General features: G+C 61.2%; 109 protein-coding genes and 2 pseudogenes (2 of these 111 only partly in view). 69 read left to right on the top strand and 42 right to left on the bottom strand.

Annotated features, from left to right (window positions below; genetic code table 11):
* A protein-coding gene (locus P3C39_RS08760; RefSeq protein WP_013531905.1) for a 3-deoxy-7-phosphoheptulonate synthase class II crosses the window boundary here: on the top strand, window positions 1-768 show its 3' portion. It extends 606 nt beyond the left edge of the window; 768 of the gene's 1,374 nt are visible here — the last part of the coding sequence; its start codon lies beyond the left edge, outside the window; its stop codon occupies window positions 766-768.
* Window positions 769-837: 69 nt separating this feature from the next.
* Here the strand turns inward: P3C39_RS08760 and P3C39_RS08755 are convergent, their stop codons facing one another.
* The 3 genes from P3C39_RS08755 to P3C39_RS08745 form a co-directional block, all read right to left on the bottom strand.
* Window positions 838-1,605, bottom strand: a complete 768-nt coding sequence (locus tag P3C39_RS08755) for an RES family NAD+ phosphorylase (RefSeq protein WP_032899263.1) — start codon at window positions 1,603-1,605, stop codon at window positions 838-840.
* Window positions 1,565-1,939: an MbcA/ParS/Xre antitoxin family protein gene (locus P3C39_RS08750; protein ID WP_013531903.1), complete on the bottom strand. Its 375-nt coding sequence runs from the start codon at window positions 1,937-1,939 to the stop codon at window positions 1,565-1,567. The genes P3C39_RS08755 and P3C39_RS08750 overlap by 41 nt, the downstream gene beginning before the upstream one ends.
* A 90-nt stretch (window positions 1,940-2,029) precedes the next feature.
* Window positions 2,030-3,097, bottom strand: a complete 1,068-nt coding sequence (locus P3C39_RS08745; RefSeq protein WP_027161481.1) for a GGDEF domain-containing protein — start codon at window positions 3,095-3,097, stop codon at window positions 2,030-2,032.
* A 410-nt stretch (window positions 3,098-3,507) separates the two neighbouring features.
* Between P3C39_RS08745 and P3C39_RS08740 the strand changes: the two genes are divergently transcribed.
* The 3 genes from P3C39_RS08740 (at window position 3,508) to P3C39_RS08730 (ending at window position 4,993) form a co-directional block, all read left to right on the top strand.
* Complete coding sequence (locus P3C39_RS08740; protein WP_127367076.1) at window positions 3,508-3,924, top strand: GFA family protein; 417 nt, start codon at window positions 3,508-3,510, stop codon at window positions 3,922-3,924.
* An 81-nt stretch (window positions 3,925-4,005) separates the two neighbouring features.
* Window positions 4,006-4,365, top strand: a complete 360-nt coding sequence (locus tag P3C39_RS08735) for a diacylglycerol kinase (RefSeq protein ID WP_024503562.1) — start codon at window positions 4,006-4,008, stop codon at window positions 4,363-4,365.
* A gap of 40 nt (window positions 4,366-4,405) precedes the next feature.
* On the top strand, window positions 4,406-4,993 hold the full coding sequence (locus P3C39_RS08730) for a hemerythrin domain-containing protein (RefSeq protein WP_024503561.1): 588 nt from the start codon (window positions 4,406-4,408) through the stop codon (window positions 4,991-4,993).
* A 3-nt stretch (window positions 4,994-4,996) separates the two neighbouring features.
* Here the strand turns inward: P3C39_RS08730 and P3C39_RS08725 are convergent, their stop codons facing one another.
* Both P3C39_RS08725 and P3C39_RS08720 read right to left on the bottom strand, forming a co-directional pair.
* Window positions 4,997-5,584 (bottom strand): DedA family protein, encoded by a 588-nt coding sequence (locus P3C39_RS08725; protein WP_275953130.1) that lies wholly within the window; start codon window positions 5,582-5,584, stop codon window positions 4,997-4,999.
* Window positions 5,581-6,144 carry a DUF1003 domain-containing protein gene (locus P3C39_RS08720; RefSeq protein WP_024503559.1) on the bottom strand — a complete coding sequence of 188 codons (564 nt, stop codon included), beginning with the start codon at window positions 6,142-6,144 and terminating at the stop codon, window positions 5,581-5,583. The genes P3C39_RS08725 and P3C39_RS08720 overlap by 4 nt, the downstream gene beginning before the upstream one ends.
* 92 nt (window positions 6,145-6,236) lie before the next feature.
* Here P3C39_RS08720 and P3C39_RS08715 point away from each other — a divergent pair.
* The 3 genes and pseudogenes from P3C39_RS08715 to P3C39_RS08705 all read left to right on the top strand — a co-directional run.
* Window positions 6,237-6,413: pseudogene (locus P3C39_RS08715) on the top strand (DNA-3-methyladenine glycosylase I); the annotation flags it as partial.
* A gap of 82 nt (window positions 6,414-6,495) precedes the next feature.
* Complete coding sequence (locus tag P3C39_RS08710) at window positions 6,496-8,412, top strand: recombinase family protein (protein WP_275953129.1); 1,917 nt, start codon at window positions 6,496-6,498, stop codon at window positions 8,410-8,412.
* A gap of 8 nt (window positions 8,413-8,420) precedes the next feature.
* Window positions 8,421-8,717 (top strand): hypothetical protein, encoded by a 297-nt coding sequence (locus tag P3C39_RS08705; protein WP_275953128.1) that lies wholly within the window; start codon window positions 8,421-8,423, stop codon window positions 8,715-8,717.
* Here P3C39_RS08705 and P3C39_RS08700 read toward each other — a convergent pair.
* Window positions 8,707-9,396 (bottom strand): hypothetical protein, encoded by a 690-nt coding sequence (locus tag P3C39_RS08700; protein WP_275953127.1) that lies wholly within the window; start codon window positions 9,394-9,396, stop codon window positions 8,707-8,709. The genes P3C39_RS08705 and P3C39_RS08700 overlap by 11 nt on opposite strands.
* Before the next feature lie 1,106 nt (window positions 9,397-10,502).
* Window positions 10,503-11,063, bottom strand: coding sequence for a recombinase family protein (locus P3C39_RS08695; RefSeq protein ID WP_275953126.1), 561 nt, complete (start codon window positions 11,061-11,063; stop codon window positions 10,503-10,505).
* Window positions 11,064-11,152: 89 nt separating this feature from the next.
* Between P3C39_RS08695 and P3C39_RS08690 the strand changes: the two genes are divergently transcribed.
* From P3C39_RS08690 to P3C39_RS08680, 3 genes are all read left to right on the top strand, one after another.
* The gene (locus P3C39_RS08690; RefSeq protein ID WP_275953125.1) at window positions 11,153-12,037 is read left to right on the top strand and encodes a hypothetical protein; all 885 of its coding nucleotides are present in this window, start codon (window positions 11,153-11,155) and stop codon (window positions 12,035-12,037) included.
* A 94-nt stretch (window positions 12,038-12,131) separates the two neighbouring features.
* Entirely contained in the window at window positions 12,132-12,746 is a 615-nt protein-coding gene (locus tag P3C39_RS08685) for a hypothetical protein (protein WP_275953124.1), read from the top strand.
* 105 nt (window positions 12,747-12,851) lie between these two features.
* Entirely contained in the window at window positions 12,852-13,262 is a 411-nt protein-coding gene (locus P3C39_RS08680; protein ID WP_275953123.1) for a hypothetical protein, read from the top strand.
* A 42-nt stretch (window positions 13,263-13,304) separates the two neighbouring features.
* On the opposite strand, the gene P3C39_RS08675 is transcribed toward P3C39_RS08680, so the two are convergent.
* Complete coding sequence (locus P3C39_RS08675) at window positions 13,305-13,631, bottom strand: hypothetical protein (protein WP_275953122.1); 327 nt, start codon at window positions 13,629-13,631, stop codon at window positions 13,305-13,307.
* Between the two features lie 197 nt (window positions 13,632-13,828).
* Here P3C39_RS08675 and P3C39_RS08670 point away from each other — a divergent pair, with 197 nt between their 5' ends.
* Together P3C39_RS08670 and drt5 are read left to right on the top strand one after the other, a co-directional pair.
* Window positions 13,829-14,749 (top strand): hypothetical protein, encoded by a 921-nt coding sequence (locus P3C39_RS08670; RefSeq protein ID WP_275953121.1) that lies wholly within the window; start codon window positions 13,829-13,831, stop codon window positions 14,747-14,749.
* Window positions 14,750-14,797: 48 nt separating this feature from the next.
* Window positions 14,798-16,354: an antiviral reverse transcriptase Drt5 gene (drt5, locus tag P3C39_RS08665; RefSeq protein WP_275953120.1), complete on the top strand. Its 1,557-nt coding sequence runs from the start codon at window positions 14,798-14,800 to the stop codon at window positions 16,352-16,354.
* Window positions 16,355-16,371: 17 nt separating this feature from the next.
* Here drt5 and P3C39_RS08660 read toward each other — a convergent pair whose 3' ends face one another.
* Window positions 16,372-16,716: a helix-turn-helix transcriptional regulator gene (locus tag P3C39_RS08660; RefSeq protein WP_275953119.1), complete on the bottom strand. Its 345-nt coding sequence runs from the start codon at window positions 16,714-16,716 to the stop codon at window positions 16,372-16,374.
* 154 nt (window positions 16,717-16,870) lie between these two features.
* Between P3C39_RS08660 and P3C39_RS08655 the strand changes: the two genes are divergently transcribed.
* The 7 genes and pseudogenes from P3C39_RS08655 (at window position 16,871) to gltX (ending at window position 25,946) form a co-directional block, all read left to right on the top strand.
* Window positions 16,871-17,842: a hypothetical protein gene (locus P3C39_RS08655; protein ID WP_275953118.1), complete on the top strand. Its 972-nt coding sequence runs from the start codon at window positions 16,871-16,873 to the stop codon at window positions 17,840-17,842.
* Between the two features lie 106 nt (window positions 17,843-17,948).
* Window positions 17,949-18,491, top strand: a pseudogene (locus tag P3C39_RS08650) (DNA-3-methyladenine glycosylase I); the annotation flags it as partial.
* A gap of 150 nt (window positions 18,492-18,641) precedes the next feature.
* A complete protein-coding gene (locus P3C39_RS08645) occupies window positions 18,642-20,318 on the top strand; it encodes an NAD+ synthase (protein ID WP_275953117.1) in 1,677 nt (558 codons plus the stop codon).
* A 36-nt stretch (window positions 20,319-20,354) separates the two neighbouring features.
* Entirely contained in the window at window positions 20,355-20,765 is a 411-nt protein-coding gene (locus P3C39_RS08640) for a GNAT family N-acetyltransferase (RefSeq protein ID WP_275953116.1), read from the top strand.
* A gap of 380 nt (window positions 20,766-21,145) precedes the next feature.
* Window positions 21,146-22,951, top strand: coding sequence for an ABC transporter ATP-binding protein (locus P3C39_RS08635; RefSeq protein WP_275953115.1), 1,806 nt, complete (start codon window positions 21,146-21,148; stop codon window positions 22,949-22,951).
* 260 nt (window positions 22,952-23,211) lie between these two features.
* On the top strand, window positions 23,212-24,387 hold the full coding sequence (locus P3C39_RS08630; protein WP_275953114.1) for a hypothetical protein: 1,176 nt from the start codon (window positions 23,212-23,214) through the stop codon (window positions 24,385-24,387).
* Window positions 24,388-24,572: 185 nt separating this feature from the next.
* The gene (gene gltX / locus P3C39_RS08625) at window positions 24,573-25,946 is read left to right on the top strand and encodes a glutamate--tRNA ligase (protein WP_275953113.1); all 1,374 of its coding nucleotides are present in this window, start codon (window positions 24,573-24,575) and stop codon (window positions 25,944-25,946) included.
* On the opposite strand, the gene P3C39_RS08620 is transcribed toward gltX, so the two are convergent.
* The 3 genes from P3C39_RS08620 to P3C39_RS08610 all read right to left on the bottom strand — a co-directional run bounded on the left by P3C39_RS08620 (window position 25,864) and on the right by P3C39_RS08610 (window position 30,448).
* Window positions 25,864-27,078, bottom strand: a complete 1,215-nt coding sequence (locus tag P3C39_RS08620) for a DUF2865 domain-containing protein (protein WP_275953112.1) — start codon at window positions 27,076-27,078, stop codon at window positions 25,864-25,866. The two genes, gltX and P3C39_RS08620, sit on opposite strands and share 83 nt — an antisense overlap.
* Window positions 27,079-27,166: 88 nt before the next feature.
* Window positions 27,167-29,491 (bottom strand): NADP-dependent malic enzyme, encoded by a 2,325-nt coding sequence (locus P3C39_RS08615; protein ID WP_275953111.1) that lies wholly within the window; start codon window positions 29,489-29,491, stop codon window positions 27,167-27,169.
* 177 nt (window positions 29,492-29,668) lie between these two features.
* Window positions 29,669-30,448: an SDR family oxidoreductase gene (locus P3C39_RS08610; protein WP_224672870.1), complete on the bottom strand. Its 780-nt coding sequence runs from the start codon at window positions 30,446-30,448 to the stop codon at window positions 29,669-29,671.
* A 118-nt stretch (window positions 30,449-30,566) separates the two neighbouring features.
* Here P3C39_RS08610 and P3C39_RS08605 point away from each other — a divergent pair, with 118 nt between their 5' ends.
* Complete coding sequence (locus P3C39_RS08605) at window positions 30,567-31,382, top strand: UDP-2,3-diacylglucosamine diphosphatase (protein WP_082826451.1); 816 nt, start codon at window positions 30,567-30,569, stop codon at window positions 31,380-31,382.
* A gap of 123 nt (window positions 31,383-31,505) precedes the next feature.
* Window positions 31,506-32,720: an MFS transporter gene (locus P3C39_RS08600; protein ID WP_024503549.1), complete on the top strand. Its 1,215-nt coding sequence runs from the start codon at window positions 31,506-31,508 to the stop codon at window positions 32,718-32,720.
* Here the strand turns inward: P3C39_RS08600 and dgcA are convergent.
* Window positions 32,691-33,674, bottom strand: coding sequence for an N-acetyl-D-Glu racemase DgcA (dgcA, locus tag P3C39_RS08595; protein WP_275953110.1), 984 nt, complete (start codon window positions 33,672-33,674; stop codon window positions 32,691-32,693). The two genes, P3C39_RS08600 and dgcA, sit on opposite strands and share 30 nt — an antisense overlap.
* A 76-nt stretch (window positions 33,675-33,750) precedes the next feature.
* On the opposite strand from dgcA, the gene P3C39_RS08590 reads away from it, so the two are divergent.
* From P3C39_RS08590 to P3C39_RS08575, 4 genes are read left to right on the top strand one after another with little or no spacing between them, the layout of a single operon-like run.
* A complete protein-coding gene (locus tag P3C39_RS08590) occupies window positions 33,751-34,938 on the top strand; it encodes an ABC transporter permease (protein ID WP_275953109.1) in 1,188 nt (395 codons plus the stop codon).
* A gap of 34 nt (window positions 34,939-34,972) precedes the next feature.
* Window positions 34,973-35,761 carry an ABC transporter ATP-binding protein gene (locus P3C39_RS08585; protein ID WP_027161494.1) on the top strand — a complete coding sequence of 263 codons (789 nt, stop codon included), beginning with the start codon at window positions 34,973-34,975 and terminating at the stop codon, window positions 35,759-35,761.
* Window positions 35,762-35,775: 14 nt separating this feature from the next.
* Complete coding sequence (locus P3C39_RS08580; RefSeq protein ID WP_013531883.1) at window positions 35,776-37,149, top strand: MlaD family protein; 1,374 nt, start codon at window positions 35,776-35,778, stop codon at window positions 37,147-37,149.
* Window positions 37,130-37,837 (top strand): ABC-type transport auxiliary lipoprotein family protein, encoded by a 708-nt coding sequence (locus P3C39_RS08575; protein ID WP_063167914.1) that lies wholly within the window; start codon window positions 37,130-37,132, stop codon window positions 37,835-37,837. The genes P3C39_RS08580 and P3C39_RS08575 overlap by 20 nt, the downstream gene beginning before the upstream one ends.
* Before the next feature lie 65 nt (window positions 37,838-37,902).
* Here the strand turns inward: P3C39_RS08575 and P3C39_RS08570 are convergent, their stop codons facing one another.
* Entirely contained in the window at window positions 37,903-38,517 is a 615-nt protein-coding gene (locus P3C39_RS08570) for a 3'-5' exonuclease (RefSeq protein ID WP_275953108.1), read from the bottom strand.
* Between the two features lie 185 nt (window positions 38,518-38,702).
* Window positions 38,703-45,005, bottom strand: coding sequence for a kinesin (locus P3C39_RS08565; RefSeq protein WP_275953107.1), 6,303 nt, complete (start codon window positions 45,003-45,005; stop codon window positions 38,703-38,705).
* A gap of 272 nt (window positions 45,006-45,277) precedes the next feature.
* Between P3C39_RS08565 and P3C39_RS08560 the strand changes: the two genes are divergently transcribed.
* From P3C39_RS08560 to P3C39_RS08550, 3 genes are all read left to right on the top strand, one after another.
* A complete protein-coding gene (locus P3C39_RS08560; protein WP_023813039.1) occupies window positions 45,278-45,646 on the top strand; it encodes an Hpt domain-containing protein in 369 nt (122 codons plus the stop codon).
* Between the two features lie 111 nt (window positions 45,647-45,757).
* Window positions 45,758-46,078, top strand: coding sequence for a 2Fe-2S iron-sulfur cluster-binding protein (locus tag P3C39_RS08555; protein ID WP_013531878.1), 321 nt, complete (start codon window positions 45,758-45,760; stop codon window positions 46,076-46,078).
* A gap of 195 nt (window positions 46,079-46,273) precedes the next feature.
* On the top strand, window positions 46,274-47,302 hold the full coding sequence (locus P3C39_RS08550) for an NAD(P)/FAD-dependent oxidoreductase (protein ID WP_013531877.1): 1,029 nt from the start codon (window positions 46,274-46,276) through the stop codon (window positions 47,300-47,302).
* A 3-nt stretch (window positions 47,303-47,305) separates the two neighbouring features.
* Here the strand turns inward: P3C39_RS08550 and P3C39_RS08545 are convergent, their stop codons facing one another.
* Both P3C39_RS08545 and P3C39_RS08540 read right to left on the bottom strand, forming a co-directional pair.
* Entirely contained in the window at window positions 47,306-48,787 is a 1,482-nt protein-coding gene (locus P3C39_RS08545; protein WP_027161499.1) for an MDR family MFS transporter, read from the bottom strand.
* 201 nt (window positions 48,788-48,988) lie between these two features.
* Complete coding sequence (locus P3C39_RS08540) at window positions 48,989-49,648, bottom strand: DUF922 domain-containing protein (RefSeq protein ID WP_050580465.1); 660 nt, start codon at window positions 49,646-49,648, stop codon at window positions 48,989-48,991.
* 103 nt (window positions 49,649-49,751) lie between these two features.
* Here P3C39_RS08540 and folP point away from each other — a divergent pair, with 103 nt between their 5' ends.
* The 3 genes from folP to folK are packed head-to-tail and all read left to right on the top strand — an operon-like array spanning window position 49,752 to window position 51,462.
* A complete protein-coding gene (gene folP, locus P3C39_RS08535) occupies window positions 49,752-50,603 on the top strand; it encodes a dihydropteroate synthase (RefSeq protein WP_275953106.1) in 852 nt (283 codons plus the stop codon).
* 3 nt (window positions 50,604-50,606) lie between these two features.
* Complete coding sequence (folB, locus tag P3C39_RS08530; protein WP_013531873.1) at window positions 50,607-50,966, top strand: dihydroneopterin aldolase; 360 nt, start codon at window positions 50,607-50,609, stop codon at window positions 50,964-50,966.
* On the top strand, window positions 50,950-51,462 hold the full coding sequence (folK, locus tag P3C39_RS08525) for a 2-amino-4-hydroxy-6-hydroxymethyldihydropteridine diphosphokinase (protein ID WP_013531872.1): 513 nt from the start codon (window positions 50,950-50,952) through the stop codon (window positions 51,460-51,462). Before folB ends, folK begins: the two co-directional genes overlap by 17 nt.
* 50 nt (window positions 51,463-51,512) lie before the next feature.
* Here folK and P3C39_RS08520 read toward each other — a convergent pair whose 3' ends face one another.
* On the bottom strand, window positions 51,513-52,058 hold the full coding sequence (locus P3C39_RS08520) for a DUF924 family protein (RefSeq protein WP_064995823.1): 546 nt from the start codon (window positions 52,056-52,058) through the stop codon (window positions 51,513-51,515).
* 14 nt (window positions 52,059-52,072) lie between these two features.
* Window positions 52,073-53,908: a monovalent cation:proton antiporter-2 (CPA2) family protein gene (locus P3C39_RS08515; RefSeq protein WP_013531870.1), complete on the bottom strand. Its 1,836-nt coding sequence runs from the start codon at window positions 53,906-53,908 to the stop codon at window positions 52,073-52,075.
* Between the two features lie 160 nt (window positions 53,909-54,068).
* On the opposite strand from P3C39_RS08515, the gene P3C39_RS08510 reads away from it, so the two are divergent.
* The 3 genes from P3C39_RS08510 to P3C39_RS08500 all read left to right on the top strand — a co-directional run bounded on the left by P3C39_RS08510 (window position 54,069) and on the right by P3C39_RS08500 (window position 56,776).
* Window positions 54,069-55,058, top strand: coding sequence for an AraC family transcriptional regulator (locus P3C39_RS08510; protein ID WP_063170228.1), 990 nt, complete (start codon window positions 54,069-54,071; stop codon window positions 55,056-55,058).
* A gap of 60 nt (window positions 55,059-55,118) precedes the next feature.
* Window positions 55,119-56,327, top strand: a complete 1,209-nt coding sequence (locus P3C39_RS08505; protein ID WP_063172065.1) for an MFS transporter — start codon at window positions 55,119-55,121, stop codon at window positions 56,325-56,327.
* Between the two features lie 182 nt (window positions 56,328-56,509).
* The gene (locus P3C39_RS08500; protein ID WP_013531867.1) at window positions 56,510-56,776 is read left to right on the top strand and encodes a hypothetical protein; all 267 of its coding nucleotides are present in this window, start codon (window positions 56,510-56,512) and stop codon (window positions 56,774-56,776) included.
* Window positions 56,777-56,871: 95 nt separating this feature from the next.
* On the opposite strand, the gene P3C39_RS08495 is transcribed toward P3C39_RS08500, so the two are convergent.
* The 4 genes from P3C39_RS08495 to P3C39_RS08480 all read right to left on the bottom strand — a co-directional run bounded on the left by P3C39_RS08495 (window position 56,872) and on the right by P3C39_RS08480 (window position 60,695).
* A complete protein-coding gene (locus P3C39_RS08495) occupies window positions 56,872-57,426 on the bottom strand; it encodes a hypothetical protein (protein WP_024503535.1) in 555 nt (184 codons plus the stop codon).
* A 135-nt stretch (window positions 57,427-57,561) separates the two neighbouring features.
* Window positions 57,562-58,653 (bottom strand): YcjF family protein, encoded by a 1,092-nt coding sequence (locus tag P3C39_RS08490; RefSeq protein WP_024503534.1) that lies wholly within the window; start codon window positions 58,651-58,653, stop codon window positions 57,562-57,564.
* Window positions 58,650-60,128: a YcjX family protein gene (locus tag P3C39_RS08485; protein ID WP_275953105.1), complete on the bottom strand. Its 1,479-nt coding sequence runs from the start codon at window positions 60,126-60,128 to the stop codon at window positions 58,650-58,652. The genes P3C39_RS08490 and P3C39_RS08485 overlap by 4 nt, the downstream gene beginning before the upstream one ends.
* 63 nt (window positions 60,129-60,191) lie before the next feature.
* The gene (locus tag P3C39_RS08480) at window positions 60,192-60,695 is read right to left on the bottom strand and encodes a histidine phosphatase family protein (RefSeq protein WP_027161505.1); all 504 of its coding nucleotides are present in this window, start codon (window positions 60,693-60,695) and stop codon (window positions 60,192-60,194) included.
* 332 nt (window positions 60,696-61,027) lie between these two features.
* Here P3C39_RS08480 and dksA point away from each other — a divergent pair, with 332 nt between their 5' ends.
* Window positions 61,028-61,444 (top strand): RNA polymerase-binding protein DksA, encoded by a 417-nt coding sequence (gene dksA, locus P3C39_RS08475; RefSeq protein ID WP_013531862.1) that lies wholly within the window; start codon window positions 61,028-61,030, stop codon window positions 61,442-61,444.
* 185 nt (window positions 61,445-61,629) lie between these two features.
* On the opposite strand, the gene P3C39_RS08470 is transcribed toward dksA, so the two are convergent.
* A complete protein-coding gene (locus P3C39_RS08470; protein ID WP_024503531.1) occupies window positions 61,630-62,367 on the bottom strand; it encodes a flagellar biosynthetic protein FliO in 738 nt (245 codons plus the stop codon).
* 225 nt (window positions 62,368-62,592) lie between these two features.
* Here P3C39_RS08470 and P3C39_RS08465 point away from each other — a divergent pair, with 225 nt between their 5' ends.
* Together P3C39_RS08465 and P3C39_RS08460 are read left to right on the top strand one after the other, a co-directional pair.
* Window positions 62,593-65,166 carry an ATP-binding protein gene (locus tag P3C39_RS08465; RefSeq protein ID WP_024503530.1) on the top strand — a complete coding sequence of 858 codons (2,574 nt, stop codon included), beginning with the start codon at window positions 62,593-62,595 and terminating at the stop codon, window positions 65,164-65,166.
* Between the two features lie 86 nt (window positions 65,167-65,252).
* Entirely contained in the window at window positions 65,253-65,960 is a 708-nt protein-coding gene (locus tag P3C39_RS08460; RefSeq protein WP_024503529.1) for a DeoD-type purine-nucleoside phosphorylase, read from the top strand.
* 9 nt (window positions 65,961-65,969) lie between these two features.
* Here the strand turns inward: P3C39_RS08460 and P3C39_RS08455 are convergent, their stop codons facing one another.
* From P3C39_RS08455 to P3C39_RS08445, 3 genes are read right to left on the bottom strand one after another with little or no spacing between them, the layout of a single operon-like run.
* Complete coding sequence (locus P3C39_RS08455; protein WP_275953104.1) at window positions 65,970-67,187, bottom strand: cytochrome c; 1,218 nt, start codon at window positions 67,185-67,187, stop codon at window positions 65,970-65,972.
* Complete coding sequence (locus P3C39_RS08450) at window positions 67,184-68,950, bottom strand: GMC family oxidoreductase (protein ID WP_024503527.1); 1,767 nt, start codon at window positions 68,948-68,950, stop codon at window positions 67,184-67,186. Before P3C39_RS08450 ends, P3C39_RS08455 begins: the two co-directional genes overlap by 4 nt.
* A 2-nt stretch (window positions 68,951-68,952) precedes the next feature.
* Window positions 68,953-69,579 (bottom strand): gluconate 2-dehydrogenase subunit 3 family protein, encoded by a 627-nt coding sequence (locus P3C39_RS08445; RefSeq protein ID WP_244514297.1) that lies wholly within the window; start codon window positions 69,577-69,579, stop codon window positions 68,953-68,955.
* 588 nt (window positions 69,580-70,167) lie between these two features.
* On the opposite strand from P3C39_RS08445, the gene P3C39_RS08440 reads away from it, so the two are divergent.
* Window positions 70,168-70,605: a VOC family protein gene (locus tag P3C39_RS08440; protein ID WP_024503525.1), complete on the top strand. Its 438-nt coding sequence runs from the start codon at window positions 70,168-70,170 to the stop codon at window positions 70,603-70,605.
* A 10-nt stretch (window positions 70,606-70,615) separates the two neighbouring features.
* On the opposite strand, the gene P3C39_RS08435 is transcribed toward P3C39_RS08440, so the two are convergent.
* On the bottom strand, window positions 70,616-70,921 hold the full coding sequence (locus P3C39_RS08435; RefSeq protein ID WP_063167926.1) for a ribbon-helix-helix domain-containing protein: 306 nt from the start codon (window positions 70,919-70,921) through the stop codon (window positions 70,616-70,618).
* A 208-nt stretch (window positions 70,922-71,129) separates the two neighbouring features.
* Here P3C39_RS08435 and P3C39_RS08430 point away from each other — a divergent pair, with 208 nt between their 5' ends.
* From P3C39_RS08430 to P3C39_RS08420, 3 genes are all read left to right on the top strand, one after another.
* Window positions 71,130-71,525, top strand: coding sequence for a VOC family protein (locus tag P3C39_RS08430; protein WP_013531853.1), 396 nt, complete (start codon window positions 71,130-71,132; stop codon window positions 71,523-71,525).
* A gap of 81 nt (window positions 71,526-71,606) precedes the next feature.
* Window positions 71,607-72,137 carry a hypothetical protein gene (locus P3C39_RS08425; RefSeq protein ID WP_027161508.1) on the top strand — a complete coding sequence of 177 codons (531 nt, stop codon included), beginning with the start codon at window positions 71,607-71,609 and terminating at the stop codon, window positions 72,135-72,137.
* Window positions 72,138-72,182: 45 nt separating this feature from the next.
* Window positions 72,183-73,754: a GMC family oxidoreductase gene (locus tag P3C39_RS08420; RefSeq protein WP_013531851.1), complete on the top strand. Its 1,572-nt coding sequence runs from the start codon at window positions 72,183-72,185 to the stop codon at window positions 73,752-73,754.
* A 64-nt stretch (window positions 73,755-73,818) separates the two neighbouring features.
* On the opposite strand, the gene P3C39_RS08415 is transcribed toward P3C39_RS08420, so the two are convergent.
* Window positions 73,819-74,232 carry a hypothetical protein gene (locus tag P3C39_RS08415; protein WP_027161509.1) on the bottom strand — a complete coding sequence of 138 codons (414 nt, stop codon included), beginning with the start codon at window positions 74,230-74,232 and terminating at the stop codon, window positions 73,819-73,821.
* A 313-nt stretch (window positions 74,233-74,545) separates the two neighbouring features.
* Here P3C39_RS08415 and urtA point away from each other — a divergent pair, with 313 nt between their 5' ends.
* The 6 genes from urtA to P3C39_RS08385 all read left to right on the top strand — a co-directional run bounded on the left by urtA (window position 74,546) and on the right by P3C39_RS08385 (window position 80,760).
* Entirely contained in the window at window positions 74,546-75,856 is a 1,311-nt protein-coding gene (gene urtA / locus P3C39_RS08410; RefSeq protein WP_013531849.1) for an urea ABC transporter substrate-binding protein, read from the top strand.
* 97 nt (window positions 75,857-75,953) lie between these two features.
* On the top strand, window positions 75,954-77,567 hold the full coding sequence (gene urtB, locus P3C39_RS08405) for an urea ABC transporter permease subunit UrtB (protein ID WP_127385405.1): 1,614 nt from the start codon (window positions 75,954-75,956) through the stop codon (window positions 77,565-77,567).
* On the top strand, window positions 77,564-78,796 hold the full coding sequence (gene urtC, locus P3C39_RS08400) for an urea ABC transporter permease subunit UrtC (RefSeq protein ID WP_275953103.1): 1,233 nt from the start codon (window positions 77,564-77,566) through the stop codon (window positions 78,794-78,796). The genes urtB and urtC overlap by 4 nt, the downstream gene beginning before the upstream one ends.
* 6 nt (window positions 78,797-78,802) lie before the next feature.
* A complete protein-coding gene (gene urtD, locus P3C39_RS08395) occupies window positions 78,803-79,549 on the top strand; it encodes an urea ABC transporter ATP-binding protein UrtD (RefSeq protein ID WP_013531846.1) in 747 nt (248 codons plus the stop codon).
* Window positions 79,550-79,618: 69 nt separating this feature from the next.
* A complete protein-coding gene (gene urtE, locus P3C39_RS08390) occupies window positions 79,619-80,314 on the top strand; it encodes an urea ABC transporter ATP-binding subunit UrtE (protein ID WP_013531845.1) in 696 nt (231 codons plus the stop codon).
* 269 nt (window positions 80,315-80,583) lie between these two features.
* The gene (locus P3C39_RS08385; protein WP_013531844.1) at window positions 80,584-80,760 is read left to right on the top strand and encodes a hypothetical protein; all 177 of its coding nucleotides are present in this window, start codon (window positions 80,584-80,586) and stop codon (window positions 80,758-80,760) included.
* 44 nt (window positions 80,761-80,804) lie between these two features.
* On the opposite strand, the gene P3C39_RS08380 is transcribed toward P3C39_RS08385, so the two are convergent.
* The 9 genes from P3C39_RS08380 to P3C39_RS08340 all read right to left on the bottom strand — a co-directional run bounded on the left by P3C39_RS08380 (window position 80,805) and on the right by P3C39_RS08340 (window position 89,343).
* Entirely contained in the window at window positions 80,805-81,956 is a 1,152-nt protein-coding gene (locus P3C39_RS08380) for a GGDEF domain-containing protein (RefSeq protein ID WP_275953102.1), read from the bottom strand.
* A gap of 115 nt (window positions 81,957-82,071) precedes the next feature.
* Window positions 82,072-82,893, bottom strand: coding sequence for a DUF72 domain-containing protein (locus tag P3C39_RS08375; RefSeq protein ID WP_127385406.1), 822 nt, complete (start codon window positions 82,891-82,893; stop codon window positions 82,072-82,074).
* Between the two features lie 26 nt (window positions 82,894-82,919).
* Window positions 82,920-83,390, bottom strand: a complete 471-nt coding sequence (locus P3C39_RS08370) for a GNAT family N-acetyltransferase (protein WP_224672857.1) — start codon at window positions 83,388-83,390, stop codon at window positions 82,920-82,922.
* A gap of 40 nt (window positions 83,391-83,430) precedes the next feature.
* Complete coding sequence (uvrA, locus tag P3C39_RS08365) at window positions 83,431-86,352, bottom strand: excinuclease ABC subunit UvrA (protein ID WP_064995833.1); 2,922 nt, start codon at window positions 86,350-86,352, stop codon at window positions 83,431-83,433.
* A 713-nt stretch (window positions 86,353-87,065) separates the two neighbouring features.
* A complete protein-coding gene (locus P3C39_RS08360; RefSeq protein ID WP_275953101.1) occupies window positions 87,066-87,362 on the bottom strand; it encodes a hypothetical protein in 297 nt (98 codons plus the stop codon).
* A gap of 88 nt (window positions 87,363-87,450) precedes the next feature.
* Complete coding sequence (locus P3C39_RS08355) at window positions 87,451-88,056, bottom strand: ATP-dependent Clp protease proteolytic subunit (protein WP_013531838.1); 606 nt, start codon at window positions 88,054-88,056, stop codon at window positions 87,451-87,453.
* Between the two features lie 20 nt (window positions 88,057-88,076).
* Window positions 88,077-88,568, bottom strand: a complete 492-nt coding sequence (locus tag P3C39_RS08350) for an SRPBCC domain-containing protein (protein WP_275953100.1) — start codon at window positions 88,566-88,568, stop codon at window positions 88,077-88,079.
* The gene (locus P3C39_RS08345) at window positions 88,565-88,879 is read right to left on the bottom strand and encodes a metalloregulator ArsR/SmtB family transcription factor (protein WP_013531836.1); all 315 of its coding nucleotides are present in this window, start codon (window positions 88,877-88,879) and stop codon (window positions 88,565-88,567) included. Before P3C39_RS08345 ends, P3C39_RS08350 begins: the two co-directional genes overlap by 4 nt.
* 44 nt (window positions 88,880-88,923) lie before the next feature.
* Complete coding sequence (locus P3C39_RS08340) at window positions 88,924-89,343, bottom strand: cupin domain-containing protein (protein WP_346016433.1); 420 nt, start codon at window positions 89,341-89,343, stop codon at window positions 88,924-88,926.
* A gap of 183 nt (window positions 89,344-89,526) precedes the next feature.
* Between P3C39_RS08340 and P3C39_RS08335 the strand changes: the two genes are divergently transcribed.
* Both P3C39_RS08335 and P3C39_RS08330 read left to right on the top strand, forming a co-directional pair.
* Window positions 89,527-90,048 (top strand): single-stranded DNA-binding protein, encoded by a 522-nt coding sequence (locus P3C39_RS08335; protein WP_024503512.1) that lies wholly within the window; start codon window positions 89,527-89,529, stop codon window positions 90,046-90,048.
* 135 nt (window positions 90,049-90,183) lie between these two features.
* Entirely contained in the window at window positions 90,184-90,609 is a 426-nt protein-coding gene (locus P3C39_RS08330) for an OsmC family protein (RefSeq protein WP_275953099.1), read from the top strand.
* Window positions 90,610-90,642: 33 nt separating this feature from the next.
* Here the strand turns inward: P3C39_RS08330 and P3C39_RS08325 are convergent, their stop codons facing one another.
* Window positions 90,643-91,272 (bottom strand): MarC family protein, encoded by a 630-nt coding sequence (locus P3C39_RS08325; RefSeq protein WP_013531832.1) that lies wholly within the window; start codon window positions 91,270-91,272, stop codon window positions 90,643-90,645.
* Between the two features lie 160 nt (window positions 91,273-91,432).
* Complete coding sequence (locus P3C39_RS08320) at window positions 91,433-91,963, bottom strand: hypothetical protein (RefSeq protein ID WP_275953098.1); 531 nt, start codon at window positions 91,961-91,963, stop codon at window positions 91,433-91,435.
* An 86-nt stretch (window positions 91,964-92,049) separates the two neighbouring features.
* On the opposite strand from P3C39_RS08320, the gene P3C39_RS08315 reads away from it, so the two are divergent.
* Together P3C39_RS08315 and gyrA are read left to right on the top strand one after the other, a co-directional pair.
* Window positions 92,050-92,874, top strand: coding sequence for an AraC family transcriptional regulator (locus tag P3C39_RS08315; protein ID WP_275953097.1), 825 nt, complete (start codon window positions 92,050-92,052; stop codon window positions 92,872-92,874).
* Between the two features lie 220 nt (window positions 92,875-93,094).
* Window positions 93,095-95,896, top strand: a complete 2,802-nt coding sequence (gyrA, locus tag P3C39_RS08310) for a DNA gyrase subunit A (RefSeq protein ID WP_275953096.1) — start codon at window positions 93,095-93,097, stop codon at window positions 95,894-95,896.
* A 69-nt stretch (window positions 95,897-95,965) separates the two neighbouring features.
* Here gyrA and P3C39_RS08305 read toward each other — a convergent pair whose 3' ends face one another.
* Entirely contained in the window at window positions 95,966-96,118 is a 153-nt protein-coding gene (locus tag P3C39_RS08305; protein WP_081714296.1) for a hypothetical protein, read from the bottom strand.
* A 322-nt stretch (window positions 96,119-96,440) separates the two neighbouring features.
* Here P3C39_RS08305 and coaD point away from each other — a divergent pair, with 322 nt between their 5' ends.
* The 7 genes from coaD to tgt all read left to right on the top strand — a co-directional run bounded on the left by coaD (window position 96,441) and on the right by tgt (window position 101,030).
* On the top strand, window positions 96,441-96,941 hold the full coding sequence (gene coaD / locus P3C39_RS08300; protein WP_275953095.1) for a pantetheine-phosphate adenylyltransferase: 501 nt from the start codon (window positions 96,441-96,443) through the stop codon (window positions 96,939-96,941).
* Window positions 96,942-97,050: 109 nt separating this feature from the next.
* Window positions 97,051-97,545, top strand: a complete 495-nt coding sequence (locus P3C39_RS08295; RefSeq protein ID WP_244506973.1) for a peptidylprolyl isomerase — start codon at window positions 97,051-97,053, stop codon at window positions 97,543-97,545.
* Window positions 97,546-97,585: 40 nt separating this feature from the next.
* Complete coding sequence (locus tag P3C39_RS08290) at window positions 97,586-98,098, top strand: peptidylprolyl isomerase (RefSeq protein ID WP_013531825.1); 513 nt, start codon at window positions 97,586-97,588, stop codon at window positions 98,096-98,098.
* Window positions 98,099-98,110: 12 nt separating this feature from the next.
* The gene (locus P3C39_RS08285; RefSeq protein ID WP_013531824.1) at window positions 98,111-98,560 is read left to right on the top strand and encodes a DMT family transporter; all 450 of its coding nucleotides are present in this window, start codon (window positions 98,111-98,113) and stop codon (window positions 98,558-98,560) included.
* A complete protein-coding gene (gene queA, locus P3C39_RS08280) occupies window positions 98,560-99,648 on the top strand; it encodes a tRNA preQ1(34) S-adenosylmethionine ribosyltransferase-isomerase QueA (RefSeq protein WP_275953094.1) in 1,089 nt (362 codons plus the stop codon). The genes P3C39_RS08285 and queA overlap by 1 nt, the downstream gene beginning before the upstream one ends.
* A complete protein-coding gene (locus tag P3C39_RS08275; protein ID WP_013531822.1) occupies window positions 99,638-99,907 on the top strand; it encodes a hypothetical protein in 270 nt (89 codons plus the stop codon). Before queA ends, P3C39_RS08275 begins: the two co-directional genes overlap by 11 nt.
* The gene (gene tgt / locus P3C39_RS08270; RefSeq protein ID WP_024503503.1) at window positions 99,900-101,030 is read left to right on the top strand and encodes a tRNA guanosine(34) transglycosylase Tgt; all 1,131 of its coding nucleotides are present in this window, start codon (window positions 99,900-99,902) and stop codon (window positions 101,028-101,030) included. The genes P3C39_RS08275 and tgt overlap by 8 nt, the downstream gene beginning before the upstream one ends.
* A gap of 4 nt (window positions 101,031-101,034) precedes the next feature.
* Here tgt and P3C39_RS08265 read toward each other — a convergent pair whose 3' ends face one another.
* The gene (locus P3C39_RS08265) at window positions 101,035-101,454 is read right to left on the bottom strand and encodes a DUF4864 domain-containing protein (RefSeq protein WP_013531820.1); all 420 of its coding nucleotides are present in this window, start codon (window positions 101,452-101,454) and stop codon (window positions 101,035-101,037) included.
* A gap of 264 nt (window positions 101,455-101,718) precedes the next feature.
* Here P3C39_RS08265 and P3C39_RS08260 point away from each other — a divergent pair, with 264 nt between their 5' ends.
* From P3C39_RS08260 to P3C39_RS08210, 11 genes are all read left to right on the top strand, one after another.
* Window positions 101,719-101,955: an Lrp/AsnC family transcriptional regulator gene (locus tag P3C39_RS08260; RefSeq protein ID WP_010909609.1), complete on the top strand. Its 237-nt coding sequence runs from the start codon at window positions 101,719-101,721 to the stop codon at window positions 101,953-101,955.
* 171 nt (window positions 101,956-102,126) lie between these two features.
* Window positions 102,127-103,539, top strand: coding sequence for a circularly permuted type 2 ATP-grasp protein (locus P3C39_RS08255; RefSeq protein WP_024503502.1), 1,413 nt, complete (start codon window positions 102,127-102,129; stop codon window positions 103,537-103,539).
* Window positions 103,540-103,672: 133 nt separating this feature from the next.
* Complete coding sequence (locus tag P3C39_RS08250; RefSeq protein WP_024503501.1) at window positions 103,673-104,614, top strand: alpha-E domain-containing protein; 942 nt, start codon at window positions 103,673-103,675, stop codon at window positions 104,612-104,614.
* 85 nt (window positions 104,615-104,699) lie between these two features.
* Window positions 104,700-105,494 carry a transglutaminase family protein gene (locus P3C39_RS08245; protein WP_063172085.1) on the top strand — a complete coding sequence of 265 codons (795 nt, stop codon included), beginning with the start codon at window positions 104,700-104,702 and terminating at the stop codon, window positions 105,492-105,494.
* Window positions 105,495-105,627: 133 nt separating this feature from the next.
* On the top strand, window positions 105,628-106,359 hold the full coding sequence (locus P3C39_RS08240) for a peptidase (protein ID WP_013531816.1): 732 nt from the start codon (window positions 105,628-105,630) through the stop codon (window positions 106,357-106,359).
* A 100-nt stretch (window positions 106,360-106,459) separates the two neighbouring features.
* A complete protein-coding gene (locus tag P3C39_RS08235; RefSeq protein ID WP_275953092.1) occupies window positions 106,460-107,869 on the top strand; it encodes an aspartate aminotransferase family protein in 1,410 nt (469 codons plus the stop codon).
* 78 nt (window positions 107,870-107,947) lie between these two features.
* On the top strand, window positions 107,948-108,715 hold the full coding sequence (locus tag P3C39_RS08230; RefSeq protein WP_013531814.1) for a DeoR/GlpR family DNA-binding transcription regulator: 768 nt from the start codon (window positions 107,948-107,950) through the stop codon (window positions 108,713-108,715).
* Between the two features lie 126 nt (window positions 108,716-108,841).
* Window positions 108,842-110,368: a glycerol-3-phosphate dehydrogenase gene (glpD, locus tag P3C39_RS08225; RefSeq protein WP_013531813.1), complete on the top strand. Its 1,527-nt coding sequence runs from the start codon at window positions 108,842-108,844 to the stop codon at window positions 110,366-110,368.
* Between the two features lie 42 nt (window positions 110,369-110,410).
* Window positions 110,411-111,490, top strand: a complete 1,080-nt coding sequence (locus tag P3C39_RS08220) for an ABC transporter ATP-binding protein (RefSeq protein WP_064995842.1) — start codon at window positions 110,411-110,413, stop codon at window positions 111,488-111,490.
* Window positions 111,491-111,500: 10 nt separating this feature from the next.
* Complete coding sequence (locus P3C39_RS08215; protein ID WP_013531811.1) at window positions 111,501-112,568, top strand: ABC transporter ATP-binding protein; 1,068 nt, start codon at window positions 111,501-111,503, stop codon at window positions 112,566-112,568.
* Window positions 112,569-113,007: the 5' portion of a sugar ABC transporter permease gene (locus P3C39_RS08210; protein ID WP_013531810.1), read on the top strand. It continues 428 nt past the right edge of the window; only the first 439 of its 867 coding nucleotides appear in the window; its start codon is at window positions 112,569-112,571; its stop codon lies beyond the right edge, outside the window.

The following is a 113,007-nucleotide window of genomic DNA, read 5'->3' as shown; positions in this document are numbered from 1 at the left end:
AACCGCATCACCGAGACGATGGACTTCATGAAGGCCGTCGGCATCACTTCGGAAACCAACTACGCGCTGCGCGAGACCGATTTCTATACCAGCCATGAGGCGCTGCTGCTCGGCTACGAGGAGGCGCTGACGCGTGTCGATTCGACCTCCGGCGACTGGTACGCTACCTCGGGCCATATGATCTGGATCGGCGACCGCACCCGCCAGCCCGACCATGCGCATGTCGAATATTGCCGCGGCATCAAGAACCCGCTCGGCCTGAAATGCGGTCCGTCGCTGACGCCGGACGGCTTGCTGGAACTGATCGACTTGCTCAACCCCGAAAATGAACCCGGCCGGCTGACGCTGATTGCACGTTTCGGCTCCGACAAGGTCGCCGACCATCTGCCGAAGCTGGTTCGCGCGGTGCAGAAGGAAGGCCGCTCCGTGGTGTGGTCGTCGGACCCGATGCACGGCAACACGATCGAGGCCGCCGGCTACAAGACGCGGCCGTTCGACCGCATCCTGAAGGAGGTTCAGACCTTCTTCGAAGTGCACCGCGCCGAAGGCACGCATCCGGGCGGCATCCATGTCGAGATGACCGGCAAGAACGTCACCGAATGCACCGGTGGCGCGCGCGCCATCACCGCCGAGGAGTTGCAGGACCGCTACCACACCCATTGCGACCCGCGCCTCAACGCCGACCAGGCGATCGAACTGGCGTTCCTGGTGTCAGACCTGCTCAAGAAGAGCCACCCGGTGCAGCACAAGCAGGTTGCGAACGGTTAAGCTCGATTTCGGCCTGAACGGCTGACGGAAAAAGCGCTGGAGAAATCCGGCGCTTTTCTTTTGGTTGGTTCAGTGCCCGCGTTCCCAGCGCAGGCCGGCGAGTCTGGGGTCAGCAAACGCCGTCCTTGAAAACTCGATGCGCTTTTCCGGAAACTCGCAGATCGCCTGCACGCCGAACGCCCCAAGCCGGATGCGCCAGGTCCGCGGCTCCAGCGGCTTTGCCTTGGCAAAGCCGCGGCAGGTCAGCAGCGCAATGTTGGCGCCCTTGGGATCGCGCGCCGAGCGGTAGCGGATCGCCTCCAGCCCGGCCTCGCGGGCAGTATCGGCAATGGCCTGGCAAGCGGCATAGTCGGTCGGATGCGTCCATGCCGTTGCGTTACGATCGAGCGGCGGCCGGGTGAGATCGATCACCTTGGCGCATTTGATCGCGGCCGCAAAGGCCGTGTATTCGGCGGCGTCGCTTGGCCAGGGTGTTTTGGGCGACTCGGCAAAGAACAGCAGCCGGTAGAAGGCCATTTCGGCCACCGCGGTCATCATGGTCTCGGCCGCATAGTAGACGCCCTTGGTCCTGCCGGCACGGCGGAAGCGCGAACCGTGCGGATAGACCGAGCCGTAGCGGAAGGGCGTCGCCAGGAGATAGTGGAGATGGCGGCATTCAATTGGGATCTGCGGCTTAGTTTCCTCGATCAGGTCTTCCAGCATCGCCTGTTCGTCGAGCGTGTCGACGATTTTCAGCGTCGAGACATGGTGCTGCGCTTCGACCATGCGCCAGTACTTGCTGTCGATGCCGACGGTCTCAGACGAGAGCGCGTCGGGAGTCCAGATAGGCAATGACATCGACGAGCCCGGTGATGGTGAGGATCTTTTCAAGCGGAGCAGCGTCGAACGCCGTGTTGGCGTTCTTCAGCCATGCCCGGGCGACGACCGCGTCGCCGCCGACAATGGCGTCGAGCGAGCGGAACAGCCTGACGAACAACACGGCAAGCTCGAATGGCTTGGTGCCGCGCTCGAGCACGAATTCGTTCCTGCGCATGCGCGAAACCGTGGCCTCCGAAACTCCGATCACCGAGGCCAGCATTCTGGCGGTGATGTCCAGCAGATCGGCCGCGCGCACCGTTGCCTTGGTCAGGACTGCATTCTCGGCTGTCTTGGCAGCGGTTTGAGATTGCATTACGACGCCTTCCTGTTTCTGTGGAAAATATAGGCCACAAAAATTCATATGGAAAGGGGCGGGACGCAAAACAATCTGCAAACGGGAGTCTCAATCCTTCTTGTAGAGCAGCCAGCTCTTGCCTGCTCGGCCAGCCATCGTCGAGTGCCTGGTGACGCGGTTGCGGCCGCTGACCTTCGAGCGATAGAGCGCCCGGTCGGCCTTGGTGTAGAGATCTTCGGGTCCTTCGGCTTCGGACGCCATGCAGATACCCATCGAGACGGTGACGGTGCCGTAATTCGTGCCCGTCTGGCTGCTGGTGAACGGCGTCTGCTCGATCAGGGCACGAATACGCTCTGCAACGTCATAGGTGGCGTCCTCGCTGGCGCCCTCGACGATCAGCGCGAACTCCTCGCCGCCGGTGCGAGCAACGAACATGTCGCCGCGAATGCTGGTCTGGAAGATATCGGCGATGCTCTGGATGATCTTGTCGCCGACCGGGTGGCCGAAGCGGTCGTTGATGTCCTTGAAGCGGTCGATGTCGGCAAGGACCAGGGCGTTGAACAGGATACCCCTGTTGCTGTTGTAGATCCTGGTGATTTCCTTGTCGAAGGCGCGGCGATTCCAGATGTGGGTCAAGGGATCGGTGTCGGCCAACCGTTTGTATTCCTCGAGCTTCGATTTGACGGTCTCGAGTTCGGCCGTCTTGTCGCTGAGCGTCGAGGCCACCTGCCGGCCGTGATCGATCGTCGAATTGGTGGCGACCGCCATGGCGTTGGCGATCTTGTGCAAAAGATCCTGGGAGAGGAGGCTGCGGCCGTTGAGGCCGCTCGATGTCTCATCGAGGATCCTGCCGTATTTCTCGATATGGCTGCGCTCGCTCCGCAGCAGTGAAGCAACCTCCTCGAGCTCCCTGGCAATGACGTCTCGGGCATGCTCGACGATGCCAGGACCATGGTTGTGGGCAAAGAAAGTGCGCCCGATCTGATCCAGTTCATCCTGTGTCGGCCGGCTGCTCAGCGAAACGACGGCCAGGCTGAGTTCGCGATTGGTGCCGCTCAGGGCCTCATAGAAGATCTCGTAATTGCGCGGCAGGCCGAGCACGCCCAACTGGCGCATTGTCGCGACAACAGTGGCTGCGATGTCGGTGCGTTCGGTCGGGACAGCTGCCGGCTGCATTCTGGTTCTTCCCCCGGATGATCCGCGGAATTCGCGGGTCCCCTTTTGTCGCCGAACCCTGGGGAATGCGACCGACGCTTCGGAACAACTTGCGAAGGGATGCGTCCCCACCCACGGCCTTCACTTGCAGGGTGACCATAAATGCGCTGTCGCTAAAGTTCTCTTAACTGGCGAAGGTTCCGCGGGTTTCTCTGTCTGCGGGCTGTAAAAGCTCTGGTTCGCGCGTCCAACAGTTGGAAACAACGCCGGTGCAGCGGCCTGAATTCGCGATTCGCGCATCGCACGTTTCAAAATGAAACCGAATTTCGGATTCTCCACGCCAGTACATGTCGCATTTGCTTGCGTGCGTGCGCCGCAAAGCTGGAATCCTGAAGGTGATGCTAGGCACTTTTCTTTCAAGGAGGATCGACGTGAGTGGTGGTCACCAGGGATCGTGTCTGTGTGGAGCCGTCCGCTTCAGAACGAACGGAGCGTTGCGTGGCGTCGTCTATTGTCATTGCTCGCAATGCCGCAAGCAGAGCGGACATTTCTATGCCGCGACCAATGTTGCCAATGTCGACATCGTGATCGAAGGCGTGGAAAGTATCACCTGGTACGAAGCCTCTACCTTCGCCAGGCGTGGGTTCTGCAAGGCATGCGGGTCGGTGCTGTTCTGGAAGCCGCGAGACCAGGACTACGTTTCAGTCATGGCGGGATCGTTCGACAAGCCGACAGGTCTTGAGGGGGAATGCCATATTTTCGTCGGTGACAAGGGCGACTATTATTCGATCGACGACGGGCTGCCGCAGTTTGAAAAGTCGACACCGTCCATACCGGTTGCTGAATGAATCTTGGACAAGTCACCTTATTCCATTGATCTGGCCAGCCATTGCATTATCCCGTGCCGGTGATTCGCAAAGGGGTTTGGCATGCAGCGGCTGATCGACGCTTATTTCAATTCGGTGCGGGCGTTTCGCAAGCTGGCCGCCAGCGAGAAGGCTTTCCAGCAGGAGCTGATGCTGCTGGCGCTGGCACTGCCGCTCGGCTGGTTCGTTTCGATCTCGTGGCGCGGTTATGCCTTGCTGATCGGCGCGGTGCTGCTCTTGATCATGGTCGAGGTGCTTAACACCGGCATCGAGGCGGCATGCGACGCTTTCAGCCGCGAGTTCAATGTCGACATCCAGTTGGCCAAGGATTGCGGTTCGCTGGCGGTGCTGATTTCGGTGCTCATCGTCGCCGGTGTCTGGGGCATCGCCATTATCGAGCGGATCACTGGGCTACCGATCTAGCCTTTCGATGCCTATATGCCAGTCACCAAAGGAGACTGTCATGGCCGGGGCCGCCAATTTTCTGCTTCTCGAACGCGTGGGCCTGCCAGACGATCTGCGCTGGCTCGTCGAAAAATACCCGCGTGAAAACTGGCAGGACCATGCCAACGTCCACGGCATCGCCAATATGTGGCTGCAGCGGCACGACATGTTCCGCGAACTTGGCGGCATGCTGGCCAACGGCATTGACGACTTCCGTGAGGGACGGCTGACGGCGCCTGATTTCGCGCGCTGGTTCGCGCCGCGCCTCAATCATTTTCTTGGGCATCTCGACGGTCACCACAATGTCGAGGATTATCAATATTTCCCGGTATTCGCCAAGGCCGAGCCCCGTTTGAAGCGCGGCTTCGAGATTCTCGATGCCGACCACCACACCATCCATGAAGGGCTGGAGCGCAATGCCGAGGCGGCCAATGCCTTCATCAAGACGCTGCAGGAGAGCGAAGACAGACAGCGCTTTGCAGCCGACGCCTATGCCGACGAAAACAGCCGGCTGATCGCCATGCTGACAAGACATCTTGCCGACGAGGAAGACCTGATCGTCCCGCTTATCCTCGATCGGGGGGATCAGGCGCTCGGCGTGGATTGACGATCAGCCTTCCCTGGCGCGTTCCCTCCTGGCGATGTGACGGGCGACGAGCCATGCCACAACGGCCACGGTCAGGCCTATGCCAAGACCGATCAGCAACCGTTCGTGATGCATCAGCGCCTGGCCGATGAAGTGCTCTGCGCCAAGTCCAAAGACATAACCGATCGTACCGAACAGCACCGCCCAGACCGCCGATGAAAGCGCGTTGAGGATGACGAAGCGCGGCGCTGTGATATTGGAGAGCCCGGCTGCAATGCCGCCGACGAGACGCATGCCGTAGATATAGCGGTTCGACAGCACGAAAATGTCGGGATGGGTGTTGAGCAGGCGAAAGGCGCGGCGAAAGCCGGGCCGCTTGCGCAATCTGACGACATAGGGATGGTCGGCAAAGCTTCGTCCGAGGATGAAGAAGAAAGTGTCGCCGACAAAGGCGCCGAGGCCGGCCGCAAGGACGGCGTGCCACAGCACGAAGACCTGCTGGTGGGCGAAGAAGCCGCCGAGAATGGCAGCACTTTCGCCCTCCGCGACGCAACCGACAAAGACCGCGAGCAGCCCGTATTGTTCGATGAAATGGTGGATCGCGTCGGTCATGAAGCCGACTGCTGCGAAGACAGCCTTTCGTCGATCCGCTTGATCATCTCGGTCAGTTGCACGATCTCGTCGCGCATGCCGAGAATCTGGCCGTGGCGCAGTTCATCCAGCTTTTCATGCAGCGCCATGATCTCGATCTCGGCTTTCAGGTTGACCTCGTAATCGTGGGCGGCGTCGATGCGGTCGCGTTCGGTCTGGCGGTTCTGCGCCATCATGATCACCGGCGCCTGCAAGGCGGCTACCATCGACAAAACGAGATTGAGGAAGATGAACGGGTAGGGATCGAAGGCGTCACGCGACAGGAGCCAGACATTGCCCGCCGTCCATAGGACCAGAAAGGCGATGAAGGTCAGGATGAAGGACCATGACCCGCCGATGCGGGCGATCGTATCGGCAAGCCGGTCGCCGAAGGTCTGGTGGAAGGCAACGGCCTTGTTGGTGTCGCGCGAGATGGTGGTGCGTTCGAGCGTCGATTGCAGCACCCGGCTTTCGAGCTGGCTGAGGCCGTCCGGCCGCCGCTTGAGCCAGCGGTTCGCCAGATCGTCGATCGTCTTGTTCATGGCCATCTCCAGGGTCTTAGGCTTGCCGTAAGAGGTAGAGGCTGCCGGCTCACACGGGAAGTGTTAGATTGATTCCAGTTGCCGAGGGACCAATGGCCGATTTCAAGAAAATTCGCGCTCGCGCCGCAAAACGTAAGGGCGGCGAAGAGGAGCTGACGTCGCTGCTTGGTCCGGCGCCTGACAATGCCGCCGTGGCTGACATCCCCGATGACCGCATTCTCTCCATTATGGCTGAGCGCGTCTTCGCCGCCGGTTTCGTCTGGCGCGTCACGTCCTAAACGTTTGGACATTGGGTAGGCTCTTGTAACCGTTTTGGGCATCCCCATATGGTGCCCAGAAGGAGCTAACCATATGAAAACAAATGATAAATCTATAGTGACCGCCGATCAAAACTTTGAATCTATCGTGGCCAAATCTCTGAACTTTGATTCCACAAAGGCAGGCGGTGAAAGTTTAGAGAAGGCGTTGACCACCGAGACGGCACCGGTGCCCTACATCGGACCCGTGGCGTACTCATACATTCGTTGGTCCACCGCTATTCAAGGTCAAGGCGATAGCTACAGGCGACAATATTCCTTGGCTGAAAAGTGGAGCATTGAAAACGCCATCCCGCTCGCCGATGACCGGGTGATGACGGATGCCGGGGTGTCTGCATTCAAGGGCAAGAACGTCGAAAGCGGTGCCCTTGGTGCGTTCCTGAAAGCCGCAGAGGCAGGCAAAATCAACCGGGGCTCCTACCTTTTGGTGGAGTCGATTGACCGGCTATCCCGTCAAGGCATGTTCGCCACCGCTGCCATCGTCCAAGAGCTTTGGAAGGCTGGCATCGTCATAGTCACACTCTCGGACGGCAAGACCTACCATCCCGACTGCAACGACATGGACGCATTGACAATCGTGTTGGTGGCCATGCGGGCAAAGGAAGAGTCGGCCACGAAGGGCAAGCGAGTCAAAGACAGTTATGTCAAGCGCAATGCCCGTGCCCAAAAGACAGGCGAAGTGGTGTCGGGCAACCTACCGGGATGGCTCTACAAAGACCCAGAGACAGGCAAAGCGAAGCTGAACGAAGACAAGGCAGAGATTGTCAGACGGATATTTGACATGTGCTTGAACGGGTGTGGCTTGCCCATGATCGCCAAGACCCTGAATGCGAATGGTATCAGACCATTCGCCATAGATAAGCGGAGGAAGGGCAGGGCAGAATATTGGACGATTGCGAACGTCCATTACATCCTGAAATCAAAGGCTACCTATGGGCTTTATCACCCGCCGAAGTCCGACCCGTGCATGATCTTCCCACCGGCCATCACGATAGAGGAGTACAACCGGGCACAGGCAGGCATGGCACAACGGCAGCGCACCGGCAAAGGAAGGAAGGGAAAGACCTATTCCAACCTGTTTGGTGGCATCGCCAAGTGTGCGTTCTGCAAAGAGCCCATGACCATCAGGAACCCTAAGCCGGGCAGGGCCATACAGTTTTATTGCAAAGGCTCACTGACCGGGAAATGTCATGAAGCGGCCCCATGGAACTATGAACGTTTCGAAGGGTCGTTTTTATCGTTTGCCGCTGAACTCGATCTACAGGAAATCATCCACGGCGGCACAGCGTCATCCCGCCAAGAGACCATCACCGAAAAAATTCAGCAGTTGGAAGGTGAGCGGCTAGGGCTGTTCAAATCCCAACAGGGCCATTTGAAAATGATTGAAGCCGATGAAATCCTTCGAGACTCGTTGAGAGAGGCCATGGTCAAGAACGCCACTCGGATCAAGGCGATTAACGAACAGATAGGGGCATTGGAGATCGAGCGGAACAAAGTCCAGTTAGAACGTGAGGCAGCCATAGACGGCAATAGGATTCGCTTTCCCAAGGTAGGAACCGGCAAAGGGCAAGTGAACATTGAAGAACTGTACCAGCTACGGGCAAAGGCGGCTGACCACATCAGGACAATTGTGGAGTCCATCGAACTGAACAGGAAGCATTGGGGCAAAGTGTATCGTAAAGCCGCCATGGAAGCCGACAACGAACTTGCAAGGCAGACTTGGTTGGATGCAGCCAGGCGTTGCGCACCGAAGAAGGAGGCTTTCGATTCCCGCTACATCATCAAATTCAAAGGCGGAGCCACACGCACGATCTACCCTGACAATCGAGACAAAGAGGGCAAGGAGGCCTTCCTTGTGCTGAACTTGGGGTTTGAAGGAGCTGACCCAAGCAAATTGCCCAAGGCCACTAGAACGGCAGAGGAATTCGCCAAGGCACGTGCTGAAAGGTGATTGGGATCATGGCAAAGAAGACGGACAAGGAAGCAATACGCTTCATGGATGCTTCGTTTGATATCCTGATGTTGGATTTCGGCATGTGGCAAGAGCCCAAGCGGGTGGTGATCGAAAAAATCAAAGGAACCCTTTATGAGGATTTCAATGGAGGCGAAGGGCCAGCCCGCCAAGCCGTGCGGGCAATGGCAGCAAGGAAAGGTTCCACATCTGTTGAAGTTGGTGTTCATTGGTTAGCAGAACAGATTTACCGATTCCAAGATCGCAATGATTGGCGGTGGAGGGGACATCTGCTTAACTCTTGATCGATGGCGCCCCACGGTGATTTGAAGCCGGCGGATCGAAACCCACCATAATGATTGTGTCGATTGGATAATCGTCATCGACATTCTTCAGCGCATATCGAGCGACGGCTTCCTTTGAATTCGCTCGTTCGACTTGGCATGTGATGGGAGCGCCAAAATGGCGCTTCCCTATCTTTGTCCAGAAGTCGTTCGAAGCCTGCCGGAATAGGCCCTCTTGGGCACAGGGAACGGCAAGGAGGCAATGATAGTGCAGGAAGGTACCATCGACACCGTTCTTCTTGATCGTCTCACAGACGCCCAATGCGGGCAGATTTCCCTTTGAACCAAACTTCCTGCGCATAGCTGAGAAATAAGCCTTCACCAGTCGCTCTCCTGTCGGACGATCCCGTTCGAACAAGGCGAACGGCTTTACTGGCACTTTGGCTTCATTGGTGCTTCCAGACAGACGCCGATAGGCGGCCTCCGGATCGTTCGCTGCCACGAACGAGATCGTGACGAACTGGGTCATGTCGTGGCTTTGCACCTCTTGAAGGATCAGTTCCTTAGCGATGCCGGTGCCGGCCTTGGCCAGATGGTCATTGAAGATTTTTCGGGCCAAGGCGCTGTTGTCGAGAAATGATCGCTTGGCAAGAATGCCCAGTGCGTCGTGAGTGGGCTGGTCGAGGCGGACACTAAACATATTGCTTCGGGTCCAGATTTGCGGATTGGAGGATATATAAGATCGAGAGGTTCATCTCGACCAAGAGCTGAGAAAATTTAAAGTTGGCGATTTGGTATCTATCATCGTCAACCGAAGTTATGAATTCCATATAGATCACTCGGTAGTCTTCCCTAAAGTTCTCCATAATTGTTTTAATTGATTTTGGTTTTGTCTCTCCGTCCATTGACGCAAGAAATTCATTTAAATCTTCAACTTCCAATTTATTTCCTTTTTATAGATATAGTTATAACGTTGGTGGCCCAATGCCTTTCAAAAATGTTCATGATAAAGCGCTTGGCGCTAGAATAAATCACGACGAGATTGGGGCTTAACGCCAGTCTGTACTACGATTTAACCTGTAGTATGTATCTCGAATCGCCGTGTAATATTGCGAAATATTATTGCTTTCTCATCTATTGAACAGGAATAAAATTTCGCCATTTTGTGAGATGCTCACGTAATTACAATGCCATCTTGAAATTACGCTTCACGGCGGACAAACCCGAATTGCCTGCCGTTCATGTAGTGCACATAGCGAAAATTCGTGGACCTGCCGTACCTTGCGATGAGGCGGCTATAAATTTCGTGCTTCCGGTCGTCGGTTGCCTCGAAATGGAAGCTGTATGGCTTTTCCCGCAGCACCCACCCGATTGTCAGAGACGCCACGTGCCGCAGAACAGGAAATCCATTCCGGAAATAGCCACTACCGGTGAACTGAACGCTGTCATCGTCCCAGTCTCCCCACGAGCCCCCGGAGGAGAAGGCCTTCAACGGTGTCTGCCCGCCGATTGCCCGAAAGGTGACCGGTCCGCCATGAGTCGCTGCGAATTCGAATAGCAGTCCTTCGATCTTGAACCGCTGACGGCAGCAGCGCTGTTCGGTGTCACGCTTTGGCAGCGAAACTATCCTCCAGTTCGTGGAGGTGGGCTTTGTGCTCTCGCTAGTGGCCTTTGAAGTTTTCAACCCCGGTCTCTTTGAGCAGTCTGTCGATCTCGGAACGAGCGAACAGAGGAAGGCTACCGAATCCACGCCCTGGCGTCGTTGGGCAGTTTATTCCAAAAGCAGCCCAATTGCCGTTTCTGCCATCAAGCAGCATCAGCCTCAGCCAAAATCCGATAGACTGATGAGCGGCCAACGCCGAGCGCCTTGGCAATGTCGGTTGGCTTCTTACCCGCCCGATGCATCGAGACGACATCGGAGCTTTGACGGCGAGCGGTCGGCGCACGACCACGAAACTTGTGCTGGGCCTTCGCTTTTGCGATGCCTTCACGCTGTCGAGCAATCATGATCTCACGCTCGAACTGGGCGATGGCACCGACAAGGTTCAAGAGAAGCCTACCCGTGGGCGAGGTTGTATCAATCGCCATATCAAGAATCTTCAGCCCAACCTTCTTTGCCTCCAAACGGCTGACAATCTGAAGGAGGTCACCGACAGAGCGTGCAAGGCGGTCCAGTCGGGTAACGACCAATACGTCACCCTCTCGAACAAACTCGACGGCCCTTTCAAGTTCGGCCCGCTTTGAATTGACTGAAGAAACCTGTTCGCTGAAAACCTTCTCGCATCCCTGCGATTGCAAATCCCGAAGCTGTGCCTCGTGGCCCGCTTGCTGCTCGACCGTGCTGGTTCTTGCGTATCCGACGTACATAAAGAATTTGTCCCATTAGCCTCCAAGAGATTGTGGGACAAACTTCCCAAAATGTCAATCGAACTCTTGTGGGAAGGAAACGAGCGGCTATGGTCTTTCCCGCAAGGGCAGGGTCCAATGGCACACCAGGGCCACCAAAGGGGGGCTGGATTATGAGTCTTGCAACTATTTTGGAAGTTGCCTTGGCGGCCGGAATTGCCTTGGTGATCGGGATCATTCTCTTACAAGTGCTGGCATCTAAGCTGGAGGCAAAGGCCAACAGTCGTCCGGAGACATTTTCGCAACTTCAAGATTGTTCCTCTTGCCTTCACGGGGTCCATATCCGCCAAAGAGCACCTTCTCGGACATATCCCGACGACCTCGGGCCATATAAGGTCACGGTCGATCTGCTCGACGACGGACAAAAAAAGCTCATTGAGCAACAGGTCAATCTTCTCAAGGCCAATAGATTTGTGGAATCGCTGCACGAAATCTTAGATAAATGGGTTTCTTCTTACAGTTCGCTCCAGATTCCAGACGGAAGACACTACATGGAGTTCGCAACTGATTCGTCTCGGCCACATTTCGGTGGAAAGTTCTTTTACGAAAGACATGGGTGGCCAACAAAGCCCGGCAATCACAAGAAGATTGTTATCAAGCTTGGCGAAAAGCTCTACTTTCTGGAAATGACGAGTGGATTTGTGGGAAAATTCGAGGACAGTCCAAGCTTTAGAGTATTAGGCATATGCTGTGATGGAGAAGTGGTCTTTCTCGGTCATTATTACGACGACAGGGGAGATAGAACCGAAAAATACACCGAGATTCGGGTGTCAAAATTGACAGACGATGTGATTATGTCGTTCAAAAGGCTGGCCACGCTAACTGCATTCGCAGAGTCGGTACAAAGAGCGAAGTCAGCCAAGCGGTACAAGCGCCAGCGTAAGTTAGAACTGGAAATCAAGAAAAAGGAGCAACTGTCAGCGTTTCAGCGATGACAGACCTGCGATGCCGACTGGATGCGGCTCGATCTTGTTGTCTATTGATTTAGCGGACGCTAATGTTGGCGCATAGCGAGAACAGGAAGGCGATATGGACCCTGTGACTGAAATCGAACTCCGGGCCATTCATGCGTTCGTTAAGGCCCGCATTCCTTACACATCTAGAGTCGCCAGGCTTATGCGCACCACCACAGAGGCTTTTCACTTCTCCGGACGGTATTTTGCGAGCACGCTCGCAAAGGGGATCAATCTGACGATAAGTCGCCGTGCGGCAGAGTTGATGGCTGTTTCCAATAGGGCAGAATTCAGCAGAGGGACCATATTGGAGCACATGCTTCCGCTGAAAGCGATGTATGCCGAAATGCTCACTTTGGGTAACCAGGTAAGCTTTGAGCAGATTGTGTCATACTTCACCGACACGCTCCAGAAGTGCCCCCTGGTCACGGTGACCAAGGAAGAAGACCGCCGGCTTCGCAACGACTTGCCGCACGCTGAGCGTTACCCTGCCGCCGACATCGAAATCGGAACTGTTGAGGCAATGACGTTTGGTTCGATGCCGAAGTGGACTCCTTTGAAACGGGTGGAGGAGATTCTGCCTGACAATCCCGATGTCGAGGGCAAAGCCGATTTGCATCTTGAGGAGCCAGGTCAGGTAGCTCGAAAAGGGCATCTGATCTGGGGTGCCGGAGACATCGAATTTCACTAATAAACCGACATAGGGGGGGGTATGTTAGGTTGGCTTTTTGGCAAAAGAAACAAGAACGTACAGCTGAATGCGTCTCTGCTGCGGTTGAGAGTATGTAATGAGTCTATGCAGAAAATCTATGAGGGGGCGGGTAACTACAAGACATCCGAAATACATTTCTTTTCAGTGACCTGCGTCAGCTTTTTCATGAGTCTAAAAAAGAGCGTAACGCCTGTCGAAGTTGAAGATTTCTGCAAATCATCTTTATATCAGGTGTCCGAAAAACTCGGAGTTGCACACCCGTTAGTATATGGGAGGTTTTTGGAGCGATATCAGGAGTATTTCCCTATGATTGCAGAGCGACTTCTCGGAGAAGAGGCGCTCGGGAGTTATTCTCTCGTTCAAACTCTTGACAGGCATATTCTCGGGCTGGGTCCGGATACTGATGAGGATTTGGACTTTGTGTCAATGATGCCCCGCTACCTCCAGATAGAGGCGCTAATTCAGTCGACGGGTGCCTCCATGGCTTACCCCTGAGCCATTCTAAAGCGCCCACATCGGGGCTGGGAAACAGTTTCGTCAGCGGCTAAGCGAGCCGAGCAGTTCTAAGGAATAGCCAGCGGCGAAGAACGCAACGATCATTCCGACAAACGCCGCCCATGAAAAGGCATGTGGGCTACCATCTACCCTGCCAGTTGCGGCCTGCGTTATCCCAGCGGCTACTAGGGACAATCCACCGCCGATGATTATCGAACTCGCAAACATGCCCACGACAATCAGCACGACATGCGCCCACAATGGCACTGAGATCGGCATTCTTGCGAACCAGTTGTAGTAGGCAAGGCCCACAAACCACCCGAAAATCACCATCCCTGACGCTTTGCCATTGATTTGATCGACGGTCATAAGCTTCCCCCTTCTATGTCCAGCCATGTCTAAGTGTCAGATCGGCGATTTGGAAGAGGCAATCATTAGAACCGGTGGATTTATCAACCCCGCTGGTCGCCATGGTTCGCAGATCAATCTTTAAATCCTCTATCCCTTGTCTTGCCCTAAACTACAGCTCTGGCAGAATGCAAAGCCTCATGGGTGGGGAGGGTAAAGTGGGCAGATTGTTCTGGTTTATTGCGGCAACGCTGTTGGTGGGACATGCGACTGCGGCAGTCATCGAAAAGGGACCTCAGGCAGCGGGTTCGCCGGACTTGATCACAATTACAGGCGTATTCGAGCCAAACGACGATCTCCAGTTTAATCAAGTCGCCGCCACGACCGGACAAGCGATTGTTGTTCTCAACAGCGAGGGCGGAGCCGTGTTGCCAGCCCTTGAGATTGGCCGAGCTATAAGGCTTAAGGGTTTTTCTACCGCTGTGGCGAGCGACACTCTCTGCGCCTCTGCGTGTGCTCTGACGTGGCTCGCTGGTGCGCCACGGTTGGCAGGCGAAAGCGCCAATATCGGCTTCCACGCCTCCTATGTCGTCAAAGACGGAACAGCTAGTGAAACCGGCGTCGGGAACGCCCTGATAGGCGCCTATCTGAATCAGCTCGGCCTTTCGCAGGATGCGATTGTCTTTGTCACCTCTGCGCCGCCTGAGGGAATGGCTTGGCTATCAGGAGACAAAGCGGGCGAACTGGGCCTGCAATTCGCTACATATCAAACGCAGGCCGGTTCGCCGGCGACAGTGGTGACGCAAACCGCCCCAGAGCCTTACGATCCTATGAGGGTCGCCGCTGCTTTCTACAATGCGCTGGCCAATGCCGATGGTGTCTCCGCAGCGGCTCTGGTGGTTCCCGAAAAGCGAGGCATTGGTCCGTTCAACGAAGCTTCCATTCATTCATATTTCGGAGGGCTTTCTTCTCCGCTGCAATTGGAATCCACTGCACGACATGGTGCAGATAAGGTCGCCGTCGCTTATAAGTACTCCCGAGCTGATGGCTCGGCCTGCGACGGCAAGGCCGAGGTGCAGACCACTTATAAGTACGGCAAGACGCTGATCAGCAAGATACGTGCGCTTAGTGGGTGCTGATGGCTCAGCCATGAACTGGCCGTACCATGATGATGGGGTAATCGGGTAATGAGCGCTGAGCAGACTCCATCGGACCTCCCTCGTCGGCCATGGCGTCGAACAATTGCAAATGCACGTGCCTTCTTTTTGAATGACTATGGGCAAACGCTCTTTCCGTTGAAAACCAATCGCTTTTTAGCGGAGCATGGTTTCGAACGATTGCTGGAATTTGGACTCTCGGCTGCTGCCGCTGAGAGCCAGGAATCACAGGCGTTCCTGCCGCAGCGGAGCGTATCGGCTCTAAAGGCCGGCTGGCATCAGCGTAGGACGGTGAAGTTGGACCCGGTGGCCGAGGTATTCGTCTATGATTTTATGTTCAGAAACCGCAACTTGATAAGAGGTGCAATTTCAAAGAAACGAGAGTGTTACGGCTACACCTTCAGGGAGGGAATTCCCTTCAGCCCTACGCTTTCGTATCGGGGATTCAAAGGGGCAAAAAGTGAATATGCCAGCACCTATCGGCACAGCCTATCGTTCGATATCGCCTCATATTTCAATTCGATCTATCATCACGATCTAACCGAGTGGGCCGAAGATCGCAGATTTTCTGCGGAAGACGTGGTGCTGTTCGGAAGGTTTTTGAGAGAAACAAAATCCGGCAGGAGTATTGATTGCTTGCCACAAGGTCTATTCCCGACGAAAATGATCGGGAATGACTTTTTAAAGTTTATAGATAATTCGGCAAGGCTTTCGTCGCCGCAACTGATCCGTTTCATGGATGATATAGTCATCTTCGGCGACAACAGGCAGGACATCGTGGCTGATTTCTACCTCATTCAGGACTTGCTTGGCCAGCGAGGTCTATCTATCAACTCTGCCAAAACAAAGACGTCTGAAGAGGAGCAGGACGTTGCAAGTGCCGTTGATGAGGTCAAGCAGGGGCTATTGAGAAAGCGACGCTCCGTCATTTCAAGGGATTATTCGCAAGGTGATGTCGAGGAAGCCGGCGATATCCACGACGTCGTGCGCAACCTTACAAAGAAGGAGGTTGCACGCCTCAAGGCGATGTTGAATGAGCCGCATTTGGAGGAGGAAGACGCAGAGCTTATCCTGACCCTGATGGGCGAAAACTCGGCCGACGTGTTAGGCCGGTTTGATGACCTCCTTGAGGATTTTCCTAACCTTTCCAAAAGCCTACATTCTTTTTGCCGCCACATAGTTGACCGAGAGGCTTTAGCCGAAACGATACTACAATACATCTCAAGGCCCGCTTTCGTGCCCGAATATCAACTTTTTTGGATCGGTATGATTCTGGATGACTATCTGCTCAGGACTAAAAAGGCAGGTGAAATAATCAGAAAACTTATCGCACATCCGCAATCAACCACGATCACAATCGCAAAAATCCTTGAAATCCCCACGTCGGATTTTGGGCTCCCGGAGTTTCGGATAGAGCATTTGCGGGAAGGGAAGTCAGATTGGCTTGCTTGGTCGGCAGCAGTGGGAAGCCGAGTTGCGCCAAAAGGCACAAGAAATCAGATGCTAAAGTACTATAAAAACGCCTCGCCGATTAACGCTGTTATAGCTGATATCGTGTCGTCGTTCGACGGAAGCGTATTTGATTAAAGCGAGTCCGGTTCTTGTTACAATGCCGATTGGCCTCTTTTTGCCAAGGCCTTTAGTTGCTCGATAGCGACCTTCAAATCGCTGTCAGTTAGACCTGAGAGTATCACGCCGGCTTGAATTTCGAGCATGGCTCGTTGCTCCGATTGAGCCATATCGCCTTCCTGAAAGAACACTCTTACGGGCACATCCAGGGCCTTGCCGAGGCGCACAAGGGTCTCGAAATTTGGCCAATAGAGCCCCCTTTCCCACTGGGAGACGGCATCCACCGACCGGTCTGTTCGGAGCGCTAAATCCTCTTGTGTAAGCTGCCGCAAGTTGCGGAGTTCTCTCAGAATCGTGCCGAAGTTTTTGGTCGCTGACATAGGGCAGCATTGCGCTGCCAGCTTCACGCCGTGAACCGAACAACATCCGGTGAAAACCCACTAAAGACGTAATAAGTTACGGAATATTCGTTGAAAATCCGAGCGCCCTTGGCTATTGAGTCAGATGGCGACGGATGGGTTTGGGGTAACAGAAATGAGCGCAGAAATTGCCGATGAATTAAGTCGTCTCTCTTCTCTCCGGGAGAGGGGGATTATCTCCGCAAAAGGATACGAGAGTACCAAGTCGCAGCTCGTTGGCGGCAAGCACCTCAGGATCGCCGAGGAAATCGAAAAGCTCTATGTGCTGCTGTCAGCCAAAACTCTGACCAAAAAGGAATTCGAGAAGGCAGTGTCGGCTTTGATGTTTCCTTCGAACGATGCGGGTGCTCGGGCACCCGAAGGCAAATTTGGCAAGAAATTTCTGGTCAGGCTCGTGGTTGGGGTTGGGGGGCTGTATCTGCTGCACCTCGCCATCAACCTCAATGATGGGTCGACCAAATTTGCGGCTGAGACCCAGACTGCCACCGGCACAGGCGAAGGAACCAACAACGCAAGCGCCCAGTCCAACCCTGTCCAGAACGCTCAATCTGATCCGATCATTCCTGATCAAGAAGCGAGGTTCGTCGCAATCAACGGCGAATTTCGGCAGAGATACAAGGGGTCACAAAACGACCTGCTGAAATCCACGCTTGTACAGGAGAGGGGTAAAAAGCTCGAAGCGTTCAGCCAAGACGGTTCAGTCTCGAACTGGGTAGGGAAGGTGTCCAAAGTTGATCGGGTGAGTGGCCGTTGGGCGTCGCTTTCCGTTGAGATCGGCGACGAAGTTAGAATTGGTTCGGGAGGCCTATTGGATAATCCGGATTCGATGGTGAGCGGAATTCTAAACCAGACCGCAGAAACACTTGGGTCGTCGGAAAGAACCGAGCCTGAGGACGGAAGCTTCATAACCGCTGACTCGAGCTTGTATCAAACTCTGTTGGGTTTAGAGGTCGGCCAAACGATTGTTTTCTCGGGGCATTTTTACCCATCGGATGTCAGCGGGCTTGCGGACTCCAATCTGCTGGAAGAGTCCTCAATGGTGAGTCCGCTCTATAAATTCAAGTTTGATTCTGTCGTGGCGAGATAGGTGACACTAAATCCCGCTGCCGCAGCGGGTAGCTGAGAAGGCGTCCTGCGGCCCGTCGCACAGCGTCCATCGTGGCGCAAGATCATGTTTAATTGACTCATTGGTAGTCATCGAGCAGAAATGGCCTGGCTTCGAGGAGGCGTTTCTGCGCTTCGAGCCGAAGCGGCTGTTGTTCCAGCCCGATGATTTCTGGCACGATCTGACGGCCGACCAGCGCATCGTACGCAACCCGCAGAAGATCAAATCCGTTCGCGACAATGCTGCCTTTGTCGAGCGTGTGTCGAAGGAATATGGCGGTTTCGGCAAATTCCTTGCGGAATGGCCCGATGATGACCAGGTCGGGCTGATGGCCTGGCTCGGCAAGCATGGCAGCCGGCTGGGCGGCAACACGGGCCAGTATTTCCTGCGCTGGCTGGGGTGGGATGCGTTCGTCATCTCGGGCGATATGGCCGCGGCGTTGCGCGACGCCGGCCTCGACATCGCCGAAAGCCCGACTTCGAGGAAGGATTTGGACAAGATCCAGAGGCAAATCAATCAATGGGCAGCGGAGACGCATCTGCCGCGCCGCCATATTTCACGCATCCTGGCGATGTCGATCGGCGAGAACCATTCGCCGCAAGCGCTGCGCGAATATATGGGCGACGACTGAAACGTGGTCGCTTGCCACGATCGGCATTCGTCGATCGGTCAACACGATCGAATCGATCGGTCCGGACACGAATGACATTCGTCATTTGCTCCGAATTGGTCCAAACGAACGCCATTGCCCGAGCAATTTTGCCGCGCTAAGTCAGCAGGCATGACCAAGAAGCTCGACATCCTGCGCATCGCCGTCGCCCAGCTCAATCCGACTGTCGGCGACATATCAGGCAATCTCGCCAAAGCCCGCGAGGCGAGGGCGGATGCCGCACGTCAGGGCGCCGATCTCGTGCTCTATACCGAGCTTTTCCTCGCCGGCTACCCGCCGGAGGATCTGGTGCTGAAGCCGGCCTTTTTGAAAGCCTGCGAAAAGGCGGCACAGGACTTTGCCGCCGACACCGCGGATGGCGGTCCCGGCGTCATCATCGGCACGCCGTTGAAGCGCAAGAGCGGCACGCACAATTCGATCATCTTCGCCGACGGCGGCAAGATCATCGCCGAACGCTACAAGCTCGATCTGCCGAACTACGGCGAGTTCGACGAGAAGCGCGTCTTCCAGGCCGGACCCGAGATCCAGGGGCCGGTCAATTTCCGCGGCGTGCGCATCGGAATTCCGATCTGCGAGGACATCTGGGGCGATGTCGATATCTGCGAGACGCTGGCCGAAAGCGGGGCGGAAATCCTGCTGGTGCCGAACGGCTCACCCTATTATCGCGCCAAGATCGATGTCCGCCACCAGGTCGTCATCCGCCAGGTCATCGAATGTGGGCTGCCGATGATCTATGCCAACCAGCTCGGCGGCCAGGACGAGCTGATCTTCGACGGCGCTTCGTTTGCCATTGGCGCCGACAAGACACTTGCCTTCCAGATGAGCCAGTTCGAGGAAGCGGTCGACGTCACCACCTGGAAGAGACAAGGCGATCACTGGGTCTGCTCGGAAGGGCCGATGTCGAAAATCCCGGACCGGGAGGAGGCTGACTATCGCGCCTGCATGCTGGGCCTGCGCGACTACGTCAACAAGAACGGCTTCAAGAACGTCGTGCTTGGTCTGTCCGGCGGCATCGATTCGGCGATCTGCGCGGCGCTGGCCGTCGATGCGCTCGGCGAGGAACGGCTGCGCGCGGTGATGATGCCCTACCACTATACCTCGAAGGATTCGCTCAAAGATGCCGAGGATTGCGCCCGCGCTCTCGGCTGCCGCTATGACATTGTGCCCATCTTCGAGCCGGTCGAGGGCTTCCTGCACGCACTGACGCAGATGTTCGAAGGCACCAAGGAAGGTATCACCGAGGAGAATTTGCAGAGCCGCGCACGCGGCACCATCCTGATGGCGATCTCCAACAAGTTCGGCTCGATGGTCGTCACCACCGGCAACAAGAGCGAGATGTCGGTCGGTTATGCCACGCTCTATGGCGACATGAATGGCGGCTTCAATCCGATCAAGGACCTCTACAAGATGCAGGTCTACGCGCTGTCGCGCTGGCGCAACAGCCACGTGCCGCCGGGTGCGCTGGGCCCCTCGGGCGAGGTGATCCCGAAAAACATCATCGACAAGGCACCGTCGGCGGAATTGCGCGAGAACCAGACCGATCAGGATTCGCTGCCGCCCTATCCGGTGCTGGACGATATCCTCGAATGCCTGGTCGAGAATGAGATGGGTGTCGACGACATCGTCGCGCGCGGCCATGACCGGGCGACGGTGACGCGCATCGAGCACCTGCTCTACATCGCAGAATACAAGCGACGGCAGGCGGCGCCAGGCGTGAAGATCACGAAAAAGAATTTTGGCCGCGACCGCCGCTACCCCATCACCAATCGTTTCAGGGATCGCAGCTAGGTACCGAAAGCGCACGCGGCGCGGCCGGAGACAACCATGCCCGATTGTGAGATCAGCTTCGACATATCACGGATCGATTTCCGTGCGACATCGGACCTGTTGATGGCAAGCTATTGGGGCGCCGGACGCACTGACGAAGTCCATCGCCGCGCCTTTGCCAATTCGCTTTGCGTCGGCGCCTATGTCGATGGCAGGCAAGTCGGCTTTGGCCGGGCGATCACCGACCGCACCGTATTCGCCTATCTCGCCGATCTCATCATCTGGCCGGAGAATCGCGGGCAGGGCATAGGAAGCCGGCTCGTCCAGGCCCTGATCGATCATCCGGAGGTCAGGACCGTTTTCCATTGGAGCCTGTCGACCAGCGATGCCCATGGCATGTATGAAAAGCTCGGGTTCAAGCCATCGACCGATGGCCGCTACATGCGCTTGGATCGCGTTCCTGAATGAGGCGCGGCTTGCCCGCCATTGTTGCAAAATAATCGCAGTGGTTGGACCAGATACGCTTTTGGCGTCAGCCCGTCTTGGCGGTGCATCGGAGCGTCTCTATAAGAACCGCTCCGCAATTGTCTTGCGGGAGGTCCGAATGGCAGTATTTCACATGGTAATGCGAGGCCGCGAAGCCTAGGTCTCATCCGGCGCTCCGCGAAGGTTTGCCCTTCGTGCCGATGCCGAATCGAGCACAGGCTTTTGCCGATGCCGGTCGCCGCCCGATTATGGGCGAGACGCCAAATATGCCACTCCGCTTTCCGGGCACTCATTGGCCCCCTGCGCGGCTTCTTCAATTTTCGACCTACTGGGATCGGGCTCGTTTGTGCCCGAATGACATCATGGCTCGTTTCAAGATCGATTTGCGCGCGAGCGCCTTTCGCAGCGTTCTCGGCTTCACGCTCACCCATTGGCGGCGCCAGCCGTGGCGGCTTTCGCTCATCATGGCCAGCTTCCTGCTGTCGACGCTGGCCGATGTGCTGACGCCGCTCTATTCCGGCCGGCTGGTCGACGCCGTCGCCAGCAGCGCCGGCGCCGACGCGATTGCCTGGAATGGCGCGCTGACGGCGTTCTCGATGTTGATGGCGCTGGCGCTGGCCGGCGTCGTGTTGCGCAACCTGGCGTTCATGGGCATCGTCGAGCTGACCTTGAAGATGATGGCCGACATCGCCGCCGATGCTTTCCATCGCGTTCAGCGCTTTTCCACCGACTGGCATGCCAACAGCTTTGCCGGCTCGACCGTCCGCAAGGTGACGCGCGGCATGTGGGCGCTCGACCTGCTCAACGACACCATCCTCATCGCGTTGCTGCCGTCGATCGTCATGCTGGTCGGGTCGACGTTGCTGCTCGGCTGGTTCTGGCCGTTGATGGGTGCGGTCGTTGCTGCCGGTTCGGTGCTGTTCATCACGGTGACGGCGCTGCTGTCACTTGGCTATGTCGCGCCGGCGGCAAGGCTCGCCAACACCTGGGATACCCGCCTCGGCGGCTCGCTGGCCGACGCGGTCAGCTGCAACGCCGTGGTCAAGGGCTTTGGCGCCGAGGAGCGCGAAGAACGCCGCCTGGCCGAGGTCGTCGCCAAATGGCGTGCGCGTACACGGCGCACCTGGGTGCGCGGCACCATCAACGGCACCACGCAAGGAGTGCTGCTGCTGGTCATGCGCGCTGCGGTGATCGGCCTGGCGCTGATGCTGTGGTCCTGGGGGCAGGCGAGCGCCGGCGACGTTGCGTTCGTGCTGACCTCGCTCTTTGTGCTGCAGGGCTATCTCAGGGACATCGGCACGCATATCCGCAACCTGCAGCGCTCCATCAACGATATGGAAGAGCTGGTCGATTTCCAGTCCGAACCGCTCGGCATCGAGGACCGGCCAGGTGCCAAGCCGATCCGGATCACCGAAGGACGGATCAGCTTCGACAACGTCACCTTTCACTATGGCCATCACCGATCCGCGCTTTACCGCGACTTTTCGGTCGATATCGCGCCGGGTGAGCGCGTCGGGCTGGTCGGCCATTCGGGGTCGGGCAAGACGACCTTCGTCAAGCTTATCCAGCGGCTCTATGACGTGAACGCGGGGAAAATCCTGGTCGACGGTCAGGACATCTCGCAGGTAGCGCAAGCCTCGCTGCGCGGGCAGATCGCCATCGTTCAGCAGGAACCGATCCTGTTCCACCGGTCGCTGGCCGAAAACATCGCCTATGCCAGGCCGAGTGCGTCGCAGGAGGAGATCGAGCATGCCGCGAAGCTGGCGAGTGCGCATGACTTCATCACCAACCTGCCAAAGGGCTACGCTACACTGGTCGGCGAACGCGGCGTGAAACTGTCGGGTGGCGAGCGTCAGCGCGTGGCGATCGCGCGCGCCTTCCTTGCCGATGCGCGCATCCTGATCCTCGACGAGGCGACATCGAGCCTCGATTCGGAATCGGAGGTGCTGATCCAGCAGGCGATGGAGCGGCTGATGGTCGGCCGCACCACGCTGGTCATCGCGCACCGGCTTTCGACAGTGCGGGCGCTCGACAGGCTGCTGGTCTTCGATCGCGGCAACATCGTCGAGGAAGGCTCGCATGACGAACTGATCCGGCTGAAAGGCGGCATCTACCGTCGCCTGTTCGAACGCCAGGCGCTCGAACTGACCAAGGGACTTGTCAGCTGACCTGAGGCGGCCTCCAGCTTCGGCCGGAGGCCGCCTCTGTCAGGCACGGTCAGCCCAGCGGGCTGGAGCAGGAGATGCGATCGCAGGGAGGCAGTCGACCCGTCGATCAGCGCCGTGATGCTGGCCGACTTGATTTGCCTGTGAAGTCCTGTCCGGATAGTAAGTCTAGGGACCTCTGTTCATCATATTGACCGAGATACGTTGTTTCTACCATTGGTTGATATATATCCGATGGAGGCAACCCACGGACGTTCTTCACGATGCATCTTTCTGCGAATGCCGAGGAAAAGTTGGCTGCGCCGTCAGTGCTGGAATCTCAGCATGGCTCGGTTCGGCCGCTTGCTGCCGAAGATCTCGAGCGCGTCGCCGCACTCTTCCTGACGAAGTTTCGCCGGCGGCACCGTCACCTCCTCGATCGCGCTATCGCCGAAACGGCCGCGTATATGAGAGAGATTTATCTCGACCCTGCCGGCCACTCCGGTGAAAGCAACGCTCTTGTCCAGATCAACCGGCAGGGCCGCCTGGGTGGGTTCCTCGGCGTTTTGAAAGCCCGCTACGAGCTCAATGGTGCGCCATTGAATGCGGCGATCATCGGGCCGCTCATGGCCGACCCCGGCACCGATGACGGCTCGGCCGGACCGCAATTGCTGCGGGCATTGCATCAAGGCGAATTCGATCTGCAGCTGACCGATTCGGCCAACCGGACATCCTTGGCCTTCGCGCGCCCGATGAAGTATCAACTCCTGCCGGTGCATTGTCTGGGATGGACATATGTCTTCCGGCCGGCGGGAATGGCCGCCGCCGCACTGCACCGTAAATGGCCCGGCCTGCCTCACCTTGTACTCGACCCCTTTGCGCGAGCATTCGATGCTCTTGCGAAAAGAAGGTTCGAGCCCCCCGTCCAGCATTCATCGTCGCATCGCACCCACCGTGAGCCGATCAATGCCGTGCAATTTGCCGAGGAACTGCCGACCCTCCTGTCTGGTTACGCTCTTCGGCCGAGTTGGAAGGATGGGGAGTTGCCACGGCTGCTTGCGCTGGCGGCCGAGAAGCGGGCCGACGGCCCCCTTCATTTCGGTGGGATCTACGACGAAACGGGCAAAATGCTCGGTTGTTATGCCTTCTATGGTCAAGCCGGCGACATGGCGAACCTGTTGCAAATCCAGGCATTCGGATCGCATTGGGGCGCGACGCTGGATGCGCTTGTCGCCGCCGCATGGGAGATGGGCTGCGTGGGCATCACCGGGCAGACGCAGACCAGATTCATATCCCAACTCTTTGGCTACAAGAATGTCTTCTTCCGCTATGCCGGGGGAACGATGGTCCGCTCGCGGATCGCCGAGGTCACGGAAGCGGTCCGCTCCGGCGACATCTTTATCGGTGGATTGGTGGGCGACCGCTGGACCCGCCTCAGTTCCGATGATTTCGGCCGCTGATCGCCTTCAACCGGTGGTCGGCCCCAGCGGCTGGCAGGGCTCGGTTACAAAGGCCGCCTGCGGACTGGGTGCCTCCTGAGGCGTCCAACGCCCGGTCTTTTCATTCCAGCCGCCATGTTCTATGTCTGCCGGGCAGCGCGGGGGCGCGTCTTGTCAATCGTAAAAGCATCCGGTACGCCCCGCTCATGACAGTTACCGTTCGTTTCGCCCCTTCGCCGACCGGCCGCATCCATATCGGCAATGCGCGCACGGCTCTGTTCAACTGGCTGTTCGCCGTGAACAACAAGGGTCGCTTCATCCAGCGCTTCGACGACACCGACATTGCGCGCTCGAAGCAGGAGTTTTCCGACGCCATCCTATACGACCTGCATTGGTTGGGCATTTTTCCCGACGCCACCGAGTACCAGTCGCGGCGCTTCGAAGTCTATGACGCGGCGGTCGAGAGGCTGAAGGCGGCAGGCGTTCTCTATGCCTGCTACGAAACGCCGGAGGAGCTGGATCTCAGGCGCAAGGTGCGCCGCACGCGCGGTCTGCCGCCCGTCTATGGCCGCGAGGCGTTGACCCTTACGCACGAACAGATCGCCGAATACCAGACCGATGGCCGCCGGCCGCACTGGCGTTTTCTCCTGCCCAATTTCTCAGACGATCCACAACAGCCGGAACGCACTGAAATCCACTGGAACGACTTGGTGCGCGGTGAGGAAACCGTCGATCTGGCCTCGCTTTCCGATCCGGTCCTGGTGCGCGAGGACGGCACCTATCTCTATACGCTGCCTTCCGTGGTCGACGACATCGAGATGGGCGTCAGCCATGTCATCCGCGGCGACGACCATGTCACCAACACCGGCGTGCAGATCGCCCTGTTCCAGGCACTGGCTGCCACGCCGCCAGTGTTCGGCCACCACAATCTCCTGACCACCGCATCGGGCGAGGGCTTGTCGAAGCGCACCGGCGCGCTCTCCATCGAAAGCCTGCGCGAGGACGGCATCGAGCCGATGGCCGTCGCATCATTGGCCGTCCTGGTAGGCACTTCGGAGAATGTCGCAGCGATGCCGACGATGGGCGAACTCGCCGAACGCTTCGATCCGGCGGCGACATCGAAATCCGCGGCCAAGTTCGATCCGGACGAGCTGTTCGTGCTCAACCGGTCGCTGCTGCACCACATGCCGTTCAGCGAGGCACAAGACCGTCTGATCGTGCTCGGCGTCTCCGGCGAGCAGGCCGAACCGTTCTGGCTGGCGGTGCGCGGCAATCTCGACAGGGTGGCCGATGCGGTCAACTGGTGGCGCATCCTGCGCGAAGGACCGCAGGAGAAGCCGGAATTTTCCGATGACGACCGCGACTTTCTTCGACAGGCATTCGACCTGCTGCCGGAGGAACCCTGGACCGCGACGATCTGGAAGGACTGGACGGGCAAGATCAGGGAAGCGACCGGCCGCAAGGGCAAGGCGTTGTTCATGCCGCTCAGGACAGCCCTTACCGGACTGCCTTCGGGGCCGGAGCTTGCAGATCTATTGCCGCTGATGGGTCGGGAAGGAACGTTGGCCCGACGACCCTGACCTTGCGCTGTTCCGGCGGCAGCGCGGACACGGGCGACGTCACCGGCCTGGCGGAAAGCCGCTTGATCGCCTCGCGGTCGAGCCCACCTTCCAGATTGGCCAGCGTTTCGGGATCGGCGCCCGGATCAGGTTTTGCAACCGGGACTGGAATGAATGATGACGCGTCTGTCTCTGGCTGCGATTGCACCGGATTCGGCGGATTGCCGGCAATGATCTGGAAACCCTGCGCAGCGGCGTTGCAGCCGCAAGCCGGCGGCCGCGACATGCCGGGCCGCTTGTAGAGATAGGCGGTCGGCAATTCGCTGTAAGGCCGGCCGGTGACAGATGACGTCATCGACGCCGAATCGTCGTCCATGCCGCGCGAATAGAAAACCTGCATCTCGGTTCCGGGGCAGCTCGATTCGCAATTCTTCTGGTCGCGTTCGAAATCGCCTGCCGAGGCCGAGTTCGACATAGGGAAAAAGTAGCCGTCGCAGGTGCGCACACAGGACGTGTGGAATTCGCCACCGACGCTCGGAAAATCCGGTACGCCGGGCTGGTTGAGCACACGGCGGACATTGCGCTCCTCGCTGGGATTGTCGGGCTGGTTGGGTTCATCAAGCATATCAAGCTGCTTGCTGTTGCCGCCGAAGAGCTGATCGAACAGGTTTGCGCTGCCGCCGTCGCGGTTCGCTTCCTGCAAAGGCGCACGCCGAGGCGCAACGGTGTCGTCGCGGCAGCCATTGGCGTCGAGCGCCGCCAGGATGCGTCCGCGATCGCGGCGAGAGCCACCGCCAGCCAGCCGCTCGCGCTTGTTTTGCAAGGCGTCGAGATTGGCATTCATGCGGTCGATGGTGGCGTTGAGCCCGGCGCATTGATTGAGGTTGCGGCCAAACAGCGAAAAACCGCACCCGGCCTGGCTCGCCTGGCTGCGAGCCTTCGAAATCTGCTCATGCTGCCTGGCAATCGCGGAATCGTATTTCCGGACTAGCGCCGGACCGCCACCGCCGCCGCGCGAGGACGCGGCAAGATCGGCTTCCAACTGGCGGCAGACCCGCGAAGCAGCCTGTGGCTCGGCTACTCCCCAGGTTGCGGACAACAGCAGGCCAAGCAGCACGGCAGCATGCGCCTGCTTCCACCCTCCGCTTGCCATCCGCCCAAACTCCGCCTTCCAAATCGGCTGTTAGCCCCGCAAGGCTACCGTGTTCGCGGTTAACTGCAGTTTACCGCGAAATCCGTGTTCAGCCCAGATTGACGACCGCTTGTGCCTTGTGGGCGGCTTCGACCACGGCAAGCGCCGTCATGTTGACGACGCCGCGCGAGGTGACAGACGGCGTCAATATATGCGCCGGCATGTCGGTGCCGAGCAGGATCGGCCCGACATGCAGCGCATCCGTCATGGTTCTGAGCGCCGTCAGCGTGATGTTGGCCGAATCGAGGTTGGGGAACACCAGCAAATTGGCTTCGCCCTTCAGTCTCGAATGGGGATAGACGCGCTGGCGCAGGTGCTCCGACAGAGCAGTGTCCGCATGCATCTCGCCATCGCATTCAAGGTCAGGCGCGATGCGCGCCAGGATCGCCGCTGCTTGCCGCATCTTCAGGGCGCTGGGCGAATCGCGCGAGCCGAAATCGGAATGCGACAAGAGTGCTGCCTTCGGCTCGATGCCGAAGCGCTGGATTTCTTCCGCCGCCAGCACCGTCATCTCGGCGATTTCTTCCGCCGTCGGGTCGACGGAGACGTGGGTGTCGGTCAGAAAGATGATGCCGCGCTGCGAGATCAGCATTGAAAGCGTCGACAGGTCGTGGTCCTTGATGCCGGCGCGGGGGCCGATGATCAAGGTGACGTTGCGCAGATGCCGCTCGAACCGACCTTCGAGGCCGCAGACCATGGCGTCGGCATCGCCGCGTTTCAGCGCAAGTGCTGCGATCACCGTGTTGTCGGTGCGCACCATGGTGCGCGCGGCCTCCGTCGTCACGCCACGCCGGCCGGCGTGTTCGATCAAAAGGTCGACATAGTGGCGGTAGCGCGGATCGTCTTCCGGGTTGATGAGGCCGAAATCGACGCCGGGCTTGATGCGCAGGCCGTAGCGCTTCAGGCGCACTTCGATGACGTGCGGGCGGCCGATCAGGATCGGCTCGGCGATGCCTTCTTCGAGCACCACCTGGGCAGCGCGCAGCACGCGCTCATCCTCGCCGTCGGCATAGATGACGCGCTTGGCGCTCGATGCCTTGGCGGACGAGAACACCGGCTTCATCACCAGGCCGGAGCGGAAGACGAAGCGGTTCAGCTTGTCGATATAGGCGGCAAAGTCGGTGATCGGCCGCGTCGCGACGCCGGTGTCGCAGGCTGCCTTGGCGACCGCGGGCGCTATGCGCAGGATCAGGCGCGGATCGAAGGGCGAAGGGATCAGGAATTCAGGGCCGAAGATCGGCGTCTCGCCGGAATAGGCGCGGGCAGCGACGTCCGAAGGTTCCTCGCGTGCGAGCGCTGCGATTGCCCGCACCGCCGCCATCTTCATCTCCTCATTGATGGCGCTGGCGCCGCAGTCGAGCGCACCGCGAAAAATGTAAGGAAAACACAGTACGTTGTTGACCTGATTGGGAAAATCGGACCGGCCGGTGCAGATCATCGCATCCGGGCGCGCTGCACGCGCTATTTCCGGCATGATCTCCGGATTGGGGTTGGCCAGCGCCAGGATCAGCGGCTTCGGCGCCATGTGCTGGAGCAGTTCCGGCTTCAGTACGCCTGCCGCCGACAGGCCGAGGAAGACGTCGGCGCCCGATATGACGTCGGCCAGCGTGCGCGCCTCGGTGTCCTTCACATAGGGGTCTTTCCAGCGATCCATCTCATCGGTGCGGCCCTTGTAGGCAACGCCGAAACGGTCGGTGACCCAGATGTTTTCGACCTTGGCGCCGAGCGAGACCAGCAGGTTGAGGCAGGCAAGGGCGGCAGCCCCGGCGCCGGAGGTGACGATCTTGATGTCCGATATGGTCTTGCCGGCGAACTCCAGCCCGTTGAGCACGGCGGCAGCGACGATGATGGCGGTGCCGTGCTGGTCGTCGTGGAACACCGGTATGCCCATGCGCGCCTTCAGCTGTTCCTCGACCTCGAAGCATTCCGGCGCCTTGATGTCCTCGAGATTGATGCCGCCGAAGGTCGGCTCGAGCGCCGAGATCGTCTCGACCATGCGCTCGATACCGGGCGCGTCGATCTCTATGTCGAAGACATCGATGCCGGCGAACTTCTTGAACAGGACGGCCTTGCCTTCCATGACCGGTTTGGAGGCCAGCGGGCCGATATTGCCGAGGCCGAGCACGGCCGATCCGTTTGTGACGACACCGACCAGATTGGCGCGTGCGGTGTAGTCGGCGGCGGTCGCCGGATCGTCGCGGATTTCCAGGCAGGGGGCGGCGACGCCGGGGGAATAGGCGAGCGCGAGGTCGCGCTGATTGCCGAGCGGCTTGGTCGCCTGTATCTCGAGCTTTCCCGGCCTTGGGTGCTTGTGGAAGTAGAGGGCGGCTTCGTCGAGGTCCGAACGTGCCGTCTTTTTGCTCTCGCCTTCCATGCGGCCACTCCCTCGAAATCTGGCTGGAGATTCCCTTTTAGCATGCAGCCGTGGCTTTTCGCGACGCTAATTGACGCGCCGGCGGCAATACCCGGCGGCGCGTAGAAAACCTTTAACAATCAAATACTTATGACGATTTCCTGACGGACGGCTCCGACCGTTTCACGGATAAGTTGATCAAAAGGCGCTGACGTAAAGACCACCATCGACCGGTATGTTCTGCCCGGTCAGATAGCCGGCATGGACCGAGCACAGGAAGGCGCAGATCTGGCCAAATTCCTCCGGCGTGCCGAGCCGCTTGGCCGGAACATCGGCGCTGATGCGGGTCTTGCGCGCGGCTGCGGCCTGAGGGCTTTCGACTGTGCCGGCCTCATGCGGGCCGCGCAGCCGGTCGGTGTCGAGCTTGCCCGGCAGAAGGCTGTTGATGGTGACGTTGCGGTCGACAACCGTTCTGGCCACGCCGGCAAGGAACGAGGTCAGGCCGGCACGCGCGCCGGACGACAGGTCGAGGCCGGGAATGGGCACATAGACCGACAGCGAGGTGATGTTGACGATGCGACCGAAGCCGCGCGCCGCCATGCCGTCCAGCACGGCCTGCACGAGCTCGATCGGAGTCACCATGTTCTGGGTAACGCCTTCGAGGATCTTTTCGCGATCGAGCGTGCGGAAGTCGCGAAGCGGCGGTCCGCCATTGTTGTTGACCAGGATGTCCGGCTCGGGGCAAGCCACGAGCAGCGCCTTCTGCACCTCCGGCTTCGAGACGTCGCCGACGACTTCCGTCACCGTGACGCCATAGCGCTCGCGCAACTCAGCGGCGGTTTTCGCCACCAACTCCGCATTGCGTCCGTTGACGACGATGTCGCAGCCGGCTTCCGCCAGCGCCATGGCGCAACCGCGCCCAAGTCCCTTGCTCGAAGCGCAGACGATGGCCTTCTTTCCGCGGATACCGAGATCCATGACGATTTCTCCTGTGATTTGGCCGGCAAGCTAGTCCTTCGGCTGGACCAATCGCAACCGTCATACGGTTGTTGCATGAATCGGGGCATAGGCTCGCGAAAGCAACGGTGAAATCGCGATGTCCGGCCAAGAGCCCCGCACTTTCCGCAGCATGTTCATTTCCGACGTCCATCTGGGCTCGAAGGCGGCCAAGGCCGAGTTCCTGATCGATTTCCTTCGATATCACGATGCCGATATCATCTATCTGGTGGGTGACATCGTTGATGGCTGGCGGCTGCGGCGGAGCTGGCATTGGCCGCAAAGCCATAATGACGTCGTGCAGAAACTGCTGCGCAAGGCGCGCAAGGGCGCCAACATCACCTACATCGCCGGCAACCATGACGAGTTCGCCCGCCAGTTCCAGGGCGTGCATTTCGGCGGCATCGTCGTTGCCGATCGCGCCATCCACGAGACCGCCGACGGCAAGCGGCTGCTCGTCATCCATGGCGACCAGTTCGACACCGTGGTCCACAATGCGCGCTGGCTCGCCTATCTCGGTGACCACGCCTATGACGCGGCCATGCTGGTCAACCGCGTGGTGACGCGGCTGCGCCAACTGCTCGGCCTGCCTTATTGGTCGTTTTCGTCCTGGGCCAAGCACAACGTCAAGAAGGCGGTGAACTTCATCGGCTCGTTCCAGACCATGCTTGCCGACGAGGCGCGCCGTTCGCATGTCGATGGCGTCATCTGCGGCCACATCCATCATGCCGTCATCGAAAATTTTGGCGATGTCCAGTACATCAACACCGGCGACTGGGTGGAAAGTTGTACGGCTGTGGTCGAGCATTTTGACGGCCGCATGGAAATCCTGACCTGGGCGCAGGTGCTGCCCGAGGTGCCGGACGAGCCCTTTATCCCGCTGCTCATCGAGGACCGGGTAGGGCAGGCGGCCTAGTCCGTAGTCCTTTCGGCTTCGGAATCAATCAATTAGTCCAACCGGTTTCGTCCGGTTTTCGTCCATGTTAAGGGATCGATACGCGTTGCCCTCCGGCCGAATACAGCGCGATTGGATCGATTCATGTCCCTGCCGCAGCTCTCGCCCGAACAACTCGTCAAGCCGCGCCATTTCGAACTGCGCATGAGCCTGATCTTCGCGACGCTTTTCGTGCCGCTCGGAACGCACTTGCCGTATTTTCCGCTGTGGCTGCAGGCCAAGGGTTTTCATGCCGAGCAGATCGCGGTCATTCTGGCGGCGCCGATGTTCCTGCGCGTGGTGACGACGCCGCTGCTGACCGCGCTGGCCGACCGTGCCAGGGACCGCGCCGATGTCTATGTCGCGCTGATGGCTGCGTCGCTGCTTTTGTCGGCAGGTTATTTCCTGACACCCACCTATGCGATGGTGCTGGCGGTCTCGCTGGCGCTGACCATCGTCTGGACGCCGCATTCGCCGATCGCCGATTCGCTGGCTCTTTCGGGTGTCCGCCGCTTCGGTTCGAACTACACAAGCATGCGCAAATGGGGCTCGATTTCCTATTTGTTCGCCAATATCGCCGGCGGCTTCATTCTGTCGGTAACCGGTTCACAAGCCGTTCCGGTTATCATTCTGGTGGCGTTTGCCGCCGCCCTTGCCGCCGGCCTGCTGGCGCCGCGCCTTGGCCGTCCGCGGCGCGCCTCGCCGCTGTCGGCCACCGACATCCAGCATTCAGCGCCGAAGCTTCTCAACCCGTATTTCCTGTATTTTTCCACGGGCGTCGGCGTCATCACCGCCAGCCACGCATTCCTCTACGGTTTCGTCTCCATCTACTGGAAGTCGATCGGCCTCGGTGATTCGGTAGTCGGTCTCTTATGGGCTTGGGGCGTGGTGTCGGAAGTCTGCATGTTCATGATGTTCACCCGCTTTTTCGACCGGTTCTCCGTCGTGTCGGTCATGGTGATGGCCGGAATCGGCTCCATCGTGCGCTGGATCGCCTTTCCGCTGGTCTGGCCGCTCGGCCTCGGCATTCCCGGCTTCTTCGCTGTCCAATCGCTGCACTCGGTCTCGGTGGCGCTGGGGCTGATCGGGCTGCAGAAGATGATCGGCGAAACGATCTCCGAGGAGCGGACAGGTGCCGCGCAAGGCATCGCCTATTTCTCCAACGGCTTCTTCATGGCGGTGGTGACGCTAGCGTCCGGCCCGCTCTACGACCGTCTCGGTGTCGACGGCTTCTTTGCCATGATCCCGATTGCGTTGATCGGACTGGCGCTGATCGGCCTTGCTGCGCGCTCAGCCCCAGAGCGCCGTATCGGGCGGTGACACCAGCGATCCCTGGTAGACAAGGCCCGGTACCCGGTCGCGGGCAAGCAGCAGCGGACCGTCGAGGTCGACGAAATCGGCATGCTGGGCAAGCAGCACCGCTGGCGCCATCGCCAATGAGGTGCCGACCATGCAGCCGACCATCACGCCGAAACCGAGTTCGCGGGCGCGATCGCGCAGCACCAGTGCCGCCGTCAGCCCGCCCGACTTGTCGAGCTTGATGTTGACGGCATCGTAAAGACCGACAAGCGCTTCGAGATTCTCGGCCTCGTGCACGCTTTCATCGGCGCAGATCGGCACCAGATGCGCGATATGGCGCAGGATCTCGTCATGACCGGCCGGCAGCGGCTGTTCGATCAGCGCGATGCTTTGTTCGGCGGCAAAGGCGAGGTTCGCAACGATGTTGTCGTCGCTCCAGCCCTCATTGGCGTCGAGGATGATGCGGCTGTCTGGCGCTGCCTGCCTGACCGCCCGGATGCGGGCAATGTCGTTGTCGCCGCCGATCTTGACCTTGAGCAGCGGCCGCGCCGCATTGGCGCGGGCCTGCGCCGCCATCGCCTCCGGCTCGCCCAGCGACAGCGTGTAGGCGGTTTCGAGCGCCTGCAAGGGAACAGCGCCTATCGCAACCGCCACCGATGTTCCGCTGAACTTCGCCTCCAGATCCCATAGGGCGCAGTCTATGGCGTTGCGGGCGGCTCCGGCCGGCATGGCATCGAGCAAGGCGCTGCGGCTGATGCCCTCGGCGATCCGGCCGCGCATGGCGTCGATCGCCTCGCGCACGCCCTCAATCGTCTCCCCATAGCGCTTGTAGGGGACGCATTCGCCGCGGCCGAAATGGCCGCCGTCGCTGATCGTGCAGGAGATCACTTCGGCTTCGGTCTTGGAACCGCGCGAAATGGTGAAGGTTCCGGCGATGGGAAAACGCTCGGCCTCGACCGAAATGACACGCGCCATATTTTTCTGCTCCTGCTGTGCGACAAGCGTTGTCGGCAAATCGACAGGTCAGACCCGTCAGGCTAAACAGGACGCCATGTTGACCATCGGCAAGCGCGACGCAAGCGGCACGACCGCAGGGGAGGCTGACCACGAACCGCGCGTGGCGACCGGCGAGGAGGACGGCGTTCTTGGCTGCGCTTTCTCCGGAATCTGGACGACAAGGACCGTTGCACTCGTCGACGCCGACATGCGCAAGATCGAAAAGCGAAGCGGCTTCAAAACCTTGGCGCTCGATGTTTCCAAGATCGAGAAGATGGACACTGCCGGCGCCTGGCTGATCGACCGGCTGGTCAGCGCCTTCGAGAAGAAGGGTGTCGAGATCCAGATGCAAGGCCAGAGCGAGATCGCTTCGATCCTGCTCGAAGCTGTCGGCGAGGCCGTGCGGCGCGAACCCGAATCCGGCCCGGTGCGACCGCCCAACATCGTCATTCGCGCGCTGGAGGCGGTTGGCCGCCGGGTCTACGAGATGCGCGACGATTTTCTGGCCTCGATGAACATCCTCGGCGCCACCATCCGTGGCGCGCAGATGAAGCTCGGCCGTGGCCATGCGGTCAACCCGGCGGCGATTTTCAACCAGATCGACCGTATGGGCGTCGGCGCCATTCCGGTGGTGGTGCTGATGTCGGCGATCGTCGGCGCCATCGTTGCCCAGCAGGGCGCCTATCAGCTCAGCTATTTCGGCGCCGATATCTTCGTCGTCGACCTCGTCGGCGTGCTGATCCTGCGCGAACTCGGCGTGCTGATGACGGCGATCATGATCGCCGGCCGCTCCGGCAGCGCGATCACCGCCGAGATCGGCTCGATGAAGATGCGCGAGGAGGTCGACGCGCTGAAGGTCATCGGACTCAACCCGATCGGCGTCCTGGTCTTTCCGCGCCTTGTGGCGCTGGTCATCGCCTTGCCGTGCCTGACCATCATCGCCAATTTCGCCGCACTCGGCGGCGGCATCCTGGCTGCCTGGCTCTATTCCGACATTCCACCCGCCGCCTTCATCGACCGGCTGCGTGTCGCCATTGATCTCAGCACCATCTTTGCCGGCCTGATCAAGGCGCCGTTCATGGCCATGATCATCGGCACGATTGCCTCGGTCGAAGGCATGAAGGTCGGCGGCAGCGCCGAATCGCTCGGCCAGCACGTCACCGCCTCTGTGGTGAAGTCGATCTTCGTCGTCATCATCCTCGACGGGCTTTTTGCCATGTTCTACGCAGCGATCGAGTTCTGAGATGAAGCTGCGAAACAGGAAAAGGGCGGGTGCATTGGCGGATGACGCGGGCGAGGGCGATATCGTGCTTTCCGCGCACGACATCAGCGTTTCCTTTGCCGACAAGCTTATCCTCGACAGACTGTCGCTCGACATAAGGCGCGGCGAAATCCTTGGATTTGTCGGCGCCTCGGGCGCTGGCAAATCCGTTCTACTGCGCACCATTCTCGGCCTGACGCGCAAGCAGTCGGGCACCATCAAGCTGTTCGGCGTCGATATCGAGAAGGCTGATGATGCCGAGCGTCTGCGCATCGACATGCGGCTTGGCGTGCTGTTCCAGCACGGCGCCCTGTTCTCGGCGCTGACGGTGCTGGAAAACGTCCAGGTGCCGATGCGCGAATATCTCGACCTGCCGCGAAAGCTGATGGACGAACTGGCGATGCTCAAGATCGAGCTGGTCGGGCTGCCGCCCGACGCGGCGCAAAAATTCCCATCCGAACTGTCCGGCGGCATGATCAAGCGCGCCGCACTGGCGCGGGCGCTGGCGCTCGATCCCGACATCGTCTTCCTCGACGAGCCGACATCGGGTCTCGATCCGATCAGCGCGGCGGAGTTCGACGAGCTGGTGGTCAAGCTGCGCGATACGATGGATCTGACCGTCTACATGGTGACGCATGACCTCGACACGCTGTTCACCGCTTGCGACCGGGTGGCCGTGCTCGGCAAGAAGAAAGTGCTGGTCGAAGGCACCATCGATGACATGCTGAAGAGCGAGGAACCGTGGGTAAAGTCCTATTTCCGCGGAAAACGCGCCCGGCAACTTGATCTTGCGGCGCGCGCATAGCCATAAGTGGGACAATGGAAACCAGAGCCAACTACGTCATTGTCGGCATCTTCACGCTGGCCGCGATCCTGGCGGCGTTTGCCTTCGTCTACTGGACGGCGGCGATCGGCGACAAGGGCGAGACGACGTTGCTGCGCGTGCGTATTCCGGGCTCGGCCTCCGGGCTCGGCCGCGGAAGTTTCGTGCTGTTCAACGGCGTCAAGGTCGGCGACGTCAAGCGCGTCTATATCGATGTCGACAATCCGACGGTTGCCATCGCCGATACCGAGATCGACCGCATGACGCCGATCACCAAATCGACGCAAGCCGATATCGGGCTTGCCGGCCTGACCGGGCAGGCCAACATCGAGCTCAAGGGCGCCGATCCCAAGGAGGTAAAGCTCCTCGACCAAGCAGAAAAGGAAGGCAAGGTCGCCGAGATCGTCGCCAACCCGTCGGCGGTGACCAACCTCTTGCAGACGGCGCAGAATATTTTTACCCGCGCCGACAAGGTGCTGACCGAGCTCGAAGGCTTCACCAAGGACGTTCGCGGGCCGCTGACGCAGACCGTCCAGAACGTCCAGACCTTCTCCGATGCGCTGGCCAAGAATTCGGACGGCATCGACAAGTTCCTGTCCGCGGCCAGCACGCTGGCCGATGAGCTGAAAGGCGTTTCCGGCAAACTCGACGGCACGCTGAAGGCGGCCGAAGGCCTTCTCAACGCGGTCGACAAGGACAAGATCAAGAGCATCGTCGCCAATGTCGACGCAGTAACCGGTAACCTCAAGGAGACGTCGAAGCAGCTCGACGGCGTGATCAAGAACGTCGATACAGCCGTGGGGTCGGTCAACGACTTCGCCAAACGGACGCAAGGCACGCTGGCCAAAGTCGACAACGTGCTCGACGGTATCGATCCCGCACAAGTGCGCTCGGCGCTCGCCAACATCCAAAAGGCCAGCGAGAGCGCCGACAAGGCCGCCGCCGACATCGCGGAGGTGACCCACAAGTTCGCCAACCGGGCCGACGACATCGACCAGACGATCAAGGACGCAAAGCAGCTCGCGCAACGGCTCAACGATGCCTCGGTGCGGGTCGATGGCATTCTAGCCAAGGTCGATACCTTGCTCGGGTCGGGGCAGGCCGACGGCGTGATGGCGGATGCGAGGGCGACGCTGAAGTCGTTCAAGCAGGTTGCCGACACGCTGAATGCCCGCCTTGGCGTCATCACCGACAATCTGGCGCGATTCTCGGGCCAGGGGCTTTCGAACGTCGAAGCGCTGGTGCAGGACAGCCGCCGTTCGATCAGCCGCATCGAGGAGGCGGTAACCGATCTCAGCCGCAATCCGCAGCGCATCCTGTCGGGTGGCGACGGCGAGGTTCGGCAATTCGATGGCAGGGCGCGGCGTTGACTTCGGCGCCGGCGCGCCCCAGAAACATGAGCCGCGAAAGCGGGTCGATCTTACGATCCGGGGACAACGGGGATCGCGCGTGAAGTCTGTGTGGGTGAAAACGGGCGGGTTGACATCGGCTGCGGCACTGCTTGCCTTGACGCTGGCCGGCTGTGCGGCGTTGGGCGGCAAGCCCGCGCCGCTCGATACGTTCGAGCTGTCGGCGCCGTCGGTCGACGCGCATGGCCACAGCCGCCGCCAGATCCTGATCGCGCAGCCGTCGGCGCTCAAGGCGCTGGACAGCCAGAACATCGTCATCAAACCGTCGGATCGTTCGATCCAGTATCTCAAGGGCGCGCAATGGGCCGACCGGCTGCCGCTGATCGTGCAGGCGCGGCTGGCCGAGACCTTCCAGCGCTCGGGCAGCTTTGCCGGCGTCGGCAAGCCGGGCGAGGGCCTGGCGATCGACTATCAGGTGATCGTCGAGATCCGCTCATTCGAGGTTCGGGTCGACGGCGGCGAACATGCCGAGGTCGATCTGTTCGTGCGGATCCTGAACGATCGCAACGGCGAGGTCCGTGCTTCCAAGAGCTTCACCGCAGCCGCACCCGTCTCGGGCAGCGGCAATCCTGCTTATGTCAGCGCACTCGACAAGGCGTTCGGCGACGCCGCCGGGCAGATCGTGCGCTGGACGGATTCGGTGATCTGAGCGCGACGCGCGCCGGAATCCCACCAGGCTCATCCCACCAGGCTCATCCCACCAGGCTTCTCTACCTACAAGTGGTCGAAGATCTCCGGCCGGAGCTTTCCGGTCTTCATCAGGTGCTGCAGGGTGTAGGTCACGGACAGCGCGTCATCGAGCGCATCGTGCCCCTGCAATGGCGGGTGCTTGACGCCGTAGTAATCCGCAAGCTTGTTGCTCGGCGTTCTCGCCAGATCCTCGATCGGCATTCCGGCTGCGATCAGCAGCTTGACGGTGTTGTCAAACCGGGTGGCCGGGATCGAAGGCTGAATGCCCGCGACATAGCAGCTGATGGCGATCATGTTCAATTCGTCCTTGCCCCAGGACCAGAATCGCGCCCCTTCGGAAAAACGATCGATGTCGGCGAGGGCATCCCCTAGTGCCACCCCTTTTGTCTCCAAATCTTCCTCGGTGATGCCGGTCAGTTTGGTGAAGAATGGGTCCAGGGCGTATCTCTGACCAAACCGGTCGACCGGTCTGATATAGGCCTTGTGTGTTCCGAGCAGGGGGAAGTCGCCTTCAAGTCCAAGCCTGACGGCGCCGATCTGTGCGATCACCGGGTCGGGATCGTAGGCCGCGCACCAGAATCTGCGTTGCGAGCCCTCCAGGCAAAGAAACTCGCAGTCGAATATGATTGCCGTCTTCACGATCACACCCTGCGAGCGTCAGGGCAGCGGTACTGTGGATGAATTATAGCGCCGTCGGGAGATCGACTTAGGGCGGATTCCGAAGGCATCGATAGTCTCACAAGACCTGTTGCGGGCAGGTTCAACGCGTGCCGGACGTTAGAGCTGGCACAGGCGGACCATGGCCCGCCTGTTCAATTCCCGTCTTAGTGCAGGCGGCCGCTCGCATGCGCCAGCATGGTGTAGACCTTGCCGGTGTCCGACGTCAGGTAGGTCTGCGCCATGATGTTGTCGCGGTCGTTGCGCGAGACATCCTTGAGCAGCTTCTCGAAATCGTCGCAGTAGCGGTCGACGGCGGCGCGGAACTCGGCCTCGGCCTGATACTTGCGACGGATCTCGTCGAACGTCTGCTGACCCTTCAGCGTGTAGAGCCGCCTTGTGAACACGTCACGCTCGCCGCGCCGGTAACGGTTCCACAGCTCGATCGAAGCATCGTGGTCGATGGCCCGCGCGATATCGACGGAGAGCGAGTTCAGCGATTCGACGACATGCAGGGGCGAGCGCTGGGCAGGCGTAGCGCGGGGCGCTTCCGCAGTCGCTGGGGGAGCTGCCGACCTGAGGTCCTCATCGTTCGATGCCGCGGTCAGCAGATCGCGCACCCAGCCACCCTGCGGCGTGCGGGCGTTGGCATCGCCGCGCGGACGCGGTGCCGCCTCGGTCGGACGGTCAAGGTCGAGCGTGCCGCGCAATGCAGGGCCGCCCAAGGGCGCCTGCGTGCGCAGGTCCGGCTGCGGTGCCGGTGCTCGGCGCGGCGGCTCGGCAGCGCGTGCGGCCGGCGCTTGCGGCGCCGGACGCAGGTTGCGTGGTTCGGACCCGTCACCGCCGCGGCCGGACTTGGCCACGATGTCCGAAAGCTCCTTCAGGGCGTTGATCTGCTCGGAAACGGCGCGGCGGATGGCCGAAGTCGATTCCTTGGCCTCTTCCGGCATTTCGATGACGCCCTTCTTGAGCTCGGCGCGGGTCAGGTCGAGCTCGCTCTTGATCGAACCCGCTGTGCGCCGCATCTCCTCGGTCGCATCGGCAAAGCGCTTGGTTGCCGAGTCGACCACGTCGGTGATGGCGTTGCGGATCTTGTCGGCCGACTCCATCGTCTTGCCTTCGGCGTTCTGCAGCGTCTGGCCGACGAGATTTTCGAACGAGCGCATGACCCTTTCGAGATCTTCCGACTTCTTGACCAGGCCGACGGCGAGGTCTTCGAGCGACGACTGCCGTTCGAGCGTGTGCTCGAGGTTGCTCTGGGCCGAGCTCAACAGGTCCGAAGCACTGGACAGCAGGCGGCTGTGCTCGTCGAACTTGGTGGCAATCGACGCGACCTCGCGCAAGGTGGACGACGACAGTTCCGTCAGCCTTGTCGTGTTCGAATCGACCAGACGTGCCGAGCTGGCAAAGGTCTGCGCGGCCTTCTCGGTGGTGGCGGCGAAGCTTTGCGTGCTGCCGCTCAGGCGTTCATCGACCTGGCCGAGATTGACCGCGGCCTGCTCGATCAACTGACCGAGCTGCGAACTGGACTTGGTCATCCGGCCGATGAGGTCGGCGACGCTGTCGGACAGCGACGAGCGGGCGCCCTCGACCGCCGACAAGGTTTCGGCGGTGCGGTTGGCGAGCGCGTCGACAAGTGCGGCATTCTCGCTGCGCAGCTTCTCGGTGGCGCGTTCTGTGACCTCTTCCATGCTCTTTTGCAGGTCCGAGCCGCCCTGGGCGAAGCGCTCGACCAAAGGCCGTGCGGTTTCGTCGAGGATCTTCGACATTTCGGCCGAACGCGCCGCGAGCATGGTGTTGAGTTCGCGGGTGTTGGCGCCGATCGTCTTGGCGGCATCGTTGGTGCTCTGGCCGATATGCTGGCCGACCGCGGTGAAGGTCTCGGCGATCACATTGGCGCGCGAGACGAGTTGCGCCTCGGCGTTCGACACCTGCTCGTTGAGCTTCTGGCCCATCGTCTCGGCCGTAAAGGCGAGGCGGTTCTCGACGCCCGAGACCTGCTCTTCGACACGGGCTGCCGCGGCTGCCGCGCTCGAGGCGAGCCGCTCGTCGGCGCCGGCAAGCGCCTGCTCGATTTCGCGGGCATGCACGGCCATTTCCTGGCCGGTCCGCCTTGCGCGTTCGGCAACCCGTTGCTCGGTATCGGCAAAGGCGCCGACGATCGTCTCGGCATGCTCGCCGATCGTGGTGGTGCTGCTGGCGATGCGCGACACCAGACGCTGATCCGCGTCGTCGAAGATACGGCCGATTTCCGAGGCGCGGCTCGACAGCGCTTCCGAACCCTCGGCGATGCGCGAGACGAGCTGCTGGTCGGCGGCATCGAAGATGCGGCCAAGGTCCGATGCGCGTGCGGCAAGCGCTTCGGCCGATTCGCCGATCCGCATACCGAGCCGCTGGTCGGCGCCTTCGAAGTTGCGCAGGATGTCGCCGGCGCGCGCGGCCAGCGACTGGGCCGTTTCGATGGCGCGGGCGACCAGCTTCTGGTCGGCGGCATCGAACGTGCCTGCAATTTCGCTTGCACGAGCTGCCAGATGGTCGGCGGTGTCCTGAGCCCGGGCGGTCAGCTGATCTGCGGTTTCCTGGGCGCGGGCGGCAAGCTTCTGGTCTGCCGCTTCGAAGGTGCCGGCGATCTGATTTGCGCGAGCGGCCAGCTGATCGGCGGTTTCATGGGCACGGGCCAGCAGCGAGCTGGACGTGTCGTCCGCGCGGGCAAGCAAGGCGTTCGACGTATCTTCTGCACGGGCGTGCAGGCGACGGTCGGCCTCCTCGAAGGTGCGGGCGATGTCTTCGGCCCGCGCCAGCAGGGCGGCGGAGGTCTGCTCGGCGCGCTCGGCGATCTTCCGGTCGGCGTCGCTGAACGCGGCACCGGCCTGCTCGTGCAGGGTGCTGGTGACTTCCAGCACCTTTTCGCGCAGGGCGCCGGCGACAAACACGGCGCTCTTCTCGAGCACGGCGCGGACGTTGTCGACGCCTGTCGAGAGCGCACGTTCCATGGTGCCGGCGCGCTCCTCGATGATGCCGGTCTGGCGACTGAACGCCTGCTCGATCTTCTCGACATCGGCAGCGATCGCGTCGGAAATGCCGGTGCTTCTGGCAGCGATCTGGTCGATATGGCCCGACAGCGAGCGGTCAACGTCCTTGCGGGTCTCGGCGAGCTTGCCGAGATCGTCTTCCAGCGCGCGGGTCAACATATTGCGGCCTTCGGACAGCTTGCCGACATGTCCGGCGATGACGTCGTCGATGTCGCTGCGGCTTTCGGTCAGCTTCTGCAGGTCGGCTTCGAGGGCGCGTTTGAGAATGTCGCGGCCCTCGGCCAGCTTCTCGACCTGGCCGGCAACCAGACCGTCGATGCTGGAGCGGCTTTCGGCCAGCTTGGCGAGATCGGCTTCCAGCGCGCGCTTGAGAACATCGCGACCTTCGGCGAGTTTCTCGACCTGGCCGGCGACCAGACCGTCGATGCTTGAGCGGCTCTCGGCCAGTTTGGCAAGATCGTCCTCGAGCGCCTTGGACAGGGTCGAGCGCTCCTGGACAAGCCTTTCCGCGTGGCTGTTAACGAGGCCACCGACGTTTTCGAGGTCGGCTTCAAGCGCTTTCGACAGCGTCGAACGATCCTGGACGAGCCTTTCGGAATGGCTGTTGACCAAGCCATTGACGCTTTCGAGGTCAGCCTCGAGTGCCCGGGCGAACTGTGCCCGGTCATCGACCAGTTTCTGCGACTGGTCGGCAATGGTCCCCTTGATCGCATTGAGGTCGGATTCCAGAGCGCGCCGCAGAATATCTCGGCCCTCGGACAACTTCTCGACCTGACCCGCAACCAGCCCGTCGATGCTGGAGCGGCTGTCGGCCAGCTTGGCGAGGTCGTCCTCAAGGGCCCTGGACAGGGCGGAGCGGTCTTGGACAAGCTTGTTCATGTGATCGGCGATGACGCTGTTCACATTCTGCAGGTCGGCTTCCAGGACCCGGGAAAGCTGACCGCGATCCTCGGCCAGCTTTTCCGACTGGCTTGAGATAACGCCCTTGATCGTGTTCAGGTCGGATTCCAGCGCGCGCTTGAGAATGTCGCGGCCTTCCGCCAGCTTCTCGACCTGACCGGCGACCAGACCGTCGATGCTCGAACGGCTTTCGGCCAGCTTGGCAAGGTCGGCTTCAAGGGTCTGCGACAGCAGGCTGCGGTCCTCGGCCAACCGTCCCGAATGGCTTTCGATCAGGCCGCGTATGCCGGACAGATCATTGTCGAGCGAATGGGAAAGCTGCGTGCGGTCTTCCGCCAGTTTGGCGGAATGGGTTTCGATGAGGCTCTTGATGCCGACGATGTCGTTTTCCAACGCCTTGGCGAGCACGGCGCGGCCTTCGGCGATTTTTTCCACCTGACCGGCGACCAGACCGTCGATGTCGGCGCGGCTGTCGGACAGTTTTCCGAGATCGGCTTCCAAAGCGCGCGACAGAATGTTGCGGCCCTCGGCGAGTTTTCCGACATGTCCGGCGACCATTTCATCAATGATCGTACGAGCTTGCACCAGCTTCCCGGAGTCTTCATTCAAGGCAATAGAGAGCCTGTTGCGACCTTCTTCCAGCCTTTCGAGATGGCTGCCGAGCGATGCATCGATGGCCGCCCGCGATTCATTGACCTTGCGCAGATCCTCTTCGAGAGCGCGCGAGATCAGGCTGCGGCCTTCGGCCAGCTTCTGCACCTGGTTGGTTACTGCCGCATCGATGGCGGCGCGGCCCTCGGCGAACTTCGCCAGGTCGGCCTCCATGGCCGCGGCCATGCGCTCGCGGCTTTCGGACAGTTTCCTGCTGTGGTTCTCGACAGCTTCCTCGATGCCGACGCGGGCGTCGGCGAGCCGCTGGATGTCACTGTCGAACGAACGCGACACGACGTGACGGGCGGCTTCCATGCGTCCGGCGAAGTCGCTGGCGCGGGCTTCGAGCATAGAGGAGGTCGAAGTGACGATGTCGGCCATGTCGGCGCCGATCTGGGTCTTGCCCTGATCGATCATCGCCGACAGCGTGTCCTTGCTCTCGGCGAAGGTGTGCGCGATTTCGCGGGCGCGCTCGACCAGCGTTTCATTGATCTGGCGGGCGCGGGCCTCGAGTGCCGCATTGAGCTTCTGCGTTCCGGTGTCGAGCGCCTCGGCGCGGGTCTGGAACTCGCTGATCAGCGCCTGGCCGCGTTCGGCGAGCGTGCGCTCGATGCCGTTGAGGCTGGCCTCGAATTCGGAATTGAGGGTGCGCGCGGCGCCGCCAAGCAGCGACACCATGCCGGTGGTGCGATCGTCGAGCAGATCGGTCAACGACCGCGTCAGTCCGTCCGTGGTGTCCGTCAGCTTGGCAATGCGGGTGTCGAGAAGGCTGGCGAAGGCCTCGCCCGAGGTCGACAGGCGGTCGGTGATCGAATCGAGCCGGCCTTCGACGGAATCGAAGATCGACATCGAGCTTTCGTTGATGCGGTCGATCAGCGTGTCGCCGGAATTGGTGATTGTCATCGACAATTTGGTCGATGCATTGAGGATCGAGTCGCGAATGATGTCGGAAGCCGCGCCGATCTCGTCCTTCAGCGTCTCATGCGCGCCGGTAATCGAGGCGCGGACGCGCTCGGCATGGGTGACGACGGCTTCGCGCTCGCTGCCGAGGCCGTCGACCAGCGAACGGATGCGGGATTCATTCTCGGAATAGGAGCGTTCGATCTGGTTGACTTCGCTGTGGACAAGCGTTTCCAGTTCGACGGCGCGGGCAAGCGTGCGTTCGATGCCTTCGCCCATCGCCGCGACCTCGCGACGAACGGCCTGGCCGATCATCATGACGCGATCCTGGGCAAGGTTTTCCGGCTCGGTCAGGCGGAAGGCCACTTCGGTCATCGACTGTGCGGCGATGCGCATTTCCTGGGCGCGGCGAATCATGGCGGCGAAGGCCCAGAACAGGATGACGGGCACGATGGCCGCGACGGCGAGGCCGATCAGTTCCGGACGGGCGAGGAACTGGTCGAGCGTGCGGATTCTCCAGATGCTCGGTCCGAAAAGCAGATTGGCCAAACCACCGGCACCGGCGAACCAGGCGAGCGAAACGAAGGCGACGACCCAGTAAATGGTGTTCGAGGCACGCCTGTTGAGGCTGTGCAGGAGCGTCTTGTAATCCTTCTGGCGATCGTCATTGGCCGGCGCGAAACCTGCGGGCTGGGCGCCATTGCGCGGTTCCACGGGGCGCAATTCGGCAGGTTTGGCCTTGGGCGCGGGTTTCGCGGCCTGGTTTTGGTTGACCACCGGCTCCGGGTTCTGTTCCGGCTTATGATTGCGTCCCTCGCGCGCCAGCTCGTCGGCCGCCTGGGATATCTGCGCTTCAAGATCCTCCATCGAAGCCGCGATATCGAGGTCGCCGCTGCCGATCTCATTGCTGAGGTCGAGATCGAGCGCCTTTTCCAGTTCCCTGGCCACTTCGCTGTCGAGAGTTCTCGTCGTCGGTTTCTTTGCCATGCCTTCGCTACCCTGTACTAGCTGCCGCGGGCTTATAATTCTGTTTGTCTTGCCCCGCGCAGGAGGCTGAAAATGGACCCCTCGTATCGTAATGACACAGGGGGGTAAAGAAAACATGCATTCCGCGGGATACGTAAAACTTTAAATATAAGGTTAACGGAACTGTGATTTGGACGCCGCTTTGGCAACATTTTTCCGGGCCATTCATTAACCCGTTGTCCATTGGATTCGCCTAGGTTTTTGGGCGAGTCGAAGAAACGGAGTTCGAGTTCATGCGTGGCGAAAGCGGCATCGCCTTCTCAATGCCCGGGGGAGATGTATCCGGACCAAGACGGTCACGGCCGGTCGATTTGGCACACCTTGCCCGCCAGACAATGGGTGACCGCAGCCTTGAGCAAGAGGTTCTGGCGCTATTTGTACAGCAGGCGCTGTCCGTGCGCGACAGAATAGTCGACGCCGATATCAAGGACCGGCTTCTGCTCGCCCATGGATTAAAGGGTTCGGCACGGGGCGTGGGCGCCTTTGCCATCGCCGATTGCGCCACCGAGATCGAGCACCGGCCGGAAGACGGCCAGACGCTCAAGCGGCTTGGTACGCTGATCGACGAAGTGCGCGATTTCATCGCCGCCATCAACCGCTGAATCCGCGCCGAATCCGATTTGCGGAAAAACGTCATCGGGCGGCGCTTTCATGCGGCAGTTGACTTGTCAGCCGGAGTGATTATCTCGGCTGCAACTCCCTTCAGGTGACAAATGACCAAGCTGACTTTCATTGCCCATGACGGCACGCATTTCGACATGGACGCCGAGAACGGCTCTACGGTCATGGAGAACGCGATCCGCAACGCCGTGCCCGGGATCGAAGCCGAATGCGGCGGTGCCTGCGCCTGTGCCACCTGTCACGTCTATGTCGACGAAGCCTGGACGGCTGAAGTCGGCGAGCCGGAAGCGATGGAAGAGGACATGCTGGACTTCGCCTACGACGTCCAGCCCAACTCGCGCCTGTCATGCCAGATCAAGGTCCGCGATGCGCTTGACGGCTTGGTCGTGCGGGTGCCTGCCCGCCAGGGATAAGCGCAACCTTTTTGCCAACTGATTTTTCCCGCTGTGGCTTGGCAGCGGGGCGATGGTCATGCAGTGTCCTGCTGTTTCACCACAGCGCCGCGCGTCCTCTTGGACGCGCAAAGGACGCTGTAGCACTTTTATTTGCGCGTGATCCTTTCCGAAAATCGATCCGATTTTCGGGGTCATGCGCAGCGAGGCACAGGCATGACCGACATCACCAGGACAGACGTGCTTATTGTCGGGGCAGGGCCGGTTGGCCTGTTTGCCGTGTTCGAGCTCGGCCTGTTCGACATGAAGTGCCACCTGATCGACATTCTCGATCGGCCGGGCGGCCAATGCGCGGAGCTCTATCCGGAAAAGCCGATCTACGACATTCCAGGCTGGCCTTCGATCTCGGCGCAGGGGCTGGTCGACAAATTGCTCGAGCAGATCGCGCCGTTCAAGCCCGATTTCAGCTACAACCGAATGGTTTCCAGCCTGGAAAAACTGGAGGACGGCAGTTTTCGCGTCACCACCGACGAAAACGAGGTGTTCGAGGCCAAGGTGGTGGTGATTGCCGCCGGCGGCGGCTCCTTCCAGCCCAAGCGTCCGCCGATCCCCGGCATCGAGCCCTATGAAGGCAAGAGCGTCTTCTATTCGGTGCGCCGGATGGAGGATTTTCGCGGCCACGACCTCGTCATTGTCGGCGGCGGCGACTCGGCGCTCGACTGGACGCTGAACCTGCAGCCGGTGGCAAAGAGCGTGACGCTGGTGCACCGGCGGCCTGAGTTCCGCGCCGCTCCCGACAGCGTCAACAAGATGTATGCCATGCAGGAGATGAAGCAGCTCGAATTCCAGGTCGGCCAGGTGACCGGATTGACCGGTGCCGACGGCCAGTTGTCATCGGCCACCATCAAGGGACCGGATGGCGACGTCGAGGTGCCTTGCACGCGCATGCTGCCGTTCTTCGGCCTGACCATGAAGCTCGGACCGATCGCGGAGTGGGGTCTCAACCTTCACGAGAACCTCATTCCGGTCGATACCGAAAAATTCCAGACATCGGTGCCCGGCATCTTCGCGGTCGGCGATATCAACTGGTATCCGGGCAAGCTGAAGCTGATCCTGTCGGGTTTCCACGAAGTGGCGCTGATGGCGCAGGCCGCCAAGCGCATCATCAGCCCCGGCGAGCGCATCGTTTTCCAGTACACGACCTCATCGACCAGCCTGCAGAAGAAGCTCGGCGTCTCCGGCTGAACTTTACTCGGCCAGCATCGGCGCCGCATTGTCGGCGTAGCCGCGAAGCTCCTTTTCGGGCATCAGCGTCAGCGTGATCAGCCCCAGCAGCAATGTAGCGGCGGCGACGGCAAAGATCATCACGAACGGCTCGATCGTCGCGCTATGGCCAGCGATCCGCACGCCTTCACCGGCAAGCGGCAAGCCGTAGCCCAGAGCGACCGCGCCGAGCATGGCGACCCCAAGCGCACTGCCAAGCGAACGCAGGAATGTCAGCACGCCCGTCGCGACGCCGAGATGCACGCGATCGACGGCGTTCTGGACCGACACGGTGGTGACCGGAAACGTCGTTCCGGTTCCAAACCCGATGCAAATCGTCAAGACCTCGACCTCCAGCAGCGTCGCATATCCTGCGACGACGGCCAGCAGGCAGAGGCACAGCATGCTGAAGACGACGCCCACCATCGCAATGCGCTTGTAGTGGGTGAAATGCGGGATCATACGCCCGCTGAATGCCGCGCCGCCGACGGTCCCCAGCAGAAGCCCAAGCATCGCGATGCCCGACTCCGCTGCCGACAAGCCGAGCACCGCCTGAAGATAGACGGGCAGGTACACAGCCATGCCGACGCTTGCGGCCTGAAGCAGGAACATCGAAAGCGTGCCCGCCAGAACGATTGGATTGCCAAGCACTTCGAGTGAGATGAGCGGCTCGGCGGCGCGCATGAGCCGCAAGGCAAAAGCGCTCCAGAAAATCGCCGAACCGCAGAGAACGCCGATGACTTCAAGCGAAGTCCAGGGATAGGCGCTGCCGCCCCAGTTCAAGGCGAGCAGCAGCAGCGCCGTGGCAATTATCAGAAGCAGCGCGCCCAGGCCGTCGATGCGATGGCGCTTTGCGGCAATGGGCAGTTTCTTGAGCGGCTTGTTGATGATCGCCATCGCAAGAAAACCAAGCGGAATGTTGATCCAGAAGATCAGTGACCAGTGCAGGTGCTCTGCGAAAGTGCCGCCGAGCAACGGACCGGCAATGCTGGCGACAGCCCATGTGCCGGAGAACCAGGCGGCATAGCGTGCCCGCTCGCGCGGCGGCACGAGATCCCCGACGACGGTCTGCGTCAAAGCGAACAAGCCGCCGCCACCGGCGCCCTGGATCGCCCGCCCGACAACCAGCACAAACATGTTGGGAGCCATCGCACTGACCACCGATCCCGCCAAAAAGATCAGGATCGCGGCATAGACGGTCGGCCGGCGGCCGTAGACATCGGAAATCTTGCCGTAGAGCGGAGCCACGGCTGTAGCGGTCAGGAGATAACCGGTGACGATCCATGGCAGATAGTGTGCGTTTCCGAGCGCATGCCCGATGGTCGGCATGGCCGGCGCGACAATGGTCTGATCGAGTGCCGCCAACAGCATCGACAACAGCACGCCGCCGATGATGGCGTTCTTTTCGCGCTCTGTTATCGGCGTGCCGGTTTCCGCCATCGTTTTCTCATCGACAGCCTGGTCCATGATCGTTCATCCATAAGCTTGCGATTTGACCGGCGCTGTTCAGCCGCTCCGGCTTCACGACCGTTTGGATCGCATTGGTGTTTTAAGCTCGTCTGGCGAGCCTGATATGTCGTCCCATATAGGCCGGTTTCGACGGCGGCTCGAAAGTTTTTCGAATCTGGCACTACGCTTCGGTGAATTTGGCTTTCAGTTCGGGTGCGTTCAGGCCGGCGGCAGTCGTCCGTTGCCGATGCGCTCCATGCGGTAGCGCAGCAGCCGCAAGATGCGGCTTTCGAAATTGACGCTTTCGACGCGGTCGAACTGAAGCTGGGCGCGGTCGTGCCTGGCCAGAACAGCCGCGGTGATCGCGGCCGCCTTGGCCTTGGCGGCGTCGCAGTTCTTTTGCGGGTAGGTGGCTTTCAAGGCCTCTTCGAGTTCGCCGCCATGGTTCTTGGCGATTTCGACATGGCGCTCCTCATGGCGCTTGATGTCGGCCGACAGCGTATCCCAGAACAGCCTGACATCGGCATCGGCCTTGCGCGGCCGGCGCCACTCGGGAAGGATCACCTTCACCTTGACGGTCACCACCGCGTCGGCAATCCGGCAGGAACTCGGTGTCTGCGCATAGCTGATGCGGGTGGTGAACGCCATTTGCGTGGCGCCCGGGTGCCGCGTGCCGGTGCTTTTCACCTCCGGCCCGCGTTTGGAGAGTTGTGCCTCGATGTCATCGAGCGTGCTGCCGCCAATGGCGAAATAGCTGTACGTCTTGACGAGATTGGCCGCCGCCGCCGGGTGCGACGTTATGGCGAGCAGCAGCGCGCAAGCCAAGGATTGTTTCACGCCCAAGGACTGTTTTTTCATGCCAAGCATGGATCGTTTCATCATGTTGCCTCTTTGACCACCTTGCTTTACGGCCGTTGCCGGCGCAATGAAATTGATCCGCCAGGGATCACACATGATTGATGAACTCCATGGTCGATGAGCAATGACGGCCAGGCGATGGCAGTTGGCGCATGGACGCCATCTCGACCTTGGCGGCAAGGCCGTGGTCGTCGGCATCCTCAATGTCACGCCCGACAGCTTTTCCGACGGCGGCCAGTTCGACGCCCCTGAAAAGGCGCTGGCCCAGGCGCGCCGCATGATCGGGGAAGGGGCACTGGTTGTCGATGTCGGGGGAGAATCGACGCGCCCAGGTGCTGCCGCGGTATCGGCCAGCCAGGAACAGGCCCGCATCCTGCCGGTGATCGAAGCGCTGGCGGGCGTGAACGAGGTGCTGATTTCGGTCGATACCTATCGCGCCGACACGGCGCGGCTGGCGGTCGCCGCCGGCGCGCATATCGTCAACGATGTCTGGGGTTTGCAGCGCGAGCCCGATATTGCTCGTGTCGCCGCCGATACCGGCGCCGGGCTTGTCATCATGCATACCGGGCGGGATCGCCAGAAGCTGCCGGACGCGATTGCCGATCAGTTGGCATTCCTGCGAAGGTCGCTGGAAATCGCCCGCCAGAACGGCATCGCCGATGATCACATCGTGCTCGATCCCGGTTTCGGATTCGCCAAGGAGACGGCGGAGGAAAATCTCGACCTGATGGCACGCTTTTCGGAATTGCATGCACTCGGCCTGCCGCTGATGGCCGGCACGTCGCGAAAACGCTTCATCGGCACGGTCACCGGCCGTGATGCCGCCGACAGAGGGGTCGGAACAGCGGCGACCAGCGTCATTTTGAGGCTCCAGGGCGCCGATCTGTTTCGCGTCCACGATATCGCATTCAACGTGGACGCATTGGCGCTCGCCGATGCTATGCTGGCGCGTCAAACCGACCGGGCGAGAAACTGACCGATGTATGTCATCCGCATGAAGAACTGCGCTTTCTTTGCCCGGCACGGCGTGCTGGACGAGGAGGAACGGCTCGGCCAGCGCTTCTATGTCGATGCCGTTCTGACCGTTGATCCAGGCCGGGCGCTTGCCGAAGATTCGATCGAGGATACAGTCCACTACGGCGTTGCATTCAGCGTCATTGAAAAGATCATCACCGGGCAGCGCCGTTTTCTGATCGAGTCGCTGGCGCTCGAAGTGGCCCGTGCGCTGACGGCGCGTTTTCCGCAGATAAAGAAAGCCGAGATCACGGTGCGCAAGCCGAACGCACCAGTGCCCGGCGTGCTCGATTATGTCGAGGTGACCGTTGTCTGGCCCGAATAGTACCGTTTATCTCAGCCTTGGCGGCAATCTTGGCGATCCGGCGAAATCCATGAGCGCGGCGCTGCGCATGCTGGATGCCGACGCGGATACGCGTGTCACCGGCGTCTCCTCGCTTTATCGCACACCGCCCTGGGGCAAGCTCGATCAGCCGGATTTTCTCAATGCGGCCGCCGAAATTTCCACCGTACTTGCACCGCGTGCCTTGCTCGACCTCTGCCTCGATGCGGAGCGCAAGCTGAAGCGGGTGCGCGAGGAGCGGTGGGGGCCGCGGCTGATCGACATCGACATTCTGGTGTTCGGTGACCGCGTCATCCACGAGACCGGGCTGGAGGTGCCGCATCCGCGCATGCTGGAGCGCGCCTTCGTGCTGGCGCCGCTGGCCGAGATCGCGCCCGGCCTGGTTGTCAGCGGTCGCAGCATCACCGATCGCCTGGTCGCCGTCGATACCTCAGGCATCGAGCGATTGTCATCCGGCCGGGATTGGTGGCTGGCCTAGGTGCGATGATATTCAGGTGATGCCGGCCTGCAAACGGCGCAGCGAGGCCTCTAACCCGAGAAGCCGCCACCATCCAGGAACGTCTGCTCCTGCGAGGTGGTTTCGCGGCCAAGCATCTTGTTTCGATGCGGAAAACGGCCGAATTGCTCAATGATATCACGATGTTCAACAGCATACTTCAGATAGGGCTCGGCCCTGGCCTGCGTCAGCTCGACCGAAATATCCTGGTCGGCCAGTAGCTCCGAATGCTCATAAGGCAGGTAGAGGAAAACGCGGAGTTCTTCCTCGAGTGCCAGGTCATGACCAGCCGCGATCGCCTTCTCTGCGAAATATCTGGCGAGCGGATCGGTCGCGTACATATGGCCGGTGCCGCGAAAGCAGTTCCGCGGAAACTGGTCGAGCAGGATCATCAGCGCCAGCGCGCCTTCGGCATGTTCCAGCCAGTCGTCGCATTCACGCCGCGCGGCGGCGTAGTGCAGGTCGAGAAAGCGGTCGCGGAACTCGGCATCGAATGCTTCGTTCTTCTCGAACCAGGCATCCTCGCCGGCATCGCGCCAGAATTTGGTGACCGACAGGGCTCTGCTGTCCAATTCCATACCTGATTCCTTGCTCAATCGGCGGGTTCGGACTTGTGCAGCACACCCGCGGTCTCTTCGTTGAGTGCCTGACCAGGCCGGCGCGGCGTCGAGAGCGGTGTCGGAATCGGCGTGCCGATATTGCCTCTCAGGAAGCGCTGTCCGGCGCGAATGCCTTCGGCGAGCTGGGTTTCGAAGCGGTCGGTGTCGCGGCGCCTGACATCTTCGATCGTTTCAGCCACGTCTTCGGGATCGACGCCCAGAGATTCCAGGGCCGAGCCGCCGAAAACAAGTGCGGATTCGAAGGTTTCGCGCAGTTGGTAGTCGACGCCGGCACGTATGAGCTGCAGCGCCGTTCCACGGTCGAATGCGCGGGCCAGCACGGTGAGCAGTGGGAATTCGGCCTTGATCAGCTGGGCGATGCGAACAGCCACATCGGCCTTGTCGACGCAGATCAGCACGGCGCGCGCCCGGCCGGCACCGGCGGCATGCAGGATGTCCAGCCGCGTGCCGTCGCCATAGTAGACCTTGAAGCCGAAATCGGCCGCCGCCTGGATCATTTCGACGTCATTGTCGATGATCGAGACGTCGATGCCGCGCAGCAGCAGCGGCTGGCTGGCGATCTGGCCGAAGCGGCCGAAGCCGATGATCAGCACGCTGCCGGTCAGGCCATCGGCGACGTCGACGCCGTCGAGCGACTGCTCGTCGCGCGGCGTCAGATAGCGCAAGGCGATGATGGCCAGCGGCGTCAGCACCATGGAGATGATGACGATCGCCGTCAGCGTCGCATTGGCGTTGCCGTCGATGATGCCGACCGCCGCGGCCGCCGAATAAAGGACAAAGGCGAACTCACCGCCTTGCGCCATGAAGACCGCGCGCTCAAGCGCCTCGCGGTGGCTGGTTTTCAGGATACGGGCGACGATGTAGATGCCGAATGCCTTCATCACCATGTAGGCGACGACATAGATGGCAATCAGCCGCCAGTTCGCCGCGACCACATGCAGGTCGAGCGACATGCCCACCGCGAGAAAGAACAGACCGAGCAGGATGCCGCGGAACGGTTCGATATCGGCTTCGAGCTGATGGCGGAAGGTCGATTCGGACAAAAGCACACCGGCCAGGAAGGCGCCCATCGCCATCGACAGGCCGCTGAGCTGCATGGCGAGCGCGGATCCGAGAACGACCAGAAGTGCCGCCGCCGTCATCACCTCGCGGGCACGGGCATCCGCCAGGATGCGGAAGAACGGATTGAGCAGATAACGGCCGGCCACAACCAGGCCGACGATCGCGGCGAGGCCGATGCCGACCTCGGTCAGCCGCTCCGATAGGCTGGTGTCGGCACCGCCGGGCGCCAGAAACGCGATCAGGGCCAGCAGCGGCACGATGGCAAGATCCTCGAGCAGCAGGACCGATACGATGCGCTGGCCTTTCGGCGCGGCGATTTCGCCGCGTTCCTCGAGAAGCTGCATGACGATCGCTGTCGAGGTCAGCACGAAGCCGGCGCCGGCGACGAAGGATTGCGCGATTGGAAACCCTCCAGCCATGCCGACCCCGGTCAGCAGGAGCGCGCAGACGCCGACCTGCAACGCACCGAGGCCAAAGATCTCGCGGCGCAGGCCCCAGAGCCGCGATGGCTGCATTTCCAGCCCGATGATGAACAGGAACATCACCACGCCGAGTTCGGCGACATGAAGAATGGCTTCCGATTCGGAAAAGACGCCGAGGCCGAACGGGCCGATCACCACGCCGGCAGCCAGATAGCCGAGGATCGAGCCGAGGCCCATGCGCTTGAAGATGGGAACGGCGACGACACCGGCAGCAAGCAGCGCCACCACCTGAACCAGATCACTGCCCGATGCTTCCGCCGCCATGCCTCTTGTCCCTGTGTCTTGCAGCACTCCTTGCATGCAGTTGGAGCGGGAGGCAAGGCGAGAAATCTGCCGGAAAGGGTAGGGTGCCGTTGCAGTGATTGACCTGGTGGAACAACGGTCCCCGCTTGCCTGCCGGACGTTCGGCATCTATATTGCGTATATGTTTGACCATTCGTCCCGGCCGTCCTCGCCGCCACATATCCCGATGGATGCGCTCAGCGAAGTTCTGCAAGACTTTCGCTTGAGTGGTGTCAACTATGGCCGCTGCGAACTCCGGCACCCATGGAGCATAGACTTTCCGCAACAACAGCTGCTTCGGTTTCACTTTGTCGGCCAGGGCCCATGCTGGATTCATACTGAATCGCAAGGTTGGCAGGAGCTGCGCGATGGCGATCTGGTGCTGCTGCCGCAAGGCATCGCCCATCGGCTGGCGAGCGCGCCGGACGTTGCAGGGGGCTCGCTCGAAGGTTGCCAGGTAATCAAGTTGGGGGGCAACGTCTGCGAAGTGGTACGGCAAGGAACGGGCGCGACGAGCACCCTTTTCTGCGGCTCCATGGCCTTGGACTCCTATGCGCTCAACCCATTGATCACGTTGATGCCGCCTGTCATCAAGGGTTGCGACGTGGCCGGCAATGACCCGGTCGTCGGTCCTTTGCTGGCGGCCATGACGGTGGAGGCCTCGCAGCCGCAGATGGGCAGCGCCACGATTCTGTCGCGTATGGCCGACTTGCTGACGGCCCGGCTCATACGCTGCTGGGTCAATTGCAACGGAGCCTCGACCACCGGTTGGCTCGCAGCCATCCGCGACCCCCATATAGGCCGCGCTTTGGCGGCCATGCACCGCGACCCCGGCCACAACTGGACGCTGGGAAGCCTGGCCGGCGTGGCAGGCCAATCGCGCTCGATTTTCGCCGAGCGTTTCAGTGCGGTATTGGGGGAGGGTGCCGCACACTATCTCGCCCGCCTGCGCATGCAGCTTGCCCGCGAATTGCTGGGCCAAAACGGCTTGTCGGTTGCCGAAGTCGCTACCCGTTTGGGCTATGATTCGGAGGCATCCTTCGCGCGCGCGTTCAAGCGCATCACCAATGTCTCGCCGGGCGTTGTGCGTCGCACAATTCCCGGACGAATGGATATGAATTTCGGATTCTAAGATACATATCATCCGAGCGGACTCGCCTATTTAAGACCTCCAAACTTTGGAGATCTTTCCGTGACTGACACAACATTACAGCTTGAAGACGCCGCGACTGGCCTTGATGCCGATGCACCAGCCGCGTGGAGCGCAGCCACCTGGTTCGCGGTCATTTCATTGGCGGCCACCAGCTTTGCCTTGGTGTCGGCCGAATTCCTGCCCGCAGGTCTGCTGACGCCAATGGCACGCGATCTCGGCATCAGCGAGGGGACGGCCGGACAGGTCGTCACCGCCACCGCTTCCGTCGGCGCCGTGACGGCCATGTTGAGCAATGTTCTCATCGGCCGCTTGAACCGCAAGGCGGTGCTGGTTGGTCTCAGTGCTCTTGCGGTCGGTTCCAATGTCCTGGCGGCGCTGGCGACCGATTTCTGGCTGTTGCTGTTGGGCCGGGCCGGGCTGGGCATCGCTCTCAGTGCTTTCTGGGCACTTTCGGTCGCCGTCGTGGCGAGGCTGGTTGGCGCCAGCGCGACGGGGCGGGGCATGGCGATCGTCACCCTGGGCGTCTCGCTCGCAACCATTGCCGCACCGTCGATGGGCGCGTTGATCAGTGACTGGATAGGGTGGCGCAGTGCCATGGCCATGACGGCGGGGCTGGCCGCGCTTGCCATGCTGCTGCAGTTTCTCAGCCTGCCGACCTTGCCCGCAACGGCAAGCAACAGCCTTGCAGATGTATTTCGGCTGACCCGGCGGCGCGGCATCCAACTCGGGATGCTGGCTATCCTTTTGCTGATGACGGGGCATTTTGCCGGCTCGGTCTATGTGCGTCCCTTCCTCGAACAGGTGACACTCCTTACAACCGGACCGATTGCCTTGGCTCTGCTCGGGTTTGGCGTCGCTGCCGTGATCGGTAATGTTGCCGGCGGCCGCATGGCCGACACCAACATCCACATGGCCCTCGCAGTCACCGCGGCGTTGATGGCGGTTGCGGCACTTACTTTGGTGCTTTGGGGCTCGCATATCGGCGTTGCCTTCGGTTTCGTTACGCTGTGGGGTTTCGCCTTTGGCATGGCGCCGGTGGTGCTGCCGACCAATATGTCGCGCGCGGCGCCTGATGCGCTGGAGGCAGCGGGCAGCCTGATGGTCACCTCTTTCCAAATTGCCATCACCATCGGCGCGGTTGTCGGCGGCTATGTCGTGGACACCTATGGCGCGACTGGGCCTTTGACTCTGACTGCTATCCTTGCCGCATCGACCGCCGTCTTGGCGCTGCTGCAGCCTCGCAGCTGAACTTTGCAGCCGCCGACACAGTAGCCTCAAATCCTGCCGCCAGCGATGTTGCAGGCGCGATACACAAGTTGAGGCCGGGAACACGTTGCATCTTGCCGCAATCGAAGGCTAAGGACGCTCGGCTTCGGCCATTGGAGGGTGATCGACGATCAAGTCGCGCCCTTTTTGAGGAGATGACTGACATGAAGAAGTTTTTGTTTGTTGCCGTCGGCCTGGCGGTGCTTGCCGGTTCGGCTTGCTCGAAGGCGCCTGAGTGCACGGCGGAGATCGCGACCAAGAAGGCGCAGGACATGGCTGCAGCACTTCAGGAGGCGATCACCAAGGACCCGGCCAAAGCGGCTGATCTGACCGCCAAGGTCCAGGCGGTGACAACCAAGTATCAGGGCGCCACGACATTGGCCGACGCCTGCAAGGCCTATGACGAAGTGACGGCCGCGATCAAGGGCTGACACCCTGATTTGAGATCAAGGCCTAAGCGCCTGATTCGATGGGCTCAAGTGAGAGGGCGGTGACCGTTGGGTCGCCGTCTTTTTCCTTGGTTTTTTCAGTTCGGCGCGATGGAGCCGACTTCGACTGCGTCGACGCGCTTCAGGCTCATGCCGATCACCGGCACCAATTGGTCGTTGACGCGCACGGCAATAGTCACCGTCATCGAATTATCGTCAGGGATGCGAGCCTGCATGACGCCGCGCAGCTGGTTGCGGTTGATGGTGAAGACCACCTTGCGGGGATCGACGACGTTGCCGCCGATGATGTCGAGGCCGGAACCGGTCGCGCCACCCATGAAGCTGCCCTTGTAGCCCTCGCGGCCCTTGCGCTCGATCTTGGCCGACATTGGCTGGGTGAACATACCGACCCGGCAGCCGCCGTCGAGCGACATGCCGACCTTGCCGTCGGGCGTCGAGCCGGTGAAGCTGCAGTTGAACTTGGTGCCCTTGTACTTGCCGGCGACGATTTCGCCGGGACCGATCCACTTGCCTTCGGCAGACTGGAAGAACTGCTTGTCCGGCTCCGCCGCAGAGGCCACTCCGGCAATGCCGACGACTGTCGTAATCACCGTTGCCAGGGACAGGACGCTGGATAGAATTACGCTTTTCATCGACGACACCCGGCAACAAAGATGCTGTTTGGAACCGGTCTGACCATGAACAAGATTGGTTAATGCTTCGTCACCGCGGGGCCGCCGCAGAGCAGTCCGGTAACGATTCCGAATGCCCGGACACTCCAGCCCGGCTCACTTGCCGGAGGGGGTCGTTGCACCGTCTTTCCTGGTTGCGAACGATGTCAGCGCCGAGAGGAAGTCGCCCAATCCGGGACGTTTGGCGGCGCTGAAGGGCAGGGGTCGAGCCGTCTCCATCGCGGCGATGCCGATGCGCGCCGTCATCATGCCGTTGACGACGCCCTCGCCAAGCTTGGCCGAAAGGCGCGCGGCCAGGCCGTGGCCAACGATCTGCTGGACGAAACTGTCGCCGACCGCGATCGAACCGGTGACCGCCAGATGCGCCAGAACGCTGCGCGCCAGGCGGAAGAAACCCAGCGTTCCCGGCCGTCCGCCATAGAGTTCCGACAGGCGTCGAATGAGCCGCCCGGCCTCGAACACGACATAGGCAACATCGACCAGTGCGCGTGGACTGACCGCCGTCACCAGCGAGACGCGTTTGGCAGCTTCGAGAATCATCACTTTCGCCCTGGCATCGAGTGGTCCGAGAATTTCAGCCTCCGCCAGACGCACGAGATTGCCGCCGTCGATGATTTCGCCGCGCAATTCGGCCAGCGCGCGCCGGCCGGCCGCGGTCTCGGGTTTGGCCGAGACAAAGGCCGATAGTTCGTCGACGACCGATCGTGCCGCCTTGGGATCGTCGCGGGCGATCGCATCGAGCGCCCGCTTCTGCAGCTTTTCGACCTCGGCGAGGCGGGCGATCGCCAGGAATTCGCGAATCAGGATCACCACAAGCGCCAGCACGGCGATGGCGGCCATGCCGGCCGCCAGCCAGCCCAGCCACTCAGCGCGCGCAAAGAGGTCGCGTATGAGCTGGTCGGTCCACAGGCCGACCGCCAGCGAAACCAGCACGCCGAAGGCGCCGAAGAAGATGTTGCCGAGCAGCGAGCGTTTCCTGGGGGCGACGGCTGGTGGCGGCTCCGCGGCAATGATGTCGGGCTCGTCGAAGACATCGACTTCCGCCGGTATGACCATCGCGACATCGGTTTTCATCGCGCGGGGTTTGCGTTGGGTGTCGGCCTGGATGTTGCGCGGCTCAGGGGCCGCTTGTCTCGGTGGGGCTTCCGGTTCGATGCGGAATGCCGCCGGCTTGCGGGGCGCGGTCATGCCAGATGATCTCCGATCAGGAACTGCAAGGCACGGTCGAGCCTGATATGCGGCAGCGACAGCGTGACGCCTTCGGCCGTGCGTTCGAGCTTTGGGGGACGGAAACGGACGAAGCGGATTGCAGGGTCCGCGGAGTCCTGCCTGTGATCGGCTCCCGAAACATCGAAAACCGCATCAATATTCTCCGGTAAGTCACCGGGAAATATGGCTGTTTCAGTTTTTCCATCGAAGGTTTCGCCGTTGATCTTCTCACCGGCTATCGGCGTGCCGATGATGACGGGAAGCGTCTCCCGGCCTTGCTTGACGGTGCCTTCGCGCGTCGCGCGCACCGCCGCCATGGCGACCACATCGACATCGGCGCCGGTGAAATTCGCCCGTGCCACGGCGCGGTCGGCAAGCCGCCGCACGATCGCCTGCAGCCGGTCATGGCTTTCGTGATGCAGATGGTCGGCTTTGGTCGCGGCAACCAGGATGCGGTCGATGCGCCGCGAGAACAGATCGGTGAGGAAGCTGCCCCGGCCGGGGCGAAAACAGCTGAGGATCTCGGTCACCGCGCGTTCCAGGTCGGCCATGGCGCCTGGGCCGGCGTTCAGCGCCTGCATAGCGTCGATCAGCACGATCTGGCGGTCGAGGCGGGTGATGTGTTCCCGGAAAAAGGGTTTGACGACATGCGTCTTGTAGGCCTCATAGCGCCTGTCCATCATGGCGCGCAGCGAGCCTGCGCGCGGACGGTTGTCGCCGATCGCGGCCAGTGGCGCGAAGGTCAGGGCCGGCGAGCCTTCGAGATCGCCCGGCATCAGGAAGCGGCCGGGCGGCAAGGTCGAAAGCGCCCGCTCGTCGAGCTTGCAGGCCTTCAGATAGGCGGCGAAACTCTCGGCCAGGCGGCGCGCCGTCATCTCGTCGGCATCGGCGTTCGGGTCGATCCCGGCCGATAGTGCCCGCCAGGCTTGCGACAGGTCCTCGCGCACCGGCAGAACGGCCATCTCAAAGGCTTCGTGGGAAAAATCGGCGAAGGATTTGCCGAGCAGCGGCAGATCGAGCAGCCATTCGCCGGGATAATCGACGATATCGACCGACAATCTGCCCGAGGAAAACATGCGGCTCCAGCCGGAGGCCGATTCATATTCGATGGTCAGCCGCAGCTCCGAAATGGCGCGCGTCGAATCGGGCCAGACGCGGTCGTTGACCAAGGCTGCGATGTGGTCCTCGTACTGGAAACGCGGCACCGCGTCGTCGGGCTGCTGCTCGAGGAAGGCGCGCGCGATGCGCCCCGATTTCTGCGCCTCGAACAGCGGCAGGCGCCCGCCATGGATCAAATTGTGGACAAGGGCCGATATGAACACCGTTTTGCCGGCGCGGGACAATCCGGTCACGCCGAGGCGCAGCGATGGGGAAAAAAGCCCGGTGGCGCGGCCCGATAGCGTGTCGAGGGCAATCCTCGCCTCGTCGGTGAAGGTGGTCAGCGATGATGCCAAAATATGCTCTCTCGAACTTCGGTCCGTCCGATATAGGCGCTGCAACAAGGCTTTGAAATGGCTTCAGAGATCGGCCGGCGTCAGGAACACTTCGAGATAGCCGGTGCCTTGGGCGGCGCTGGCAAGATCGCCGTCGAAGCGGACGACCGCCAGGCCCGCGGTCGGGAACCCATGGTTCAGTGTGGCCCGCGCAGCCTCGTCGCCGCCGCCCGAAACTGCCATGGCAAGGTCTTCCATCATCGGGTTGTGGCCGATGACCAGCAATGAGCCCGATCCGCCATTGTCCCTGATAAGGTTGAGGTAACCGGCCGCGTCGGCGCTGTAGAGCCCGTCGAAGAACAGGACCCGGCCGGTGTCGGTCTGGCCGGCCAAGCCTTCCAGCGTCTCTTTGGCGCGTTTGGCGTTGGAGCACAGCGTCCGGTCCGGAACATAGAGGCGGGAGCGCATGGCGGCGCCCATCATTTCGGCATCGGCGCGGCCGGACGCATCGAGCGGACGGTCGAAATCGCGCATGCCGGGCAATGCCCAGCCTGCCTTGGCATGTCGCAACAGATAAAGCCTGCTCACCCAACCTCCGAATGCCGAAGCCTTCCGGGATTAGCCACGAGAACGGCGTCGCGCACAATGGCCCGTGCTCTTCAAACACGGCGAATCAGCTAACGCTGGCTGCCGCAAAAGGCGCTTGCATATCGGCCCCGGGGGCACCGCGATCAGGGAAAATATGCGTCACCGGATCCAAAGTGTCGCGGCGGAGTTTGTACCAAAGCGACCGTACGCGGCTGCAAAGACGCGTGCCCGGGTACTTTAACAATTGCGTGAAACAGCGGCCGATTGCGCTTGTGCAGGCGTCGGACGACGAATATATAGGCGCCAAATTTGGGGCAGTTTGGGTGAGTCGAATGAACGACATCGTTACCGCCGATTACGTACCCTCCGAAGACGAGCCGTTCATGAACGAGCGGCAGAAATCCTACTTCCGCTCAAAGCTCGTCACCTGGAAGAATGACATATTGCGCGAAGCGCGCGAAACACTGGAAATCCTGCAGCAAGAAAACGCCAACCACCCCGATCTGGCCGATCGCGCCTCTTCGGAAACCGACCGTGCCATCGAACTCAGGGCCCGCGACCGTCAGCGCAAGCTCATTGCAAAGATCGATTCCGCCCTGCAACGCATCGACGAAGGCACCTACGGCTATTGCGAAGAAACCGGCGAGCCGATCGCGCTGAAGCGGCTCGATGCACGTCCGATCGCGACATTGTCGATCGAAGCGCAGGAGCGGCATGAGCGCCGCGAAAAAGTCTATCGCGACGACTGAAGCTCACGGCCGGCTGTCTCGAACGAACTCGATTCTGAAAATGGCCGGTTTTCCGGCCATTTTCATTGGTGCGGCATCCACCGCTCAGGGCGCGCGAAGATCGAAAACCCTCGGGGCTTCGGACGAGGTGGTTCGGCAGCCGGACCGGCGACGGTGTTTCGCGGGGATAGCGACCCGGCGGTCGCTCATTTCTTCTGGCTGGAGAGTTCACCGAGAAGCTTGGTCATCTCGTCGTCGAGCGACTGCGGCGCCGCCGGCTTGCCCACCTGGCCGCCCGAACGGGGCTGGTCCAGTGATACTTCAAGTTCTCTCATCAGCGTGTCGTCGATGCTGTCCTGCACCGGCTGCGGTGGTGGCGGGGCGTGCCGGGCGGTGTTGGCGTTGGCGGAGCCGTAGGCGGGCAACGGCGTGACATTGGTCGGCTGGTAGCTTTGCGTTGCCGGCTTCGGTGCAGGTGCCGGCGGCGCTGTCGGACGGGGGCGGGCGGGCGGCGTCGTATTCACCGGCTGTGGAGCGGGTGCCTGTCTCAGCGGCGGCGGAGCGGGTTGCGGCGGACGCGGCCTTGTCGGAGCGGCGGCCGGAACCGGCTGCAAGCCGCCATCTCCAGTCAATGCCGGCCGGCGCGGCGCCGAAAGCCGGATATCGCGCTCGACGACGACGTCGGTCGGACCGCCGATCAGAAGCAGATGTTCGATGTCGTCGCGGCGTATCAGCACCAATCTGCGATGGCTGTCGACGGCGGTGGCATCCATGACGGCCAGTCGCGTCTTGCGGTTCCGGCCGCCGGCGACGAAGGTTCCGAATGTCAGGTTGCGCACCAGCTTGACGATGACGAGAACGATGACCAGCAGGACGAGCGCTGCAAACGTCCACAACAATGCTGCGGCATAACCGGGACCTGCCACGCTATCGAGCCATTGCATTGGTTTCCCCTGATCGCCCCTTGGAAGTGATAAGACACTAGACCGTTGCAGCGGGCCACCGCAAGTTGCGTTTCACGCTGTTGAACAGCTTGAAAAACTCCGAAGGCCGGAAGACATCATTTTTATCCGACATTTGCCGCCCAGGCCTTTTCCGGACTAGGAGAATGTGATTCAACCCGGTACGGGGCGGGTGTCGGAACACCGGAATTCACGAGCAGGGGGCACATGGCCAAGGAAGCGCGCGGCGATTTCTATCCGGTACCGATCGTCGACCAGAATACGCGACCGGGCGCGGTTACCCGGCTTATCATTTTCATCGTCGTTCTGACGGGGGCGGCGATCGTCTTCGGTCTTTTCCGCGAGCGCCTCGGCGATCCTTTCCTGCTCGGCATGCTCGGCGTGCTGGCGATGATCGGCGTCGGCTTCCTGTTCGCGACGGCGATCGGCTTCGTGCAGGTCACGCCACGCTCGACAGGCGACGAACTGTCGAAATCCTTCGTCGATTCGATGTCGCAGGGGCTTCTCGTCACCGACACCAAAGGCCGCGTCGTCTATGCCAACCGCGCCTATGCGGATATGACCGGAGCATCGTCCGCTGCCGACCTGAAGACCGTCGAGGGATTGCTCTCGGATGTCCCCGAAGCCTCGGTGACGATCTATCGCCTGGCGTCCGGCCTTCGCGACGGCCAGCCGGGCGACGGCGAGTTTAGGCTCGCACAGTCCATTCGGCCCGGTGCCGAGCCGGGCGCCCGCTGGTACCGCGCGCGCGCCCGCGCCTTCAGCGTTCCGGGCCAGCGGCTGCCGATGCTGGCCTGGCAGCTTGCCGATATCTCGCAGGAGCGGGCCGAGCAGGAGCGCTTCTTCCTCGATCTGCAGAAGGCGATCGATCACCTCGACCACGCGCCGGCCGGCTTCTTTTCGGCCGACCAGGAGGGCCGCGTCACCTACATAAACGCCACGCTCGCCGAATGGCTGGGCATCGACCTCACCAGCTTCACGCCCGGCGCCGTGTCTCTGTCGGAGATCGTGGCCGGCGACGGCATGGCGCTGGTCCGCTCGGTCAAGGCCGACCCCGGCACGACACGCAACGCGGTGATCGATCTCGATTTGACGACCATGACGGGCGAAGCGCTGCCGGTGCGCTTTATGCACCGCGTTTCGGCCAGCCGCGAAGGATTGAATGGGCCGACACGCACGATCGTGCTCAACCGCACGCAAGGCGAGGATGCCTCTGCCGATTTGCGGGCTTCGGAAGTGCGCTTCACCCGCTTCTTCAACTCGACACCGATGGCAATCGCCGGCGTCGACCACAACGGACGCATCCTGCGCACCAATGCGCCGTTTTTGTCGTTGTTTTCGTCTGTCGTCGATCGCGACGCCGTCGACCGTCGCGTGCGGCTCGACACGGTAATCCACGAACGCGACCGGCCGGCCTTCGCGGCTGCCTTCGAGAAAGCGCAGCAGCGGCAGGCCGACATCGAGCCGATCGACACGCTTCTGCCCGGCAACGACGAACGGCACATCCGCTTCTACGTCAACGCCGTCGCCGACGGCACCGGCGGCGAGGGCGCCGAGGAGTCGGCCATCGTCTACGCCGTCGAGACAACGGAGCAGAAAGCGCTCGAAGGGCAGATGGCGCAAAGCCAGAAGATGCAGGCAGTCGGCCAGCTTGCCGGCGGCATCGCGCATGATTTCAACAATGTGCTGACCGCCATCATCATGGCGTCCGACCTTTTGTTGACCAATCACCGCCCGTCGGACCCGTCCTTCCCCGACATCATGAACATCAAGCAGAATGCCAACCGGGCGGCTTCGCTGGTGCGGCAGTTGCTGGCCTTCTCGCGCAAGCAGACATTGCGGCCGGAAGTGCTCAACCTGACCGACGTGCTCGCCGATCTCAGGATGCTGCTGGCCCGCCTTGTCGGCAACGACATCAAGCTGAAGGTCGACCATGGCCGCGACCTGTGGCCGGTCAAGGTCGATATCGGACAGTTCGAACAGGTGGTGGTCAACCTTGCGGTCAACGCGCGCGATGCTATGCCGGCGGGCGGCGATCTGACCGTGCGCACCCGCAATGTAACCGCCGAGGAGTGCAAGGCCTTTTCCTACCGCGAACTCGCCCCGGCGGACTATGTCGTGGTCGAAGTCGAGGACACCGGCAGCGGCATCGCGCCCGACGTGCTGAAGAAGATATTCGAGCCCTTTTTCACCACCAAGGAAGTCGGCAAAGGCACCGGCCTTGGCCTGTCGATGGTCTACGGCATCATCAAGCAGACCGGCGGCTTCATCTTCTGCGATTCCGAAGTCGGCAAAGGCTCGACTTTCCGCATTTTCCTGCCGCGTCACATCGCCGAAGCAAAAAAGGCAGGCGAGCCCGGCGATGCGCCGGCGGCGCCGGCAAAGGTCGCCGATCCGGCCAAGGATCTGTCGGGCTCGGCCACGGTGCTGCTCGTCGAGGACGAGGATGCCGTGCGCATGGGCGGCATGCGGGCGCTGACCTCGCGCGGCTACACCGTGCACGAGGCGTCGTCGGGCGTCGAGGCGCTGGAAGTGTTCGAGGCGCTGGGCGGCAAGGTCGATATCGTCGTTTCCGACGTGGTGATGCCGGAAATGGACGGGCCGACGCTGCTCGGCGAATTGCGCAAGCGCCAGCCCGACATCAAATTCGTCTTCGTGTCCGGCTATGCCGAGGACGCATTCGCCAGAAACCTGCCGGCAGATGCGCATTTCGGCTTCCTGCCCAAGCCGTTTTCGCTCAAGCAACTGGCCACGATCGTCAAGGACGTGCTGGAGTCCTAGAGCCTTCCCCATGTTCCTCCTTGCGCAACGCCGTGACAACGCCATGATTGAGGGGTGAACGGCAGGAAGGCTTAGGGGAGCAACCGGTGACGCCGCACAACGAAGCGGACAAGGACGACTATGCCGACACGGTGTTGTTGCCGGGCGACCCGCAGCGCGCCGAATGGATGGCGCAAACGTTCCTGGAAGCGCCGCGCTGCATCAATCGCCGACGCGGCACGCTTGGCTTCACCGGCTTGTTTCGTGGCAAGTCCATCAGCATTCAGGCGACGGGCATCGGCGTTTCATCGTTTCTGATCTATGCGCATGAACTGCTGGACCATTATGGCGCCCGGACGCTGATCCGTACCGGCACCTGCGGCAGCCTGACCGCAAGGGCAAAGCTGCGCAGCCTTGTCATCTCGCAATCGGCACAGGCGGAAAGCGCCCAGAGCGGCCAGGTTTTCGGCCTTTATGGACCGGCTGGCCCGGACCCGGCGCTCCTCGCATCGTCACGGGCCAAGGCGGTAGAATTTGGCATCGACCATCATGTCGGCCTGACGGTCTGCAGCGACATCTTCTATCACCCGGATGGGCGTGCCCGTTTTGCCGATGCACGGGCGCAAGGAGCCCTGGCCGTGGATATGGAAACCAGCGCGCTCTATGGCATATCGGAGCATTTCGGAGCACGTGCGTTGTCGATGTGTGTCGTGGTGGACAACATCGAGACCGGGGAACAGACCGACTATTCCGAGCGCCAGGCGCTTTTCACCGACATGAGCCGTCTGGCGCTGGCCGTCGCAGCCGAGAGCTAGAGTACGGGTCTACTGGGCCAATCCCTTGCGTACGGCGGCGACATCGCCGGACGAGACTGCAGGAGCCGCGTTGCCCCAACTGGCGCGCACATAGGTCAAGACGTCGGCGACCTCCTGGTCTTTCAGGCGCCAGGCCAGGGAAGGCATGGCGGGCGTCGTCGGTGCATCGGCCGTGTGCACGGCCTGGCTGCCGGCAAGGACGAGCCGTGCCAGTGTTTCGGAACTGCCCTGCGCGACGATCGAATTGCCGGCAAGGGAAGGGAAAAGCGCGCCTGACCCGGCACCATCTCCACCATGGCAGGCCGAGCAATTGTCGCGATAGATTGCCTCGCCCGCGGTCATCCGTGTTGCGTCAGGCTTTGCCGGTTGGGCGCTGTCGACATCCGAGCCCAGGCTCTTGAGGTAGACTGCAACCGCCTTGAGATCGGGATCGGTCATTTTCGACGTGGAGTTCTCGATGGCCTCCGCCATCGGACCGGAGGCAATCGAATGCGCATTGACGCCGGTCTTGAGGTATTTCACCAGATCCTCTTCCGACCATTTGCCCAGGCCCGATTGCGCATTGTTGGTGATGTCGGGGGCAAACCAGCCCTGCAGGGAGGCACCTTGCAGGAACTCGCTGTCCTTATCGGCACCAAGGAAAGATTTGGGCGAGTGGCAGGTGCCGCAATGGCCCGCGCCCTGGACGATATAAGCGCCGCGATTCCACTCCGCCGACTTGGAGGGATCCGGCTGAAAGCTTGCTTCGGTGAAGTTGAGGGCATTCCAGCCCAGCATCGCCAGCCGGATGTTCAACGGGAACGGCAGCTGATTGGCTTCGACCTTGTTCGATACCGGTTGAACCGTCGTCAGATAGGCCCACAAGTCGGAAATGTCCCGATCGTTCATCCTGGTATAGGCGGGGTAGGGCATTGCGGGGTAGAGCCGCACACCATTGTGGCCGATGCCTGACTTCATCATGCTGCGGAAGTCGGCTTCCGACCAACTGCCGATGCCCGTCTCGCGGTCAGGCGTTATGTTGGGCGGCACAAGCGCGCCGAACGGCGTTTCGAGCGGCAGGCCGCCGGCCAGCGGTTTGCCCTCGGCTCGCGTATGACAGCCTGCACAGTCGCCGAGCACCGCCTGATACTGTCCACGTATGATCTGGTCCGCCTGGTCGGCACTCCATGCCGGGCCGCCAGTGAGGGCCGCAGCACCGATGGCGAGCGTGAGAACGAGCTTGTTCATGCCTGCACCAGGGGTGCACCGGGATTGCGCAGATATTGATTGCGGATGGCATCGGCGGCGCGGAAAGCGAGCGCGCCGACCGTTCCTGTCGGATTTTTGCCGGCATTCTGCGGGAAGGCCGACGCACCGATGACAAAGACATTGGGGACGTCCCAGCTCTGGAGGAAGGTGTTGACCGCGCTCTTCTTCGGGTCCGTTCCCATGATGGCGCCGCCCGTATTGTGGGTGCTCTGGTAGGGGACGCTGTCCCAGCCTTTCTTGCGGCGGCTGACGGCGTACTGCTTTCCGCCGAGCGCCTTGGCGATTTCCTCCATCCGGTCGCAGACATAGTTCGACATGCGGATGTCGTTGTCGGGAAAATCGAACGTCATGCGCATCAGCGGCCGCCCGAAACGGTCCTTGTAGGTCGGGTCGAGGTCGAGGTAGTTGTTGCGCGTCGCGTAGCTGCTTCCCTGGGACGAGTAGCCAAGCGTGCTCTTGTAGCCCTCGACCGTTGCCTTCTTCCAGGCGCTGCCCCATTTCGGCGTGCCGGGCAAGGTCGGCCTGGTTCCGATCGGGCGCCCGTTGGTGGGAATGCAGTTGATGCCCGCACCGCCGACGAAGTCCAGCGCGCCGTGGTCGAACGCGTCACCATTGTAATCGTCGATCGTCTGGCCGAGCGCGCCTGCGGCGATGAACGGGTTGAAGTTCTTGTCGTCGAAGAACACCTGCACGCCGGCGTTTGTCTGGTAGCAGTAATTGCGCCCAACCGTTCCTTCGCCGCTGCCGGGGTCGTAGATCTTGCCGATGCCGGACAGCATCATCAGCCGGGCATTGTGCAGGCCGTAGGCGCACAGCAGCACCAGATCGGCCGGCTGGAAGTACTCCTCGCCTGAGGTATCGACGTAGGTCACGCCGCGCGCCGACTTGCCTCCGGGAGCCAGATCGACATGCAGTACCTCGCTGTCGGTGCGGACTTCGAAATTGGACTTCTTCATCAGCACCGGAAGGACGGTGGTCTGGGCGCTCGACTTCGAATAGTTGGCACAGCCGAAGCGTTCGCAGAATCCGCAATAGGTGCATTGACCCATGGCGATGCCGAGCGGGTTGACATAGGCCCGCGACATGTTGGCGGATGGGGTCGGGAAGGGATGCAGGCCGATCGACCGGCCGACCTCGGCGAACAGGGTTGGCGCGTAGGTCATCTGCATCGGCGGGTTCGGATAATCCCGCGACCTTGGATCCTCGAACGGATTGCCGCCTTCCTGCAACTGCCCCTTGATATTGCCGGCCTTGCCCGAGATGCCTGCCAGATACTCGAACTGGTCGTAATAGGGCTCCATCTCCGCGCCGGTCACGCCCCAGTCCTCGACCTGGAGATCGGCGATTCTCGATGCACCATATTTCTTGGTCAGATTGGTCTTTATCTGAAAGTCTGAATCCCAGAACCGCCAGGTGTGGCCGTTCCAGTGGACGCCGGCGCCGCCGACGCCGTTGCCGGGGAGGAAGGAGCCGAAATCGCGCATCGGCAGCGCCTTCTGCGACGGGTCGTTGCGCACCGTCATGGTTTCCACGGCGGGCTGCAGGAAGAGGTCGCGCCGGATGCTGTAGCGCAACTCATCCTGCGCGTAGCCGATGTTGAAATCGGTTGCCGTATCGCGCCAGGGGCCGCGTTCTATAGCCACCACGTCCAGGCCCTGATCGGTCAATTCGTGGGCCAGAATGGATCCCGTCCAGCCGAGGCCGACGATCACGACGTCTTTGCGAGGCAGTATCTTGGTCATGATCAGGCGCCTTTGCCGAGCCATTCGGGGCGCCCGATGATCGAGACAGGCGGCTGCGGATATGGCTGATTGTGTTTGCTGACATGGTCGCGGTAGTCGTAGCGGGCGCCTGGAAAACCAAGCATGCGCCACGAGACCATGTCCTTGTTGCCGCCATAGACGGGGTCGGCAAAGAACCCCTCCATGGTGTTCTGCAGCAGAAGCCCGAAGAAACCCGGCCCCTTGACGCCATTGGGCAGGTCGACCTTCCCGGCCTCCATAGCCGTCAGGAAGGCATCCTGTTCGGCCGGTGCGAGCTCGACGAATGTCTTGCCGTCCCGCTGTTTCAGGAAAGCGTCGATGGCGGCAAGCCCGGTGCGGTAACGCTGCGCCGGATTGGCCTCGCCCTGATAGCCCTGGGTGGGCAGTCCAGGCAGAAACGGGCCTTGCGTGTAAAGCCGGCTCGACGCACCGAACGCCCCCATCAACTGCCTGTCGATATAGACGGCGCAACCGGCTTCCTTGCCGCCCATGCTGAGTTCGTCGGCCGGAATGATGCGGTCGACGATCGCCTCGACTAGAGCTGCTTCCTGGGCCGAGAAAAAGTGCCAGCCGCCTGCCACGACCTGCGTCGGTGGATCGGATGTCATTGGCGTCCAGGGCAAAGTGCCCGAGAACGATCGCGCAAAACCGGCCGATGTCGCGGTTGCCGTAAACATTGCGACCGAGGACAGGAAAAGACGCCGATTCATTCGGACAGGGTTGCGACGGTTCATATTAGGAATCTCAAAAATAAGAGAGCGCGCTTGGGAAATGATGCCCAAGTATTCATGACAACGATAGTTAGGTTAAGCCGCAGATCGAATGCCGATAGACTGCGAGATGAAAATGACCTCGTCAACCACATCACAAAATCGTTAGCGAGGGTTTGGTCTACTGTCGACCAGGTCTGCTTGTGCTGTTGGAAGCCGGTTTTCGCCCGGAACTTGGGCTGCAGCGTCGCCTCTTGCAGAGCGTCCTGGCATACGCGGCCGGATACTGGACCGATAGAAACAGCATCGTGCCATCAGGCATGAATCAGGGACAGCCACAGACCGGCTGGCGTTCGAGGTAGTGGTCGACACCAGGGCGCCACCGCGACGCATCACGAGGCGTTCCGGACCCCTTGATCATACCTGCTCAGCTGGCACGCAGCCTAATGAGTTTACGACCTGGACGACGCCTTGTAGACTGAACACATGGCGCTCAAACGGATGGACAACATAGGAATCGTCGTCGATGACCTCGAAGAGACGATTGGTTTCTTTGGCGAGCTCGGCCTTGAGCTCGAAGGGCGGGCCACGATCGAAGGAGAATGGGCCGGACGTGTCACTGGACTGGGCGATCAACGCGTCGAGATTGCCATGATGCGGACGCCGGACGGCCACAGCCGGCTCGAACTGTCCCGCTTCCTCACGCCGCCTGTCGTCTCGGATCACCGCAACGCCCCGGTTAACGCCCTCGGCTACCTCCGCGTCATGTTCGCCGTGGACGACATTGACGGGACGCTTGAAAGGCTCCGCAATCGCGGTGCGCGGCTCGAAGGCGAAGTTGTCCAGTATAGAGACGTGTATCGGCTCTGCTACATTCGAGGGCCCGGAGGGCTTCTCATAGGGCTCGCGCAAGAACTAAGCTGAGCGCAATGCGCTAAGCGGCCTGCCGCTTCGGCACCATCTGCTCATCCATCCCCGGCCGATGGCCGCGCAGATAGAGCGCGCAGGTGGTGCGCAGCATCGACGCAAAGTTCGGGATGGCGCCGTTGATCTCTATGGCTTCGTCATAGAGCTTGGAGATGAATTTCGGCGTCGTCAGGTTCTGGTTTTCGGCGATCTCGTCAAGCAACGCCCAGAACGTCGCTTCGAGCTGGATGCTGGTCGAGTGACCGTCGATGCGAATCGAGCGGTTGATCTGGCGATAGCCTTCGGGGTCCTGGCCCGCAAACACCCTGCACATCCGACAAACCTCCCATGATTGTTGGTCTTGGGTGGACGGGCGTCCAGTTTGATACTGCTTGACCTGTCCCCACACGTATTCTCGGGCAAAATTGCCGGTCCGGCAATCGGACTTTCGTCCCGTTCGCGGCTGCGGGCGTGGTAACCGGCTGCCACCACCTTTTGTCCGCGCCGCGCATAATCGCCTCCACACCAGCGCGGAGACTAATTTGGCCAAGGCGATCCACAGTATGATCCGGGTTCTCGACGAGGCCCGATCGGTCGATTTCTACAGAAACGCCTTCGGGCTCAATGTCGCCGACAGGTTGGATTTCGAGACGTTCACGCTCCTTTACCTCAGCAATGCCGAGGCAGGGTTCGAGCTCGAACTGACCGTGAACAAGGATCGGCAGGAAGCTTACGGGCTCGGCGACGGCTACGGTCACTTCGCTGTCTCCGTCGCCGACCTCGACAGCGAACATGACCGTCTCGGTGCGCTTGGCCTGAATCCGAAGAAGATCGTCGAGTTCAACCGCGACGGATCGCTGATCGCCCGCTTTTTCTTCATCGAGGACCCCGACGGCTACAAGATCGAGGTTCTGCAGCGCGGAGGTCGCTTCCAATAGGAGAGATAGCAGTCGCGCCGGCAGGTGCGGCGCCAGCAAACGCACTCTCAACAGTGCACATAGCAAGCAGGGAGGAATAAAATGGTCACGATCTATGACGCGAAGCCCGGGCTTTCACGTCGCGAGCTTCTCAAACGCGGCGGCATCGGCGCGCTGCTCGTCATCTCCGGTAGCGCCGTCATCAGTCCTGAACATGCCTGGGGGCTCGAGACATCGGCACTCAAGCCCGAAACCATGGCGACGCTGATCCAGATGGCGCGTGACATTTATCCGCACGATCAGGTGCCGGACAAATACTACGCCATTGCCGTGAAAGGTCATGACGAGCAGGCCGGCAAGGACGCCGCCTACAAGGCGATGCTCGAGGATGGCATCGCCGACCTCGACAAGAAATCCGGTGACGGCGGCTATCGCGGCCTCGGCTGGGAAGACCAGCGCGTCGGCGTGCTGAAGCAGATCGAGGCGACGCCGTTTTTCCAGGCCATCAGAGGCGGCCTTGTGGTCGGCCTCTACAACCAGAAAGAGGTGTGGCCGATCTTCGGCTACGAGGGCGAGTCCTATTCCAAGGGCGGCTACATCGCGCGCGGTTTCGACGACATCGAGTGGCTCTGAACCCGTCGTTCCTGAACCCGCAAACAGAAATCATGGGAGGAAACCATGGCAGCTTCATTTGATCTGAACAACGACGGCGTGGTCGTCATCATCGGTTCGGGCGCCGGCGGCGGCACGCTCGGCAACGAACTTGCCCAGAAGGGTGTCGACGTCGTCATCCTGGAAGCCGGCGCGCGCCACGAATACGAGGATTTCGTCAATGACGAGTGGGGTTCGTTCGCCCAGCTCGCCTGGACCGACAAGCGCACCACGTCCGGCGACTGGCGCGTGGCAAAGGATTTTCCGAACCTGCCGGCCTGGATCGTCAAGTCGGTCGGCGGTTCGACCACGCATTGGGCGGGAGCCTCGCTGCGCTTCCAGGAGCACGAGTTCAAGACGCTCTCGACCTATGGCAAACTGGAAGGCGCCAACCTGCTCGATTGGCCGATCACGCTGGCCGAGATGGAGCCCTACTACGCCAAGGCCGAGGCCAAGATGGGCGTCACCGGCACCAATGACTGGCCGCGGCTGCCGGGCAACAACAATTTCAAGGTGTTGAAGGCCGGCGCCGACAAGCTCGGCTACAAGGAATGCCACACCGGCAACATGGCCATCAACTCGGTCGATCGCGACGATCGTAATTCCTGCCAGCAAACCGGCTTCTGCTTCCAGGGCTGTAAATGGGGCGCCAAATGGTCGACGCTCTACACCGAGATCCCCAAGGGCGAGGCGACAGGCCATCTCGAAGTCAGGCCGAATGCCATGGCGATCAAGATCAACCACGACGCCAGCGGAAAGGTGACCGGCGTCGTCTACGCCGACAAGGACGGCAAGCTGCAGGAGCAGAAGGCGCGCATCGTCGCGGTTGCCGGCAACTCGATCGAGAGCCCAAGGCTGCTGCTCAATTCGGCGTCGGGAAAATTCCCCGATGGGCTTGCCAACTCGTCGGGCCAGGTCGGCAAGAACTACATGCGCCACACCACCGGCTCGGTCTATGCCATCTTCGACAGGCCGGTGCATATGTATCGCGGCACCACCATGGCCGGCATCATCCGCGACGAGGCGCGGCATGATCCGTCGCGTGGGTTCGTGGGCGGCTACGAGTTCGAGACGCTGTCGCTCGGCCTGCCGTTCATGGCCGCATTCCTCGATCCGGGCGCCTGGGGGCGCTCGTTCACCACCGCACTCGATCACTACGACCACATGGCCGGCCTGTGGATCGTCGGTGAGGACATGCCGCGCGCGGAGAACCGCATCACGCTGCATGCAGACGAGAAGGACGCGCACGGCATGCCGATCGCCGACGTGCATTTCGACGACCATCCGAACGACACGGCGATGCGTAACCACGCCTACAAACAGGCTACGGCACTTTACGATGCGGTCGGCGCCACCCGTACCTTCCCGACGCCACCCTATCCGTCGACTCACAATCTCGGCACCAACCGGATGAGCGAGAAAGCGGAAGACGGCGTCGTCAACAAGCACGGCCAGGCGCACGACATCAAGAACCTGTTCGTGTCGGACGGCAGCCAGTTCACCACCGGGGCCGCCGAAAACCCGACCCTGACGATCGTGTCGCTGGCGATCCGCCAGGCCGACTACATCGCCGCGCAGATGTCGGCAAAGACGATCTAGTCACATCCTCCCGACAGGCTGCTGGCGCGGAACCCGCAAGGTTCCGCGCCTTTTTCTTGCCGCCTTATTGCTTGGTGCAGGTCGATGCGGTGAAAGCGCCGTCGGGTTGCTTCATGATGATGTCGAAGGAGGGCACGGTTTCGCCGTCCAGCGTCGCCTGGGTCAGCGACAGCGAGTTGCCGCCGGCGGTGTAGCCGCCCAGTGGTCCCAGCCAGGAAATCACGCCGTTCGCATCCATTTGGTAGTTGTACCCTTGCTGAGCGGGGCCGAAGACGCCGAGGCTGGTGTAGACAGGGCCGCTGTAGACGTTCCCCTTGATGGTGATGTCGCCGAGGCTGAGGAACATGCCAAGCAGGTACACTTCGCAATGATAGGTGCCGTCAGGCATCTTGCCATCGCTGAAATCGGCTCGCGCGGCTCCGGTTGCTGCGGCCAGAAGCAGTATGCCGATGAAAAAGCGTGAAATCCCTGAAATCATGACGTCGCTCGTTTGAAGAGCGAGCTTGCCCTATTTTTGCACCGCGCCGCAACATCGGTCGCCCAAGGCGCCGCTATTCAGATCAAAATCTAGGCAGCCTCAGAGAATGAGCGAAAATTAGGCAAAAACTGTGTAAGCTGCGCAAATTTCCCTCAATCGATTTCTGGCCGGCTCTCTTTTTTTTGGAAGCCCCTATATTCCAAGCCGCTGATATCTATGAACTATTTGCACCCTTTCAGGATCGCTGGAGCGGTTGGCATGGGGGTTGCATTGTAGTGTTGCGGTGCAATCAACTAGCTTGGGAGTCCGTAATATGAGGGGTAATTTCTCGACAATAACAAAAATGTTTTCGGCTGGTGCGGTCGCCGCCGGCCTGTTGATGTCGGCTCCGGCCAAGGCCGCCGACGACACGATCAAGGTCGGCATTCTTCATTCGCTCTCGGGGACCATGGCGATTTCGGAGACGACACTGAAGGACGCCATGCTGATGCTCATCGACGAGCAGAACGCCAAGGGCGGCCTGCTCGGCAAGAAGCTCGAGGCGGTGGTCGTCGATCCGGCTTCCAACTGGCCGCTGTTTGCCGAAAAGGCGCGCGAACTGATCTCCAAGGACAAGGTTGCGGCGGTGTTCGGCTGCTGGACCTCGGTGTCGCGCAAATCGGTGCTGCCGGTGTTCTCCGAACTCGACAACATCCTGTTCTATCCGGTCCAGTATGAGGGCGAGGAGAGCGAGCGCAACGTGTTCTACACGGGGGCGGCGCCGAACCAGCAGGCGATCCCGGCGGTCGACTATCTGATGAGCGAGGACGGCGGTTCGGTTAAGCGCTGGGTGCTGGAAGGCACCGACTACGTCTATCCGCGCACCACCAACAAGATCCTCGAGGCCTATCTGAAGGCCAAGGGCGTGGCGGCTGAAGACATCATGGTCAATTACACGCCGTTCGGCTTCTCCGACTGGCAGACCGAGGTTTCGGCGATCAAGAAGTTCGGTTCGGCCGGCAAGAAGACCGCCGTTGTCTCGACCGTCAACGGCGACGCCAACGTGCCGTTCTACAAGGAACTCGGCAACCAGGGCATCAAGGCCGAGGACATTCCGGTCATGGCCTTCTCGGTCGGCGAGGAAGAGCTTGCAGGTCTCGACACCGCGCCGCTGGTCGGCCATCTCGCCGCCTGGAACTATTTCGAGAGCATCGATACGCCCGAGAACAAGAAGTTCATCGCCGACTGGCACAAATTCATCAAGAACGACAAGCGCACCACCAACGACCCGATGGAGGCCCATTATATCGGCTTCAACATGTGGGTGAAGGCGGTCGAGAAGGCCGGCACCACCGATCCGGACAAGGTCATCGACGCCATGATCGGCGTGTCGGTGCCGAACCTGACCGGCGGCTATTCGACGATGATGCCGAACCACCACATCACCAAGCCGGTGCTGATCGGCGAAATCCAGGCCGACGGCCAGTTCGAGACCGTGTCGCGCACGCCGGGCCTGGTGATGGGCGACGAATGGTCCGACTATCTGCCTGATTCCAAGGACCTGATCTCGGATTGGCGCGCGCCTCTGTCCTGCGGCAACTTTAATGTTGCCACCGGCAAGTGCGGCGGCAAGGGCACGAACTGATCCCTCCCAGGGCTGACCCAGTCAGACCGCGCGCGTCCGGACGGCTTCCTCCGCCGTCCGGACGCCCACTTCAACCTTCAGGGGTTACCAGAAACCGATGACCTTAATCCGCACGGGTTTGATGCTGTTGTTCCTGCTGGCGACACTGTCGTCATCGGGCGCTGGCGAAACCGATCTGCGCGGCATCATCGCCAAATTCGCCACGGCCAAGGGCTTTTCCGAGATCGGAGCCGTCGTCCACGAACTGGCAGCCGCTGGCGACCCGGCGGTGGAGCGGCCGCTTGCGGCACTTGCCGACGGCAACCTCTATGTCCGCAAGGCCGATTCCCTGGTGTTTGTCGGCAAGGAAGCGGGCGAGAGCGTCCAGCTTTCCGACCCGTTGAGCGGGGAGGCCTCGGGTGAGGCGGCCAAGGACGGCATCACCAAGATCAAGGTCAACAACACGCTGCGTCGCGTCATCCGCGATGCGTTGGGCACGCTGACGCTCGGCGCCAAGGATCCGGCTGTTCGCATCGCCGCCGCCGACACCATGTTCAAGACACCTGACGCCGCAAATATCGCCCCCCTCGATACGGCGATCGCCGGTGAGGCCGTGGCCAGCGTCAAGGCTCTGCTCGAACAGGCCCGTGCCGCGTCAGTTCTTGTCTCGGATCGGCCCGAAGCCGACAAGCTCGCCGCCATCGCGCTTATCGGGGCACGGGGCGATCGCGATGCTGTTTCGCTGCTCACTTCGGTCGTGGCGAATTCCACCGACGCGGTTAGGCAAGCGGCGACAGCCGCGATCGCCAACATCAATTCGACGCTGGCCTTCTGGGACGCCGGGCAGAACGTCTGGTACGGCATCTCGCTGGGCTCGGTGCTGCTGCTGGCGGCAATCGGCCTCGCCATCACGTTCGGCGTCATGGGCGTCATCAACATGGCGCATGGCGAGATGGTCATGCTCGGCGCCTACACGACCTTCGTCGTCCAGCAGGTGATCCGTACATCCTTCCCGGACCTGTTCGACTGGTCGCTGGTCATCGCACTGCCGCTCGCGTTTCTCGTCGCGGCCCTGGTTGGCCTGATCATCGAGCGCGGTGTCATCCGCTTCCTCTATGGCCGGCCGCTTGAAACGCTGCTGGCGACATGGGGCGTCTCGCTGATCCTGCAACAGGCCGTGCGCTCAATCTTCGGGCCGACCAACCAGGAGGTCGGCAACCCATCCTGGATGTCGGGCTCGTTCAATGTCGGACAGTTGGCGATCACCTGGAACCGCCTGTGGATCCTGGTTTTCGCGCTCGCTGTCTTCGGCATCCTGCTCTACGTGATGAAGCGCACGCCCTGGGGCCTGCAGATGCGCGCCGTCACCGCCAACCGGCGCATGGCTGCCTCGATGGGCATCAGGACGCCGTGGGTCGACGCGCTGACCTTCGCGCTCGGCTCCGGCATTGCCGGCATTGCCGGCGTCGCGCTGAGCCAGATCGACAACGTCTCGCCCAATCTCGGCCGCGGGTACATCATCGACAGCTTCATGGTCGTTGTCTTCGGCGGCGTCGGTAATCTGTGGGGCACGCTGGTCGGCGCCTTCTCGCTCGGCATCGTCAACAAGTTCCTCGAGCCTTATGCGGGCGCGGTGCTCGGCAAGATCGTCGTGCTGGTGCTGATCATCCTGTTCATCCAGAAACGCCCGCGCGGCCTGTTCGCGCTCAAGGGGAGGGCGGTGGAAGCATGATCACGGGACGCTTCTTTGCCGCCGGCGCGGACCGCCGCATCGCCATTACGATCTCTATCCTGCTGGCGGTGGCCGTCATCGTGCCGTTGCTCAACCTTGCGGTGTCTCCTACCAGCGCCTTCTACATCCCATCCTACATCGTCGCGCTGACCGGCAAATATCTCTGCTATGCGCTGCTTGCCTTGGCGCTCGACCTGGTCTGGGGCTATTGCGGCATCCTTTCGCTCGGCCACGGCGCCTTCTTCGCGCTCGGCGGCTATGCAATGGGCATGTATCTGATGCGTCAGATCGGCTCGCGCGGCGTCTATGGCAATCCCATCCTGCCCGACTTCATGGTGTTCCTGAACTACAAGGAACTGCCATGGTTCTGGTATGGCTTCGACCATTTCTGGTTCGCCGGCCTCATGGTGCTCGCGGTGCCTGGCCTGCTGGCTTTCGTCTTCGGCTGGTTCGCCTTCCGCAGCCGCGTCACCGGCGTTTATCTCTCCATCATTACCCAGGCGATGACGTATGCGCTGCTGCTTGCCTTTTTCCGCAACGACATGGGTTTCGGCGGCAACAACGGCCTGACCGATTTCAAGGATATTCTGGGCTTCAACGTGCAGGCCGACGCGACGCGCTCGGCGCTGTTTGCCGCCAGCGCGGTGATGCTGGCACTTGCCGTCTTCGTCACCTGGGCGATCGTCGGCTCAAAATACGGCAAGCTCTTGATGGCGGTACGCGATGCCGAGAGCCGCACGCGCTTTCTCGGCTGGCGGGCGGAGAACGTGAAACTGTTCGCCTTCACCGTCTCGGCCGTCATGGCCGGCATAGCCGGCGCGCTCTACGTGCCGCAGGTCGGCATCATCAATCCGGGTGAATTCGAGCCGGCCAATTCGATTGAAGTCGTCGTCTGGGCGGCTGTCGGCGGGCGCGGCACCATTGTCGGGCCGATCATCGGTGCGTTGCTGGTCAATGCCGGAAAATCCTGGTTCACCGGCGTACTGCCGGAGTTCTGGCTGTTTGCACTGGGTGGACTGTTCGTCGCCGTCACGCTTTTGCTGCCCAAGGGCATCATCGGCATGTGGGACAGCTGGCGCGGCAACGCCAAGGCGTTGCGAGCTGCTTCGATTGCCGAGGAAGCCGGCACCGATGCCGATGTCTCGCCGCCGGCGAAAATCGTGCGCAGTGAAGCAAGAAAGCCAGGTGACTGGTCCGCCAGCAACCCCGAACCACAGCCGGCGGAGTGAGCGACCATGTCAAAGTCGAACACGATCCTTTATCTCGACGGCGTCTCGGTCTCCTTCGACGGCTTTCGCGCCATCAACAATCTGTCGCTGGTGCTCGACAAGGGCGAGATGCGCGCCATCATCGGCCCCAACGGCGCCGGCAAGACGACGATGATGGACATCGTCACCGGCAAGACGCGGCCCGACGAGGGCGAAGTGTTCTTCGACGGCCAAGTCGATCTGACCAAGCACGACGAGGCCGAGATCGCCATGATGGGCATTGGCCGTAAATTCCAGAAGCCGACCGTCTTCGAAAGCCACACGATCGAGGAAAACCTGATGCTGGCGCTGAAGGGTCCTCGCTCGATCTTCCCGGCGCTGTTTCACCGCCGCTCGGCCGCCGAGACGCGGCAGATCGATGACATCCTCGGCATCATCCGGCTTGGCGACAAGCGTGACGAACTGGCGGCCAATCTCAGCCATGGGCAAAAGCAGTGGCTGGAGATCGGCATGCTCTTGGCGCAGGACCCGAAACTGCTTCTGGTTGACGAGCCGGTCGCCGGCATGACCGATGCCGAGACCGAGGAAACCGCGCGGCTGCTCAAGGATATCGCCCGCGACCATTCGGTCATCGTCGTCGAGCACGACATGCATTTCGTGCGCGAGCTCGGCGTCAAGGTCACCTGCCTGCACGAGGGCTCGGTGCTCTCGGAAGGCACACTCGATTTCGTGTCGGCCGACGAGCGTGTCGTCGAAGTCTATCTGGGGAGATGAGCATGGTCTGGCGGGTTCAGTTCCATCACTTCGATCTGTCGTTTCTCAGGTTCTGGAGACGGCGCTGACATGCTCGAAGTTTCCAATGCCACGCTGCACTACGGCGCCGCCCAGGCGCTGCGCGGCGTATCGCTGAAGGCGGGCGCCGGCAAGATCACCTGCGTGCTCGGCCGCAACGGCGTCGGCAAGACCAGTTTGATGAGATCGATCGTCGGCCACCACCGGCTGACGAGCGGAAGCGTTGCCTTCGAGGGGAAGGCGCTCGACCGGAGCGCGGCGTATGACCGCGCCCGGTCGGGCATCGCATTCGTACCGCAGGGCAGGGAGGTCTTTCCGCTGCTCACCGTGCGGGAGAACCTGGAATCAGGCTTTGCGCCGCTGAGGCGAGCCGACCGCAACATTCCGGCGCATGTCTTCGAATTGTTCCCTGTGCTGAAGCAGATGCTCGGCCGTCGCGGCGGCGATCTTTCCGGCGGCCAGCAGCAACAGCTCGCCATCGGGCGGGCGCTGGTGATGCGGCCGAAACTGCTCGTGCTCGATGAACCGACCGAGGGCATACAGCCGTCGATCATTAAGGACATCGGCCGCGCCATCCGCTATCTACGCGACCAGGCGGGCATCGCCGTGCTTTTGGTCGAACAATATCTCGATTTCTGCCGCGAGCTCGCCGACGAGGTCAACATCATGGACCGGGGCGTGATCGTCCATACCGGCCCGGCTGAAGATTTAGACCGGGCTGATGTGCGGAAGTTCCTTACCGTCTAGCATTGGCGGTGAACTTCAGTTGGCGATCCGAAGTTCTTGCCAAGTCCAATATTTCTCCATCCGATCACCTGCGTCTCTGGCACGCTCAATATCGCGTGCTAGTCTTTTCCATGGCTTTGTGAGTCGGCCGCTTCCGTATCAGTCTGGTTATCGCAGATCGAGGACCACGGCCAATGCCGGGCAAGTTTCACGCAAGCAAGGCTGCCTAGCTTCCCTCCTGCGATCTCTGTCGTTCAAACGCGTTTGGGCACACAGGCTAAGGGACAGCCATGGAACGTTACGTCGAGGATTACCAGAAGCGGCGGCTTACCGAACGCGTCGACATCATCGCTGCCATCAATATCTTGAGATCACAGGGCTGCGACTACGACGATCTGATCGAGGAGATCACCAAGGTCTTCTATGTCGATCTCGATACCTTCAATGAGATTGTCATGGCGGCCTAGGAGCCGCATTCGTCTCCCCACGATCAGAGGCCGGTGTTGCGCGATTAGCTTGCGCGCCTGAACGGAGACGCGGTGACGCGGTTACGGCCTCCGCGCTTGGCGTCGTAGAGCGCCTTGTCGGCGGCGTTGAGCACCTTGTCGAAGCCGAGGCCTTCCTTGGTGCCGAAAGCAAATCCGGCACTGACGGTGCATATCAGCGAGCCTGTCTCGGTTTCGATGCGGTGCGCGGCGAAAGCTGCCCGTATGGCCTCGGCGGTGGCCTCCACCGTTTCGGGCAAGGTCCGCTTCAGCACCAGCGCGAACTCCTCGCCGCCCATGCGCGCGGCGACGTCGGCCGGGCGGCGATTGCTGGCGAGTTCCCGTGCAAACACCCTCAGCACTTCATCACCGGCGGCGTGGCCGAATTCGTCGTTGATGGCCTTGAAGTTGTCGAGATCGAAGACGACCACCGCCGTGAAGGCGCCGACCGGCGCATCGCCGTGCAGGTCGAACAGGGCGCGGCGGTTGAGCAGGCCGGTCAGCGGGTCGGTCAGGGCATTGTGGCGGTGATGCCGGGCCAAGCGTCCCTGATTCAGGGCCAGGGAAAGCGCTCCAATCCCGGTCATGCTGGCGATGACGATGATGAGGCTCAGTTCCTCGGCCCAGTTGCTTGGCGCATGTCCAAGGATCAGCTTTCCATCCAAGGCTAAAACCATGGCGCAGAGAGCGAAGGATGCGGCCGTGGCAGAATAGAGCGCGGTGATACCGATCGTCAGGGCAGGGGCTTCGTCGCGGCCCTTCCAGTATTCGACCGCCGTTGCGAACAGAAGCAAGGCGGCGAAGGCATTTTCGAACATGAAGCCCAGCCCATCATAACCTAGGGCCATGGGAGGCAACGTCACGGCCAGCGAAATGGCGCTGCCAAGTACAGTTCGGGGCACTGGCGAGCCGCCGGTTCTGAACTGGTAGGCCGCGCCTAGCATTGTCGAGAAACCGAGCAGGAGGAAAGCCAGCGTGGCGATGCCCAGCAGGCGCCCGGGCATGTCGATATAGGCGTCATAGACAAAAATATCGCCGACCACGAACACCAGGCTGATCGCCCATGTCAGCAGGAATTTCTCCGAGCGAGCGGTCAGCCACATGCCGAACAATGTCAGGCTCAGGCAGGCCGCGGAAAAACCGACAGCCAGGAGAAGTGAAGTGTAGTCGAGCGACATGCCCCTCGTCCTTGCCCGTGGCGGCCCAGATCTGCGACTGGTCTGGCTGAATTCATGCAGCAAGGAGGTATCGATAAGGTTACGACGGTGGCGAAGATGCCATGATTCCGCTGCGTCAGGGAACCGGTTGACCCTGGTCCACTCGCTTCATCAGTGCCATGGCGCCGAACGGCGCGCGCACCTTGCCCTCGGTGATGAAGTAAACGAACACGTCGCGCGGCTTGACCGGCGCATCGGTGGCGGGGTCGGCGCGCCGCAGGTCGGCCGGCTGCTTGCCTTGCGCCCAGGTCTTTACCCGCGCGGCCCATTCATCGAGGCCTTTCGGCGTATAGCAGTCGGGATTGTCATCGCTGCCGGTCTGCAGTCGGGCGTAGACGAAATCGGCGGTGATGTCGGCGATATCAGGATATTTGGCATGGTCGGCGTAGACGATCGCGGCCTTGTATTTTCGGGCAAGTGCTGCGAATTCCGGCACGACAAAACTGTCGTTGCGGACTTCGAGCGCATGGCGCAGCGCAACGCCGTCCTGCTTTTCCGGTAGCAGCTTCAGGAAGGCTTCGAAATCGTCCGGATCGAATTTCTTGGTCGGCGCGAACTGCCACAGGATCGGCCCGAGCTTTTCGCCGAGCGCCGCCACGCCGGAGCCAAGAAAGCGCATCATCGATTCGCCGGCCTCGCCCAGCACGCGCCGGTTGGTAACGAAGCGGTTGCCCTTCAGCGAATAGACAAAGCCGTCCGGCGCTTCGCTGGCCCATTTGACGAAGGTCGGCTCCTTGAAGCTGGAATAGTAGGTGCCGTTGACCTCGATGCTCGGCACCTGGCGAGTGGCGTAGTTCAACTGCTTGGCCTTGGAAAGCTTGTCGGGATAGAAGGACGTATCCCAGGGTTCGAAGGTCCAGCCGCCCATGCCGGCGCGGATTGTTCCCGATGTGCTCATTGTCATCCTCCCAATGCAGAAAAAGATCAGGCCGCGGTAATCTCATCGACGGTTTTGATCATGTCGACGAGCACCCATCCTGGCCGGTAGGGATTGGGCCGGCGACCCGTTTCGTGGAAACCATAGGCAAGATAGAGCGCAATGTTCCGCTCCATCCTGGCGTTGGTGTAGAGCCGCACTTCTGGCAGACCCCAGAGATGGGTCTGCTCATCCGCGTGTTTCAGCAGCGCAATGCCGAAGCCCTTGCCTTGAAAGTCGGGGGAGACCGCGACGGAGAAGATCATCGCGTGGTCGTCATGTCGCTCCAGCGCGATCAGCCCGGCAAGCTCGCCGCCACTTTCCAGCAACCAGACCTCGCCGCGCGCGATGCGCGGCGCATAGTCCTCGGTGACCGGGATCGGCGGCGCGCCGAACAGCGCGATGTAAGGTGCATAGGCCGCTTCCGTCAGCGAGACGACGGTTTGGAGATCACCGGCAAGCGCTCTTCTGATTGTCATTCAAAAGCTCTCCAGAGCTCTCCAGGCGCCAACCGGTCGATCACTCCGCCGCTTCGCGTTTGCCTCCGGGACGTCGCTCCAGAAGCTCCTTGAGGAACTGGCCGGTGTAGCTGCGTTTTTCGCGCACGATGGCTTCCGGCGTGCCGGAGGCGACCAGTTCGCCGCCGCCGTCGCCGCCTTCGGGGCCGAGGTCGAGCACCCAGTCCGCGGTTTTTATCACTTCGAGATTGTGCTCGATGACCACCACCGTGTTGCCCTGGTCTACCAGTTCGTGCAGCACTTCCAGCAGTTTGGCAACGTCGTGGAAATGCAGGCCAGTGGTCGGCTCATCCAGGATGTAGAGCGTCTTGCCGGTCGCCTTGCGCGACAGTTCCTTGGCGAGCTTGATGCGCTGCGCCTCGCCGCCGGACAGCGTTGTCGCCTGCTGGCCGATATGGATGTAGCCGAGGCCGACCTGCTTCAGCGTGTCGAGCTTGTCGCGCACGCCGGGCACGGCGGCGAAGAAATCGACGCCTTCCTCGACCGTCATGTCGAGCACGTCGGCGATCGACTTGCCCTTGAACAGGACATCGAGCGTCTCGCGGTTATAACGCTTGCCGTGACAGACGTCGCAGGTGACGTAGACGTCGGGCAGGAAGTGCATCTCGATCTTGATGACGCCGTCGCCCTGGCAGGCCTCGCAGCGGCCGCCCTTGACGTTGAACGAGAAGCGTCCCGGCTGATAGCCGCGCGCCTTGGCCTCCGGCAGGCCAGCGAACCAGTCGCGGATCGGCGTGAAGGCGCCGGTATAGGTGGCCGGGTTTGAACGCGGTGTGCGGCCGATCGGCGACTGGTCGATGTCGATGACTTTGTCGAGGAATTCGAGGCCCTCGATGCGGTCGTGGTCGGCCGGATGTTCGCGCGAGCCCATGATGCGTCTCGAGGCGGCCTTGAACAGCGTCTCGATCAGGAAGGTCGACTTGCCGCCGCCGGACACGCCAGTGACGGCGGTGAAGGTGCCGAGCGGGATTTCGGCGGTGACGTTCTTCAGATTGTTGCCGCGCGCGCCGACGATCTTTATGCGGCGGTTCTTCTTCGCTTCACGCCGCACGCCGGGCGTCGCCACTTCGAGCGCGCCCGACAGATATTTGCCGGTGATCGAATTGGGATTGGCCATGACCTGCTGCGGCGTGCCCTGGGCGATGATCTCGCCGCCATGGATGCCGGCGGCCGGGCCCATGTCGACGACATAGTCGGCATGCAGGATGGCGTCCTCGTCATGCTCGACGACGATCACCGTGTTGCCGATGTCGCGCAGGTGCTTCAGCGTATCGAGCAGGCGCGCATTGTCGCGCTGGTGCAGGCCGATCGACGGCTCGTCCAGCACATAGAGCACGCCGGTCAGGCCGGAGCCGATCTGCGATGCCAGCCGGATGCGCTGGCTCTCGCCGCCCGACAGCGTGCCGGAATTGCGCGACAACGTCAGATAGTCGAGCCCGACATCGTTGAGGAAGCGCAGCCGTTCACGGATTTCCTTGAGCACACGCACCGCGATTTCGTTCTGCTTGTCGTTGAGCGACGCGGGCAGGTCGGTGAACCACTGGTCGGCCTTGCGGATGGAAAGCTCGGTGACTTCGCCGATGTGCCTGCCGGCGATCTTCACCGCCAGCGACTCGGGCTTCAGCCGATAGCCCTTGCAGACCGGGCAGGGTGTGGCCGACATGAAGCGCTCGATCTCCTCGCGCATCCAGGCGGATTCGGTCTCTTTCCAGCGCCGCTCGAGATTGGGGATGACGCCTTCGAAAGTCTTCGTCGTCTTGTAGGAGCGCAGGCCGTCATCATACTGGAAGGTGATCTCGCGCTCGCCGGTGCCGCGCAGGATGGCTTCCTTGGCCTCTTCGGTTAGATCCTTGAACTTGTCGCCGAGCTTGAAGCCATAGGCCTTGCCCAATGCCTCCAGCGTCTGCGCGTAATAGGGCGAGGTCGACTTCGCCCACGGGCTGACGGCGCCGTCGCGCAGCGAGATGTTTTCATCCGGCACGATCAGATTGCCGTCGATGGCGCGCTGGCTGCCGAGACCGTCGCAGGTCGGGCAGGCGCCGAACGGATTGTTGAACGAAAACAGCCGCGGTTCGATTTCCGGAATGGTGAAGCCGGAGACCGGGCAAGCGAACTTTTCCGAGAACAGGATGCGCTCATGCGTCTCGTTCTTCGACTTGTTGACCGAATCCTCGCCGGTCTGGCTGGAATCGAGCGGCTTGTCGGCGAATTCGGCGACCGCCAGCCCATCGGCCAGCTTCAGCGCCGTTTCGATGGAATCGGCAAGCCGAGTCGCGAGATCGCCGCGCACGACGATGCGGTCGACGACGACATCGAGGTCATGCTTGTACTTCTTGTCCAGCGCCGGCACGTCGGCGATCTCATAGAAGACGCCGTCGACCTTGACGCGCTGAAAGCCCTTCTTCTGCAGTTCCAGCAATTCCTTGCGGTACTCGCCTTTGCGGCCGCGCACCATCGGCGCCAGGATGAACAGGCGCGTGCCTTCCTCGATCGCCAGCACGCGGTCGACCATCTGCGAAACCGTCTGGCTCTCGATCGGCAGGCCGGTGGCCGGCGAATAGGGGATGCCGACGCGCGCAAAAAGCAGGCGCATATAGTCGTAGATCTCGGTGACGGTGCCGACCGTCGAACGCGGGTTCTTCGATGTGGTCTTCTGCTCGATGGAAATGGCAGGCGACAGGCCGTCGATCTGGTCGACGTCAGGCTTCTGCATCATTTCGAGGAATTGCCGCGCGTAGGCCGACAGGCTTTCGACGTAGCGGCGCTGGCCCTCGGCATAGATCGTGTCGAAGGCAAGCGATGACTTGCCGGACCCCGACAGGCCGGTCATGACGATCAGGCTGTCACGCGGCAGGTCGAGATCGACATTCTTCAGATTGTGTTCGCGCGCCCCGCGAATGGAAAGATATTTATGGTCGGCCATAGCCGGTCGCCGCCTCAGAATCTGGAATTTCCTGGAATGGCGGGTTTTCCCGGCCATCCCCTATGTAGGTAGTTTTGCCGCCACGTCGAGAGACGCCACAATTCCCGACAAAAGCGTTTAAGCGTCTTTCGCGTGAACGGGCAAGCGGAAAGAACAAAGGCCGAACACGCTCCTGACAAAGCTGTGCAAAACTGACTTGTACGTAACCTCCCGACGATCACGTTTTTCGGTAACCGGCTATTGATAGTTGACGCGGGCAACCCAGGAGCGCAGTCTCCGGAAGTCAACGAAGCCGGCCGTCTTTCGATGGCCTCGCCGCCCAAAGGCGGCCTGTGAGACGCCGCAGGCATTTGCGATTTGTGCTTCGAATTGACAACAATCGCAACGGACAGAGGAGCGGAGCTATGACGCCACCGGATCGTCCCCTAGGGTTCCAGTTGTCACTGGAGCCGCGGCAGGCATAAGTGCCAGGGTTTAGCGTCTGCGCCACCCGGCAAACCGTGACCTGCCATATCCCCTAAAAATCAGAGACTGCTAGTCGGATCGTCGGCCGAACGCCGCGGTGCATCCGAAATCAAACGCCGGCAGTACACTCCCGGCAAAGTTGGATTTGAGATCCAGAAGGCCCCGTCCGTTTGCCCAAGGCACGGCGGGGCCGTTTTATGTGGGGAACGCTCATTTCCGCGCGCACTCAGTGACGCGTCCGCGCGCACTCAGTGACGCGGCGGCCCGATCGAGCCGGCGCCGACATCGACGGTGATGCTGCCGGAAATCCTGACATCCGTATCGCCGATCTTGAATGTGCCGTTCTCGCCGGCCGGCAGCGCATCGTCCGGCTCGCGAGCCGGCTTGGCGATGCGGTAGTCGCCGGTCACGCCGGGCAGGGCGCTTTTTTGCGTCGACGGCGAACTGTCCTCTGCAAGAGCCGCGCCGCTCAGGAGGCTGGCAAATGCGAGCACCACGACGGCGATGACGGGGCGCAGTGGTCTGGAAGGATGAGTGTCGGCCATCCCAGGACTATAGTGGCGCGCCGCCGATGGAACCAGACCGGCATCGTCAAATCTTCGGCAGCCGGCCGGACTCCGCTCCGGCCCTGGCTTACGCCGCCTTTTTGCGCGTGTCGAAAACATGGTCGACGATGCCCCATGCCTGCGCCTCGCGGGCGGTCATGAAGTGGTCGCGGTCCAGCGTGCGCTCGACCTCTTCATAGGTACGGCCGCAATGCTGCGCGTAGAGCTCGGTCATGTGCCGTTTCGTCCTGCCGATGCGCTCGGCATGTCGCTGGATGTCGGAGGCCTGACCCTGGAACCCGCCCAGCGGCTGATGCAGCAGGATGGTGGCGTTCGGCAGGGAAATCCGGCGCCCCGGTGTGCCTGCCATCAGCAGGAACGAGCCCATCGAAGCGGCAAAGCCCATGCATACGGTCGACACCGGACAGCTGATATATTGCATCGTGTCGTAGATGGCGAAACCACTGGTCACCACGCCGCCCGGCGAGTTGATGTAGAGCGAGATCTCCTTGTCCGGATTGTCCGATTCCAGCGACAAAAGCTGCGCGCAGACCAGCGCCGAGATGTCGTCGTTGATCTCGCCGTTGATGAAGATGATGCGCTCGCGCAGCAGCCGCGAAAAGATGTCGAAGGCGCGTTCGCCGCGGCTCGATTGCTCGATGACCATCGGCACCAGACTGGCAACACCGCTCATTTTTCTTCTCCGATTTTCTATTATGCCGCGCGCAGAAGGCGCGGGGCGTTCGCGGCGATGGGCTTTCCAATTGCGCGCAAACCGAGCGAAAGACGGCAGCCGGCGCTTGCCATGGCGATGGCAGGCATGGCCTTGCGGGCAAAGCCGTCATGGACGACACGCAGATGCGTGCCGCCGGAAACGGTCCGGGCAAGTGTGAAGGTGACGGTACTGTCGAGCGGATCCTGCCTGGCTGCGTCGCCCGGCTGCTCCCGCCAGGAATAGCGCAGCAACTTCTCGGGTTCGGCGTCGAGGATTTCGCATTCGATCGGCGCGCCCGTCCCGGCGAAGGCAAAACGGTTGCCGATCTCGGGTCTCATGTCGTTGGGCATCATCCAGGCGGCGAGCAATTCCGGTACGGTCAGGGCCCGCCAGACCTTTTCCGGCGGCTCGGCAAGGTCGTACTCGAACTCGAGCGCATCCGGAGAGACTTCGCGATGGCTTTCGTCGGCCATTGATCCCCTGTCGTTCATTGATCCATGTCCTTCAAAACCGCCTTCAGCCTTTCGATGCGTTCCGGCCAGAAAGTCCGGTAGCGTTCGATCCAGGAGAGCAAGGGAGCGAGCCCCTGCGGATCGGCGCGGTAATAGGCGTTGCGGCCGGCTCGCCGCTCGACCACCAGGCCTGCGCCACGCAGGACGGCCAAATGCTGCGACACCGCGGGCTGCGACACCGTCATACCGGTGCGCAATTCCGACACGCTCATCTCGCCTGCGGCTAGCCGCTCAAAGACGGCGCGGCGCGTCGGGTCGGCCAGTGCGCGAAAAATCTCTGCTTCGATCATGTCAAAAGCATAAGTGAATACTTATTGATTTGGCAAGCACTGTTTTACGAGATTGTCGGAAGCCAGCGTCTCACCATTCCGGCAGGCCCATCGAACGTCGCCTCGAAAATCGGCGACGCAAGGACGGCGTGGATGTGAAGCGTTCCAGTGCCGGCGTTCTTGAACCCGTGTTTCCTGTTCGCGGGGACAACGAGAGACTGGCCCGATGTCACGACTGTATGCTCATCGTCGATCCACATCTCAGCCCTACCGGCGATAACGGTCAGCACTTCCTCCACGGGATGCCAATGCGTTGGGGCGCCGACCGTGGGCTTGACCCATTGCTCGAATATGCAAAGTTGCGATGCACCATTGCTGGCCGACACATGCATGCGTGTTTCCACACCTGCTCGCCATTGCTCGCGCTGCTGGTCCTCATGTGCGACAGACTTCATTTGATCGCCCCCGGTCAGATCCGATTTCATGGAAATTTCCGGCCGGGACACTACATCTTGCTGACAAACATTGACAGAACGTCATCTGCACCATAGAACGAACAGGGAACAAAAACCTTGTGGGTAAAGGCAGCCACGGCAAGCGGCTGACGCCTGCAGCCTGTAAGGTGCTGCGACAAAAAAATTTGTCTCGGATGAGCGCGGAGAAATATCATGGCGGGTAGCGTCAACAAGGTCATTTTGGTCGGCAACCTCGGCGCGGATCCCGAAATCCGTCGCCTCAACTCGGGCGAGCCGGTCGTCAACATTCGCATTGCGACGTCGGAAAGCTGGCGTGACAAGAATTCCGGCGAGCGCAAGGAAAAGACCGAATGGCACAACGTCGTCATCTTCAATGAGGGCATCGCCAAGGTGGCGGAGCAGTATTTGAAGAAGGGCATGAAGGTCTATGTAGAGGGCCAGCTGCAGACGCGCAAATGGCAGGACCAGACCGGCGCCGACAAGTACACGACGGAAGTCGTGCTGCAGAAATTCCGCGGTGAGCTGCAGATGCTCGACGCGCGCGGGCAGGGTGAAGGCGGCCAAGTCGGCGGCTATGCCGGTGGCGGCAGCAGCCGTGGTTCCGATTTCGGCCAGTCCAGCCCGAGCGAAGGCTTCAATCGCGGTGGTGGCGGTGCCAAGAGCGGCGGCGGTGGCGGTTCGTCGCGCGAACTGGACGACGAAATCCCGTTCTGATCGCAACAGCAGATGTTGTTTTTGGCTTAAGTCAAACATTGCGCCCCGAGAGTCCCTCATGGACTTTCGGGGTTTTGCATTGTCGAACTGAACGCCGACATGGCGATCAACGAAATATGGCGAAGGACGAGTTCGATGAAAGCACGCGTAAAATGGGTCGAGGAACGCACCTTCGTCGGCGAGTCCGGTAGCGGCCACAAACTGGTGCTGGGAACCGTGCCCGGACCGGAAGGCAGGACGCCGGGACCGAGCCCGATGGAGCTGGTGCTGATCGGCACCGGCGGCTGTTCGGCCTATGATGTCGTGCACATCCTCGAAAAGGGGCGCGAGGCGGTCGAGGACTGCGTCGTCGAGCTCGAGGCCGACCGGGCGGAAACCGAACCCAGAGTGTTCACCCGCATTCATATGCATTTCGTCGTCAAGGGCAGGCAACTCTCCAGCGACAAGGTGAAACGCGCGATCGACCTTTCGATCGAAAAATATTGCTCGGCCTCCGCGATGCTTGCCAAGACCGCCACGATTACCCACGATTTCGAGGTCGTCGACACGACGGCGAGATAGAGCCGGCTTCGAGATTCTCGCCGCGTCAGCCTGTCAGCCCGCTATCAGCGCCTTGATGCCGTCGGCGACGAATTGCACGGCCAGTGCTGCCAGGATGACGCCGAGCAGGCGGGTCAGGATCGAGCGGCCGGTCTGGCCGAGGATGCGGTCTATGCGTTCCGACAGCACGAACACCAGATAGGTGATGGCAAGGCAGACGAAGATGATGCCGACCAGCGCCGCCTGCGCCGCAAAGCCTTGAAAGGAACCTGAGAGCAGCACAGTTGCCGAAATGGCGCCGGGACCCGCGATCAGCGGGATTGCCAGCGGGAAGGCGGCGATGTTGTGGATCATGTCCTTGGTGATGGCGACGTCGCCGATCTTCTCCTTGCGGTCCTGCCGGCGCTCGAACACCATTTCGAAGGCGATGAAGAACAGCAGGAAGCCGCCGGCGACGCGGAAAGCCGGCAGCGTGATGCCGAACACCGACAGGATCGAGGCGCCTGCAACCGCAAACAGCGCCATCACCAGGAAACCGATGATCGACGCGCGGACGGAAACCTGCTGACGCTCCTCGCGATTCATGCCGCGCGTCACGGCGAGGAACAGCGGCGCCAGGCCGGGCGGATCGATGGTCACGAGAATGGTGACGAAGGCGTTGAACAGGCTGTCGAAACTCGGCATCTCTGACCCTCCCGCCGGGCCGTGCCCGTACCAGGATAATTGGTAGAGCAAAGCCCGTTCGGTGGGAACTGTTCGTGAGAAAGTGGTTGATGCCGGCGGGACAGCGGAGGGCGCAAAGGGTCGCGACGCCTTTATTCCGGGCTGCTGCATTCTTCGGCGATCAAACCGCTCGGCGCGCCAGGAACTCGACCTCCAGCCGCCATGTCGCGCCATTGTCGTGCGAGCGCTCGCCCAGCCATCGGAAAGAGTTTTCGGTGATGCGTGAAAAGCCCCAGCGTACTGAGCTGCCGGTGCCGTCGGCGCCCACTTGCACGATCGTGTCACCCTCGGCGCGGCCGAGCTGGCGGCTGAAATACTGGTTGGGCGGGTCGCTCCAGAAGATGTGCCAGGCATCCGCGCCGGGATCATAGACGCGCAGCGTCGTGCCATAAAAAGTCCATTTGCCGAGCGAGGGCTGGGAACCAGTGTCCCGCGCGGGCAGGATCCAGACGTCCTGGATCGCCCGGCCTTCCAGTACCCAGCCGAAATGCACCTCGCCACGCCCTGTCAGCACCGTGCCGTCCTCGAGGTGGCGCGAGGCGTCGAAAGTCCAGGCGCCGACGAAGCGGCCGTAAAGGCTCAGTTTTTCGGCAAGGCCTTCGATCGGTCCAGGGCTATGCAGGGCATCGGCAAACGAAGATTGATCGAACATGGTTGTGGCCTCTTCTTGTCAGGAGACTGGGAGGGAATAGGCGGTTACGAGGTTCTGGGCTTGGGAAAAATTGCTATATTCCGGTCATGACAGCGACCACGCATACGCTCGCATCCGGACCCGGCTGGCATGTGGCGGATGTGATCTGCACGGCTAGCGCCGGCGACCGGCCGTTCGAGGAAGCGCATCAGGATTTCTGTGTCGCCGCGGTCACTAGCGGCACGTTTCGCTACCGTGCCCAGCAAGGCACGGCGATGCTGGCGCCTGGCGCGCTCCTGCTCGGCAATCCCGGCACATGTTACGAATGCGGGCACGAGCATGGCAGCGGCGACCGTTGCCTCTCGTTCCATTTCCGGCCGTCCTACATGGAACGGATCGCGGCTGGCGTGCCGGGCGCCAGGAAGCTGGCCTTCGAGGCGGCGCGCCTGCTGCCTTTGCCGGTCCTGGCGCCACTCCTGGCCGAGGCGGAAACCGCTCGCGAGATGGCCGACATCGACGCTTTCGAGGAACTTTCCCTGCGCATGGCCGGTGCTGCCGTAGCTACAGCCTCCGGCGCTACGCATGTCAGGCGCGCGCCGAGCCGCCGCGATCAAAAACGGGTTGCCGAAGCTGTGCGGCGCATCGAACTCGATGCAGACGGGCCGATCTCGCTTTCAGCACTTGCCGATGAGACGGCGACCAGTCCGTATCATTTCCTGCGCATCTTCCGACAGGTCGCGGGCATGACGCCCTACCAATTCCTGCTCAAGACGCGATTGCACAGGGCTGCGGTGCGGCTGCGCATGTCTGACAATGCGGTCTCTGCGATAGCCTTCGAGGTCGGCTTCAACGATCTGTCGACCTTCAATCGTCGTTTTCGGCGGATCATGGGGCAGACGCCAAGCCAGTATCGCAGCCGCCCTGGCGCATAGGTCGTTTCTGCTTGGTGAATCGGCCCGGTGCACCGCAAGGCAGACACGCAGGCTTTTGCGTCAGGGCGGTGAAAACCGCCTTGGCCATATCGTCGCAATCATCGGTATCCATTTGAAATTACCATCAAAAATGACACTGGAAAAGTGCCGTGAAGGTTGGAGTTTCGGGCTTGCTTCCTATATAAGCACCAAGTGATTCCTGATTAGATTGTGATCCGATTTGACCGACCAGAAGACACCGCGCGGCGCCGACGGCGGCCCCACCGGCATCGAGCCGATATCCATCGTCGAGGAGATGCAGCGCTCCTATCTCGATTACGCCATGAGCGTGATCGTCAGCCGTGCGCTGCCGGACGTGCGCGACGGCCTGAAGCCGGTGCATCGCCGCATTCTCTTCGCCGCCCATGAGAGCGGCTACCATTGGAACCGCAAATATGTGAAGTCGGCGCGTCCTGTCGCCGACGTGATGGGTAAATACCATCCGCATGGCGATGCTTCCATCTATGACGCCTTGGTGCGCATGGCGCAGGACTGGTCGTTGCGCGTTCCGTTGATCGACGGGCAGGGCAATTTCGGCTCCATCGACGGCGATCCGCCTGCGGCGATGCGCTACACGGAAGCGCGGCTGACCAAGGTCGCGCACGAGCTCCTGGAGGATATCGACAAGGATACCGTCGATTTCCAGGACACGTATGATGCTTCCGGCAGCGAACCCAAGGTTCTGCCGGCACGTTTTCCCAACCTTCTGGTCAATGGCTCGGGCGGCATCGCCGTCGGCATGGCGACCAACATCCCGCCGCACAATCTCGGTGAAGTCTGCAATGGCGCCATCGCCATCATCGACAATCCGGCGATCGACCTGCCGGCGCTGATGGAGATCATTCCTGGCCCTGATTTTCCGACCGGTGGCATCGTGCTTGGCCGTTCGGGCATCTACAGCGCCTATTCGACCGGCCGCGGCTCCATCGTCATGCGCGGGCGCGTCAACATCGAACAGCGCGGCAACGACCGCGAGTCCATCATCATCACCGAAGTTCCCTACCAGGTGAACAAGTCGTCGATGATCGAGAAGATGGCTGAGCTGGTGCGCGACAAGCGCATCGAGGGCATTTCCGATATCCGCGACGAGAGCGACCGCCAGGGCTACCGGGTCGTCATCGAGCTGAAGCGCGACGCCGTTGCCGACGTCATCCTCAATCAGCTCTACCGCTTCACGCCGCTGCAGACCTCTTTCGGCGCCAATATGGTGGCGCTGAATGGCGGCAAGCCGGAAGTGATGAACCTGACCGATATGCTGAAGGCTTTCGTCGCCTTCCGCGAGGAGGTGATCACAAGGCGGACGAAGTTCCTGCTGCGCAAGGCGCGCGATCGCGCCCATGTGCTGGTCGGTCTCGCTATCGCAGTCGCCAACATCGACGAAGTCATCAAGCTGATCCGCACCGCGCCGGATCCGCAGACGGCGCGTGAGCAGTTGATGGAGCGGCGCTGGCCCTCTGGCGACGTGGAATCTCTGATCCTCCTGATCGATGACCCACGCCACCGGATCAACGAGGACGGTACCTACAATCTGTCCGAGGAGCAGGCGCGCGCCATCCTCGAGCTGCGCCTGCAGCGCCTGACCGCGCTCGGCCGCGACGAGATCGCCGACGAGTTGAACACGATCGGCGCCGAAATCATCGATTATCTGGACATTTTGTCTTCCCGCGCGCGCGTCCAGCAGATCGTCAAGGACGAGCTTGCCGCCGTGCGCGACGAGTTCGGCACGCCGCGCCGCACCGAGCTTACCGACGGCGGTTCGGACATGGAAGACGAGGATCTGATCCAGCGCGAAGACATGGTCGTGACGGTGAGCCATTCCGGCTACATCAAGCGCGTGCCGCTGTCGCTCTACCGGGCGCAGCGCCGCGGCGGCAAAGGCCGCTCCGGCATGTCGACCAAGGAAGAGGATTTCGTCACCCGGCTGTTCGTCGCCAACACCCATACGCCGGTGCTGTTCTTCTCCTCGCGCGGCATCGTCTACAAGGAAAAGGTCTGGCGGCTGCCGATCGGCAATCCGCAGTCACGCGGCAAGGCGCTGATCAACATGCTGCCGCTGGAGCAGGGCGAGCGCATCACCACCATCATGCCGCTGCCCGAGGACGAGGCCAGCTGGGGCGAACTCTACGTCATGTTCGCCACCACGCGTGGCACCGTGCGCCGCAACGATCTATCCGACTTCGTCCAGGTCAACCGCAACGGCAAGATCGCCATGAAGCTGGAGGAAGAAGGCGACGAGATCCTCGGCGTCGAAACCTGCACCGACAACGACGACGTGCTGCTGACCGCCAGTTCCGGCCAGTGCATACGCTTCTCCGTCGGCGACGTGCGCGTCTTCCAGAGCCGCAATTCGGTCGGTGTGCGAGGCATAACCATGGCCGAGACCGACCGCATCATCTCGATGTCGGTGATCGAGCATGTCGATGCTTCGCCGGCGGAACGCGCCGCTTACCTGAAGCGCGCGGCGGCGGAGCGGCGGCTTGCCACGGAAACGGCCGGAGAAGAGGAAGAGATCGCGCTGACCAATGAGGAGATCGGCGAGGAGACAGAGCTTTCCGACAGCCGATACGAAGAACTCAAGGCGCACGAACAGTACGTGCTGACGGTGACCGAATTCGGCTACGGCAAGCGTTCGTCGTCCTATGATTTCCGGCTGACCGGACGCGGCGGCAAGGGCATCCGCGCCACCGACGTGTCGAAGGCGGCCGAGATTGGCAGGCTGGTGGCGACCTTCCCGGTCGGCAATGACGACCAGATCATGCTGGTGTCGGACGGCGGCACCGTCATCCGGGTGCCGGTCAACGGTATTCGTTTCGCCAGCCGCGCCACCAAGGGCGTGACCATCTTCAACACGGCTGAAGGCGAAAAGGTGGTTTCGGTCGAGCGAATCTCTGAACCGCAAGCGGACGAAGAAAGCGAAGAGACCGTCGAGGGCGGTGCCGATGCCGCTGCGGCGTCTGACGCCGGTCCGGAGGGTGCGGACTAAGTCCGGCACCCAGGTTTTGACATGGCAACGCCGGCCAGCTGGCCGGCGCGGCAGCAAGTTCAGGCTTTATCAGTAGTGGCGATATGGCTTACGCGGGCCGAAGCCTTCGAAGCGCTTGGTGTTTGCCTTGACGCGGATGCGTTGTGCCTCCTGATGCAGCCCAAATACGGTGGCGATCAGCATGGCGACGGTCATTGCGGTGGCGAGCATGTAGATCAGCATGTGCGTGTTCTCCTGCGCCTAACAACGGATAGATGGGATTTTGGTTTCATCTAATTAAGGTGCAACCTAGTGAACGCTGCGTGAAGGCTTCGTGATCAGCGTGTTCATCTGTCGTTCATGTGCCGGAAAAGGTTCACGGCCGGCGCGCCGATCGGATTTGCCTTTGCGAGAGAGGCTCGCTAGAGCCTGTTCCATCTTGATGGACGGAAGATGGAACAGGCTCTAGCTTTCATTTGAGCATGATCTCTAGGACAAACGAAAAACCGTTTGTCCGCAAAAACCGGTTTCCACTTTTTGGGATCATGCATTAGAAGCACCTGCCATGACCGAACGCATCGCCCTCTATGCCGGCTCCTTCGACCCGCTGACCAACGGCCATCTCGATGTGCTGAAGGCATCGCTGGCCGTGGCCGACATCGTCTACGCGGCGATCGGCCTCCATCCGGGCAAGCAGCCGCTGTTTTCCTTCGAGGAGCGGGTGAAGCTGATCGAGACGGCGACGAAGACGGAATTCGGCAGCGATGGTGCCCGTATCAAGGTCGTCGCCTTCGACGGGCTGGTCATCGACGCCGCCAGGAAGCACGGCGCCTCGATCATGATCCGCGGCCTGCGCGACGGCACCGACCTCGACTATGAGATGCAGATGGCCGGCATGAACGAGACTATGGCACCTGAGTTGCAGACGGTTTTTCTGCCCGCCAGCCCGTCCGTGCGCACCATTACCGCCACACTTGTCCGCCAGATTGCCTCTATGGGAGGCAACATCCGCCCCTTCGTGCCGGCGGCGGTTGCCGGTGCGCTCACCGCCAAATTCGCGAAATAAGATTCCGGAGATAGATATGCAGCTGAAAAAGCTCGCCTCGTTCCTCGTTGTGCTTGCCGGCCTTGTGACCGCATCGGTCTCGGCCTTCGCCGCCGACCCGGAAAACACCATGATCATCACGCTGAAGGACGGAGACGTCACCATTGCGCTTCGGCCCGATCTGGCGCCAAAGCATGTCGAGCAGATCAAGAAGCTAGTGCGCCAAGGCGCCTATGACAACGTCGCCTTCCACCGCGTCATAGACGGCTTCATGGCGCAGACCGGCGACGTCAAGTTCGGCAATATGAAAAAAGGTTTCAGCGCCGAGGCCGTCGGCACTGGCGGTTCCGACCTGCCCGACCTGCCGGCCGAATTCTCGCAGACCGAACATTACAAGCGCGGCGTGGTCGGCATGGCCCGCTCGCAGGACCCCAATTCGGCCAATTCGCAGTTCTTCATCATGTTCGCTCCGGCACCGCCGCTCGACGGCCAGTACACCATCGTCGGCAATGTCGTCAGCGGCATGGAACTGGTGGATCACATCAAGAAGGGCGACCAGGCGGATAACGGCACGGTCTCCGACCCCGACCGGATGATCAAGGTGCGCATCGCCGCAGACAAGTAAAATTGCCAAATAACTCTGTTTTCTCAAAAGGATATCTGACATGGCCGAAATCAAGGACCGCGAGAACGCGCTCATCATGGAAACGACCAAGGGCACGGTCGTCATCGAACTTTTCCCCGACCTGGCGCCGGGCCACGTCTCCCGCATCAAGGAACTGGCTAGGGAAGGCGCCTATGACGGCGTGGTCTTCCACCGCGTCATCGAAGGCTTCATGGCCCAGACCGGCGACGTCAAGTTCGGCAATTCGAGCAAGCCTTCCTTCGCGCCGTCCCGCGCGGGCATGGGCGGCTCTGAGAAGCCGGACCTGAAGGCCGAATTTTCCAACGCCAACCATGGCCGCGGCACCTGCTCGATGGCCCGTTCGCAGAACCCGAACTCGGCCAATTCGCAGTTCTTCATCTGCTTCGACGATGCCGCCTTCCTCAACCGCCAGTACACGGTCTGGGGCCAGGTCATCGAAGGCATGGACAATGTCGACAAGATCAAGCGCGGCGAGCCGGTGCAGGATCCCGACAAGATCGTGTCGCTGAAGGTCGCGGCCGACGTCAAGTAAGGGCAAACGACAATGATGGGCGTCGTCTGGTCGCTTCTCGGCATCCTGTCCGGCGCCTTCATTGCCATTCAGGCGCCGATCAATTCGCAGCTGGCGCGCGGCCTGGGTCTCCCGGTCGCGGCGGCTGCGTTTTCGTTCCTGTCGGGCGCGATCGTGCTCGGCATCATCTCCGTTACGGTGGTGAAGCTGCAAGGCATCTCGCTCGACTGGAAAGCGCCGGCGCCCTGGCTGTTCGTGGCCGGCGGCATGCTCGGCGGTTTCTATGTCACGCTGTCGACGATCCTGACGCCACGCATAGGTGCTGCCGCGCTGATGGCGTTTCTGGTCGCCGGCCAGTTGCTGGCCGGCATGCTCATCGACCGCGTCGGCTTCCTCGGCGTCGCGGTGCGTGAAATCTCGCTGGGACGCGTTGCCGGCGCGGTGCTGCTCTTGGCCGGAGCGCTGCTCGTCCGGCTCTACTGATGCGCGTCGATCTCTTTGACTTCGACTTGCCGGAGGAGCGCATCGCGCTCCGCCCGGCGCAGCCGCGTGACAGCGCCAAGATGCTTCTGGTCAAGCCCGGCGAAGGGCTCGAGGACCGGACGGTTGGCGACCTGCCGTCCTTGCTCAGTGCCGGCGACGTGCTGGTGTTCAACGACACCAAGGTCATTCCGGCGCAACTCAAAGGCATAAGGCGGCGGGGCGAGGCGACGGCGCAGGTCGAAGCCACGCTGCATATGCGCATGGCGCCGGACCGCTGGCTGGCCTTCATGCGGCCGGGCAAGCGCATTGCCGCCGGCGACCGCATCCATTTCGGCCATGACGGCAATTCCTGTTTCCTCGGTCAGCTCGACGCCACGGTGATCGAGAAAGGCGAGGGCGGCGAGGCGCTGCTTGGCTTCGATCTGTCGGGGCCGTTCCTCGACGAGGCGCTGCACGCGGTAGGCCATATTCCGCTGCCACCCTATATCGCCTCGAAACGCGACGACGACGAACGCGACCGGGCCGATTACCAGACCATCTATGCAAGCGAGGAGGGCGCCGTCGCGGCTCCGACAGCGGGCCTGCATTTCACGCCGGAGCTTTTTGCAGCGCTTGACGCCAAAGGCGTCGAACGCCGCTTCGTCACCTTGCATGTCGGCGCCGGTACGTTCCTGCCGGTGAAGGCGGACGACACCGCCGACCACAAGATGCATGCCGAGACCGGGTCGGTCAGCGAAGCCACTGCGGACGCCCTGAATGCCGCAAGAGCAAGGGGCGGGCGCATCGTTGCTGTCGGCACGACCTCGCTGCGTCTGCTGGAGAGTGCGGCGCGTGAGGACGGTACTCTGGCTGCGTGGTCCGGCCCGACCGATATCTTCATCACGCCCGGCTACCGTTTTCGCACCGCCGACATGCTGATGACCAATTTCCATCTGCCGCGCTCGACGCTGTTCATGCTGGTTTCGGCCTTCAGTGGCCTCGACACGATGCGTGCGGCCTATGCCCATGCGATCGAGAACCGTTACAGATTCTATTCCTATGGCGACGCAAGCCTGCTTTTCCGAGCGGAGACGAGCGATGGACGATGATCTGCAAGCCTTTGACCGCGATGCGCTGATCGCGGAAGTGAAAAAACTGCGCGCCGGCATTCGCCAGCACCGCGATTCCACCGGCCATGAATTGTGCTGGCATCACCCCGATCTGTGGGACCTGCTGCCGGAAAAAACCGAACCATCGATCGCCGTGCCGCCCTGGCCAAAATTCATGCGCGGCTGCATCCACTACCGCCAGTCGCTCGACAAGCAGGCGCCGGACGCCCCGGTCCACGACAAGGAATTCAATGGCTAAGCAGTTCAGCTTCAAGGTTCTGGCAATCGACGGCAAGGCGCGGCGCGGCGTGATCGACATGCCGCGCGGCGAAATCCGCACGCCGGCCTTCATGCCGGTCGGCACCGGCGGTACCGTCAAGACGATGTATATGGACCAGGTGCGCGGCGTCGGCGCCGACATCATCCTTGGCAACACCTACCATCTGATGCTGCGGCCAGGCGCCGAGCGTGTGGCGCGGCTCGGCGGCTTGCATGAATTCGCCCGCTGGCCGCATCCGATCCTGACCGACAGTGGCGGCTTCCAGGTCATGTCGCTGTCGAAGCTGAGAAAGCTGACGGAAAAGGGCGTCACCTTCCGCTCGCATATCGATGGCGCCGCCTACGAGATGTCGCCGGAGCGGTCCATCGAGATCCAGGGACTGCTCGATTCCGATATCCAGATGCAGCTCGACGAATGCACGGCGCTGCCGGCCGAAATGAAGGAGATCGAGCGCGCCATGGAGCTGTCGCTGCGCTGGGCCGAGCGCTGCAAGACGGCGTTCGGCGACCAGCCGGGCAAGGCGATGTTCGGCATCGTGCAAGGCGGCGACAACGCAGCGCTGCGGGTGCGATCGGCGCAGGCGCTGAGCGCGATGGAGTTGAAGGGCTATGCGGTCGGCGGCCTGGCCGTCGGCGAACCGCAAGCGGTGATGCTCGAGATGCTCGACATCACCTGTCCGGAGCTGCCGGCGGACAAACCGCGCTATCTGATGGGCGTCGGCACGCCTGACGATATCCTGAAATCCGTGGCGCGCGGCATCGACATGTTCGACTGCGTGATGCCGACACGGGCCGGCCGCCACGGCCTCGCCTATACAAGGCGCGGCAAGGTCAATCTGCGCAACGCCCGCCATGCTGACGATCCGCGCCCACTGGACGAGGAAAGCGACTGCCCGGCCGCCCGGGACTACTCACGCGCTTATCTGCATCATCTGGTGCGCTCGCAGGAAGCGCTCGGCGCCATGCTTTTGACGTGGAACAACCTGTCCTACTACCAGAAACTGATGCAGGACATCCGCGCTGCGATCGAGGCTGGCACCTTCGAGGCGCGCGGCGCCGAAATCACCGAAGGCTGGGCGAGGGGCGATATCCCGTTGCTGTAAGGCCTCAAGTGCTGAGCGAATTCGAGGCGCGCAGGCTGCAGCCGGTGATCTGGAACGTGCCGTCGGGCTGCTGCTGCAGCGTATAGACCGCCTCGTAATCCTTGCCATCGGGGCCGACGATCAGCACCTGCTGGACGATCGAACCCGGACCGGTCTCCTCGACCTTGCCGAAGGAATAAGTCTGCGGCTTGCGCACCGGCGGATAGCCGTTGGTCACCATGTTCATGAAGGCATCGACGGTCGGGAAGATCCGCTTCACATTCGGGGCGGCGAAGCTGTAGGCGGTGGCGCCGTCATTGGCGATGAGGGCCTTTAGCTGACCGTCGATGACGGACTGGCCTGCCTTGATCTCGGCATCGCCGGCCAATGCCGACGACACCCAGAGGAATGGAACGACTGCGAATGCGAAAAAGGCGCGGCGCATGGCCTGTCTCCGTTGTCCCGCGAAACATCTTCCCTTGAAATGGTGCTGTCCGAAGACGCATCATAACATACGCTTGGCAGCGCATCGCGGTTTCAGCGATCGCGAATAATCGCTGGCGCTCGGCGGCAGGTTGCATGCTGGCGGAGAGCTGCGGCAGGTCGCAGCCCAGGCCTGGGCCGGCAGAGTACGGATTCCAGCGCTTGAAAGCCCGCCTCCAGTCTGCCAGAAGGGCCGCTGGACTTGGACGTTTAGCGGGACGAAGCCATGAAGGCGTTTTTCGTGCAGATCAAATGCGAGCTCGGCAAATCCTATGAGGTTGCCAGCGCGCTTGCCGATGCCGAGATCGCCTCGGAAATCTACTCCACCGCCGGCAACTACGATCTGCTCGCCAAATTCTATGTCGACGACGAGGAAGACGTCGGCCATTTCGTCAACGAAAAGGTGCAGATTCTCCCCGGCATCAAGGACACGTTCACCGTCGTCACGTTCCGTGCTTTCTAGCTGGTAAACGCATTTGCCCGGGCACGAGGCAAAGGCTGATCAAGGTCATATTTCAGCTGCCTCAATTTTAGGCAGGCGCAACATACTGATCGCCCGTACCTCCCAAATCACCGATTGCGCTTGATTTTCTCCGGCGACGCCAGTGAAATGGCGTCACAGGGGAGTATGCGATTGGCAGCGTTCGATGAAATGCTTCCGGAAGTCTCCGGATTGAGAAGACCGTATTCGGCGTATGATCGCTGGCTGAAGGAGCAGGATCCAGCCAGGCTGACCGAGAAGATGCAGGACGCTGAGCGCGTCTTCCGCAAGACCGGCATCACCTTCGCCGTCTATGGTGAGCAAGAAGCCTCCGAGCGGCTGATCCCGTTCGACATCGTTCCCCGCATCATTTCAGGCAATGAATGGCGGCGCCTCACGCAGGGCATCGAGCAGCGCGTGCAGGCGCTGAACGCCTTCCTCGACGACATCTATCATCGCCAGGAAATCCTGCGGGCAGGGCGCGTCCCCAGGGAATTGATCGCCAGGAATGAGGCATTCCTGCCGGAGATGATCGGGGTCAGGCCGCCGGCCGGCGTCTATACCCACATCATCGGCGTCGACATCGTCCGCATCTCGGAGGACGAGTTCTACGTGCTGGAGGACAATGCGCGCACGCCGTCCGGCGTCTCCTACATGCTGGAGAACCGCGAGACGATGATGCAGCTGTTCCCCGAACTGTTCCAGAAGATCAAGGTGCGGCCGGTGGAAAACTACCCGCAGCTTCTGCGTCAGTCGCTGGCGGCGGTGCGGCCGCAAAGCACCAAAGGTGCGCCGACCATTGCGGTGCTGACGCCCGGCAGCTTTAACTCCGCCTATTTCGAACACGCCTTCCTTGCCGACCAGATGGGCGTGCAGTTGGTCGAAGGCCAGGACCTGCGCGTGGTCGACGGCCATGTCGCGATGCGCACGACGGAAGGCTACAAGCAGATCGATGTGCTCTACCGCCGCGTCGATGATTCTTTCCTGGACCCGTTGACGTTCCGTCCGGATTCCGCACTTGGCATACCCGGCATCATGGATGTCTATCGCGCCGGCAACATCACCATCGCCAATGCGCCGGGCACCGGCATAGCCGACGACAAGGCGATCTATTCCTACATGCCCGAGATCATCGAGTTCTACACCGGTCGCAAGGCAATCCTGGGCAACATTCCGACCTGGCGCTGCTCGGAGCCCGACAGCCTGAAATACGTGCTCGAACACATCGACGAGCTGGTGATCAAGGAAGTGCACGGTTCCGGCGGCTACGGCATGCTGGTCGGGCCTGCGGCAACCAAGAAGGAATGCGAGACCTTCGCCAAGAAGTTGGCGGCCAAGCCATCGAATTATATTGCCCAGCCGACGCTGGCGCTGTCGACATGCCCGATCCTGACGGAAAAAGGGCTGGCGCCGCGCCACGTCGATCTCAGGCCCTATGTGCTGGTCTCCGACCGCATCCAGATCGTGCCTGGGGGCCTCACACGCGTCGCGTTGAAGGAAGGTTCGCTGGTTGTGAACTCGTCGCAGGGCGGCGGGACGAAAGATACTTGGGTGTTGGATGATTGAGACGAGTGAGTAAGGAATAGTCAGTAGTCAGTAGCGGAAATAGAGGGACAGGAAATGCCATATTTCATTGAGATTCAATTGCTTAATATTCACTACTCACTATTCGCTACTCACTAGCCCGAAGGGCCACTTCATGCTTTTAGGCCGCACCGCAAACGGGCTCTATTGGATGAACCGCTATATCGAGCGGGCGGAAAACATGGCGCGCTTGGTCGATGCCGGCCTGCGCATGGCGCTGACCCGCACCCAAAGCGCCTCGGAAGAGTGGAATTCGGTGCTGCTCAGCGCTGGTTCCGACGTCACCTTCAGCCAGAAATATTCCGACTATACCGCCGCCAATGTCGCCGACTTCCTGTTGCGCGACACGTCGAACCCATCGAGCACGATGTCGTCCATCGAGACAGCCCGCAACAATGCCCGCATGGTGCGCACCGCGCTGACGCGCGAGACCTGGGAAAGCATCAACGAAGCCTGGATGGCGCTGAAGCGGATGCTGGCCAAGCCGATCGACGAGCGCGACCTGCCAAGCGTGCTCGACGCCATCAAGCGCGAGACGGCGCTGATCCGCGGCTCGTTCTACGGCACCATGCTGCGCAACGAGATCTTCGACTTCTCGCAACTCGGCACTTACGTCGAGCGCGCCGACAACACGGCGCGCATCCTCGACGTGAAATATTATGTGCTGCTGCCGTCGATCTCCTGGGTTGGCTCGACGCTCGACAATTATCAGTGGGAATCGATCCTGCGTTCGGTCTCGGCGCATCGCTCCTATCGCTGGGTCTACGATGCTGATTACAAGCCGACCAACATTGCCGACTATCTGATCCTCAATGTCCGCATGCCGCGTTCGCTGATGTTCTGCTATCGCTTCCTGTCGGAGCATCTGAAATTCCTCGGCGACGATTACGGCGAGCGCCATGCCTGCCACGCAACGGCCGAGAAGACGCAGACAATGCTGAGAGCCGGGTCGATCAAGGATATCTTCGATACCGGGCTGCATGAATTCCTGGCCAATTTCATTCGCGACAACACCAAGCTGGGCGACGAAATCGCACAAGATTATCGGTTCAATTGAGCATGGTCCCGAAAGGTGGAGCCGGTTTTCTTAGACAAACGGAAACCGTTTGTCCGGAGATCGCGCTCACAAACGGAATAGAAGCATGCGGCTGAAGATTACCCACCGAACTGAGTACCGTTACGATACGCCGGTGCACTATCTGTTGCAGCGGCTGCGGCTGCTTCCGGTCAGCGGGTCGACGCAGACCGTTCTGTCCTGGGCTCTGGCGATCGAAGGCGCGCGCGAAGAGGTCCGCTTTGTCGACCATTTCGGCAACGACACAAGGCTGTTGAGCGTCGAGGGCGAGCGCGACTTCATCACGGTGGAGGCGTCGGGCGAAGTGGTGACGCGCGACACCGCGGGCGTCTCGGGGCCACACCAGGGCTTCACGCCGCTCTGGCTGTACAGCCATGAGACACCATTGACGGTGATCGGCAGCGGTATCCGCGAACTCGCCGCATCGGTTGGTAAGGGCAGCGACATCGAACGGCTGCACCGGCTGATGGCTGTCATCGGAGAGCGCGTCGCCTACACGCCCGGCACGACCAATGCGACGACGCCGGCGGAGGAAGCCTTGGCGCTCAAGACCGGGGTCTGCCAGGATCATACCCATATCTTTGCCGCCGCCGCCCGTGCCATGGGCTTTCCGGCCCGCTATGTCAGCGGCTATCTGATGCTGGATGCGACGGTCGAGCAGGCGGCCAGCCATGCCTGGGCCGAAGCGCATGTTTCGGGTCTCGGCTGGGTTGCCTTCGATGCCGCCAATGGCATCTCGCCCGACGAGCGCTATGTAAAGGTGGCGACGGGCCGCGATTACCGCGACGCCACGCCGGTGTCGGGAATTCGGCTGGGACAGGCGGAAGAACAGCTTGCGGTCACCGTCACGGTGGAGCAGTAATCCTCCGCAAGATTGCTGCCGAGCGATTCATCGTTTCAAGGAAACGCCGAACCGCTCTATCCCCTTGTTTTAACGCAATTCCGGACGGAAAACCGCTTCACACTTTTCCTGGAATTGCTCTAGAAGAGATTCCATGACCTATTGCGTTGGCCTGAAGATCGACCGCGGGCTCGTGTTCATGTCCGACACGCGCACCAATGCAGGCATGGATTCCATCTCCACCTTTCGCAAGATGCATGTCTGGGAAGAGCCGGGCGAACGCGTCATCGTTTTGATGTCGGCGGGCAATCTGGCGACGACGCAGGCCGTGGTCAGCCTGCTTGACGAGCGCACCAAGGCAATCTCCGAAAGACATTCCACACTGCTCGAAACGCCGTCGATGTACCAAACGGTCCGCATTGTTGGCGACACGGTCAAGGAGGTCATCGCCAATTCGTCACCCGCTGGCGAGAAGGCGGATTCCTATTTCAATGCGTCCTTCATCCTCGGCGGTCAGATCAAGGGCAGCGAGCCGCGCCTGTTCATGATCTATCCCGAAGGCAATTTCATCGAATCGACCGATGACACGCCGTTCTTCCAGATAGGCGAGACCAAATACGGCAAGCCGATCATCATCCGCGCCTACGAAAAGACGATGAGCCTCGCCGAGACGGTGAAGCTGCTTTTGGTGTCGTTCGATTCGACGTTGAAGTCGAACCTGTCTGTCGGCTTGCCGCTCGACCTGCTCTTCCTGGAGAAGGACGCTTTCAAGGTCGGATTGAAGAAGCGGATCGGCCAGGACGACCAGTATTACCGCACGATCTCCGATGGCTGGTCGAATGCGCTGAAGACGGCTTTTGCCAGCCTGCCGGATTTCCCTGGCTGAGGCGTGCGGCATCTCTTGCTGGTTGCATATATTTCACGCGTTAATTAATAAGAGACCAACCGCGACGGATGGTAGCGATGGATCATGTCGGGAGGACAGGATGAACAATGATGATTTCCGGCAATGGTCGCGGCGGGCCGCCGACTGGGGCGCTGACTATCGCAACAATCTGCGCGACCGCCCCGTGCGGCCACTGGTAGAACCCGGCGCCATTTCTAGAAACATCGAGGTTTCGCCGCCCGAAGACGCCGAACCGATGGACCGGATCTTCGCCGACTTCGAAGAGAAGATCCTGCCGGGAATGACGCATTGGCAGCATCCTCGCTTCTTCGCCTATTTCCCGGCCAATGCGGCGCCGGTTTCGGTGGTGGCGGAATATCTGGTTTCGGCGATGGCCGCGCAATGCATGCTGTGGCAGACGTCGCCGGCGGCGACCGAACTCGAAACGCGCACCGTCGACTGGATGCGCCAGGCGCTCGGTCTGCCGGAAGGCTTCTCGGGCGTAATCCAGGATTCAGCCTCATCGGCGACGTTGGCCGCGGTGCTGACCATGCGCGAACGGGCACTCGACTGGCAAGGCAACAAACAGGGCCTGGCAGGGCAGGCGCGGCTGCGCATCTACTCCTCCGACCAGGTGCACACTTCGATCGACCGGGCGATCTGGGTGTCCGGCATCGGCGAGGACAATCTCGTGCGCATTCCCGTCAGCGGCCGCTTTCGCGCCATGGACACGGCCGTGCTCGAGGCGGCAATCGTCGCCGACCGGGAAGCCGGCATGCTGCCGGCGGGCATCATCGCTTGCGTCGGCGGCACCAGCACTGGCGGCACCGACGACATTGCTGCGGTTGCCGAGGTGGCACGGCGGCATGGGCTTTATCTCCATGTCGATGCCGCCTGGGCGGGATCGGCGATGATCTGTCCGGAATATCGGCATTTCTGGACAGGCGTCGAAGGCGCCGATTCGATCGTTTTCAATCCGCACAAATGGCTGGGTGCTCAGTTCGACTGCTCGATCCAGTTCCTGCGCGACCCTGAAAGCCATGTCAGGACGCTGGCCATCAAGCCGGATTATCTGAAGACGCACGGTCATGACGGCATCATCAACTATTCCGAATGGTCGGTACCGCTCGGCAGGCGATTTCGCGCGTTGAAATTATGGTTCCTGCTGCGCGCCCATGGCCTGGAACGCCTGCGCACGATGATCCGCAATCATGTCGCGTGGAGCGAAGGGCTGGCGGCGCGGCTGGCAAGGGAGCCGGATTTCGAGATCGTCAGCGAACCGATGCTGTCGTTGTTCTCGTTCCGGCACAAGACCGCAACCGACGGGGACGAGCACAATCTGCGCCTTGTCAATGCGATCAACGACGATGGCCGCATCTACCTGACGCAGACGAAGGTTGATGGACTGATCGCAATCCGGTTCCAGGTCGGACAGTTCGAGGCGACCGCCGCCGATGTCGAAACGGCTTTTGTGGTGATTACTGAAATCGCACGTGGCCTGGGTCGCTGATTTCGTTAGCCGGCTTCTGCCTTTTCATCGGTTTCGTTTTCGACTATAGACAAGAAAAACGAAAACGGGAGGTTGCCCATGTATCTGTCGCCGCGCCATGCCGAGATTATCCAGATGGCCAAGGATCACGGCCGCGTGCTGGTCGATGATCTGGCCAACCACTTCAATGTGACGCCGCAGACCATACGCAAGGACCTCAACGATTTGTGCGACCAGCGGCTGCTCTCGCGCATCCATGGCGGCGCGCTGTACCCCTCCGGCATCGAGAACATGGAGTATGAGGCGAGACGCAAGATTGCCGCCGACGAGAAGGAGGCGATCGGCCGTGCGGCAGCCAGGCTGATCCCCGACAACGCCTCGCTGTTCATCAACATCGGCACCACGACCGAGTCGGTCAGCAAGGCGTTGCTCGATCACAACGGTCTCATGGTCATCACCAATAACATCAATGTTGCCAATAGGATGCGGATATATCCGTCGATCGAAGTGGTGATCGCCGGTGGTGTCGTGCGCGGTTCCGATGGCGGTGTGGTCGGCGAGGCGGCGGTCGATTTCATCAGGCAGTTCAAGGTCGATTACGCGGTGATCGGCGCATCCGCCATCGACCATGACGGCGCCTTGCTCGACTTCGATTTTCGCGAGGTCAAGGTGGCGCAGGCGATCATCGCCAATGCAAGGCATGTCATCCTGGTTTCCGACCAGACCAAATTCGAGCGAACCGCACCGGTGCGCATCGGCCATCTGTCGCAGGTCAACACCTTCATCACCGACCGCTGCGACATCCCCTCGGTGCGCAAGATCTGCCAGGAGGCCGAGGTTCAGCTGATCGAGACGTCGCTCGCCTAGGCGGTTTTCAGCTGATATCACGCGCCCGTGATATTTCGTTTGACATTCGTTATCATTTCGAAATAATTCCGACACGGTTTCGTAAAAGCCCAAAAATGGTGCAATGCGAAATCGCTGGAGGAATTTGTGGACGCATCTCCGATCCGTGACATTTTCGTCATAGGCGGCGGCATCAATGGCTGCGGTATCGCCCGCGACGCCGTCGGGCGTGGCTTTTCCGTCTTTCTCGCCGAGATGAACGACCTCGCCAGCGGGACCTCCTCGGGCTCGACCAAATTGATCCATGGCGGCCTGCGCTACCTCGAATTCTACGAATTCCGCCTGGTGCGCGAAGCGCTGATGGAGCGCGAGGTTCTTTGGAAGAACGCGCCGCACATCATCTGGCCGATGCGCTTCGTGCTGCCCTATGCCAAGGGCCTGCGCCCGGCCTGGCTGATCAGGCTCGGTCTCTTCCTCTACGACCACATTGGCGGGCGCAAATTGCTGCCGGCGACCCGGACGCTGGACATGGCCAGGGATCCGGCCGGCAAGCCTTTGAAGCCGCTATTCAAGAAGGCCTTCGAATATTCGGATGGCTGGGTCAATGATGCGCGGCTGGTGGCGCTGAATGCACGTGATGCGGCCGACCGCGGCGCAACGGTCCGCACCCGCACGAAAGTGACCGGCGCGCGCCGCGAAAACGGCTTGTGGACGGTCCAGGTCGAGGATCTGCAGACCGGCGAGACCGAGGAGATCAAGGCGCGCCTGCTGGTCAATGCCGCCGGCCCCTGGGTCGATCATGTGCTTTCCGGCGTCGTCGGCCTCAACGATGTGCACAATGTCCGCCTCGTGCAGGGCAGCCACATCGTCATCGCCAGGAAGTTCGACGATCCGCGCGCCTATTTCTTCCAGAACAGGGATGGTCGCATCATCTTCGCCATTCCCTACGAAGAAGAGTTCACCCTGATCGGCACCACGGACCAGGATTACCCCGGCGATCCGCATGACGTGAGGATCAGCGACACCGAGATCGACTACCTCTGCGCCGCGGCAAGCGAATATTTCGCTGAAGCCGTCAAGCGTTCGGACATCGTCTGGACCTATTCGGCCGTCCGTCCGCTCTATGATGACGGAGCCTCCAAGGCGCAGGAAGCGACGCGCGACTATGTGCTCAAGGCCGATGGCGGCGAGGGTGCCGCCCCGATCGTCAACGCCTTCGGCGGCAAGATCACCACCTATCGCCGGCTGTCGGAATCGATGCTGGAAAAGATCGAGGGTTTTCTGGGTAAACGCGGCAAGCCGTGGACGGCAAACGCGCCGTTGCCGGGCGGCGATTTCCCGGCCACCGGTTTCGATGCCGAAGTGGCGAAACTGAAGACTGCCTATCCGTTCCTCGACGCGCGCCTGGCTCGCCGGCTGACCCGGCTCTATGGCACCCGCGCAAGGATGCTGCTGGGGCTGGCCAAATCGAACGTCGATCTCGGCCGCAACTTCGGCGCCGATCTCTACGAGGCCGAGGTGCGCTATCTCGTTCAAAACGAATGGGCCGTCACATCGGAAGATGTATTGTGGCGCCGTACCAAGCGCGGTCTGCATCTCAGCCGCGAGCAGGTGGCGGCTCTCGATGAATTCATGCACGGCATAAGCCGGCGCCATGTCGCGGCTGCCGAATGAAGAGGGGTTTGAGCTGATGCGGAAGGCCTGGGAGGAGGCGTCATGCTGGAACTGAGAAACGTCACCAAGACGGTCGGTGCTGTCGCGCATATAAGCGATGTGTCGCTGACGCTCCAGCACGGCTCGCTCAATGTCCTGCTCGGACCGACGCTTTCGGGCAAGACCAGCCTGATGCGGCTGATGGCCGGCCTCGACGTGCCAACCTCCGGTTCGATCTGGTTCGACGGCCAGAATGTCACCGGCGTGCCGGTGCAGAAGCGCAAGATCGCCATGGTCTACCAGCAGTTCATCAACTATCCGGCGATGACCGTCTACGAGAACATCGCCTCGCCGCTCAGGGTGGCGGGAACCGATCAGGCGAAGATCGACAAGGAAGTGCGCCATGCCGCAGCACTTCTCAAGCTGACGCCCTATCTCGACCGCACGCCGCTGAGCCTGTCCGGTGGCCAGCAGCAGCGCACCGCACTGGCGCGCGCCATCGTCAAGAACGCCAGCCTGGTGCTGCTCGACGAACCGCTCGCCAATCTCGACTACAAATTGCGCGAGGAACTGCGCGCCGAATTGCCCAGGATCTTCGCCGCCGCCGGCACCATCTTCGTCTACGCCACGACCGAGCCGCACGAAGCGCTGCTGCTCGGCGGCAACACGGCGACGCTTTCCGAAGGGCGCATCACCCAGTTCGGACCGACCATCGACGTGTTCCGCAAACCGGTCGATCTGGTGACGGCCAAGACTTTCGCCGACCCGCCGCTCAACACCATCGTGCTGGCCAAGAAAGGTGGGGATTTCCTGCTCGAAGGTGGGGTCAAACTGCCGGTGCCCGCCGATCTCGCCGGCATTGCCGATGCCATGTACACGGTCGGTTTTCAGCCGCATCACCTGTCGCTCGATCGGCCCAATGCCACCGCTGTGCCGGTGCGCGCCAAGGTGACGATCACCGAAATCACCGGCTCGGAAAGCTTCATCCATCTCGATTTCGCGGATGCACGCTGGGTGATGCTGAGCCACGGCATCCGCGACTTCGAACCCGACGCCGAGATCGAGGTGTTCATCGATCCGCGCCACATCATGGTCTTCGACGAGCACGGCCGTGCCGTGGCCGCGCCGAAGCTGGCGGCTTGAGGGGAAAGATATGGCACGCATAGACGTCAACCATGTCAGGCATTCCTATCTGCCGAACCCTCGGAAGGATGCCGATTTCGCGCTCAGGGAAGTGCACCACACCTTCGAGGACGGCGGCGCCTATGCGCTGCTCGGGCCATCGGGCTGCGGCAAGACCACGCTGCTCAACATCATTTCGGGATTGCTGCACCCGTCGCACGGTCAGTTGCTGTTCAACGGCAAGGACGTGACCAATTTGTCGACGCAGGAGCGCAATATCGCGCAGGTGTTCCAGTTCCCGGTCATCTACGACACCATGACCGTCTACGACAATCTGGCCTTCCCGCTGCGCAATCGCGGCGTGCCGGAAGCCGATGTCGACCGCAAGGTGCGCGAGACGCTGGAGATGATCGACCTGGCGTCCTGGGCGAAGAAGAAGGCGAGGGGCCTGACCGCCGACCAGAAGCAGAAGATCTCGCTCGGCCGCGGGCTGGTGCGCTCCGACGTCAACGCCATCCTGTTCGACGAGCCGCTGACCGTCATCGACCCGCATATGAAATGGGTGCTGCGCTCGCAGCTGAAGCAGCTGCACCGCCGCTTCGGCTACACCATGGTCTATGTGACCCACGACCAGACCGAGGCGCTGACCTTCGCCGACCAGGTCGTGGTCATGTATGACGGCGGCATCGTCCAGATCGGCACGCCGGCCGAACTGTTCGAACGGCCACGCCATACCTTTGTCGGTTATTTCATCGGCTCGCCCGGCATGAACGTCATGCCGGTGGCCATCGACGGCAAGACGGCGACGCTCGGCTCGCAGCGCATCGAACTGCCGGGCGCGCCAAAAGCGGGCAGCGGCGCCATCGAACTCGGCATCCGTCCCGAATATGTCCGGCTTGGCCGCGACGGCATGGCCGTGCAGGTGAGCAAGGTCGAGGATCTCGGCCGCCACAAGGTGGTCCGCGCCAAGCTCGAAGGCCGCGAGATTGCGGCCGTCATCGGCGAGGACGAGACCGTGCCGGCCGATCCGAAGGTGCGGTTCGAGCCGGCCGGCATCAACATCTATGCCGATTCCTGGCGCGTCGAGATGGGGGCATAGATGGAAAAGACCTGGAACAACAAGGCCTGGTTCCTGGTGCTGCCGGTGCTGGTGCTGGTGGCGTTCTCGGCGGTCATCCCGCTGATGACCGTCGTCAACTATTCGGTGCAGGACACGTTCGGCAACAACGTCTTCTTCTGGGCCGGCACCGAGTGGTTCGAGGAACTGCTGTCTTCCAGCCGCTTCTGGGAAGCGATGGTCCGCAACCTGATCTTCTCCTTCATCATCCTGGCGATCGAAGTGCCGCTCGGCATCTTCATTGCGCTCAACATGCCGAAAAAGGGCTGGGGCGTGCCGGTCTGCCTGGTCCTGATGGCGCTGCCGCTGCTGATTCCGTGGAACGTCGTCGGCACCATCTGGCAGGTCTTCGGCCGCAACGACATCGGCCTGCTCGGCTACTACGTCAACGCGCTCGGCATCGACTACAACTATGTGCAGG

This window comes from Mesorhizobium sp. XAP4, from assembly GCF_029269325.1.
Classification (GTDB): Bacteria; Pseudomonadota; Alphaproteobacteria; order Rhizobiales; family Rhizobiaceae; genus Mesorhizobium; species Mesorhizobium ciceri.
This window is presented reverse-complemented; position numbering and strand designations above follow the sequence as displayed.

Excerpts from the sequence above, each read along its gene's own strand:
- P3C39_RS08755 (WP_032899263.1), bottom strand. The coding sequence starts at position 1,605 with ATGTCATTGCCTATCTGGACTCCCGACGCGCTCTCGTCTGAGACCGTC.
- P3C39_RS08750 (WP_013531903.1), bottom strand. The coding sequence starts at position 1,939 with ATGCAATCTCAAACCGCTGCCAAGACAGCCGAGAATGCAGTCCTGACC.
- P3C39_RS08745 (WP_027161481.1), bottom strand. The coding sequence starts at position 3,097 with ATGCAGCCGGCAGCTGTCCCGACCGAACGCACCGACATCGCAGCCACT.
- P3C39_RS08735 (WP_024503562.1), top strand. The coding sequence starts at position 4,006 with ATGCAGCGGCTGATCGACGCTTATTTCAATTCGGTGCGGGCGTTTCGC.
- P3C39_RS08730 (WP_024503561.1), top strand. The coding sequence starts at position 4,406 with ATGGCCGGGGCCGCCAATTTTCTGCTTCTCGAACGCGTGGGCCTGCCA.
- P3C39_RS08725 (WP_275953130.1), bottom strand. The coding sequence starts at position 5,584 with ATGACCGACGCGATCCACCATTTCATCGAACAATACGGGCTGCTCGCG.
- P3C39_RS08720 (WP_024503559.1), bottom strand. The coding sequence starts at position 6,144 with ATGAACAAGACGATCGACGATCTGGCGAACCGCTGGCTCAAGCGGCGG.
- P3C39_RS08710 (WP_275953129.1), top strand. The coding sequence starts at position 6,496 with ATGAAAACAAATGATAAATCTATAGTGACCGCCGATCAAAACTTTGAA.
- P3C39_RS08705 (WP_275953128.1), top strand. The coding sequence starts at position 8,421 with ATGGCAAAGAAGACGGACAAGGAAGCAATACGCTTCATGGATGCTTCG.
- P3C39_RS08700 (WP_275953127.1), bottom strand. The coding sequence starts at position 9,396 with ATGTTTAGTGTCCGCCTCGACCAGCCCACTCACGACGCACTGGGCATT.
- P3C39_RS08695 (WP_275953126.1), bottom strand. The coding sequence starts at position 11,063 with ATGTACGTCGGATACGCAAGAACCAGCACGGTCGAGCAGCAAGCGGGC.
- P3C39_RS08690 (WP_275953125.1), top strand. The coding sequence starts at position 11,153 with ATGGTCTTTCCCGCAAGGGCAGGGTCCAATGGCACACCAGGGCCACCA.
- P3C39_RS08685 (WP_275953124.1), top strand. The coding sequence starts at position 12,132 with ATGGACCCTGTGACTGAAATCGAACTCCGGGCCATTCATGCGTTCGTT.
- P3C39_RS08680 (WP_275953123.1), top strand. The coding sequence starts at position 12,852 with ATGCAGAAAATCTATGAGGGGGCGGGTAACTACAAGACATCCGAAATA.
- P3C39_RS08675 (WP_275953122.1), bottom strand. The coding sequence starts at position 13,631 with ATGACCGTCGATCAAATCAATGGCAAAGCGTCAGGGATGGTGATTTTC.
- drt5 (WP_275953120.1), top strand. The coding sequence starts at position 14,798 with ATGAGCGCTGAGCAGACTCCATCGGACCTCCCTCGTCGGCCATGGCGT.
- P3C39_RS08660 (WP_275953119.1), bottom strand. The coding sequence starts at position 16,716 with ATGTCAGCGACCAAAAACTTCGGCACGATTCTGAGAGAACTCCGCAAC.
- P3C39_RS08655 (WP_275953118.1), top strand. The coding sequence starts at position 16,871 with ATGAGCGCAGAAATTGCCGATGAATTAAGTCGTCTCTCTTCTCTCCGG.
- P3C39_RS08645 (WP_275953117.1), top strand. The coding sequence starts at position 18,642 with ATGACCAAGAAGCTCGACATCCTGCGCATCGCCGTCGCCCAGCTCAAT.
- P3C39_RS08640 (WP_275953116.1), top strand. The coding sequence starts at position 20,355 with ATGCCCGATTGTGAGATCAGCTTCGACATATCACGGATCGATTTCCGT.
- P3C39_RS08635 (WP_275953115.1), top strand. The coding sequence starts at position 21,146 with ATGGCTCGTTTCAAGATCGATTTGCGCGCGAGCGCCTTTCGCAGCGTT.
- P3C39_RS08630 (WP_275953114.1), top strand. The coding sequence starts at position 23,212 with ATGCATCTTTCTGCGAATGCCGAGGAAAAGTTGGCTGCGCCGTCAGTG.
- gltX (WP_275953113.1), top strand. The coding sequence starts at position 24,573 with ATGACAGTTACCGTTCGTTTCGCCCCTTCGCCGACCGGCCGCATCCAT.
- P3C39_RS08620 (WP_275953112.1), bottom strand. The coding sequence starts at position 27,078 with ATGGCAAGCGGAGGGTGGAAGCAGGCGCATGCTGCCGTGCTGCTTGGC.
- P3C39_RS08615 (WP_275953111.1), bottom strand. The coding sequence starts at position 29,491 with ATGGAAGGCGAGAGCAAAAAGACGGCACGTTCGGACCTCGACGAAGCC.
- P3C39_RS08610 (WP_224672870.1), bottom strand. The coding sequence starts at position 30,448 with ATGGATCTCGGTATCCGCGGAAAGAAGGCCATCGTCTGCGCTTCGAGC.
- P3C39_RS08605 (WP_082826451.1), top strand. The coding sequence starts at position 30,567 with ATGTCCGGCCAAGAGCCCCGCACTTTCCGCAGCATGTTCATTTCCGAC.
- P3C39_RS08600 (WP_024503549.1), top strand. The coding sequence starts at position 31,506 with ATGTCCCTGCCGCAGCTCTCGCCCGAACAACTCGTCAAGCCGCGCCAT.
- dgcA (WP_275953110.1), bottom strand. The coding sequence starts at position 33,674 with ATGGCGCGTGTCATTTCGGTCGAGGCCGAGCGTTTTCCCATCGCCGGA.
- P3C39_RS08590 (WP_275953109.1), top strand. The coding sequence starts at position 33,751 with ATGTTGACCATCGGCAAGCGCGACGCAAGCGGCACGACCGCAGGGGAG.
- P3C39_RS08580 (WP_013531883.1), top strand. The coding sequence starts at position 35,776 with ATGGAAACCAGAGCCAACTACGTCATTGTCGGCATCTTCACGCTGGCC.
- P3C39_RS08575 (WP_063167914.1), top strand. The coding sequence starts at position 37,130 with ATGGCAGGGCGCGGCGTTGACTTCGGCGCCGGCGCGCCCCAGAAACAT.
- P3C39_RS08565 (WP_275953107.1), bottom strand. The coding sequence starts at position 45,005 with ATGGCAAAGAAACCGACGACGAGAACTCTCGACAGCGAAGTGGCCAGG.
- P3C39_RS08560 (WP_023813039.1), top strand. The coding sequence starts at position 45,278 with ATGCGTGGCGAAAGCGGCATCGCCTTCTCAATGCCCGGGGGAGATGTA.
- P3C39_RS08555 (WP_013531878.1), top strand. The coding sequence starts at position 45,758 with ATGACCAAGCTGACTTTCATTGCCCATGACGGCACGCATTTCGACATG.
- P3C39_RS08550 (WP_013531877.1), top strand. The coding sequence starts at position 46,274 with ATGACCGACATCACCAGGACAGACGTGCTTATTGTCGGGGCAGGGCCG.
- P3C39_RS08545 (WP_027161499.1), bottom strand. The coding sequence starts at position 48,787 with ATGGACCAGGCTGTCGATGAGAAAACGATGGCGGAAACCGGCACGCCG.
- P3C39_RS08540 (WP_050580465.1), bottom strand. The coding sequence starts at position 49,648 with ATGAAACGATCCATGCTTGGCATGAAAAAACAGTCCTTGGGCGTGAAA.
- folP (WP_275953106.1), top strand. The coding sequence starts at position 49,752 with ATGACGGCCAGGCGATGGCAGTTGGCGCATGGACGCCATCTCGACCTT.
- folB (WP_013531873.1), top strand. The coding sequence starts at position 50,607 with ATGTATGTCATCCGCATGAAGAACTGCGCTTTCTTTGCCCGGCACGGC.
- P3C39_RS08520 (WP_064995823.1), bottom strand. The coding sequence starts at position 52,058 with ATGGAATTGGACAGCAGAGCCCTGTCGGTCACCAAATTCTGGCGCGAT.
- P3C39_RS08515 (WP_013531870.1), bottom strand. The coding sequence starts at position 53,908 with ATGGCGGCGGAAGCATCGGGCAGTGATCTGGTTCAGGTGGTGGCGCTG.
- P3C39_RS08510 (WP_063170228.1), top strand. The coding sequence starts at position 54,069 with ATGTTTGACCATTCGTCCCGGCCGTCCTCGCCGCCACATATCCCGATG.
- P3C39_RS08500 (WP_013531867.1), top strand. The coding sequence starts at position 56,510 with ATGAAGAAGTTTTTGTTTGTTGCCGTCGGCCTGGCGGTGCTTGCCGGT.
- P3C39_RS08495 (WP_024503535.1), bottom strand. The coding sequence starts at position 57,426 with ATGAAAAGCGTAATTCTATCCAGCGTCCTGTCCCTGGCAACGGTGATT.
- P3C39_RS08490 (WP_024503534.1), bottom strand. The coding sequence starts at position 58,653 with ATGACCGCGCCCCGCAAGCCGGCGGCATTCCGCATCGAACCGGAAGCC.
- dksA (WP_013531862.1), top strand. The coding sequence starts at position 61,028 with ATGAACGACATCGTTACCGCCGATTACGTACCCTCCGAAGACGAGCCG.
- P3C39_RS08470 (WP_024503531.1), bottom strand. The coding sequence starts at position 62,367 with ATGCAATGGCTCGATAGCGTGGCAGGTCCCGGTTATGCCGCAGCATTG.
- P3C39_RS08465 (WP_024503530.1), top strand. The coding sequence starts at position 62,593 with ATGGCCAAGGAAGCGCGCGGCGATTTCTATCCGGTACCGATCGTCGAC.
- P3C39_RS08455 (WP_275953104.1), bottom strand. The coding sequence starts at position 67,187 with ATGAACAAGCTCGTTCTCACGCTCGCCATCGGTGCTGCGGCCCTCACT.
- P3C39_RS08450 (WP_024503527.1), bottom strand. The coding sequence starts at position 68,950 with ATGACCAAGATACTGCCTCGCAAAGACGTCGTGATCGTCGGCCTCGGC.
- P3C39_RS08445 (WP_244514297.1), bottom strand. The coding sequence starts at position 69,579 with ATGACATCCGATCCACCGACGCAGGTCGTGGCAGGCGGCTGGCACTTT.
- P3C39_RS08440 (WP_024503525.1), top strand. The coding sequence starts at position 70,168 with ATGGCGCTCAAACGGATGGACAACATAGGAATCGTCGTCGATGACCTC.
- P3C39_RS08435 (WP_063167926.1), bottom strand. The coding sequence starts at position 70,921 with ATGTGCAGGGTGTTTGCGGGCCAGGACCCCGAAGGCTATCGCCAGATC.
- P3C39_RS08425 (WP_027161508.1), top strand. The coding sequence starts at position 71,607 with ATGGTCACGATCTATGACGCGAAGCCCGGGCTTTCACGTCGCGAGCTT.
- P3C39_RS08420 (WP_013531851.1), top strand. The coding sequence starts at position 72,183 with ATGGCAGCTTCATTTGATCTGAACAACGACGGCGTGGTCGTCATCATC.
- P3C39_RS08415 (WP_027161509.1), bottom strand. The coding sequence starts at position 74,232 with ATGATTTCAGGGATTTCACGCTTTTTCATCGGCATACTGCTTCTGGCC.
- urtA (WP_013531849.1), top strand. The coding sequence starts at position 74,546 with ATGAGGGGTAATTTCTCGACAATAACAAAAATGTTTTCGGCTGGTGCG.
- urtB (WP_127385405.1), top strand. The coding sequence starts at position 75,954 with ATGACCTTAATCCGCACGGGTTTGATGCTGTTGTTCCTGCTGGCGACA.
- urtC (WP_275953103.1), top strand. The coding sequence starts at position 77,564 with ATGATCACGGGACGCTTCTTTGCCGCCGGCGCGGACCGCCGCATCGCC.
- urtD (WP_013531846.1), top strand. The coding sequence starts at position 78,803 with ATGTCAAAGTCGAACACGATCCTTTATCTCGACGGCGTCTCGGTCTCC.
- urtE (WP_013531845.1), top strand. The coding sequence starts at position 79,619 with ATGCTCGAAGTTTCCAATGCCACGCTGCACTACGGCGCCGCCCAGGCG.
- P3C39_RS08385 (WP_013531844.1), top strand. The coding sequence starts at position 80,584 with ATGGAACGTTACGTCGAGGATTACCAGAAGCGGCGGCTTACCGAACGC.
- P3C39_RS08380 (WP_275953102.1), bottom strand. The coding sequence starts at position 81,956 with ATGTCGCTCGACTACACTTCACTTCTCCTGGCTGTCGGTTTTTCCGCG.
- P3C39_RS08375 (WP_127385406.1), bottom strand. The coding sequence starts at position 82,893 with ATGAGCACATCGGGAACAATCCGCGCCGGCATGGGCGGCTGGACCTTC.
- P3C39_RS08370 (WP_224672857.1), bottom strand. The coding sequence starts at position 83,390 with ATGACAATCAGAAGAGCGCTTGCCGGTGATCTCCAAACCGTCGTCTCG.
- uvrA (WP_064995833.1), bottom strand. The coding sequence starts at position 86,352 with ATGGCCGACCATAAATATCTTTCCATTCGCGGGGCGCGCGAACACAAT.
- P3C39_RS08360 (WP_275953101.1), bottom strand. The coding sequence starts at position 87,362 with ATGGCCGACACTCATCCTTCCAGACCACTGCGCCCCGTCATCGCCGTC.
- P3C39_RS08355 (WP_013531838.1), bottom strand. The coding sequence starts at position 88,056 with ATGAGCGGTGTTGCCAGTCTGGTGCCGATGGTCATCGAGCAATCGAGC.
- P3C39_RS08350 (WP_275953100.1), bottom strand. The coding sequence starts at position 88,568 with ATGAACGACAGGGGATCAATGGCCGACGAAAGCCATCGCGAAGTCTCT.
- P3C39_RS08345 (WP_013531836.1), bottom strand. The coding sequence starts at position 88,879 with ATGATCGAAGCAGAGATTTTTCGCGCACTGGCCGACCCGACGCGCCGC.
- P3C39_RS08340 (WP_346016433.1), bottom strand. The coding sequence starts at position 89,343 with ATGAAATCGGATCTGACCGGGGGCGATCAAATGAAGTCTGTCGCACAT.
- P3C39_RS08335 (WP_024503512.1), top strand. The coding sequence starts at position 89,527 with ATGGCGGGTAGCGTCAACAAGGTCATTTTGGTCGGCAACCTCGGCGCG.
- P3C39_RS08330 (WP_275953099.1), top strand. The coding sequence starts at position 90,184 with ATGAAAGCACGCGTAAAATGGGTCGAGGAACGCACCTTCGTCGGCGAG.
- P3C39_RS08325 (WP_013531832.1), bottom strand. The coding sequence starts at position 91,272 with ATGCCGAGTTTCGACAGCCTGTTCAACGCCTTCGTCACCATTCTCGTG.
- P3C39_RS08320 (WP_275953098.1), bottom strand. The coding sequence starts at position 91,963 with ATGTTCGATCAATCTTCGTTTGCCGATGCCCTGCATAGCCCTGGACCG.
- P3C39_RS08315 (WP_275953097.1), top strand. The coding sequence starts at position 92,050 with ATGACAGCGACCACGCATACGCTCGCATCCGGACCCGGCTGGCATGTG.
- P3C39_RS08305 (WP_081714296.1), bottom strand. The coding sequence starts at position 96,118 with ATGCTGATCTACATGCTCGCCACCGCAATGACCGTCGCCATGCTGATC.
- coaD (WP_275953095.1), top strand. The coding sequence starts at position 96,441 with ATGACCGAACGCATCGCCCTCTATGCCGGCTCCTTCGACCCGCTGACC.
- P3C39_RS08295 (WP_244506973.1), top strand. The coding sequence starts at position 97,051 with ATGATCATCACGCTGAAGGACGGAGACGTCACCATTGCGCTTCGGCCC.
- P3C39_RS08290 (WP_013531825.1), top strand. The coding sequence starts at position 97,586 with ATGGCCGAAATCAAGGACCGCGAGAACGCGCTCATCATGGAAACGACC.
- P3C39_RS08285 (WP_013531824.1), top strand. The coding sequence starts at position 98,111 with ATGATGGGCGTCGTCTGGTCGCTTCTCGGCATCCTGTCCGGCGCCTTC.
- queA (WP_275953094.1), top strand. The coding sequence starts at position 98,560 with ATGCGCGTCGATCTCTTTGACTTCGACTTGCCGGAGGAGCGCATCGCG.
- P3C39_RS08275 (WP_013531822.1), top strand. The coding sequence starts at position 99,638 with ATGGACGATGATCTGCAAGCCTTTGACCGCGATGCGCTGATCGCGGAA.
- tgt (WP_024503503.1), top strand. The coding sequence starts at position 99,900 with ATGGCTAAGCAGTTCAGCTTCAAGGTTCTGGCAATCGACGGCAAGGCG.
- P3C39_RS08265 (WP_013531820.1), bottom strand. The coding sequence starts at position 101,454 with ATGCGCCGCGCCTTTTTCGCATTCGCAGTCGTTCCATTCCTCTGGGTG.
- P3C39_RS08260 (WP_010909609.1), top strand. The coding sequence starts at position 101,719 with ATGAAGGCGTTTTTCGTGCAGATCAAATGCGAGCTCGGCAAATCCTAT.
- P3C39_RS08250 (WP_024503501.1), top strand. The coding sequence starts at position 103,673 with ATGCTTTTAGGCCGCACCGCAAACGGGCTCTATTGGATGAACCGCTAT.
- P3C39_RS08245 (WP_063172085.1), top strand. The coding sequence starts at position 104,700 with ATGCGGCTGAAGATTACCCACCGAACTGAGTACCGTTACGATACGCCG.
- P3C39_RS08240 (WP_013531816.1), top strand. The coding sequence starts at position 105,628 with ATGACCTATTGCGTTGGCCTGAAGATCGACCGCGGGCTCGTGTTCATG.
- P3C39_RS08235 (WP_275953092.1), top strand. The coding sequence starts at position 106,460 with ATGAACAATGATGATTTCCGGCAATGGTCGCGGCGGGCCGCCGACTGG.
- P3C39_RS08230 (WP_013531814.1), top strand. The coding sequence starts at position 107,948 with ATGTATCTGTCGCCGCGCCATGCCGAGATTATCCAGATGGCCAAGGAT.
- P3C39_RS08220 (WP_064995842.1), top strand. The coding sequence starts at position 110,411 with ATGCTGGAACTGAGAAACGTCACCAAGACGGTCGGTGCTGTCGCGCAT.
- P3C39_RS08215 (WP_013531811.1), top strand. The coding sequence starts at position 111,501 with ATGGCACGCATAGACGTCAACCATGTCAGGCATTCCTATCTGCCGAAC.